This is a genomic window from Mesorhizobium sp. WSM4830 (genome assembly GCF_055811495.1).
The window spans coordinates 1-110,989 of the sequence record NZ_JBVVQI010000002.1 but is presented as its reverse complement, the minus strand read 5'-3'; the positions used below and the strand labels follow the sequence as shown (position 1 = coordinate 110,989).

The 110,989-nt window shown below is 63.1% G+C and carries 109 protein-coding genes, 1 tRNA gene and 3 pseudogenes (1 of these 113 cut by a window edge); 62 read left to right on the top strand and 51 right to left on the bottom strand.

Translation table 11 applies throughout. The features are described from left to right. Positions 1-334: the final stretch of a redoxin domain-containing protein gene (locus AC0L2Y_RS03410; RefSeq protein WP_473553834.1), read on the top strand. The gene continues 347 nt to the left of window position 1, outside the view; the window shows 334 of its 681 coding nt (coding positions 348-681); the start codon falls outside the window, past its left edge; it ends in the stop codon at positions 332-334. 84 nt (positions 335-418) lie between these two features. On the opposite strand, the gene AC0L2Y_RS03405 is transcribed toward AC0L2Y_RS03410, so the two are convergent. Both AC0L2Y_RS03405 and AC0L2Y_RS03400 read right to left on the bottom strand, forming a co-directional pair. Continuing rightward, positions 419-3,391 (bottom strand): trifunctional glycosyltransferase/class I SAM-dependent methyltransferase/polysaccharide deacetylase, encoded by a 2,973-nt coding sequence (locus AC0L2Y_RS03405; RefSeq protein WP_473553832.1) that lies wholly within the window; start codon positions 3,389-3,391, stop codon positions 419-421. A gap of 81 nt (positions 3,392-3,472) precedes the next feature. Beyond that, positions 3,473-3,604, bottom strand: coding sequence for a glycosyltransferase (locus AC0L2Y_RS03400; protein ID WP_292654299.1), 132 nt, complete (start codon positions 3,602-3,604; stop codon positions 3,473-3,475). Positions 3,605-4,004: 400 nt separating this feature from the next. On the opposite strand from AC0L2Y_RS03400, the gene AC0L2Y_RS03395 reads away from it, so the two are divergent. From AC0L2Y_RS03395 to AC0L2Y_RS03375, 5 genes are all read left to right on the top strand, one after another. Beyond that, positions 4,005-4,670: a DUF3450 domain-containing protein gene (locus AC0L2Y_RS03395; protein ID WP_352491708.1), complete on the top strand. Its 666-nt coding sequence runs from the start codon at positions 4,005-4,007 to the stop codon at positions 4,668-4,670. Positions 4,671-4,677: 7 nt separating this feature from the next. Next, positions 4,678-7,335: an OmpA family protein gene (locus tag AC0L2Y_RS03390; RefSeq protein WP_473553829.1), complete on the top strand. Its 2,658-nt coding sequence runs from the start codon at positions 4,678-4,680 to the stop codon at positions 7,333-7,335. 16 nt (positions 7,336-7,351) lie between these two features. Beyond that, entirely contained in the window at positions 7,352-7,843 is a 492-nt protein-coding gene (locus AC0L2Y_RS03385) for a Rab family GTPase (RefSeq protein ID WP_473553827.1), read from the top strand. A gap of 3 nt (positions 7,844-7,846) precedes the next feature. Continuing rightward, the gene (locus AC0L2Y_RS03380) at positions 7,847-8,917 is read left to right on the top strand and encodes an adenylate/guanylate cyclase domain-containing protein (protein WP_473553825.1); all 1,071 of its coding nucleotides are present in this window, start codon (positions 7,847-7,849) and stop codon (positions 8,915-8,917) included. A gap of 378 nt (positions 8,918-9,295) precedes the next feature. Next, positions 9,296-11,596 carry a mechanosensitive ion channel family protein gene (locus AC0L2Y_RS03375; protein WP_473553823.1) on the top strand — a complete coding sequence of 767 codons (2,301 nt, stop codon included), beginning with the start codon at positions 9,296-9,298 and terminating at the stop codon, positions 11,594-11,596. A 32-nt stretch (positions 11,597-11,628) separates the two neighbouring features. On the opposite strand, the gene AC0L2Y_RS03370 is transcribed toward AC0L2Y_RS03375, so the two are convergent. Next, positions 11,629-12,525: a LysR family transcriptional regulator gene (locus tag AC0L2Y_RS03370; protein WP_473553821.1), complete on the bottom strand. Its 897-nt coding sequence runs from the start codon at positions 12,523-12,525 to the stop codon at positions 11,629-11,631. A 267-nt stretch (positions 12,526-12,792) separates the two neighbouring features. Between AC0L2Y_RS03370 and AC0L2Y_RS03365 the strand changes: the two genes are divergently transcribed. From AC0L2Y_RS03365 to AC0L2Y_RS03350, 4 genes are all read left to right on the top strand, one after another. After that, positions 12,793-13,527 (top strand): SDR family NAD(P)-dependent oxidoreductase, encoded by a 735-nt coding sequence (locus AC0L2Y_RS03365; RefSeq protein ID WP_473553819.1) that lies wholly within the window; start codon positions 12,793-12,795, stop codon positions 13,525-13,527. 117 nt (positions 13,528-13,644) lie between these two features. Next, positions 13,645-14,244 carry an NADPH-dependent F420 reductase gene (locus AC0L2Y_RS03360; RefSeq protein WP_473553817.1) on the top strand — a complete coding sequence of 200 codons (600 nt, stop codon included), beginning with the start codon at positions 13,645-13,647 and terminating at the stop codon, positions 14,242-14,244. Between the two features lie 3 nt (positions 14,245-14,247). Beyond that, positions 14,248-14,751 (top strand): SRPBCC domain-containing protein, encoded by a 504-nt coding sequence (locus AC0L2Y_RS03355; RefSeq protein WP_352491700.1) that lies wholly within the window; start codon positions 14,248-14,250, stop codon positions 14,749-14,751. A 162-nt stretch (positions 14,752-14,913) separates the two neighbouring features. Continuing rightward, positions 14,914-15,726: an SDR family NAD(P)-dependent oxidoreductase gene (locus AC0L2Y_RS03350; RefSeq protein ID WP_473553815.1), complete on the top strand. Its 813-nt coding sequence runs from the start codon at positions 14,914-14,916 to the stop codon at positions 15,724-15,726. A 92-nt stretch (positions 15,727-15,818) separates the two neighbouring features. Here the strand turns inward: AC0L2Y_RS03350 and AC0L2Y_RS03345 are convergent, their stop codons facing one another. Beyond that, positions 15,819-16,754 (bottom strand): LysR family transcriptional regulator, encoded by a 936-nt coding sequence (locus tag AC0L2Y_RS03345; RefSeq protein ID WP_473554186.1) that lies wholly within the window; start codon positions 16,752-16,754, stop codon positions 15,819-15,821. An 88-nt stretch (positions 16,755-16,842) separates the two neighbouring features. Between AC0L2Y_RS03345 and AC0L2Y_RS03340 the strand changes: the two genes are divergently transcribed. Next, positions 16,843-17,862 carry an NADP-dependent oxidoreductase gene (locus AC0L2Y_RS03340; protein ID WP_473554185.1) on the top strand — a complete coding sequence of 340 codons (1,020 nt, stop codon included), beginning with the start codon at positions 16,843-16,845 and terminating at the stop codon, positions 17,860-17,862. 35 nt (positions 17,863-17,897) lie between these two features. Next, positions 17,898-18,200 carry a putative quinol monooxygenase gene (locus tag AC0L2Y_RS03335; protein WP_473553813.1) on the top strand — a complete coding sequence of 101 codons (303 nt, stop codon included), beginning with the start codon at positions 17,898-17,900 and terminating at the stop codon, positions 18,198-18,200. A 111-nt stretch (positions 18,201-18,311) separates the two neighbouring features. Here AC0L2Y_RS03335 and AC0L2Y_RS03330 read toward each other — a convergent pair. Both AC0L2Y_RS03330 and AC0L2Y_RS03325 read right to left on the bottom strand, forming a co-directional pair. After that, positions 18,312-18,461 (bottom strand): annotated as a pseudogene (locus tag AC0L2Y_RS03330) (GMP synthase (glutamine-hydrolyzing)); the annotation flags it as partial. Between the two features lie 70 nt (positions 18,462-18,531). After that, a tRNA-Gly gene (locus tag AC0L2Y_RS03325) sits at positions 18,532-18,606 on the bottom strand. 231 nt (positions 18,607-18,837) lie between these two features. On the opposite strand from AC0L2Y_RS03325, the gene AC0L2Y_RS03320 reads away from it, so the two are divergent. The 4 genes from AC0L2Y_RS03320 to AC0L2Y_RS03305 all read left to right on the top strand — a co-directional run bounded on the left by AC0L2Y_RS03320 (position 18,838) and on the right by AC0L2Y_RS03305 (position 21,568). Then, positions 18,838-19,335, top strand: a complete 498-nt coding sequence (locus tag AC0L2Y_RS03320) for a prolyl-tRNA synthetase associated domain-containing protein (RefSeq protein WP_473553812.1) — start codon at positions 18,838-18,840, stop codon at positions 19,333-19,335. Between the two features lie 85 nt (positions 19,336-19,420). Next, positions 19,421-20,413 (top strand): thioredoxin, encoded by a 993-nt coding sequence (trxA, locus tag AC0L2Y_RS03315; protein WP_473553810.1) that lies wholly within the window; start codon positions 19,421-19,423, stop codon positions 20,411-20,413. Positions 20,414-20,575: 162 nt separating this feature from the next. Beyond that, positions 20,576-21,247: an LON peptidase substrate-binding domain-containing protein gene (locus AC0L2Y_RS03310; RefSeq protein ID WP_473553808.1), complete on the top strand. Its 672-nt coding sequence runs from the start codon at positions 20,576-20,578 to the stop codon at positions 21,245-21,247. An 81-nt stretch (positions 21,248-21,328) separates the two neighbouring features. Then, positions 21,329-21,568: a Trm112 family protein gene (locus tag AC0L2Y_RS03305; RefSeq protein WP_352491696.1), complete on the top strand. Its 240-nt coding sequence runs from the start codon at positions 21,329-21,331 to the stop codon at positions 21,566-21,568. 90 nt (positions 21,569-21,658) lie between these two features. On the opposite strand, the gene AC0L2Y_RS03300 is transcribed toward AC0L2Y_RS03305, so the two are convergent. The 3 genes from AC0L2Y_RS03300 to AC0L2Y_RS03290 are packed head-to-tail and all read right to left on the bottom strand — an operon-like array spanning position 21,659 to position 27,472. Continuing rightward, positions 21,659-24,967 carry an error-prone DNA polymerase gene (locus AC0L2Y_RS03300; protein WP_473553806.1) on the bottom strand — a complete coding sequence of 1,103 codons (3,309 nt, stop codon included), beginning with the start codon at positions 24,965-24,967 and terminating at the stop codon, positions 21,659-21,661. Further along, on the bottom strand, positions 24,964-26,442 hold the full coding sequence (locus tag AC0L2Y_RS03295) for a DUF6504 family protein (protein WP_473553804.1): 1,479 nt from the start codon (positions 26,440-26,442) through the stop codon (positions 24,964-24,966). Before AC0L2Y_RS03295 ends, AC0L2Y_RS03300 begins: the two co-directional genes overlap by 4 nt. Continuing rightward, entirely contained in the window at positions 26,375-27,472 is a 1,098-nt protein-coding gene (locus AC0L2Y_RS03290; protein ID WP_473553802.1) for an ImuA family protein, read from the bottom strand. Before AC0L2Y_RS03290 ends, AC0L2Y_RS03295 begins: the two co-directional genes overlap by 68 nt. A 184-nt stretch (positions 27,473-27,656) precedes the next feature. Between AC0L2Y_RS03290 and AC0L2Y_RS03285 the strand changes: the two genes are divergently transcribed. Further along, on the top strand, positions 27,657-28,079 hold the full coding sequence (locus tag AC0L2Y_RS03285) for a metallopeptidase family protein (protein WP_023721935.1): 423 nt from the start codon (positions 27,657-27,659) through the stop codon (positions 28,077-28,079). Positions 28,080-28,243: 164 nt separating this feature from the next. Here AC0L2Y_RS03285 and AC0L2Y_RS03280 read toward each other — a convergent pair whose 3' ends face one another. Next, a complete protein-coding gene (locus AC0L2Y_RS03280; protein ID WP_352491692.1) occupies positions 28,244-28,450 on the bottom strand; it encodes a DUF1737 domain-containing protein in 207 nt (68 codons plus the stop codon). A gap of 28 nt (positions 28,451-28,478) precedes the next feature. Continuing rightward, entirely contained in the window at positions 28,479-29,360 is an 882-nt protein-coding gene (locus AC0L2Y_RS03275) for an HpcH/HpaI aldolase/citrate lyase family protein (RefSeq protein ID WP_473553800.1), read from the bottom strand. A 278-nt stretch (positions 29,361-29,638) separates the two neighbouring features. On the opposite strand from AC0L2Y_RS03275, the gene AC0L2Y_RS03270 reads away from it, so the two are divergent. The 4 genes from AC0L2Y_RS03270 to AC0L2Y_RS03255 are packed head-to-tail and all read left to right on the top strand — an operon-like array spanning position 29,639 to position 34,651. Further along, positions 29,639-31,183, top strand: coding sequence for a DUF4153 domain-containing protein (locus AC0L2Y_RS03270; protein WP_473553798.1), 1,545 nt, complete (start codon positions 29,639-29,641; stop codon positions 31,181-31,183). A 4-nt stretch (positions 31,184-31,187) separates the two neighbouring features. Then, positions 31,188-31,880: a response regulator gene (locus AC0L2Y_RS03265; RefSeq protein WP_473553796.1), complete on the top strand. Its 693-nt coding sequence runs from the start codon at positions 31,188-31,190 to the stop codon at positions 31,878-31,880. After that, the gene (locus tag AC0L2Y_RS03260; RefSeq protein ID WP_473553794.1) at positions 31,868-33,454 is read left to right on the top strand and encodes an ATP-binding protein; all 1,587 of its coding nucleotides are present in this window, start codon (positions 31,868-31,870) and stop codon (positions 33,452-33,454) included. The genes AC0L2Y_RS03265 and AC0L2Y_RS03260 overlap by 13 nt, the downstream gene beginning before the upstream one ends. A 30-nt stretch (positions 33,455-33,484) precedes the next feature. Next, the gene (locus AC0L2Y_RS03255; protein ID WP_473553793.1) at positions 33,485-34,651 is read left to right on the top strand and encodes an NAD(P)/FAD-dependent oxidoreductase; all 1,167 of its coding nucleotides are present in this window, start codon (positions 33,485-33,487) and stop codon (positions 34,649-34,651) included. Here the strand turns inward: AC0L2Y_RS03255 and AC0L2Y_RS03250 are convergent. From AC0L2Y_RS03250 to AC0L2Y_RS03235, 4 genes are all read right to left on the bottom strand, one after another. Next, positions 34,629-35,171, bottom strand: a complete 543-nt coding sequence (locus AC0L2Y_RS03250) for an SRPBCC family protein (RefSeq protein WP_473553791.1) — start codon at positions 35,169-35,171, stop codon at positions 34,629-34,631. The genes AC0L2Y_RS03255 and AC0L2Y_RS03250 overlap by 23 nt on opposite strands. Before the next feature lie 35 nt (positions 35,172-35,206). Further along, positions 35,207-35,653, bottom strand: a complete 447-nt coding sequence (locus AC0L2Y_RS03245) for an SRPBCC family protein (RefSeq protein ID WP_473553789.1) — start codon at positions 35,651-35,653, stop codon at positions 35,207-35,209. Then, positions 35,653-35,964: an ArsR/SmtB family transcription factor gene (locus AC0L2Y_RS03240; protein ID WP_352491684.1), complete on the bottom strand. Its 312-nt coding sequence runs from the start codon at positions 35,962-35,964 to the stop codon at positions 35,653-35,655. The genes AC0L2Y_RS03245 and AC0L2Y_RS03240 overlap by 1 nt, the downstream gene beginning before the upstream one ends. A gap of 92 nt (positions 35,965-36,056) precedes the next feature. Beyond that, on the bottom strand, positions 36,057-36,482 hold the full coding sequence (locus AC0L2Y_RS03235; protein ID WP_473553787.1) for a GNAT family N-acetyltransferase: 426 nt from the start codon (positions 36,480-36,482) through the stop codon (positions 36,057-36,059). A 168-nt stretch (positions 36,483-36,650) separates the two neighbouring features. Here AC0L2Y_RS03235 and leuD point away from each other — a divergent pair, with 168 nt between their 5' ends. Together leuD and AC0L2Y_RS03225 are read left to right on the top strand one after the other, a co-directional pair. After that, entirely contained in the window at positions 36,651-37,256 is a 606-nt protein-coding gene (leuD, locus tag AC0L2Y_RS03230; protein ID WP_292663076.1) for a 3-isopropylmalate dehydratase small subunit, read from the top strand. Between the two features lie 60 nt (positions 37,257-37,316). Beyond that, positions 37,317-38,246 (top strand): hypothetical protein, encoded by a 930-nt coding sequence (locus AC0L2Y_RS03225; protein ID WP_473553785.1) that lies wholly within the window; start codon positions 37,317-37,319, stop codon positions 38,244-38,246. 152 nt (positions 38,247-38,398) lie between these two features. Here the strand turns inward: AC0L2Y_RS03225 and AC0L2Y_RS03220 are convergent, their stop codons facing one another. Continuing rightward, on the bottom strand, positions 38,399-42,211 hold the full coding sequence (locus AC0L2Y_RS03220) for a tetratricopeptide repeat protein (RefSeq protein WP_473553783.1): 3,813 nt from the start codon (positions 42,209-42,211) through the stop codon (positions 38,399-38,401). Between the two features lie 302 nt (positions 42,212-42,513). On the opposite strand from AC0L2Y_RS03220, the gene AC0L2Y_RS03215 reads away from it, so the two are divergent. The 4 genes from AC0L2Y_RS03215 (at position 42,514) to AC0L2Y_RS03200 (ending at position 45,266) form a co-directional block, all read left to right on the top strand. Continuing rightward, a complete protein-coding gene (locus AC0L2Y_RS03215; RefSeq protein WP_352491680.1) occupies positions 42,514-42,897 on the top strand; it encodes a RidA family protein in 384 nt (127 codons plus the stop codon). Positions 42,898-42,948: 51 nt separating this feature from the next. Further along, positions 42,949-43,299: a VOC family protein gene (locus AC0L2Y_RS03210; protein ID WP_473554183.1), complete on the top strand. Its 351-nt coding sequence runs from the start codon at positions 42,949-42,951 to the stop codon at positions 43,297-43,299. A 140-nt stretch (positions 43,300-43,439) separates the two neighbouring features. Further along, the gene (gene leuB / locus AC0L2Y_RS03205) at positions 43,440-44,543 is read left to right on the top strand and encodes a 3-isopropylmalate dehydrogenase (RefSeq protein WP_473553781.1); all 1,104 of its coding nucleotides are present in this window, start codon (positions 43,440-43,442) and stop codon (positions 44,541-44,543) included. A gap of 306 nt (positions 44,544-44,849) precedes the next feature. Next, the gene (locus AC0L2Y_RS03200; protein WP_473553780.1) at positions 44,850-45,266 is read left to right on the top strand and encodes a GIY-YIG nuclease family protein; all 417 of its coding nucleotides are present in this window, start codon (positions 44,850-44,852) and stop codon (positions 45,264-45,266) included. Here the strand turns inward: AC0L2Y_RS03200 and AC0L2Y_RS03195 are convergent. Both AC0L2Y_RS03195 and AC0L2Y_RS03190 read right to left on the bottom strand, forming a co-directional pair. After that, positions 45,256-45,969 (bottom strand): DUF805 domain-containing protein, encoded by a 714-nt coding sequence (locus tag AC0L2Y_RS03195; protein ID WP_473553778.1) that lies wholly within the window; start codon positions 45,967-45,969, stop codon positions 45,256-45,258. The genes AC0L2Y_RS03200 and AC0L2Y_RS03195 overlap by 11 nt on opposite strands. Positions 45,970-46,054: 85 nt before the next feature. Continuing rightward, a complete protein-coding gene (locus tag AC0L2Y_RS03190; RefSeq protein ID WP_473553776.1) occupies positions 46,055-47,887 on the bottom strand; it encodes a DEAD/DEAH box helicase in 1,833 nt (610 codons plus the stop codon). A gap of 200 nt (positions 47,888-48,087) precedes the next feature. On the opposite strand from AC0L2Y_RS03190, the gene AC0L2Y_RS03185 reads away from it, so the two are divergent. Beyond that, the gene (locus AC0L2Y_RS03185) at positions 48,088-48,237 is read left to right on the top strand and encodes a hypothetical protein (protein WP_352491676.1); all 150 of its coding nucleotides are present in this window, start codon (positions 48,088-48,090) and stop codon (positions 48,235-48,237) included. A 107-nt stretch (positions 48,238-48,344) separates the two neighbouring features. Continuing rightward, the gene (locus AC0L2Y_RS03180; protein WP_473553774.1) at positions 48,345-49,379 is read left to right on the top strand and encodes an aspartate-semialdehyde dehydrogenase; all 1,035 of its coding nucleotides are present in this window, start codon (positions 48,345-48,347) and stop codon (positions 49,377-49,379) included. 284 nt (positions 49,380-49,663) lie between these two features. Here AC0L2Y_RS03180 and AC0L2Y_RS03175 read toward each other — a convergent pair whose 3' ends face one another. Then, positions 49,664-50,071, bottom strand: coding sequence for an ACT domain-containing protein (locus AC0L2Y_RS03175; RefSeq protein ID WP_473553772.1), 408 nt, complete (start codon positions 50,069-50,071; stop codon positions 49,664-49,666). A gap of 258 nt (positions 50,072-50,329) precedes the next feature. Between AC0L2Y_RS03175 and AC0L2Y_RS03170 the strand changes: the two are divergent. Further along, positions 50,330-50,732, top strand: a pseudogene (locus AC0L2Y_RS03170) (DoxX family protein). A gap of 191 nt (positions 50,733-50,923) precedes the next feature. Continuing rightward, positions 50,924-51,187, top strand: coding sequence for a YMGG-like glycine zipper-containing protein (locus AC0L2Y_RS03165; protein ID WP_023680734.1), 264 nt, complete (start codon positions 50,924-50,926; stop codon positions 51,185-51,187). Between the two features lie 70 nt (positions 51,188-51,257). Here the strand turns inward: AC0L2Y_RS03165 and rpsP are convergent, their stop codons facing one another. The 7 genes and pseudogenes from rpsP to AC0L2Y_RS03130 all read right to left on the bottom strand — a co-directional run bounded on the left by rpsP (position 51,258) and on the right by AC0L2Y_RS03130 (position 58,272). After that, on the bottom strand, positions 51,258-51,659 hold the full coding sequence (rpsP, locus tag AC0L2Y_RS03160) for a 30S ribosomal protein S16 (RefSeq protein WP_473553771.1): 402 nt from the start codon (positions 51,657-51,659) through the stop codon (positions 51,258-51,260). A 50-nt stretch (positions 51,660-51,709) separates the two neighbouring features. Beyond that, a complete protein-coding gene (locus tag AC0L2Y_RS03155; protein WP_473553769.1) occupies positions 51,710-52,036 on the bottom strand; it encodes a chorismate mutase in 327 nt (108 codons plus the stop codon). A gap of 7 nt (positions 52,037-52,043) precedes the next feature. Then, positions 52,044-53,657, bottom strand: coding sequence for a signal recognition particle protein (gene ffh / locus AC0L2Y_RS03150; RefSeq protein ID WP_473553768.1), 1,614 nt, complete (start codon positions 53,655-53,657; stop codon positions 52,044-52,046). A 399-nt stretch (positions 53,658-54,056) separates the two neighbouring features. Further along, complete coding sequence (locus AC0L2Y_RS03145) at positions 54,057-55,025, bottom strand: lysostaphin resistance A-like protein (protein WP_473553767.1); 969 nt, start codon at positions 55,023-55,025, stop codon at positions 54,057-54,059. Between the two features lie 148 nt (positions 55,026-55,173). Then, positions 55,174-55,775 (bottom strand): annotated as a pseudogene (locus AC0L2Y_RS03140) (DUF1236 domain-containing protein). Between the two features lie 63 nt (positions 55,776-55,838). Next, positions 55,839-56,933, bottom strand: a complete 1,095-nt coding sequence (locus AC0L2Y_RS03135; protein ID WP_473553765.1) for a zinc-binding metallopeptidase family protein — start codon at positions 56,931-56,933, stop codon at positions 55,839-55,841. Positions 56,934-57,024: 91 nt separating this feature from the next. After that, positions 57,025-58,272, bottom strand: coding sequence for a flavin monoamine oxidase family protein (locus AC0L2Y_RS03130; RefSeq protein WP_473553764.1), 1,248 nt, complete (start codon positions 58,270-58,272; stop codon positions 57,025-57,027). 185 nt (positions 58,273-58,457) lie between these two features. Here AC0L2Y_RS03130 and AC0L2Y_RS03125 point away from each other — a divergent pair, with 185 nt between their 5' ends. Then, positions 58,458-59,258: a lytic murein transglycosylase gene (locus tag AC0L2Y_RS03125; protein WP_352491737.1), complete on the top strand. Its 801-nt coding sequence runs from the start codon at positions 58,458-58,460 to the stop codon at positions 59,256-59,258. Positions 59,259-59,383: 125 nt separating this feature from the next. Here AC0L2Y_RS03125 and AC0L2Y_RS03120 read toward each other — a convergent pair whose 3' ends face one another. Next, positions 59,384-59,695 carry a hypothetical protein gene (locus tag AC0L2Y_RS03120; RefSeq protein WP_352491666.1) on the bottom strand — a complete coding sequence of 104 codons (312 nt, stop codon included), beginning with the start codon at positions 59,693-59,695 and terminating at the stop codon, positions 59,384-59,386. A 168-nt stretch (positions 59,696-59,863) separates the two neighbouring features. Then, positions 59,864-61,087 (bottom strand): argininosuccinate synthase, encoded by a 1,224-nt coding sequence (locus AC0L2Y_RS03115; protein ID WP_352491665.1) that lies wholly within the window; start codon positions 61,085-61,087, stop codon positions 59,864-59,866. A 168-nt stretch (positions 61,088-61,255) separates the two neighbouring features. Here AC0L2Y_RS03115 and AC0L2Y_RS03110 point away from each other — a divergent pair, with 168 nt between their 5' ends. Next, positions 61,256-61,897 (top strand): LysE family translocator, encoded by a 642-nt coding sequence (locus tag AC0L2Y_RS03110; protein WP_352491664.1) that lies wholly within the window; start codon positions 61,256-61,258, stop codon positions 61,895-61,897. Positions 61,898-61,943: 46 nt separating this feature from the next. Here the strand turns inward: AC0L2Y_RS03110 and AC0L2Y_RS03105 are convergent, their stop codons facing one another. From AC0L2Y_RS03105 to AC0L2Y_RS03095, 3 genes are all read right to left on the bottom strand, one after another. Then, a complete protein-coding gene (locus tag AC0L2Y_RS03105; protein WP_352491663.1) occupies positions 61,944-62,396 on the bottom strand; it encodes a hypothetical protein in 453 nt (150 codons plus the stop codon). Further along, positions 62,393-63,625 (bottom strand): dual-specificity RNA methyltransferase RlmN, encoded by a 1,233-nt coding sequence (rlmN, locus tag AC0L2Y_RS03100; RefSeq protein WP_352491662.1) that lies wholly within the window; start codon positions 63,623-63,625, stop codon positions 62,393-62,395. The genes AC0L2Y_RS03105 and rlmN overlap by 4 nt, the downstream gene beginning before the upstream one ends. A 340-nt stretch (positions 63,626-63,965) precedes the next feature. Continuing rightward, on the bottom strand, positions 63,966-64,472 hold the full coding sequence (locus AC0L2Y_RS03095; protein ID WP_023721899.1) for an invasion associated locus B family protein: 507 nt from the start codon (positions 64,470-64,472) through the stop codon (positions 63,966-63,968). Positions 64,473-64,835: 363 nt separating this feature from the next. On the opposite strand from AC0L2Y_RS03095, the gene AC0L2Y_RS03090 reads away from it, so the two are divergent. Next, positions 64,836-65,444 carry a methyltransferase family protein gene (locus AC0L2Y_RS03090; RefSeq protein WP_473553761.1) on the top strand — a complete coding sequence of 203 codons (609 nt, stop codon included), beginning with the start codon at positions 64,836-64,838 and terminating at the stop codon, positions 65,442-65,444. 45 nt (positions 65,445-65,489) lie between these two features. On the opposite strand, the gene AC0L2Y_RS03085 is transcribed toward AC0L2Y_RS03090, so the two are convergent. The 4 genes from AC0L2Y_RS03085 to AC0L2Y_RS03070 all read right to left on the bottom strand — a co-directional run bounded on the left by AC0L2Y_RS03085 (position 65,490) and on the right by AC0L2Y_RS03070 (position 67,626). Continuing rightward, complete coding sequence (locus tag AC0L2Y_RS03085; RefSeq protein WP_473553759.1) at positions 65,490-65,852, bottom strand: YkvA family protein; 363 nt, start codon at positions 65,850-65,852, stop codon at positions 65,490-65,492. 92 nt (positions 65,853-65,944) lie between these two features. Next, positions 65,945-66,241: a 4a-hydroxytetrahydrobiopterin dehydratase gene (locus AC0L2Y_RS03080; RefSeq protein WP_473553757.1), complete on the bottom strand. Its 297-nt coding sequence runs from the start codon at positions 66,239-66,241 to the stop codon at positions 65,945-65,947. Positions 66,242-66,247: 6 nt separating this feature from the next. Next, complete coding sequence (thpR, locus tag AC0L2Y_RS03075; RefSeq protein ID WP_352491658.1) at positions 66,248-66,844, bottom strand: RNA 2',3'-cyclic phosphodiesterase; 597 nt, start codon at positions 66,842-66,844, stop codon at positions 66,248-66,250. 137 nt (positions 66,845-66,981) lie between these two features. Next, positions 66,982-67,626, bottom strand: coding sequence for an arylesterase (locus AC0L2Y_RS03070; protein ID WP_473553755.1), 645 nt, complete (start codon positions 67,624-67,626; stop codon positions 66,982-66,984). Positions 67,627-67,733: 107 nt separating this feature from the next. Between AC0L2Y_RS03070 and AC0L2Y_RS03065 the strand changes: the two genes are divergently transcribed. The 4 genes from AC0L2Y_RS03065 (at position 67,734) to AC0L2Y_RS03050 (ending at position 72,729) form a co-directional block, all read left to right on the top strand. Next, positions 67,734-68,444, top strand: a complete 711-nt coding sequence (locus AC0L2Y_RS03065; protein WP_473553753.1) for an ABC transporter ATP-binding protein — start codon at positions 67,734-67,736, stop codon at positions 68,442-68,444. Then, the gene (locus tag AC0L2Y_RS03060) at positions 68,444-70,993 is read left to right on the top strand and encodes an ABC transporter permease (protein WP_473553752.1); all 2,550 of its coding nucleotides are present in this window, start codon (positions 68,444-68,446) and stop codon (positions 70,991-70,993) included. Before AC0L2Y_RS03065 ends, AC0L2Y_RS03060 begins: the two co-directional genes overlap by 1 nt. Positions 70,994-71,212: 219 nt before the next feature. Continuing rightward, complete coding sequence (locus tag AC0L2Y_RS03055; RefSeq protein ID WP_352491654.1) at positions 71,213-71,992, top strand: Bax inhibitor-1/YccA family protein; 780 nt, start codon at positions 71,213-71,215, stop codon at positions 71,990-71,992. Positions 71,993-72,159: 167 nt separating this feature from the next. Continuing rightward, complete coding sequence (locus AC0L2Y_RS03050; RefSeq protein WP_352491653.1) at positions 72,160-72,729, top strand: GNAT family N-acetyltransferase; 570 nt, start codon at positions 72,160-72,162, stop codon at positions 72,727-72,729. Positions 72,730-72,733: 4 nt separating this feature from the next. On the opposite strand, the gene AC0L2Y_RS03045 is transcribed toward AC0L2Y_RS03050, so the two are convergent. Beyond that, a complete protein-coding gene (locus AC0L2Y_RS03045; protein ID WP_031212724.1) occupies positions 72,734-73,120 on the bottom strand; it encodes a DUF2794 domain-containing protein in 387 nt (128 codons plus the stop codon). 602 nt (positions 73,121-73,722) lie between these two features. After that, positions 73,723-74,472, bottom strand: coding sequence for a DUF1223 domain-containing protein (locus AC0L2Y_RS03040; protein ID WP_352491652.1), 750 nt, complete (start codon positions 74,470-74,472; stop codon positions 73,723-73,725). A gap of 175 nt (positions 74,473-74,647) precedes the next feature. Between AC0L2Y_RS03040 and AC0L2Y_RS03035 the strand changes: the two genes are divergently transcribed. Continuing rightward, positions 74,648-75,319 carry a ceramidase domain-containing protein gene (locus AC0L2Y_RS03035; RefSeq protein WP_473553750.1) on the top strand — a complete coding sequence of 224 codons (672 nt, stop codon included), beginning with the start codon at positions 74,648-74,650 and terminating at the stop codon, positions 75,317-75,319. 92 nt (positions 75,320-75,411) lie between these two features. On the opposite strand, the gene acnA is transcribed toward AC0L2Y_RS03035, so the two are convergent. Continuing rightward, on the bottom strand, positions 75,412-78,102 hold the full coding sequence (gene acnA, locus AC0L2Y_RS03030) for an aconitate hydratase AcnA (protein ID WP_473553748.1): 2,691 nt from the start codon (positions 78,100-78,102) through the stop codon (positions 75,412-75,414). Positions 78,103-78,384: 282 nt separating this feature from the next. On the opposite strand from acnA, the gene ccmA reads away from it, so the two are divergent. The 5 genes from ccmA to AC0L2Y_RS03005 all read left to right on the top strand — a co-directional run bounded on the left by ccmA (position 78,385) and on the right by AC0L2Y_RS03005 (position 81,642). Beyond that, the gene (ccmA, locus tag AC0L2Y_RS03025) at positions 78,385-78,993 is read left to right on the top strand and encodes a heme ABC exporter ATP-binding protein CcmA (protein WP_473553746.1); all 609 of its coding nucleotides are present in this window, start codon (positions 78,385-78,387) and stop codon (positions 78,991-78,993) included. Between the two features lie 58 nt (positions 78,994-79,051). After that, on the top strand, positions 79,052-79,717 hold the full coding sequence (ccmB, locus tag AC0L2Y_RS03020; RefSeq protein WP_473553744.1) for a heme exporter protein CcmB: 666 nt from the start codon (positions 79,052-79,054) through the stop codon (positions 79,715-79,717). A 126-nt stretch (positions 79,718-79,843) separates the two neighbouring features. Further along, on the top strand, positions 79,844-80,011 hold the full coding sequence (gene ccmD / locus AC0L2Y_RS03015) for a heme exporter protein CcmD (RefSeq protein WP_352567342.1): 168 nt from the start codon (positions 79,844-79,846) through the stop codon (positions 80,009-80,011). Further along, positions 80,008-80,583 (top strand): DsbE family thiol:disulfide interchange protein, encoded by a 576-nt coding sequence (locus AC0L2Y_RS03010; RefSeq protein WP_352567344.1) that lies wholly within the window; start codon positions 80,008-80,010, stop codon positions 80,581-80,583. The genes ccmD and AC0L2Y_RS03010 overlap by 4 nt, the downstream gene beginning before the upstream one ends. Before the next feature lie 15 nt (positions 80,584-80,598). After that, complete coding sequence (locus AC0L2Y_RS03005) at positions 80,599-81,642, top strand: DUF2332 domain-containing protein (protein WP_473553742.1); 1,044 nt, start codon at positions 80,599-80,601, stop codon at positions 81,640-81,642. A gap of 16 nt (positions 81,643-81,658) precedes the next feature. On the opposite strand, the gene AC0L2Y_RS03000 is transcribed toward AC0L2Y_RS03005, so the two are convergent. Next, positions 81,659-81,826, bottom strand: a complete 168-nt coding sequence (locus tag AC0L2Y_RS03000; protein WP_023721879.1) for a hypothetical protein — start codon at positions 81,824-81,826, stop codon at positions 81,659-81,661. A gap of 264 nt (positions 81,827-82,090) precedes the next feature. On the opposite strand from AC0L2Y_RS03000, the gene AC0L2Y_RS02995 reads away from it, so the two are divergent. Together AC0L2Y_RS02995 and AC0L2Y_RS02990 are read left to right on the top strand one after the other, a co-directional pair. Then, positions 82,091-83,008, top strand: coding sequence for an SMP-30/gluconolactonase/LRE family protein (locus AC0L2Y_RS02995; RefSeq protein ID WP_473553740.1), 918 nt, complete (start codon positions 82,091-82,093; stop codon positions 83,006-83,008). Positions 83,009-83,040: 32 nt separating this feature from the next. Continuing rightward, positions 83,041-83,247 carry a tautomerase family protein gene (locus AC0L2Y_RS02990; protein ID WP_473553738.1) on the top strand — a complete coding sequence of 69 codons (207 nt, stop codon included), beginning with the start codon at positions 83,041-83,043 and terminating at the stop codon, positions 83,245-83,247. A 183-nt stretch (positions 83,248-83,430) separates the two neighbouring features. Here the strand turns inward: AC0L2Y_RS02990 and AC0L2Y_RS02985 are convergent, their stop codons facing one another. The 8 genes from AC0L2Y_RS02985 to AC0L2Y_RS02950 form a co-directional block, all read right to left on the bottom strand. Next, on the bottom strand, positions 83,431-83,964 hold the full coding sequence (locus AC0L2Y_RS02985; RefSeq protein ID WP_473554182.1) for an NADPH-dependent FMN reductase: 534 nt from the start codon (positions 83,962-83,964) through the stop codon (positions 83,431-83,433). A gap of 40 nt (positions 83,965-84,004) precedes the next feature. Beyond that, positions 84,005-84,625: a pyridoxamine 5'-phosphate oxidase family protein gene (locus AC0L2Y_RS02980; protein ID WP_473553737.1), complete on the bottom strand. Its 621-nt coding sequence runs from the start codon at positions 84,623-84,625 to the stop codon at positions 84,005-84,007. Between the two features lie 66 nt (positions 84,626-84,691). Beyond that, positions 84,692-85,357 (bottom strand): septation protein A, encoded by a 666-nt coding sequence (locus tag AC0L2Y_RS02975; protein ID WP_352450269.1) that lies wholly within the window; start codon positions 85,355-85,357, stop codon positions 84,692-84,694. A 60-nt stretch (positions 85,358-85,417) separates the two neighbouring features. Next, entirely contained in the window at positions 85,418-87,184 is a 1,767-nt protein-coding gene (ftsY, locus tag AC0L2Y_RS02970) for a signal recognition particle-docking protein FtsY (RefSeq protein ID WP_473553736.1), read from the bottom strand. An 11-nt stretch (positions 87,185-87,195) separates the two neighbouring features. Further along, positions 87,196-88,497: a tRNA (N(6)-L-threonylcarbamoyladenosine(37)-C(2))-methylthiotransferase MtaB gene (gene mtaB, locus AC0L2Y_RS02965; RefSeq protein ID WP_473553734.1), complete on the bottom strand. Its 1,302-nt coding sequence runs from the start codon at positions 88,495-88,497 to the stop codon at positions 87,196-87,198. Continuing rightward, a complete protein-coding gene (dapF, locus tag AC0L2Y_RS02960) occupies positions 88,497-89,381 on the bottom strand; it encodes a diaminopimelate epimerase (RefSeq protein WP_473553731.1) in 885 nt (294 codons plus the stop codon). Before dapF ends, mtaB begins: the two co-directional genes overlap by 1 nt. 282 nt (positions 89,382-89,663) lie before the next feature. Next, positions 89,664-89,825, bottom strand: coding sequence for a DUF1328 family protein (locus AC0L2Y_RS02955; protein WP_031195454.1), 162 nt, complete (start codon positions 89,823-89,825; stop codon positions 89,664-89,666). 70 nt (positions 89,826-89,895) lie between these two features. Then, positions 89,896-90,906: an MBL fold metallo-hydrolase gene (locus tag AC0L2Y_RS02950; RefSeq protein WP_473553729.1), complete on the bottom strand. Its 1,011-nt coding sequence runs from the start codon at positions 90,904-90,906 to the stop codon at positions 89,896-89,898. Positions 90,907-91,209: 303 nt separating this feature from the next. Here AC0L2Y_RS02950 and AC0L2Y_RS02945 point away from each other — a divergent pair, with 303 nt between their 5' ends. Together AC0L2Y_RS02945 and zapE are read left to right on the top strand one after the other, a co-directional pair. Continuing rightward, positions 91,210-91,749 (top strand): protease inhibitor Inh/omp19 family protein, encoded by a 540-nt coding sequence (locus AC0L2Y_RS02945; RefSeq protein WP_352493197.1) that lies wholly within the window; start codon positions 91,210-91,212, stop codon positions 91,747-91,749. A 144-nt stretch (positions 91,750-91,893) separates the two neighbouring features. Beyond that, on the top strand, positions 91,894-93,096 hold the full coding sequence (gene zapE, locus AC0L2Y_RS02940; protein ID WP_473553728.1) for a cell division protein ZapE: 1,203 nt from the start codon (positions 91,894-91,896) through the stop codon (positions 93,094-93,096). 31 nt (positions 93,097-93,127) lie between these two features. Here the strand turns inward: zapE and AC0L2Y_RS02935 are convergent, their stop codons facing one another. Next, positions 93,128-93,556, bottom strand: a complete 429-nt coding sequence (locus tag AC0L2Y_RS02935; RefSeq protein WP_473553726.1) for a GNAT family N-acetyltransferase — start codon at positions 93,554-93,556, stop codon at positions 93,128-93,130. 232 nt (positions 93,557-93,788) lie between these two features. On the opposite strand from AC0L2Y_RS02935, the gene mdh reads away from it, so the two are divergent. From mdh to AC0L2Y_RS02880, 11 genes are all read left to right on the top strand, one after another. Then, on the top strand, positions 93,789-94,757 hold the full coding sequence (mdh, locus tag AC0L2Y_RS02930) for a malate dehydrogenase (protein WP_292660644.1): 969 nt from the start codon (positions 93,789-93,791) through the stop codon (positions 94,755-94,757). A gap of 41 nt (positions 94,758-94,798) precedes the next feature. Continuing rightward, a complete protein-coding gene (gene sucC, locus AC0L2Y_RS02925; protein WP_473553724.1) occupies positions 94,799-95,992 on the top strand; it encodes an ADP-forming succinate--CoA ligase subunit beta in 1,194 nt (397 codons plus the stop codon). 4 nt (positions 95,993-95,996) lie between these two features. Then, the gene (locus tag AC0L2Y_RS02920) at positions 95,997-96,368 is read left to right on the top strand and encodes a cupin domain-containing protein (protein WP_473553723.1); all 372 of its coding nucleotides are present in this window, start codon (positions 95,997-95,999) and stop codon (positions 96,366-96,368) included. 2 nt (positions 96,369-96,370) lie between these two features. After that, entirely contained in the window at positions 96,371-96,868 is a 498-nt protein-coding gene (locus tag AC0L2Y_RS02915; protein WP_473553721.1) for a DUF1579 family protein, read from the top strand. A gap of 12 nt (positions 96,869-96,880) precedes the next feature. After that, entirely contained in the window at positions 96,881-97,783 is a 903-nt protein-coding gene (sucD, locus tag AC0L2Y_RS02910) for a succinate--CoA ligase subunit alpha (RefSeq protein WP_473553720.1), read from the top strand. Between the two features lie 150 nt (positions 97,784-97,933). Continuing rightward, entirely contained in the window at positions 97,934-100,921 is a 2,988-nt protein-coding gene (locus tag AC0L2Y_RS02905) for a 2-oxoglutarate dehydrogenase E1 component (protein ID WP_473553718.1), read from the top strand. Positions 100,922-100,950: 29 nt separating this feature from the next. Then, positions 100,951-102,246, top strand: a complete 1,296-nt coding sequence (gene odhB, locus AC0L2Y_RS02900) for a 2-oxoglutarate dehydrogenase complex dihydrolipoyllysine-residue succinyltransferase (protein ID WP_473553717.1) — start codon at positions 100,951-100,953, stop codon at positions 102,244-102,246. Between the two features lie 41 nt (positions 102,247-102,287). Beyond that, positions 102,288-102,797 carry a hypothetical protein gene (locus AC0L2Y_RS02895; protein WP_473554181.1) on the top strand — a complete coding sequence of 170 codons (510 nt, stop codon included), beginning with the start codon at positions 102,288-102,290 and terminating at the stop codon, positions 102,795-102,797. Beyond that, a complete protein-coding gene (locus AC0L2Y_RS02890) occupies positions 102,794-103,549 on the top strand; it encodes an SDR family oxidoreductase (RefSeq protein WP_473553716.1) in 756 nt (251 codons plus the stop codon). Before AC0L2Y_RS02895 ends, AC0L2Y_RS02890 begins: the two co-directional genes overlap by 4 nt. A gap of 18 nt (positions 103,550-103,567) precedes the next feature. Further along, entirely contained in the window at positions 103,568-104,974 is a 1,407-nt protein-coding gene (lpdA, locus tag AC0L2Y_RS02885) for a dihydrolipoyl dehydrogenase (RefSeq protein ID WP_473553714.1), read from the top strand. A 128-nt stretch (positions 104,975-105,102) separates the two neighbouring features. Beyond that, entirely contained in the window at positions 105,103-105,345 is a 243-nt protein-coding gene (locus AC0L2Y_RS02880; protein WP_473553713.1) for a hypothetical protein, read from the top strand. A 374-nt stretch (positions 105,346-105,719) separates the two neighbouring features. Here AC0L2Y_RS02880 and AC0L2Y_RS02875 read toward each other — a convergent pair whose 3' ends face one another. Both AC0L2Y_RS02875 and AC0L2Y_RS02870 read right to left on the bottom strand, forming a co-directional pair. Further along, on the bottom strand, positions 105,720-106,787 hold the full coding sequence (locus AC0L2Y_RS02875; RefSeq protein ID WP_473553711.1) for a TraB/GumN family protein: 1,068 nt from the start codon (positions 106,785-106,787) through the stop codon (positions 105,720-105,722). A gap of 85 nt (positions 106,788-106,872) precedes the next feature. Further along, the gene (locus AC0L2Y_RS02870; protein WP_254817838.1) at positions 106,873-107,811 is read right to left on the bottom strand and encodes a tyrosine recombinase XerC; all 939 of its coding nucleotides are present in this window, start codon (positions 107,809-107,811) and stop codon (positions 106,873-106,875) included. A 129-nt stretch (positions 107,812-107,940) separates the two neighbouring features. Between AC0L2Y_RS02870 and rimM the strand changes: the two genes are divergently transcribed. Both rimM and trmD read left to right on the top strand, forming a co-directional pair. Further along, the gene (gene rimM, locus AC0L2Y_RS02865; RefSeq protein ID WP_473553710.1) at positions 107,941-108,540 is read left to right on the top strand and encodes a ribosome maturation factor RimM; all 600 of its coding nucleotides are present in this window, start codon (positions 107,941-107,943) and stop codon (positions 108,538-108,540) included. Further along, positions 108,537-109,235: a tRNA (guanosine(37)-N1)-methyltransferase TrmD gene (trmD, locus tag AC0L2Y_RS02860; RefSeq protein ID WP_473553708.1), complete on the top strand. Its 699-nt coding sequence runs from the start codon at positions 108,537-108,539 to the stop codon at positions 109,233-109,235. The genes rimM and trmD overlap by 4 nt, the downstream gene beginning before the upstream one ends. On the opposite strand, the gene AC0L2Y_RS02855 is transcribed toward trmD, so the two are convergent. Beyond that, positions 109,217-109,969, bottom strand: coding sequence for a sulfite exporter TauE/SafE family protein (locus AC0L2Y_RS02855; protein WP_473553707.1), 753 nt, complete (start codon positions 109,967-109,969; stop codon positions 109,217-109,219). The two genes, trmD and AC0L2Y_RS02855, sit on opposite strands and share 19 nt — an antisense overlap. Before the next feature lie 356 nt (positions 109,970-110,325). Here AC0L2Y_RS02855 and rplS point away from each other — a divergent pair, with 356 nt between their 5' ends. Then, a complete protein-coding gene (gene rplS / locus AC0L2Y_RS02850; protein WP_254817835.1) occupies positions 110,326-110,865 on the top strand; it encodes a 50S ribosomal protein L19 in 540 nt (179 codons plus the stop codon). Positions 110,866-110,989: the final 124 nt, after the last annotated feature.

Genomic DNA, 110,989 nt, shown 5'->3' with positions numbered 1-110,989 from the left:
TCTCGAATTCACCGAAAACGAGATGAACTGGCCGTACAAGGTCTCGATGGCAGCCGCAAAGGATATGCGGGTCGACATACCAGGCGAGTTGCCCGGTCCTATGGATCCTCTTGCGGCCAGCGAAATCCTCAACAAGAGGGACCATTACGAACTGACCGAAGCCGACGAGCAGATGATGGCAACGGGACACGGACAACTAATAGGTCAGTTTCTACTGGACCGGCAGGGGATCGTCCGCTGGAGCTTCACAGAGGTTCCAGAGGGTGGGCGATACATGTTTGCAGCGCCAAGCCCGCAGGAGCTGATGTCAGCCGTGTCCCAGGTCGCCCAATAGACTTGCGAACGAGGTAACGGGCGGGACACCGAATAAAAAGCGGAAGCAACTTGTTACAAAACTAGACACTGACAAGTTCACCGTTCATGCGAGCACGGCCTCAACTTTGCCAACAAAGTCGTCGAGCGAGCGATCCCCGCGGATCTCGATGCGCGGAAGGTCGATGGGATCGCAATCGAGGTCCGCCGGCCCGTGTCTGCCGCCGAAGCCGATCCGATAGCCGCACTCCTTCGCCAGCCGGCCAAGCCGTCGGTCGGTGACGGAGAAGGGCGCTGCGAACGCCGTGGTTGGCCGACCGGTCCATCGTTCGATGAACATACGAGAACGCAGGAGCTCGGCGGCCAAGTCAGAGCTCGACAGACCATCGATCGCGCGATGCGTCGCCAGATGGCTTCCGAAGAACGCACCTTCGCCGGCGAGGCGTCGCACCGTCCCGGCGTCCATAAGCTGCGTCGGCGGGCCGGCGTCGGTATCCCATGTTGCGCTTCCACCCACCAGGTCCGTCACCAGGAACACTTCCGCGGTCAGGTCGTTCGCGCGCAAGATCGGCCAGGCATGGTCGGCAAAGTTCTGGAAGCCGTCGTCGAAGGTGATGAGCACTGGGCGGCCAACGAAAGGCTGACGGTTGGCTATGAACCATTCCAGCTGCTCGGACCTAATCGCGTGAAAGCCATTGGCGCGCAGCCATGCCATTTGGCTGGCGAATAAGGCGGGCGTGAGCCGAAAACGGGCGAGCGCGGCCGGACCTTCATCGGCGACGCTGTGATACATGAGGACAGGGATACGCTGTCGCCGCTCGCTACGTGCGACGTCGCGGCGCAAGGCCCGCGCCCCGCCCCAGACGATATTTCGCGCGACCCCGATTTCGACGGGTGCGCGGATTGGCACATGATCTATCACCGGTTCCGTCGCCACGTCGCCTGGTGACAGGCGGCGGAAGCGGTCTATGCGGTAGAGTTCGGTCTGGATCGATTGCTCGAGGACGAGGCCGTCGGTCGCTGCCAGCGTCTCTGAGATCGCTTGTGCACCGAATGTGTTCCAGTCGAAGCCCGTCCTTTCAACATTGTCTCGTAGCACGAATGCGTGTGCGCTGATGAAACTGCCGCCAGGCGCCAACGCCTCAACGAGTTTTTTGGCGATGCGCCGCAACTCGGCGAGATCATCCAGGTAGTAGAGCGCTTCCGAACAGACGATCAGATCCATTTCGCCCGGCAGGGTGTCCGCAGAGAAATCCAGTACGCCGAACTCAACATTCGGCTGATCGCTGCATCGCGCGCGCGCCCGCCCGATGGCTACGGCGGAGATGTCAGTTGCGGTCAGATGGCCCACGCGCGGCGCCAGCTGCCGCGTGAAGTGGCCCTCCGCGCAGGCCAGCTCAAGCGCCCGTCCGATGGGACCGGCAGGCAGAATTTCGAGCTGCCGCTCATATTTTTCCTGCTCATAGGGCGAACCGTAGTTCCAGGGATCCTCGGTCGCGAAATGGCGATTCCAGAAAGACGTGCGATCATTGTCGAGCCCATCCTCGGCCCGTGCACGGCGCGGCGCTGCAAGAGGCTCTTTAGTTTCGACGCTCGACCGAACCAGCGCTTGCGCTTCCGCGGCCAATTCCGCGAGTTTGCCGAAGTGGCTGTCCCGATCAGACCGGCGTCCTGCCATGGATAACAATGCCTCGGCTGCAAACATGTTTGACTTATCGGCACCGGCGCCCTTTTGCGGTGCATGTACGGGCGATCGCCTCGCAAGCCGCGCGGCACTGTGCACAAGCCGCTCAGGGGGCACGAAATTCAGGATCAATTCAATCCAATGACGCCTTGTCACGTTCCCGAGTATGCCGAACTGCACGAGAGCCTCGATCTGGCCATCCAGCATCAGATAGGCATAGATTTGATCTATTCCTTCCGGCACTTCGATCGAGGCCGGATTTCGCGCGTCGACACGAATTCCAAATGTCCGCGCCAGCCTGCGCGGCGCGGCAAGATCGTCGACATCGAGCAGCATTTGCTCAAGGTGATACTGGACGCGGCGAGCCGCGTCGGGATTGTTCCAGACCTTGCCGAGTTCGATGATCAGCTCGGTGAGGGAGCCGCCGAACCTGTCCCACCTGGCAGCCAATTGCGCTGGCACCGACAGGCTTCCTGTCATAAGGCCATCGACGGCCACCTTGGCGACCTCACGCGCCCACTTACGTCCTGCCGGGAGCGCGCGCAGGGATTGCGGGTTGATCGAGCGCGAGCCGCAGCCGCAATCTGACGCGGCGTTCCACAACGCGAACCACGCGAGCGCTTCGGAAGCGGTGCCGCCGTTCGCCAAAATCGCTCCATTGGCGTGTGCCGATGCCGGGTGTTTGACCCTGGGATCGGCGGAAAAGCCGCGAGCGATCACGATTTCGGCATCTGCCAGCATCTGCGCCGAATTGCGGCTGAGCGCGTTGGGGCTGGCCCGATAGAAAGCGAGCGGCTCGTCGACCATCACCCAATTTTTGCCCAGACGTGCGAGGCGCTGCCACAGATCCCAGTCCTCGCAGGTGCGCAGAGATACATCGAAACCGCCCAACTCGACAATTGTCTCCCGGTCGACCAGCAGCGCGTGAGTGCGGATAGCACACCGGCGGGCGAATGTTTCGAAGGGCTGGATCGCGACCTCCGTTGCGATGCTCGCCGGGGTGAGTTCGCCATCGGGCATCACGCGCTGGGAACCGCAATAGGCGGCTACTGCATCGGGAGCGGATTTCAGTGCGGCCAGCATTTTGGCAAGGAAGCTGGCATCCACCCAATCGTCCGCATCCAAAAACATAAGCCAGCGGCCGCGCGCTGTCGAAATCCCGCGATTGCGCGCGCCGGCGGGGCTATGCGCACAAGACCTCAACGTCCGAAATCGGGCATCGTGCTCTACATAACCGGCGATGATCGCGGGGGTGCGGTCCGTGGAGGCGTCGTCGACGATGATCGCCTCCCAATCCACTATTTCCTGATCGAGAAGGCACTCGAGAGCGCGCGCCAGCGTTACCTCCGCGTTGTGCGCAGGAACCACGATTGAAACCAAGGGATCATGCGCCACGCCGTCTTACCCGCGCCTGGTTCGAGGCAGAACAAGATGTGTTGATCTTTCTCGGGCGGAGGCCGTCACAATCGACGCCGATCAGTCCGTCGACCCATCGTCCATCACCACTATATCCAGTATCTGGCAGGTCTGCCGGCGGATGCCGGCAAGCGTTGCGCCGACGGTTTGCTCGGCATTGAACATCGGTACCACACCGCCTTGCGGTAGCATTGTCCTGGATCATCGAGCTTTCGTCTTCTTCGGCAAGAGTCGGCAAATGTCAAAACCGGATGACGGCATCGGCTGGCAGCATTGCCCTGTCAAGATAAGGGCGAATTAGAGGCGGGCAAAAAGACTTGAAGACAGGCCGAATGGCAAGCGCGCATGCCCGACGGCTTAGAGCGGAGGCCGATGCGCCGGGCAATCCTTTCGCGCATTTCATCTGCAAAGAGATGGTCGCGGGCGAAGACGCGAGCTGATCTGGATCGAGCCGCATGTCGAATCTACCCGAATGGGGACGTACGAACCGACTTAAGCCGAGAAGATTCCGGCTTGCGGGTCGGCAGTTTTGCTGGCAAGTTTACCAGTTGCTAAATTAGCGTGCGACAATGTTCAAAGGGAGGGGCATGGGATGGCCAAGGAATCTTCGAGTACCGCTTCTACGGCAAATAAAGCGGACGCAAATCTGATAAGTAATGCAGAAGGAAGCGGGCTGACCTTCATGGCGGGCCAGGCTCGCGAGAGCGGGGCCCCCGGCGACGCTGTAGGTGTCGACAAGATACGTGATCTGCTGTTCGGCAACCAGATGCAGGACTATGACCGCCGCTTTTCCAAGCTTGAAGAACGGGTCTTGCAGCGCTTCAAGGATGTCGAATCCGAGGCCAAGCGCAATCTTGAAATGTACGAGTCAAATGCAAAGAAGCAGGTCGACTCGCTTGCGGCGCAATTGCGGAACGAAAAAGACGCGCGAGCCGATGCCGACAAGGAGATCGATCGGAATCTTCGCGAGCAAAATCAGGCGCTCGAAAAGCAGGTGCGCGCGTTGTCGGATCAGTTGAGCGAGCTTGAGCGGGAAGTTGCGGACCGGATAAATCGAAACGATCATTTGCTGCGTGAGGAAATCAAGCAAAAGAATGAAAGCATTCAGATGCTGATGGAGAAAATGTTTTCCGATCTCGGCAATGTCAAGACCGACCGAAATCTTTTGGCTGGCCTGTTTGTCGAGGTTGCAAAATGTCTAAATCAGGATCCCGTAGGCAGCAAGAACAACTCGGAGCGTACCTGGAAAGTGAGTTGATCGGAACTTGACGTCGACCGTTGACCCAATCAGCCTTCCTCAAAGAGCAGCTTCGAACGATACAGAGATTGATCGCGAGGCTCTGGCTCGCCTTTTGATCGAAATTGCCCGGAACGTTGATCCGGACTATCGTGCGCGTCTCGACGGAATCCCAACCGCCGACCCTCGCATGGAAACGCTGCGCCAGTTGCTGGTCGGCCGCGAAATTTCGGAGCTTTCACGAGTTACGCACCTGCTCGACGAACCTGAGCAGCTTGCGGCCGCAGTGGGGGGCGTCCTCCCCAGTGCAGCCGCACGTGCGCCGCACGCGCAACTCGGAGAGGCTCTTGCGCCAGCTGTCGAGAGGGCCGTGCAACGGTCCATCCAGAAGAGCCCGCGTACGCTTACGGATATATTGTATCCGGTGTTTCTGCCGGCTATTCGCAAGTCGATCGGCGAAAAGATCGACCAAACCTTTCAATCGCTGAATGAAACTTTAAGACATATATTTACCTGGCATGGGCTCAAGTGGAGACTTGAAGCTTGGAGAACAGGAGCAAGCTTCTCAGAAGTTGTTCTTAAGCATTCTCTTGTCTATCGTGTAGAGCATGTCTTTCTCATCAATCGCAATTCCGGGCTTTTGATAGCCCATGTAACTGCTGATAATGCAACCAGCGAAGATCCCCACCTCATTTCTTCTATGCTTAGTGCAATTCAAGATTTTGTAAGGGACTCATTTAACGAGAAAGAACAGAGCGGCCTGGACACGATCCGCTTCGGGGAGCTTCGTCTCTGGTCGGAAGTTGGACCGTTTGCGACCTTGGTTGCGGTGATCCGGGGAAATCCGCCGGAGGAATTACATGAAATAATTCGCGATGTATTGCTTCGCATCCATGATGAATACTCACAGGCTCTAGAGCAGTTTGACGGCGACAGTTCGCAGTTGGCCGGCGTAGAGACGGAGTTGCAAACCTGCGTTGAACTGAAGCAGGAGGAATCAAACCAGGGATTTCCCTGGCTGGTCTTGGCTGCAGTCCTGCTGGTTTTGATCCCCGCAGGCGGTTGGTTCTTTCTTTCCTGGCAATCCGGGCAGCGCTGGCAGGCGTATGTGTCGCGACTGGGGGCCCAGCCGGGCATCATCGTTGCCGAACAAACGGCGAGGGGCGGATATTTCTATATTTCCGGCCTGAGAGACCCGCTTGCCGCCGACCCGCAGTCGCTGTTGGCCGGAACGGAGCTCGATCCCGCCCGCGTTCATTCGCAGTGGCAATTCTATCAGAGCCTCGATCCGAAGTTCGTGTTGAAGCGGTTAACGACGTCGCTGGCTCCGCCGGATTCAGTACGACTTTCGATCGTCAATCATCGCATCGTTGCCGAGGGTGAGGCTCCCGACACCTGGATAGATCGGGCGCGCGCAGCGGCCCAACAACTTTCGGCAGGCGGACCGGAATTCGACATCTCCAGGGTTCGTGATGTGAGCCCCGAAACACGTGCGGTGGAGCACTGGCAGGCGTATGTGTCGCGACTGGAGGCCCAACCGGGAATCATCGTTGCCGAACAAAAGGTGCGTGATGGCCAATTCTATATTGCCGGCCTGAGAGACCCGCTTGCCGCCGACCCGCAGTCGCTGTTGGCCGGAACGCAGGTCGATCCCGCTCGCGTTCATTCGCAGTGGCAATTCTATCAGAGCCTTGATCCGAAGTTCGTCCTGAAGCGGCTGATAGTGTCGCTGACCCCGCCGAAATCGGTTCGGCTTTCGATCGTCGAGGATCGCATCGTTGCCGAGGGTGAGGCTCCCGATACCTGGATAGATCGGGCGCGCGCAGCGGCCCGACAGCTTTCGGCAGGCGGACCGGAATTCGACATCTCCAAGGTTCGTGATGTGAGCCCCGAAGCACGCGCGGCGGAGCACTGGCAGACTTATGTGTCGCGACTGGAGGCCCAAGCCGGAATCATTGTCGCCCAACAAACGGCGCGGGGCGGACATTTCTATATTTCCGGCCTGAGAGACCCGCAGGCCGCCGACCCGAAGGCTCTGCTGTCCGGAACAGGGGTCGATCCTGCTCGCGTTCATTCGCAGTGGCAATTCTATCAAAGCCTTGACCCGAAGTTCGTGGTGAAGCGGCTGATGGCGTCGCTGACTCCGCCGGATTCAGTACGGCTTTCGATCATCAAGGATCGCATCGTTGCCCAGGGTGAGGCTCCTGCCGCCTGGATAGATCGGGCGCGGGTCGCCGCCCAAGAGCTGTCCGCGGACGGACTCTCTCTAGAACTCTCCGAGCTGCGTGAGTTGACCCCTCCGCAACTCACTCATTTGAGGGAGGCTATTCAAGCGGTCAACATTTTCTTCGATTCTGGCAAGGCTGTACCGGGACCAGAGCAACTGCCGGTTCTCGACAATTTGGCGAACCAGTTGAAGCAATTGGCCAAGGACGCCCGCAACGCAGGCGTAACAGCACAGTTCATGTTGACCGGCCATTCGGACGAGACGGGCCGTGAAACGGCCAAATTGTCGATCAGCGCCGCGCGTGCGGAAACAGTTCGTGCGCTTCTCAAGAAGCGCGGTGTCGATCCGGAGTTGCTCTTGGTTCGCGGCGCGGGCACCTTTGAGCCAGCGGAGATTGAAAATAGCCGAACGGGGAACTCCGCCAACCGCAGAGTTTCGGTTACGGTAAACTTCCACTAGGGCGGAGCCCAGGAAATTGCAAAAGAAGATCTGCATGTTGGGCGGGTTCGCTGTCGGAAAGACGAGTCTGGTTCGCAGGTTTGTGCAAAGCATCTTTTCAGAAACCTACTTGACCACGGTGGGAGTGAAAATCGACAAGAAGAGTGTCGCATTCCCGGACAAAACCGTGGATCTGATTTTGTGGGATTTGGCCGGCGAAGACGATATCGGCTCATTCCGCGTCAGCTATGTGCGAGGTGCGAGCGGGCTCGTGCTTGTCGTCGATGGAACCCGCGCCGCTACTCTTGAAGTGGCGCTCACGTTGCGCGAGCGGGCCGAGGCTGAATTCGGCGCTATGCCGTTTGTATTGCTGTTCAACAAATCCGATCTGGCCGATCGGTGGGCAATATCGGATAGTGAAATTGACGAACTGAGGCAACTTGGATGGCAAATCTATCTAACAAGTGCGCTTTCGGGTGAACATGTTGATGATGCGTTTCGTCAGCTTGCTTCGATGGTTAGCAAATAGACCATGCACGAATTGCCACGAGAAGTCAGAAGCTGGATTTACGATTTCTTCTACAACGAGCACTCCGTCGCATATCTGAAAATCGACGCCCAGCTTTGCATAGCTGAGAAGGGCGGTAACGTTAAACATTACGGACTCTCATCAGTTCGCATAGGTAAGCCTGTTGCCGAGCAGCTTGAATTCATGGAAGGTTTGCTGCCCTGCCCGGAGCTTCCATATCATATGGCCATGGTCGAACTGCCCAGCGGGCGTGTCGCGGACCTCCATCTTTTTGCTGACAATGCCTGCGTGTGGCTGCTCTTTCTTGACGCCACTGCCGAACGCGACAATAGGCAGCGACTTCAACAGAAGGCTTATGAAATGACGCTCCTGCAAGAGAGGGAGCGTCAACTCAACGAGAAATTACAATCGATGAACGAGGCGTTGAGGGCGAGCCAAGAGGGATTGTCGCGTGAATACCAGCGCGCCGAAGCCCTGCTCCTCAACATTCTTCCGGCGTCTATCGCGGAGCGGCTAAAAGCGCACGAAGAAATTGCAGACAACTACGCAGAGGTGAGTGTGCTTTTTGCCGACATCGTCGGTTTTACGGAAAGAGCGCGGAACGTCGGAGCCGTGACGACGCTCGCTATTTTAAATTACTTCTTCAAGGCGGCGGATCTGCTCTCGGAGCGATACGGCTGCGAAAAGATCAAGACAATCGGCGATTGTGTGATGGTGGTCGCTGGCCTGCCCGCCGCGCGATCCGATCATGCGGAAGCCCTTGCGCACTATGCACTTGAACTGCGGAAGGCGGTTAAGCTCGAACGCTTCGCAGGAGAACCGATAAGACTCAGAATTGGAATTCACTCAGGACCAATCGTGGCGGGCGTCATAGGCAAAAGGCGGTTTGCCTATGACCTATGGGGCGACACCGTTAATCTCGCCGCACGTATCCAAACGTCCGCGGAGCCCGATGAAATCCGTATTTCGGATGCAACTCATCAACTCCTTGGACCAAATTTTGCTTGCGACCCACTCGCGGAAACGGAATTGCGTGGCACAGGTCGTGTGCGAATGTGGCGGCTCCCGGCCTGATTTGCCGCATGGCAGTGCCGACCCTGGAGTGCATTGCATCTCAAGCCACATCATGGTTTCGAATGTCCGCAGAGGTGCAGTCGACCACCGAGCGACCGCCAAAGCTCCGTCCTGGTCAACTCAGGAAATCAGCTCCTGAAATTGAACGTCGATGCCCAGTTCGTAGAGCGGCTGGAGGCTGGGCCGAGATCGGAATGCCCTCCCCCGGCGGCTAAAATGCCCTCCCCCGGCGGCTAAGTAGACACCGCGAAGTAGCCGGCGTAACGGTCTAGGTCGGAACGATGACGTTCTTGCACCGCAACATTGGTTTCTTCAAGGTAGGGCAACGACGGACATAGATGTCGTTGCTTGCCGATTTGACCGGAAGGTTACAGCACGATGCCACGCATCACTCGACGATTGGGGGCCAGGAATCTGGCGCGCCCGGCACGGCGTCTCGGAGACCTGACTGCGATGTTTGCCTTGATTGCCAGGCCGCTCGTCTTCGGGATCGCCCTTTTGTTGGCTGGTCAGGCACAGGCGCAGGCGCCGGCGACGGTCCCGCCTGAAAATGTCAAACAGCTGTTCGAGCTTCTCGACGATCCGTCAGTGAAGGCCTGGGTGGCCGAACAGCGAAATCAGGACGCCGGGACATCGGGAGCGTCTGCCGAGAGAGGAGCTTCGCCGACCGACGCATCCTCCGGCGCCGTGGCCGCGCCCAGCCAGATGAATACGATGGCATCCTCGACGCTCGATCGGATCAAGCATCATATCGAAAGAATCGTGCGAACTTTGCCCCTGCTGCCAGGCCAGTTCGCACGCGTTCGGGCGGAGACGATGGAGGATATGTCCAGCAAAGGGTCTGCCGCCGTACTTGTGCTGATTGCGATGTTCATCGCTGCCGGCCTGGCACTCACTTGGGCAACGTTCAAGGTCACCCGTCCATTTCGTCTTTGGATTATCGCGCAGCCGAAGGATACGCCCGTTGGGCGAGCCAAGAAGATTGGGGGGCGCGCGCTTTATTCCAGCATGCTGATCGTCTCGTTCGCACTGGGCAGCGCCGGCGCGTTCATGTTGTTCGACTGGCCAATGCTTATCCGCGAGATTGTGCTGACATTTCTGATGGCGGCAGTCGTTACATGGGGTGTGCGCATGTACGTCATGGCCATGCTCGTCCCTTCCTTCATGAACGTCGAGAACGCCGTCGAGGTTCGTGCTTTGCCGATCACCAACGAAGCGGCCGACCATTGGTCCTATTGGCTGCCCCGGATCGTTGGCGTCTTCGCCTTCTTCGGCGCCGCGTTTATCCTCTTGCCAGGTCTCGGCATCGATCAGGACGGAATGGTGGTCCTGTCACTGGGCGCCGACTTCGTGCTGCTGGTGCTCCTGCTGCTCGCCATTTGGCGTCGGCCAAGAACGCAGCGAGACGGTGCGCGCCACATCGGTCACACGGAAGCGACATGGCTATTGACTGCTTATTTCGTCGTCCTGTTCCTGCAGCGCATCGCCGGCCTTTATACATACTTCTGGTTCACCTTCGCCGCATTCTTCCTGCCTTTTGCAATCGTGATGACGCAGCGCGGGGTTAATTTCGTTCTGCGGCCAGGTTCGGAAGATGTCGGCCGGCCTACGATCCCGGCGGTGACGATCGCTGTCATCGATCGCGCAATCCGAATGATTTTCATCCTGGCGGCGGCTTACCTTCTCGCACGTGTCTGGGGTCTGGACATGCAATCCATGCGGGACAGCGATACGACGACGACGTTCATATTGCGCGGCTTGATCAATGTCGTGGTCATTGCCCTCGCAGCCGATTTTGGCTGGTCGATCATCAAAGCTTTGATCGAACGAAAGCTGGGCATTGAAACACCGCACCCTGTGATCAGCGACGAGGACGTCCCGATCCTCGATCCGCAGCAGGCGCGGCTGCACACGCTCTTGCCGATCCTCCAGAACATTCTGCTCGCATCGATCATCGTGATGGCGGTGCTTATGATGCTCGCCTCGCTGGGTATCCAGATCGGCCCATTGATCGCCGGCGCTGGCGTCGTCGGCGTCGCCGTGGGCTTTGGGGCACAAACGATCGTCAAGGACGTCATTTCAGGCGTGTTTTTTCTGCTCGATGATGCGTTCCGTGTCGGCGAATACATTTCATCGGGCAATTACAAGGGTACTGTGGAAAGCTTTTCGCTGCGCTCGGTGAAGCTGCGCCACCATCGTGGTCCGCTGTTCACGATACCTTTCGGTGAACTCGGAGCAGTTCAGAACCAGAGCCGTGACTGGGTTATCGACAAATTCAACATCACCGTTGGTTATGACACCGACATCGACTTCGCCCGCAAGCTGATCAAGCGGATCGGCCTCGAACTGGCGGAAGATCCCGAGTTCAAACACTGGGTGCTCGACCCGATCAAGATGCAGGGCGTACAGGAGTTCGGCGAATACGGCATCGTGTTGAGGGTCAAGGCCACAACCAAACCGGGAGGCGCCTTCGGTATGAAACGCAAGTTCTATGTACGCCTCCGCCAAGTCTTCAAGGAGCAGGGCATCGAACTCCCATTTCCGACCGTCCAGGTCCAGGGGCTACAGAACCCACATGGGCCAGAGAATGCGCCGTTGGAGATCACACCCGAGTTGAAAATGGCCGTCGCGCAGTCGCACACTATCCGGCGCAGAAAAAAAGCTAGCACCACGGAGTAGTCGAGACAGCGCCATCGGCGACCTGCCGCGCGTCAGCCGCGCGATATGGACAGCCCCGCGAGGAGCGGCGCGTACGCGGCGAGCCTGCGGGATACGAACTCTGTGAAGAGCCGCACGCGCTTGGTCTTGCGTGTCTCCCCCTGCGTGAGAAGCCAGAGCGTTCCATGCATGTGCAGATCGGTGCCCGGCACCCTCACCAGTAGGGGGTCGGCATCGCCAACGAAGCACGGCAGCGTGGTCATCCCGAGCCCCTGCCGTACAGCAGCGATCTGCGCCTCGCCGTCCGTGGTCCTGAATGGAACCCCCGTGGTGCGAACCTCGCCGTCGCTGGCCCAATCCGGAATGCCATGAATGCTTATAACGATCCACCGAATGGAACCAGGCGCGCCCGCACGCCACGCGGCTAGTCGATCGCGGGACATGTAGACGCCGCCGAACAGTACCGGCCCCTTCAGGCCGTGAAGATTGAGCGGCAGGGTTTTGCGGTCGTAGACGACGCGGATCGCGACGTCGGCCTCTCGGTTGGTCAGATTTGCCAGCTCGCCGGACGACAAAATTTCCATCTCGATGTCCGGATGCAGACGCGCGAAATCGGCGAAGTCCGGCATGAGCAGGTGTGTCGCGAGGGACGGTGCCAGCGTCACCCGCAGAAGCCCGCGCACGCTCTGGTCGCGACCGAAGACGCGCGTCTCCAGCTGGTGCGACGACGCTTCCATCTGGTTCGCGAGCTCGATGACCTCCTCGCCCGCAGCCGTCAGGCGGTAGCCCGAAGGCCGCTTTTCGAACATCTGCGCCCCGAGGCGTTCCTCGAGCTGAGCGATGCGTCGCAACACGGTCGAGTGATTCACGCCGAGGCGCTCGGCGGCAGCCCGCACCGAGCCTCCGCGCGCGACGGCAAGAAAGTAGCGAACGTCATCCCAGTCGATCATGGTGCAATCCGGCACCGCGCGGTGCGCCTTCCAAAGCCTGTATCTAACACATCGAACAGCATCTCGTTGTTGGTAACACAGGCGGTCATCATAGCCTATGTCGACGGCGCGGCGTCTCAGAACGGCGGGCACCGATCGTCGCGGCTGGCGTCCCGCCGGATCGATTTTGCACCACCGATGTGCGTGCTTGCGCACTCAACAACTGACGCCGGCGGACCCATTTCGAGGTTCTCGGGAGCGTTCCCGAACGACTAAAGGATGCACCACATGAACAGACTGAATGGAAAGACCGCCGTGATCACCGGCGGCGCTACCGGCATCGGCCTTGGCGCAGCAAAACGCTTCATCGAGGAGGGCGCCTTCGTCTTCATCTTCGGTCGCCGGCGGGAAGCGCTCGACGCCGCAGTGGCCGACCTCGGACCCAATGCCCGCGCGGTGCAGGGCTCGGTCTCCGATCTGGCCGACCTCGACCGACTCTATGCGTCGGTGAAGGCCGAGCGCGGAACCCTCGACATCGTCTTCGCCAATGCCGGGGCGGGAAGCCAGCTTCCCCTCGGTCAGATTACCGCCGAACACATTGACGAAACCTTCGACACCAATGTCAAGGGTACGATCTTCACGGTCCAGAAGGCGCTGCCGCTGATGGGCCCGGGCGGTTCGATCATTCTGACCGGATCGAGCGCCGGTACCACGGGCGCCCCGGGATTCACTGCCTACAGTGCGAGCAAGGCGGCAGTGCGCAATCTCGCGCGGACCTGGGCGGAGGACCTGAAGGGCACCGGCATCCGGGTAAACGTGCTGTCGCCCGGGCCGACGGCGACCGAACTCGCGAAGGAAGCGCTCGGCGAGGAGGGCCAGAAGGTCTTCGCCTCGATGACCCCGCTCCAGCGCATGGCCGATCCGGCGGAGATCGGGGCGGCGGCTGCCTTTCTCGCGTCGCCGGACAGCAGCTTCATGACCGCCAGCGAGGTCGCCGTTGACGGCGGCCTTGCGCAACTCTGACGCGCCACGCCCGGCCGGGCGCCCCATTCGATTATTCGGGACGCCGTAGGGCTCGGTAAATAACCCAGCACCGTTGAGGGCCGGGGAAACAATATTAACACGGATCGGAGAAATATTATGAGCTACGCAATTGTAGGATTCGGTAAGATAGGCCAGGCCCTCGCCCACGCCTTCGCCCGTAAAAACATCGACGTGACCGTCGCGAGCCGCCGGCCGCCCGAGGCGTTGGCGCCGCAGGCTCGGACGATTGGACCCACGGTCGTTGCCAAGTCGCTGCGGGATGCAGTCGAGGCCGACACAATCATCTTGGCGGTCCCGTTCGGGGAGCACCGCGAGGTTGCGAAAGCCCTGCCGAGCTGGGAAGGCAAGACGGTCATCGACGCGATGAACCTCTTTCCGGTCCCTGAAGAGCTGGACGGTCTCCCGTCCTCCGCTTTCGTCGCGAAGGCGTTCACCGGCGCCAAGTTCGTGAAAGGGTTCAATCACCTGATTGCGGCCACCCTGGCTGCCGATCCGATCGTCGAGGGCGGCCACCGGGTCGTCTTTCTGTCGAGCGACGACGAGGACGCGATCGCTCCCGTGGCGGCCTTGGCCAAACAACTCGGGTTCGCACCCGTCAAGCTGGGAAAGCTCAACGAGGGTGGCGTGCTGGTGCACGCACGCGGCCGCACCTGGGGCCAGCTCATCTTCCAGGATTTGTTCAAGAAGGAGCAGTGACCGATGTATGACCACGTGATTTGGCCCGAGCGATATGATCCGAAAACGTCGGCTATCTACGCACTCAACGACATTGACGTGAAGGCGCCGCCTGACGTGGTCTGGAAGCTGCTGGTCGATGCCGAGAATTGGTCGAGCTACTTTCCCGCCGAAAATCAGGTCAAGATCCTGACCGGCAAGCCGGAACTGGCGCTTGAAACCAGATACAGCCGGGTGACGGTTGGCTTTCCGATGAGTCTGGTCGTGACGGAGTGGGAACCCTTCCGCAGGCTCGCGTGGGCGACGACCGTCGATGGCGACGAGACCGGCTCGAGCGCATACCACGGCTGGGTCATCACCCCTACGGTCGATGGCTGCCATGTGCTGACCGAAGAAACGCAGCAGGGCCCTTGGTTCCTTGAGGAACTCGGGCGCAAGCATCCCGGTGCACTCTACCGCTATCACCAGGAATGGGTCGAAAGCCTCGCCCGCGCTGCAGAGGCGGAAGTGGTAAGCAAGGCAACTTGATGCGCGTGTCTTGAGGCTTGGCCCGTTGCTTGGGCCGCAACGCTTTCGACCGAACAGTACTGGGCCTGCCTTCGTCCGAATATTGTCGGTACTCAACAGACGACGGGCGCTTCCAGCCTGGATCGGCGGATGATCACCCACCTACCATTGGAGATAAATGATATGAATATTGAACTCAGCGGCCGCAAGGCGATTGTCACCGGATCCACCGCCGGTATCGGCCGCGCGACGGCGGAGGGGTTGGCCCGTGCCGGTGCATCGGTCGTCGTCAACGGCCGTGGGAATACCCGGGTCGACGAGGCGGTGCGGCAGATGCGGCAGGCCTTTCCCGGATGCGACATCTCGGGCATCGCCGCCGATCTTGCGACAGCGGAGGGCGCCGAGGCCTTGATCGCGCAGGCGCCGGACGCCGATATACTTGTGAACAATGTTGGTACGGCTCACATCCGGAGCTACAGTGGCGTCGAGGACATCGCGAAGATCCCCGACGAAGACTGGCTTGGCCTCTTCCAGTTAAACGTAATGAGTGGCGTGCGCGTGACCCGTCATTACCTGCCGCGGATGGTGGCGACGGGCTGGGGCCGTGTCGTGTTTGTAAGTAGCGAGTCCGCAGTCAACATCCCCAAGGAAATGCTCGACTACGGCATGACCAAGACCGCTCAACTCGCGGTGTCGCGCGGGCTCGCCGAGGCGGTCGCGGGCACGGGTGTCACAATCAACGCCGTCCTGCCGGGACCTACCCGCTCTGAGATCCTGGGCGACTTCATGGCGAAGCAGGCTGACGCAAACGGAATCACGCAGCAGGAGGCCGAACAGGGCTTCTTGAAGGCGATGCGTCCGACCACCCTCATCCAACGCTTCGCGACCACCGATGAGGTGGCCAACATGATCATCTACGCATGCTCGGAGCAGGCTTCGGCGACAACCGGCGCGGCTTTGCGGGTGGATGGCGGCGTGGTCCGCTTCGTCGCGTAGCTGCCGAGACGGTTAAGGCGCCAATGGCGCCGACCAGCGGACGGTCGACACCAGCGGCTGAGCGTCCCTTGAGTTTCTCCTGCCCGGTGTCTTCAGGCCGAATGCTGGCCGTGACCTTCACCTGTTTCTCGACACACCCGCAACAGGTCGAGGAAGGCGCGCACAGCGGGATTGGCGCGCCGGCTCTCCGGCCAGACCGCCGTGATATTGTGCCGCTCGACCGCATGGTTGGAAAGCACCGGCACCAATTCGCTGCGCGCGACATGGGGCGCCGCGATGAAGTTTGCGCTGATGCCGATGCCGCCGCCTGCAACCAGCGTTGCGATCAGCGCTTCGCTCGCGTCCACGACAATGCCGGATGGAGGCATGATTTCGATTTCGCGATCGCCGACACGGAAAGGCCAGCGCAACACTTGGCCGCTGCTTTGATAGCGCAGGGTCACAGTGTCGTGTCCTTCCAGTTCGTCCGGATGCGAAGGAGTGCCCCGTGCGGCCAGATAGGCTGGCGACGCGAAGCAGCAGAGCCAATGCGGTGCGAACTGGCGCGACAACAGCCGCGAGTCAGCGAGATCGCCGATCCGCACCGCAATGTCGATTCGCTCTTCAATGATATCGACGAACTGGTCGCTCAAGCGAAGGTCGACTGCGACCTTGGGGTGCAGCCGGCGAAAACTCGGCAGTGTGGGTGCGATCATATGGATGCCGATCGGCAGTGAGGTGGCGATCCGCAGAGTGCCTGACGGTTCCGAGCGCGCCATCGTCGCCATCTGCTCGATCTCCTCTGCTTCGCGCAGCAGCCTAAGCGCGCGCTCATGCAGGTCGCGCCCCTCTGGTGTGAGGGTCAGCGAGCGGGTCGTGCGGGTAATGAGGGATATGCCCAGGTTCTGCTCCAGCCGCTGGATGCTTTTGCTGATAGCTGAGGGGGAAATCGACAAGGATCGGGCGGCCGCGGTGAAGCTGCCCATCGACCCGACACGGGCAAAGGCGATCAGCCCCGTTAGCCTTTCAAGTGCTATTTGTTCCCTCATGGAATTACTAAAGCGAATTCGAGCACAATTATCAATCTTGTACGATTTGACTACATCACGTTCAACCTTGGACACACCTAACGGAGTGATGATGAGCGATGTGATGAAAGCAGTCCGTCTGCACGAGTTCGGCGGTCCAGACTTATTGCGCTACGAGAATGCGCCCCGCCCCGCTGCGACGCCGGGTGAGGTTCTGGTCCGGGCCCACGCGGTCGGCCTCAATCCGCCGGACTGGTATCTGCGGGATGGCTACCGGTCGCTCCCTCCGGAGTGGCAACCTTATCCCGCCTTTCCGCTAATCCTCGGATCGGACATGTCGGGCGTTGTCGAGGCTGTCGCCAGCGACGTGCGGGGCGTTGGCGTCGGCGACGAAGTCTACGCCATGGTGCGTTTCCCAGAGCATGTCATGGAAGGCAGCAAAGCCTATGCCGAGTATGTCAGCGTGCCAGCTTCGCAGCTGGCGCGGAAACCAGCCAACATCAATCATGTCCATGCGGCCGGCGCGCCCATGTCGCTGCTTACCGCCTGGCAGTTCCTGATCGAGTTGGGTCACGACGAACCCAACCCGTTCCAATCGTTCACGCATGTGCCGGTGCCCCTTGAGGGCAAGACGGTTCTCGTCAACGGCGCCGGAGGTGGCGTCGGGCACTTGGCCGTGCAACTAGCAAAATGGAAGGGTGCGCGTGTCATTGCCGTGGCATCGGGCAAGAATCGGGGTCTGATGGGCGACCTCGGCATCGATCAATTCATCGATTACACCAGAACGTCGGCCGACGAGGTCGTGCGCGACGTTGATCTCGTCCTTGATGCCGTCGGCGGTCCGGACACCGGCCGCTTCCTCCGCACCTTGAAGCGGGGTGGTGCCCTGCTACCGGTGTACCCGCTTGGCTTTACCGGCCACGACGAAGCCGAAACGCGTGGTATCACGGTTTCGACCACGCAGGTCCGTTCGAATGGCGCACAACTAGCGCAAGCCTCTCGCCTGCTGGACGATGGCACCGTCCACATCGTCATTGACAGCACGTTCCCCCTCGCCGAGGCGGCAAGAGCACATGAGCGCGCCGCTCGCGGGAACATCCAGGGAAAGATCGTCCTGACCGTTACATAATCGAAAGGATGGGGAAGGCTCAGGGGAAAAAAGCGATGCTTATCGTGACCGGATATGTCCACGTCGAACCATCCGCGGTGGCCGAGTTCGTCACCGATATCGAGGCGCTTGCGCACACTGCCAAGCAGCGTGACGGGGGCCTGTTCTACGCTGTTGTCGTGGATGATCGTGCCGCCGGGCGTCTGCTCGTCGCAGAGCGGTGGAGAGATCAAGCATCCCTCTCTGCTCATCTTCATGCGCCCGAAACTCTGACATTCGTGGAGCGGTGGCGGGACCGGATGAGAGGCGACCTCCGCAAATACGACGCGGCGAACGAACGGACGCTCTTCGATGAATAACGGCGTTATCTTATGTTCTATACGCCCCGCCGGGAATGAGATTCGGACTGGAACGGCAACTGCGCGGCAGCGAAAATCGCTGCGGAGACACCCTACTGCCGCCGCTTCCCTTCACTCCCGCTCGATGGTGCCCCGCGGTTTGCTCGTCACGTCGTAGACGACGCGGTTGATGCCGCGCACCTCGTTGATACCTTGGTGGCGCTGGCCGGGCGGTTCGAACGTGCCCCCTACTCCGTCAATGCTCCGGCTTGCCACCGCCCCACCGCCAAGGCACATAAGCAAAAGGCGCCCCGAAAGGCGCCTCTTAATCACTTGATTTCCGATAGAAAACTGGAGCGGGTGAAGCGATTCGAACGCTCGACCCCAACCTTGGCAAGGTTGTGCTCTACCCCTGAGCTACACCCGCTCGCGCGGCTTTTTGGGCCGCAAGCCGCGCCTATATGGCTGAAGAGCGCGGCGATTGCAACAGGGAATTCGCAGGCTTTTTGCTTCGCCGGCAATGCGGACAAGCCCTCCCGCGAGACCTCGCAAGGCAATCACCCCCGCCTTGCGCGACGGGCTTGTCTTGGCCGCATCATTGGCCGTAAACGGCGTTAGCCGAACAAGCCGTTGAAGCGGGCCATCAGAAGAAAGACCGATGCCGAAGACCGAAGCCGAACTTTTCGCCTTTCTCTCAGGACTCGGGATCGAGGTATCGACCCGGCGCCATCCGCCGCTGTTTACGGTCGCCGATTCGCAGGCGCTGCGCGGCGAGATTGCCGGTGGCCACACCAAGAACCTGTTCCTCAAGGACAAGAAGGACAATTTCTTCCTGGTCAGCGTCGACGAGGAGGCGGTGGTCGATCTCAAGCAGATCCACCATCTGATCGGCGCTGCCGGCCGCGTGTCCTTCGGCCGGCCGGAGATGCTGATGGAGCTTCTCGGCGTCGTCCCGGGCGCGGTCACGGTGTTCGGGCTGATCAACGACACCGAGCGAAGGGTCAAGGTCGTTTTTGACGAGGAGTTGATGAGCCATGCGGTGGTCAATGCCCATCCGCTGACGAACGAAGCGACGACTTCCATCGCTGCCGTGGACCTGGTCAAATTCGTCGAGGCAACCGGACATGATGCTGTTATCTTGAAAGTCTCGGCATGATCGCCACATGGGTGACTGAAACCGGGTTCTAAATAAGGATGTTGCGCCCGTCCCTTGGCCGGCGGCGCGACCGAAAGGCGACGAGATGAGCGATAGCAACCCCTTTGGCGGCCCGTTTGGCAGCAATGGCGGCCAGTATGCCACCACCGTGCAATATGGCGGCACCGATGCCGCGCGTGAGAAGGTCGCGCTTGCGGAGGCGCCGGCCGACGTCATCAAGGACACAACGACCGCTGGATTTGCCGCCGACGTCATCCAGGAATCGCGTCGCCAGCCGGTGCTGGTCGATTTCTGGGCGCCGTGGTGCGGCCCCTGCAAGCAATTGACGCCGCTACTGGAGAAGGCGGTGAAAGCCGCCGGCGGCAAGGTCAAGCTGGTCAAGATGAACATCGACGACCATCCATCGATCGCAGGCCAGCTTGGCATCCAGTCGATACCGGCGGTCATTGCCTTCAAGGACGGCCAGCCGGTCGACGGCTTCATGGGCGCCATTCCCGAGAGCCAGATCACGCAATTCATCCAGAAGGTTGGCGGCAAGAACGGTGGCGCGCCGCAAGTGGCCGAGGCGCTGGCCGCGGCCGCCGAAGCGCGCGACGCCGGTGACGCGCAGACGGCGTCCGACATTTACGATGCCATCCTGGAACAGGCGCCGGAGACGATCGAGGCGGTCGCCGGACTGGGCGACCTGCTGTTCGAGGCCGGCGATGCCGAAGGTGCCGAGGCGGTGCTGGCGCGGGCGCCGGAAGCGAAGAAGGATGCGCCCCAGCTCGCCGCGCTGCGGGCCAAAATGGCGCTCGCTGCGCAAGCCGCGGAACTGGGCAATCCGGCAGAACTGGAACGGCGGCTGGCCGAAAATCCCGGGGATCACCAGGCACGGTTCGAGCTTGCCATGATCCAGAACGCCAAGGGTGATCGCATGGCGGCGGCCGACAATCTGCTGGCGATCATCAAGGCCGACCGCTCGTGGAACGACGACGGCGCCAGAACCCAGTTGCTGCAGCTCTTCGAGGCATGGGGCATGACCGACGAAGCAACGCTGTCGGCACGGCGCAAATTGTCGTCGCTGCTGTTTTCCTGAGCCGGCGCAGACTGTTTTGTCGCGCGGGCTTGCGGTGGGCGGCAGCTGCGCCAGATTAGGTTTCGGACGGCGTTCGATTTCAGATTTCCGGTGTTGCGCCTTGTGCCGGCCGGGAGGAGACGGATTTGGTGCGCTTCCTGACAAAGCGATCGGAGGATTGAGGTGCAGGCGGGAAACGCGCATTACCGACTCGCTGCGGACTTACCATCGACCATGCCGATCTTTCCGCTCGAGGGCGCATTGCTGCTGCCTGGAGGCCGCATGCCGCTCAACATCTTCGAGCCGCGCTATCTGCAGATGGTCGACGAAGCGATCGCCGGGCCGCGGCTGATCGGCATGATCCAGCCCAGCCTCGACGGTGCGCTGCGTCCCGACGGCGAGCCGGAGCTGTGCAGTGTCGGCTGTGCCGGGCGCATCATTGCGCTGTCCGAGAGCGGCGACGGCCGTTACCTGATTTCGCTGCAGGGCGTGTGCCGGTTCCGCATTGTCCAGGAGCTCACGGTCAAAACGCCGTTCCGCCAGTGCCGGTTGGCACCTTTTCTCGCCGATCTCGACGAAGAGCAGGCAGACGCCGAGATCGACCGGCCGGCGCTGCTCAAAGCGTTTCGCGCCTATCTGCAGGCCAACGATCTGGAGGCCGACTGGGAAAGCGTCAGCCGCGCCGAAAACGCCATGCTGGTCAACGCGCTGTCGATGATGGCGCCCTACGGGCCGGCCGAGAAGCAGGCGCTGCTCGAAGCGGCCGATCTGAAGACACGCGCCGAAACGCTGATCGCCATCACCGAAATGGCGCTGGCGCGAGACAATGAGGATTTCGGTTCGAGTTTGCAGTAGGCTCTTGCCTTCTCCCACAAGGGGAGAAGGGGAGGCCGCGCTCGAAACCTGAAGCAGTTCCCTTGTGGAAGGATGGATCGAATGGCGGATGGACGTGACGGGAACAGGACTGTCGATCCCAAGCTGCTGGAACTGCTGGCCTGTCCGCTGACCAAGGGGCCGCTTGCCTGGGATCCGGAGCGCGGCGAGCTTATCTCGCGGGTGGCAAAGCTTGCCTATCCGGTGCGGGACGGCATTCCGATCATGCTGCCATCGGAGGCGCGCGTCATCGCCATAGACGATGCAATGCCACCGCCGCCGCGCCTGGGTGGAACGGGATAAGGCCGGTCTGTAGCGATCTTTCGCACCCCCCTCTGTCCCGCCGGCATCAAAGTTCAGCACCGCAGCAGCGCTCTGACGAAGACAGCGGGCCTATTGAAAATTGCGTCCCTTGGGCATGACCTTCTCCGCCTTTCCCAATAGTTCCGTTTGCGCGATGCTGCCCGGCCGAACCTCGTCTGCACGGCTCGAAGGCTCATCCGCAGGTCCTGCCTCTTCCAGCAGCACCGACAGCCACGGCGTCAGATCCTCGACCTTCTCGGCGACGATATGGATGACGTCCGATTCCGATTGCAGCTTGCCGGTGACGCGGATGAGACGCGCGCCCATGACGATGGGGCGGAAGCGGTCAAAAGTCCTTTCCCAGAAAATGATGTTGGCGACCGCATTCTCGTCCTCCAGCGTCAGGAAAATCGCCTTGCCATTGCCCGGCCGCTGCCGCACCAGCACGAGGCCGGCGACCGAAACGCGCCGGCCGTCCCGCACCTGGCCGAGCCGCGCATTGGGCGTGACGCCGGAACGATCCAGCCTTTGACGCAGGAAGGCGACCGGGTGCGCCTTCAGCGACAGGCCAAGCGAGCGGTAATCGTGGACGACGTGCTCGCCGAGCGGCATTGTCGGGAGCCTGGTCTCTGGCTCGAGATCGCGCAAGCGGATCGCCGGCTGATCGAACAGCGGCAGCTTTTCGGCGGCACTCTTGCCGTCGAGCGCGCGGACCGCCCATAGAGCGTCGCGGCGGTTCAATCCAAGCGAGCGGAAAGCGTCGGCCTGCGCCAATTTTTCGATCTCGTCGACGTTGAGGCCCGAGCGCAGCCAGACGTCGCGCACGGATGCATAGCCGGCGCCGCGCCTCGACACAAACGCTTCCATGCGCTCCTTCGACAGCCCCTTGACCTGGCGAAAGCCAAGCCGGACGGCATGGCTGGTCCGGATGACGCCGCGCATCTGGGCATGGCGGTCAAGGATACGATCCGGATCGAAAGGCGATTGTTCCAAGGCGCAATCCCAGCCGGAAAAATTGACGTCGACCTCGCGGATCTCGACACCGTGGTCATGCGCGTCGCGGACAAGCTGGGCCGGCTGGTAAAACCCCATCGGCTGGGAATTCAGGATCGCGGCGCAGAACACGTCGGGATAGAAGGTCTTGAACCAGCAGGAGGCATAGACCAGCAGGGCGAAGGAGGCGGCGTGGCTCTCGGGAAAGCCATACTCGCCAAAACCCTCGATCTGCTTGAAGCAGCGCTCGGCGAAGTCTTTTTCGTAGCCCTTGGCGACCATGCCGTCGACCATTCTCTTGCGGTAATTGCCGATCGTGCCGGTGCGCTTGAATGTCGCCATGGCGCGGCGCAGTTCATCGGCCTCGCCCGGCCTGAAGCCGCCGGCGACGATGGCGATCTTCATCGCCTGCTCCTGAAACAACGGCACGCCCAGCGTCCTGCCGAGTATTTTTTCCAGTTCCGGCTTGGGATATTCGGGTTTTTCCTTGCCTTGCCGCCGGCGCAGATAGGGGTGGACCATGTCGCCCTGGATGGGGCCGGGCCGCACGATTGCCACCTCGATGACGAGGTCGTAGAAGCTTTTCGGCCGCAGCCGCGGCAGCATCGACATCTGCGCGCGCGATTCGATCTGGAAGACGCCGATCGTATCGGCGCGGCAGATCATGTCGTAGACATGTTTGTCCTCGGCCGGCAGAGTGGCCAACACATAAGGCCGGCCGTACGCGTCCCGCGCTTCCGGATAATGCTCCCGGAGCAGGGTGAAGGCGCGCTGCAGGCAGGTCAGCATGCCGAGCGCCAGTACGTCCACTTTAAGGATTTTCACCGCGTCTAGATCATCCTTGTCCCACTCGACCATCTTGCGCTCGTCCATCGCCGTCTTGACGATGGGTACGATCTCGTCGAGCCGGTCCCTGGTGATGACGAAACCGCCGACATGCTGCGACAAATGACGGGGAAAGCCCATGATCTCGTTGGCGCATTCGATCACATGCCTTGTCGATGGATCGGTCTGATCGAGGCCGCCGGCCTTTGTCTCCTTTTCACCGAGCTCCGAGGTCGACCAGCCCCAGATCGAACTGGACAGCGCGCCCCGGACGTCGTCCGACAGGCCCATCGCCTTGGCCACTTCGCGCATCGCCGAGCGGCCCCGGTAGCTGACGACGGCGGCGGCCAGCGCGGTGCGCTTGGTGCTGTATTTGGAATAGATATACTGGATGACCTCCTCGCGCTTTTCATGCTCGAAATCGACGTCGATGTCGGGCGGTTCGTTTCTTTCCTCGGAAATGAAGCGCTCGAAAAGCGTGTCGATCTTGTCCGGGCCCACTTCGGTGATGCCGATGCAGAAGCAGACGATCGAGTTGGCGGCGGAGCCGCGCCCCTGGCAGAGAATGTTCTGGCTGCGAGCGAATTTGACGATGTCGTGGACAGTCAGGAAATAGCGCGCGTAGTTCAGGCGCTCGATCAGGGCGAGCTCCTCCTCGATGCGCTGCGTCACAAAAGCCGGCACGCCCGAGGGGTAGCGGATGGCGGCACCCTCCTTGGCCAGCCTTTCCAGCTCGGCCTGCGGCCCGAGGCCCGATTCCGTCGGCTCGTCGGGATAGTTGTATTGCAGGTCACTGAGCGAGAAGGTCAGCTCGCCGGCAAAACGCAGCGTTTCCGCCAGCGCTTGCGGATGTCTGCGGAAAAGCCGTGCCATCTCCACCGGCGGCTTTAAGTGACGTTCGGCATTGGCCGCCAGCTCCAGCCCCACCTCGGCGACGGGCACATTGAGGCGAATCGCCGTCAGCACGTCCTGCAGCGGGCGCCGTTCCGACGTATGGTAGAGTACATCGTTGGTCGCCATCAGCGGGATGCCGGCCAGCTCCGCCATCACCGCCGCCTGCTCGATACGGAAGCGGTCGTTGCCGCGGTAATCCGGCGAAACCGCCAGCCGCAGGTTTTCACCGAAGCGATCCCGGAGCCGGCTAATCAAAGCGAGGCTATCGCTCGCCCCCGCCGATAGATCCGGCAGGATGGCCAGCGACAGGAGATCGCCCCATTCGAGAAGATCGCTCTGTTTGAGGAGCGTCGCCCCTTTTTCGTTTTCGTCACGCAGATTGGCCTGCGTCAGCATGCGGCAGAGATGACCCCAGCCCTTGCGGTCTTGCGGATAAGCGAGGATGTCCGGCGTGCCGTCGCAAAAAACCAGGCGGCAGCCGGGATGATAGGAAACACCCTCCACCTTGGCCTGCTGCCAGGCGCGCACCACGCCCGCCACCGTGTTGCGGTCGGCGAGACCGATCGCCGAAAACCCCAGGAATTTTGCCGCCACCACCAGCTCCTCCGGTTTCGAGGCGCCGCGCAGGAACGAGAAGTTCGACTGGATGCCGAATTCGGCATAAGGGATGGCCGTCAGCGCATTCATGCGAAGATCCCATGCATGAACCAGCGCGGCGAAGGCTGCGAGGCGCCGTAGAGGCCCTGGCGATAGAGCCAGTAACGGCGGCCGTCGGCATCCTCGATGCGGAAATAATCCCGGGTTGGCTCATCTTCTCGTCCCGCCGCCTCTCGCCACCATTCCGGCGCGATGCGCTCCGGCCCTTCGGCGCGCGCGACCCGGTAGAGCGCGCGCCGCCAGCGGAAGTTCAAAGGCGGGCCTTCCGGCATTTCGGTCGCCGGCACCTCGATCGGCTCGGGCGAACGGAAAAGCCGGATCGGCCGTTCCGGCTGGAAGACGGTCGAGGGAGCGTCCTTCGCCTTGTCGGGCTGCTTCGGCGGCGAGCTTCTCTGCGGCGCCTCCGCGAAGGGAAGGGTGGCGACGGCGCGCTCCGGGAAATGGCTCTCGACGGCGACCGGCTTCAAGACCGCGCCTTCGCCGAGCCGGGCGCGAATGCGGTCGGCAAAAAGCGCGAGATCGGCACCGTCGTCGTTCGTCTCGCCGGCAAGGTCGGCCTGCTGCATGTCGAAGGCGGCGACGGTCAGCACCGAAAGGCGCACGAGATCGAAGCCATAGCCGGCGTCGATATCCTGTTCGAGCGTGGCAAGCCTTTCATGGAACAATTTCTGGATCAGCCGCGGCTCGCGCAGAGGCCGCGAGGTGCCGACGGCGATGCGGCTGACACCGCCATCGACGCGGAAAAGCAGCAGCGCCAGCCGCCTTGCGCCCTCGCCGCGACGCTCGAGGTCGCTCTTCAAGGTGGTCGCCAGCATGCCTGTCAGCCGCTCGATGTCCTCGGTCAGCATGATCGGTTCGGCAAGGTGACGCTCGACCGAAAGCGGTGCCACCGGCAGGCGCGGCGACACGGCCTCCTCGAGGCGGCCAAGCGCCTGGTCGAGGCGCAAGAGCAGCGATGCGCCGAAGCGGCGGGCCAGCGGCGCGCGCGGTGCTGCCATGACGGCGCCCGCCGTGCGCAGGCCGACGCTTTCGAGGCTGGCGCGGACCTCCGGGCCGATGCGCAGCGCCGCCAGAGGCAAGGGCGCGAGAAGCGCTTCCTCCTCGCCATCGGGAACGATGCGGTCGCCGGCAAACCGCGCCGCCGCCCAGGCAGCACCAGGCGTGGCGGCAAGCCCGGCGCGGACATCGAAGCCCTGATGGAAAAAACGCGACAGGATATCGTCCAGCATCGAGCGTTCGCCGCCGAAAAGATGGGTGCAGCCGGTGACGTCGAGATAGAGGCCGTCGGTCCCGTCGAGCGCCACCAGCGGGGTATAGCGGTCGCACCAGTCGGCGAGGCCTTCGAGCAGGCGCCGGTCGGCCTCCGGATCGGCCTCCACGATGTCGATCGAGGGATGCATGGCGCGCGCATCGGCTATGCCCATGCCGCGCTTCAGGTTAAGCGCCTCGCCCCGCTCGTCGAGGGCGGCGATGCGCTGGGTGTTCCCTTGGCGATGGCTGATCACGAGCGGTGGGTGAGATGGCGGCAGGTGATCCGACGGCCGGGAACGCCAGGACCGCCCCAGACGCTGCCGCAGGATCCTCTCGGCGGCGAGATGCGGAAACCACAGGGACAGGATTCTTTGGCCGTTCTGGGGCCCATTCCTGAGACCTTCTTTCCTCGCCCCGTCTTTCTTCGAATATGCGTTCATCGGGGTTCCACTCCAGTGTGAATTTTCCGGGCAAGGCAGTGCGGCTCTTGCCGATGGTGACGGTGAAGGCGGGCCGGCCGATCGAGCCGGTGAGCGGCCCGGCGAGCGTCTCGCGCGCTGCCGCCGGTGCCGGCGACAGGACGAGGCGGACCGGCGCTGCCGTCGGCTCGGGCTCGCCGGCCTGGCGCAGCAGGAGCAGCGGCCGGCCGGCACTCTGCGCCCGGGCGTGCAGCCGCCGCGTCGCGGTGAGGTCAAGCCGCTGCGGGCTGCCGCGGATTTCCAGGATGACAGCGGCCAGCGCCGTCATCCTGGCAGCCTCCTCGGCGACCCACAGCGCATCGAGCAGCCTTGGCGCCTCGGAAAACAGCAATTGCTCCGGCTCGATGCCGAAAAAGGCATGAAGCCCCCGGGCATAGGGAAAGCCGGCCTCGCGGAAAACTTCGGATGTGCCGATCCACAGCACCGGCAGTCGCGGCCCCTGGCTGAGGATCAGGCTGACGAGCGACAAGGCAAAACCGGCGACGGCCCCGGCATCGCGGGTCGCGGCGCCATGAAACTCGCTCAGTGCCGCCTTCGGCAGGCCGCCGCTCAGCGCAGCATCGAGGCGCTCGGCGCCGGTGCGCAAAAACGCATCGGGCGGCGCCACGGCGAGGCCGCGGCGGACAATGGTCAGATTCCGAGCGGGTGCCGGATGCCGAGAGGGTGCCGGACTCTGACGAGGGACATCCGCGTCAAACGACGAACCGGCCGGCGCCTCCAGGCGTTCGGGCAAGGTCCCTTCGATCTTCGCGATCTGGCGGCGCAGGGCAAAAACAGTCTCCCGCGCCACGGCGCTTGTCGCCATGACGGTCAGCTTCCACTCACAATTGTTCCTGTTATGTTCCTATAGATTCCAGAGGCCGCCCGAAGAGTCAAGCGGAGTCATGGAGAATTTATTCCTGTAGTTGGGGCGATGACACGGGCGCTCCAGTCCGATCATTTGCCGAGTCCGGCCTGAAAGCCTATATGCCGGGATCAAAGGACAAAGCATGGCTCGCATCTACCAAACACGCATCTGGCACGACCAGCTTTCGCCAACGATGGAGGAAATCGAGCTCCTGGCGCTGGAGGCCTATGCCCATCTGCCCGAGGAGTTTCGCAAGCTGACCGGTGAGATCGTCATTCAGATCGCCGAATTCCCGACCGACGAGATCATGGACGACCTTTCGCTGGAAACGCCCTTCGACCTGCTCGGCCTGTTCGAGGGGCGCGGCATCGCCGAGCGCTGGAATCCGCAGACCGGCGAGGGGCCGAACCGCATCACGCTCTATCGCCGCGCCATCCTCGACTACTGGGCCGAGAACGAGGAAACGCTGGGCGACATCGTCACCCATGTGCTGATCCACGAGATTGGCCACCATTTCGGCCTGTCGGACGACGATATGGAGAAGATCGAAGAGGCAGCGGAGTAGGATGTGCTGATATTCAGGTGATGCCGGCCTGCGAACGGCGGTTTCCTGCGCTTCCGGTGCTCACGTACCCAAAAGTACGCTCCGCTCCGGTTCTCGGAATCCACCATTCTCGGCGCGGCCTGACCTGAATCTCAACACACCCTGCTTCGGCGCTTTTGCAAAGCCTACCAGTCGCTGAGCTTGGTGTCGGGGCCGTATTCCTGGCCCTCGATGTCCTTCACCACCGCCTGGGCGCAGCGCATGGTCTTGGCCTCCTTGTCATAGGCATAGGTCGGCGAGCCGAACAGGTGCCAGCCCTTGTTGAGCGCCGCCGTCACCTTGTGGCAGAAGCTGGCGTCGTCCGGGCCGGACAGAAAGCGGTAGAGTTTCATTCTTCAATCCTGTCGTCAGTTGCGATAATCATGCGCGAACAGCGGCGGCCTTCGCCAGCAGTTTTTCGGCCTGCGCCAGATGCAGCCGCTCGACCATCTTGCCGTTCAGCGCAACTACCGCCCTACCGGTATTTTCGGCGAGCGCGAAGGCTTCCTTGATCGTGCGCGCCTCGGCCAATGCTTCAGGCGACGGTGCAAAGGCGCGGTTCGCGGCCTCGATCTGGGCTGGATGGATCAGCGACTTGCCGTCAAAACCCATGGCGGCCGCTTCCGTGCACTCGCGCGCAAAGCCGTCCATATCGCTAAAATCATTGAAGACGCCATCGAGCAGGTCAAGGCCGCCGGCACGCGCCGCGAGCACCATCTGCATCAGCCATGGCACGAGATAGCGCCGGTCGGGCGTGGCGAGAATGCCTGTGTCCTTGACCAGATCATTCGTTCCGGTAACGAAACAAACCAGTCGAGAGGCCGGATCGCGGCCGAGCTCAGCGATCGGCCCGATGTTGAGCAGCGCCTTGGGCGTCTCGAGCATCGCCCACAGCTTGACCTCGTCCGGGATAAAATTGTCGTCGAGCACGTCGCCGGCCTCGAGGATGTCGCGGGGCGTATCGACCTTGGGCAGCAAGATGGCGTCGGGTGTGCATTTTGCCGCGGCCAGCAGGTCGGCGCCGCCCCACTCGCTCGACAGCGCGTTGATGCGTACGACCATCTCGCAGCGCCGATCGGAACGGCCGGCGAAAACCGCCGCCAGCTTTTCGCGCGCGGAAGGCTTGTCGACCGGGGCGACGGCGTCCTCGAGATCGATGACGACGGCATCGCAGGCCAGCGACGGGATTTTTGCCAGCGCCTTGTCGTTCGAGGCCGGGACGTAAAGCACCGAGCGGCGCGGGCGATAGCTTTCGGTGGTCATCTCCGATCTATGCCGCCTGCAGCCGGCCGAGGCAAGCCGTGCACAAAAACTGCACGCAATTTCGGAAAATCTCCTCGTCTCCGCCCCGCTTGCCACCCGACAGAATGCGACAAGGGCGGCATGCAAGAAAAAACGAACTCCCGTTGGTCCCTGCCGTACCGGCTTCGCCGCGAAAGCTGGTGGCTCGTCGATCCGGCCCAGACTTTGGCAACCCTCCTCCCTTTCGTCCGCAAATCCCTGCCCACCGGCCGCATCAAAGCCACCGAGAAAGCCCGATCATGACAGTGTTCCTCTCGGCGGCGCCGAGCTATTGCAGCCGCTTCGGCATTGCAGTCCTGCTCGTCGCGCTGGCTGATTTCTTTTTCTATGGCCAACCGGCGGGCATCACACTTTTCCTGTTCGGCGTTGCGATTGCCGCGGGGAGCATGGCTCTCCATCCTCTCGGCGTCTTCAACGATGGCAGGTTCTGGTTCAAGCCGGTTGCGCTGCTTGTGGCGCTGCTGCCGCTTGTGGAAAATGTCAGCGCACTGTCCGTCTCGATCGCGCTGGCGGCGACGGCCATCTTCGCGCTTTCACTGGCCGGACGGTTGCGGCGCGGCCTTGCCCGCGTCGCCGGCCAACTCTCGCTGTTCCTGCTGGCAACGCCATTTCGGCTCGTCCTGGATTTCCTCCGCTGGCGCACGGCGGCGCGGCGGCTTGGCCGGCGGCGCGTGCGCCTTGCGGCGATCGCCGTCTGGGTCATGCCGCTGAGCCTCGGCGCGGTGTTCCTCGCCCTGTTCGGCGCCGCCAATCCGGTCATCGAATACTGGTTCTCGCTGATCGACCTGATGGCACTGCTCAACCTCATCCAGCTGCCACGTCTCGCCTTCTGGCTGTTCGTGCTTGCCGGCGTCTGGGCCTTTCTGTGGCCGCGGCTGCCGCGCTTGTTCCGCCGCCGCAAAGTGTCGCCAGCCAGCGCACCGGCGACGCCGGCCACCAGGACCACCATCGAAGACATCGTCTTCGGCAAGGCCGCCATTCTCCGCGCGCTTGTTGTCTTCAACATCCTGTTCGCGGTGCAGAGCGCACTCGACGCCACCTATCTGTGGGGCGGTATCGCGCTTCCCGACGGGCTGACCTATGCCGCCTACGCGCATCGCGGCGCCTACCCGCTGATCGTCACGGCGCTGCTGGCCGCCGGCTTCGTGCTGGCGGCGCTGAGGCCGGGAAGTGCGACCTCCGGCGATCCGCTCATACGCCGGCTGGTTTATGTGTGGGTGGCGCAGAACATCCTCCTGGTGATCTCGTCGATCCTGCGGCTCGATCTCTATATCGGCATCTATGCGCTGACCTATTGGCGTGTCGCCGCCTTCGTCTGGATGGGGCTGGTGGCGGCGGGCCTTGTCCTGATCATCGCCCGCATCGCGCGCGAAAAGTCCAACGAATGGCTGCTTTCCGCCAATCTTCTGACGCTATCGGCGACGCTCTATGCCTGCTCGTTCATCAACTTTGCCGCGCTGATCGCCAACTACAATGTCGACCATTGCCTCGAAATGACCGGCCAAGGCACCCAGCTCGACGTCTGGTACCTGCGCTCGCTCGGCCCCGGCGCCTTGCCGGCCCTCGATCGCTCCGTCCAGCACAAGAGCAGGACGGTTTCTGCGGAGGATGCCTCCATCCGCGAACTCGCAGGCTGGTATGCACAGGACGAAGCACGCTTCCGCGCCGGCCAGGAAAACTGGCGCGCGTGGAGCTTTCGCAATTGGCGGATCAATCGCACCCTCGACAGGCGTGGCGCATTCGTGGTTCCTCCGATGTCCGAACCCTTCATGCCGGGCCGCTGATTTGATGCCGCACCACATACTGGTCGCCGACGACGATCCGCACATTCGCGAAATCATCTGCTTCGCACTGGAAAAGGCCGGCATGAAAACGCTGGCGGTGCCGGACGGCGCGGCTGCCTTGCAGGCGATCGAACGCCGTGCGCCCGATCTCGTCGTGCTCGATATCGGCATGCCGGAAATGGACGGACTGGAAGTGTGCCGGCGGCTGCGCCACACATCCGACGTGCCGGTGCTGTTCCTGTCCGCGCGGGATGAAGAGATCGACCGCATCCTGGGGCTGGAGATGGGCGGCGACGACTATGTCACCAAGCCGTTCAGCCCGCGCGAGCTGGTCGTCCGCGTCAACGTCATCCTGCGGCGCGCCCGGCCCGCGCCGGAACCAGATGACGACCGGCAATTCTCGCATGGCAGACTGTTGCTGGTTCCGGCAAGCCATACAGGCAGCTTCGACGGCAAGCCGCTGGCGCTGACCTCGATCGAATTCGCGATCCTGAAAGGATTTCTGGCGCGGCCGGCGCATGTGCTCGGCCGTGACTTGGTGATGGCCAACGCCTATGCCGCCAACATCCATGTCGCAGACCGCACCGTCGACAGCCATATCCGCAACATCCGCGCCAAGCTGGCGGCAGTCGGCTGCCTCGATGCAATCGAGACCGTGCACGGCGTCGGCTTCCGGCTGGGTAAATGCGGGAGTTGAGCGCCCAAAAATGGGTTGGCAACAAATGGCGGCCTCGGCTCGCCACGGTCGTCATTGCCATCCTGATCATGGTGATGGCACTGCCGCTGGCCGGCCTGTTCTTCTTCCGGCTCTACGAGAACCAGCTGATCCGCCAGACCGAGGCCGAGCTGATCGCACAAGGCGCCGCCCTTGCCGCGATCTATGCGCAAGAGGTCCGTGAGGCCGGCCTTGCCCCGGAAAAGCTCGGCACACCCATGCCTCCACTCATCACAAGGGATCGGGCTTCTCCCTACCAGCCAATCGAACCGCGCCTCGATCTTGCATCCGACAGGATCCTGCCGACCCGGCCCGCAGCCATCGCGGCCAGCGTCGATCCTGCCTTCGCGGCAATCGGCGCACGGCTGTCGGGCATTCTTGTCGAGACGCAAAAGACTACGCTTGCCGGCTTCCGGCTGCTCGACCCCAGAGGCGTGATCATCGCCGGCCGTGAGGAAGCCGGCCTGTCGCTCGTCGCCGTCGAAGAAGTTCGCGCAGCACTTGCCGGCCGCTACGCCAGCGCGCTCAGGCTGCGGGTTCCCGACCAGCCGTCGCCGCCGCTCTATTCGGTCAGCCGCGGCACCAAGGTTCGCGTCTTCGTCGCCATGCCGGTTGCCGTCTCCGGCAAGGTCGCCGGCGTCGTCTACCTGTCGCGGACGCCGAACAACATCGTCAAGCATCTCTATGGCGAGCGCGGCAAGGTGGCGCTGGCGGCAATCGCCATCCTCGGCGGCGCACTGCTGATCGGGCTGGTCTTCCTGCGCACCGTCAGCAGGCCGATTTATGCGCTGATGGAACGCACGAAACGCATCGCCGCCGGCGACCGCGAGGCGATCAGGCCGCTCGATCACCACGGCACGCGCGAAATGGCTGCGCTCTCCGCTGCTTTCCTCGACATGGCCGAAAAGCTGCACGCTCGCTCCGACGGCATCCAGACCTTTGCCACCCACGTCTCGCACGAGCTCAAATCGCCGCTGACGGCGATCCAGGGGGCCGCCGAACTGCTGCGCGATTCGGGCGGCGCGATGGACGAGGTCGAGCGGCGGCGGTTTTCGGACAATATCGTCACCGATGCCGGCCGGCTCAACCTGCTGGTGCGACGCCTGCTCGACCTGGCGCGCGCCGAAAATCTCGAGCCGAGCGGCGAAAACACGTCGCTTTGTGCGGCACTGGCGCTGCTGCCGGGCGACGACAGGCTGGCGGTACGCCTCGAGGCGGGCGCCGATATCGGCCTGCGCATGTCGGCTGAAAACGCCGCGATCGTGCTGGCCAATCTCATCGACAATTCGGCGCGGCACGGCGCGACGCTGGTTTCGGTCACGGCAGCAAGCGCGGACGGCAAGGCCACCATTGTGGTGGACGATGACGGCGCCGGCATTTCGCCCAGCAACCGAGGCCGCATCTTCGAGCCGTTCTTCACCACGCGCCGCGATTCCGGTGGCACCGGCATGGGCCTCGGCATCGTGCTGGCCCTCCTGAAAGCGCATGATGGCACGATCCGGCTGGTTGACTCGGCGAGCGGCACGCGCTTCGAGATCATCCTGCCGGCGGCGTGACTCGGCGGTTCAGATCGGAAGGGCGAAAAGGTGCACAACGACATCGTCATCATCGGCGGAGCTATCGTCGGCTCCTCGGTTGCCTATTATCTGCGCGAGGAAGGGTTTTCGGGCTCGATCGCGCTTGTCGAGCGCGACCCGCAATTTTCCCGCGCCGCGACCACGCTGTCCTGCGCTTCGATCCGCCAGCAGTTCTCGATCCCGGAAAACATCCGGCTGTCGCAGTTCACGCTGAAACTGTTCCGGCGGTTGAAGGAAGAGTTCGGCGCGGACGCCGATATCGGCTTTCGCGAAGGCGGCTATCTCATCCTTGCCGGCGAGAACGGGCTGCCGATCCTGCGGGCCAACCACGAGGCGCAGATGGCTGAGGGCGCCGACATCGTGCTCGAGGATGCCGAGACGCTCGTCCGCCGTTTTCCGTGGCTGTCGGTCGAGGGCATTTCCGCCGGCGCCTATGGCCGCAGCGGCGAAGGCTGGTTCGACGCGCATGCGATGCTGATGCTGTTCCGCAAGGCACTGCGGACGAAGAACATCGATTTCATCACGGCGTCGGTGACGGGTATCGAGCGGCTAGGCGGCCGGGTCAGTGGTGTATTTCTGGACAATGGCGAGCGGCTCGAGGCCGGCACCGTCGTCAACGCCGCCGGGCCGAATGCCGGCAAGGTGGCAGCAATGGCCGGGCTGGCGCTGCCGGTGGAGCCGCGCAAGCGCAATGTCTTCGTCTTCGAGGCGCGCGAAAAATATGACGACATGCCGCTGCTGGTCGACCCGAGCGGCATCTATGTCCGGCCGGAGGGCTCGGTCTACATCACCGGCGGCGCCGAGCCGGAAGAGGGCGAAGGAGCAGCTGATCCCGCCGACTTCGACCCCGACTGGCCGCTGTTCGAAGAGGTGATCTGGCCGGTGCTGGCGACCCGCATTCCAGCCTTCGAGGCGATCAAGCCGACGCGCGCCTGGGTCGGCCATTACGACTACAACACGCTCGACCAGAACGCGGTGATCGGCCCGCATCCCGAGGTCGGTAATTTCCTCTTCGCCAACGGTTTTTCCGGCCACGGCCTGCAGCAGGCGCCGGCGGTCGGCAAAGCGCTTGCCGAACTGATCGTGCATGGCGGCTATCGCACGGTGGATTGCTCCGCGTTTGGGTACAGCCGGGTCGCTGAAGGGCGGGCGTTCAGAGAACTGAATGTAATTTGACGCTGGCGCGAAGCGATGCGACCGTTGGATCAGCCGCCACCAAGCCGCCTGCACCAAGATACGCCTGAAGCCAGCCCAGCACCCTACCCCAACCTTCCGCATGCTCGGTTGCGGCGTCAGCGAGGCCGGCAAAGCCGCCATGACAGATGGTGACGCGCGTGCCGCCGGCGATCGGCTCCAGCAGCCAGGCGACTTTGGTTTCGCGGCGGCCAAGCGTCGGATGGTCCCAGTCGTATCTCCGCGTCTGCACGATCCGGCGCGGCTCCTCGATCTCCAGGAATTCGCCACTGGCGGGCAGGTGTCTGCCGGCCGCCGTCTCGACGGTGACGCTCCAGCGGCCGCCGACGCGGAGGTCGGCCGCCCATCCGGCCATCCGGTAGGTCTTGGCGGACCCCCACCAGCGCTCGACCTCGCGTGTAACGAGCGCGTCAAAGATCCGCTCGGGCGGCGCGCAAACATCGGCGCTCGCCATAACGGTCTCACCATTGGTCATGCTGTGCACCGCGGAACCGTGCATCATCTGTCCTCCAGAAACGTTTCGCTGTCGAAACGACCTCAAGCCTTCGACGCCGGGCGCGACAGCCCTTTGCCGGTTTCCAGCAGACTCTTCAGGCTGGACAGGATGAGCGGCCAGCCGTTCGCCACATGGCCGAGCAGCTTGTGCGGCCCGTCGGCTTCGTGTGTGACGGCGAGCTTCATCATCTCGCCCTCCTGCTCGAGGGCGAAGGTGCAGCGTGTGTAGCCGTCCGCCTTGACCTCGGGCATGAACTCGTTGCGCCATTTGAGCACGATGCGCTTGGGTGGATCGATCTCGAGGACCTCGCCGCTGTCGGTGACGCGGCCGTCGGTGTAAACCATCTTCCACGCCGAACCTTGTTTCCAGTCGCTTAGCATCTGGGCGCCGAGGAAATATTGCCGCTGGAACTCCGGCTCGGTCAGTGCTTGCCAGAGTTTTTCGGGCGAAGTGCGGATGTAGGTGACATAAACGAAAATGTTGCTCATCAGTCTTCCCTTTCGAGACGTTTCTTCAAATCGCTGAGGGCGCCCAGTCGCCCCCGCTCGAATTTGCCGATCCAGCGTTCGGCGATCTCGTTGATGGGAACGGGATTCAGATAATGTTGCTTCTCGCGTCCCTTGCGGATGGTGGTGACGAGGTTTGCTTCTTCCAGGATCGCCAGATGCTTGGTCACCGCCTGGCGCGTCATGTCCATCTCACCGCACAGCGCGTTCAGCGTCTGTCCGTTCCTGGCATGAAGGCTGTCCAGCAATCGCCGGCGTGTCGGGTCGGCCAAGGCCCGAAAGACATCATCCATGCTCATGACTCTAATATGCAACCATTTGGTTGCATGTCAAGAGGCAGAACCCTAGCCAAGGATGCCCAGGTTGAGGTTGCTGGAAGTGGATTTCAGCGCTTGCGGCCGAACCAGAATGCGTTGGGCATCCGCTCCATGCCGATACGCTCATAGAAGCCGACCGCGTCGGGCATGGAGATCAGGCTGATGGCGACGGACGGCCCGAGTTGCCGGCGTGCTTCATCCATCAGGCCCTTGCCGATACCCAGCCCTTGCGCCGATTTGCAAACGGCGAGCTCGGAAACGTAACAGACCCACGAGAAATCGGTGACACCGCGGGCAACACCGACCAGCGGCTTGCCTTCTGTGTCGAGACGCGCGGTGAGCACCAAATTGGCCGCTGACAGCATCGCCTTCAATCGGGTGTCGTCATCGACGGGGCGGTTGGCGCCGAGGCCGGATTCCACCAGCACGCGGCGGAACTCGGCGGTGCCGAGGCCCGGTTCGCTGGCGTAGAGGACCTTGGATCGCGTTGTCATGTCGATAAAAGTGCACCATGGGCCGGTGATTTTGAAGCTGTTTTGTACCGATCTTGTGTTTTCGATCGACGACGGAAGTCCAAAAACAGCCGTCTTTTATTTGCCCGCGGCATTGTGTAAACCGGGCGCCAGCAATTCCCCGCAATGAGAAGAAGACGGGCAAGAACCATGGAAAAATTCACCAAGCTCACCGGTGTCGCCGCGCCGATGCCGATCGTCAATGTCGACACCGACATGATCATCCCCAAGGATTATCTCAAGACGATCAAGCGCACCGGGCTCGGCACCGGCTTGTTCGCCGAAATGCGCTACAAGGACGACGGTTCGGAAAACCCGGACTTCGTGCTCAACAAGCCAGCCTACCGCAAGGCGCAGATCCTGGTCGCCGGCGACAATTTCGGCTGCGGTTCGAGCCGGGAACACGCGCCGTGGGCGCTGCTCGATTTCGGCATCCGCTGCGTCATCTCGACCTCGTTCGCCGACATTTTCTACAACAACTGCTTCAAGAACGGCATCTTGCCGATCACCGTCAGCCCGGAAGACCTGGAGAAGCTGATGGACGACGCCTCGCGCGGTTCCAACGCGACGCTGTCGGTCGATCTCGAGGCCAAGGAAATCCGCGGGCCGGACGGCGGCGTGGTCAAGTTCGATCTCGACGAGTTCAAGCGCCACTGCCTCTTGAACGGCCTCGACGATATCGGCCTGACCATGGAGAAGGCCGGCGCCATCGCTTCGTTCGAGAAGAAGAACGCCGAGCTGCGGCCCTGGGCCTGAGCGGTACGATGACCCGGCCGCGACAGGCCGGGTTCGTGGAGGCTGAACGGAGGGACAGTCATGACACGTTCGCTTCTTGCCGGCGCCTGCGCGCTGGCGTGGATTCTGATGACGATGGCTGGCGCGCATGCACAGACCGACACGGTGCTCGTGCCGGCTGACGATGCGCCCGGCACGGCCGCCGACCAGGGCGCGTTGAGCAATGCGGCCCTAGCCGACAATGACAAACAGGCGCCGATCCCGTTCGAGGGCGGCCAGCTGACCATCACCCAGGAGGAAGAGTACGGGGAACGGGTGCTCGCCTTCGACGGCAAGGAACTGGCGCGCAATTACGACGTCTTCTTCGACAAGATCGTCGAGGTCGGCGGCGTCAAGGTGGCACTGGTCGATGTCGGCGACGGCGGCAACCAGTGCGGCCCGGCCAAGGTGATCGTGTGGAAGCCGGAAGGCGGCACGATCCAGACGGTCACGGTCGAGCAGGACGAATGCGGCGCGCCGCCGGCCGCGATCTCCGACAGCGCCATCTATTTCGTGCCCTATCTGCTGCCGGGTGATTCCAAGCCGGCGCTGCAATGGTCGCCGACGGACGGACTGACGACGTCCGGTAATCTGACCTATATGCCGGAGCCGGGCACCGACTGGAAGGACGTCGATCCGTCGAAATACGACAACATCATCGACGCCTTCCACAATGGGGCGGTCTACAAACTAGCCGAGACGCTGCTCGGCAAGGACATGCCCGACATGGCGACCAGCCTGCTGGTCGGCGGCGGTACTGAGAAGACCGCTTCGGGCGCCTTCTTTGCCAGCGGCTGCGTGCCGCACGATTGCGGCGGCAATGACGGCTTCATGGCGGTCGACCCGGTCAACCATAAGCTCTATTTCGCCAGGCGCGGCGACAAACCGGAGCCGGACACATGGCCGGCGGTTGCTACATGGCCGGCCGATGTGAAGGAAGCGCTGGACAAGGCGCTGGGGTCGGCGAACTAGCCTGGCGACTGAGCCATGTCGTGACTTCGGCCCAATTCACTGGCACGGCTGCAGGAAAAAGCAGTTTGTCGGGATCCTTTCCATCGCCTCCGTCCTGCCGGCCTCGGCCCTTCGCTGCCGCTCCGGGCGTTCGTCGTTCGAAAAGCCAAGCCTCACTTCGCTCCGAGGCGCAATGCCTTCTTGCGGTCGGCCTCGGCACGCTTGTGGTTGCCCTTGGCGTCCCACGCGCGGCTTCGCACTTTATAGGCGGTGGCGAAATCCGGCTTGAGTTTTATCGTCTGGCTTAAATCGGCGATGGCCCCGTCATAGTCCGCCTTGCTGATCCGTATGACGCCCCGGCCCAGATAGGCAAAGAGATTTTTGCGGTCGAGACTGAGCGCCCTTTCGAAATCGCGCAGTGCCGCGGCGTCCTCATGTCTGCCCATCCATATGAGACCCCGATCGGCATAGACCCTTGCGTCCTTGGTATTGAGGGTGATGGCCTTGTCGTAATCCGCAAGCGCCCCGTCGTAATCTCCCTGGGAACCGCGGTTCTGGCCGCGGTCATAGTAGGTCTCGGCAAAATTCGGGTTGAGCGCGATCGCCTGGCTGTAATCAGCCACGGCATGAGCGTAATCGCCCTTGGCCTCCCATGACATGGCGCGGGCCAGATAGGCATCGTGGAATGCCGGAAAGAACGCAATCGCCTTGTCGTAAAGGGCTATGGCGCCGTCATAGTCGTCCTTTCCATACAGCGCTCGACCCTTGTTGAACGTCTGCGCGGCCAGCGAAGTCCAACCCGGCCTGGTCGCTTGCTCGCCAGCCCGGCCAGCGGCCTTGCCTGACATCTTCGATGCGTTCGCTTCGTCTCTTGCCACTATCGCCAACTTGCGGCCCTTGCGGGCGGGGGCCATCTTTGGATCGAACTTCAGCGCCTGGTCGAAGTCGGCAATCGCCTGGTCGAAGTCGCCCTTGGTGAACCAGACGCTGCCACGCGCAAAATAAGCCGGCGCATATTGCGGTTTGAATGCGAGCACGCGACTATAGTCGGCGATGGCGCGATCCAGTTCGTTCTTGTTGGTCCACGCGACGGCGCGGCCGATATAAGCGTCTAGATAGCTGGGATAGAGTTCGATCACCTTGCCGAAGTCGTTGATGGCTGCGTCGTACATGCCCTTCTCGACAAGCGACGTGCCGCGGCCGACATAGGCCGAGGCTTTTCTCGGATCGAGCGCAATCGCCTTGCTGTATTCGGCTATGGCGCGATCATATTTGCCTTTGTCGTAGAAGGCATCGCCCCGATCGATGAAAGCCTTGAGGTTCTTCGAGCCTACGGCGTTCGGCGCGCCACCAATTTTTGCCAGCGCAGCCATCGTCGCCTTGCGGGCGACCGCATAGTCTGGATTGCCAGGGTCGAGCTTTATGGCCTGGTCGAAGTCGGCGATGGCGCCGTCATAGTCCTTCTGGTCGGCCCGCGCCATACCGCGCGCGTAATAGCTGGCGTGATCCTTCGCGTCGATCCCGATTGCCACCGAATAGGCGGCGATCGCGCGCCCTGCGTCGCCCTTGGCGTGCCACGCCATGCCCCGGCAATAGTGAGCGTCGCGCGCCTTCGGCTCGAGCGTTGCGGCGCGGTCGCAATCGGCGAGAGCGCCGTCGGCGTCGTCGGTAGTCACCTTGGCGAGACCGCGGCGGAAATAGGCCGCGGCGAAATCGGGAGCGAGCTGGATGACCTTGTCGTAATCGGCAATCCCTCTGCTGTAGTCGCGTTTGGCGGTCCAGGCCCTGCCGCGGCCGAAATAGCCGAAGCGGTTGTTGGGATCGAGCGCGATCACCTGATCATATGCGCCGATCGCCTCGTCGTATTTGCCCATGTCCAGGAAGGCATCACCGCCAAGCACCGCTTCCAGCGCGCGCGGGTCCTTCGCCTCCAAGGCCTTTGCCGCCAGCGTGTCGTCCGTGGCCATGATATCCGGAGCTTGAGGCTTCGCCTCCTGACTGTCCGGCTGCGGGGTCGGTCCGCGTTCACCGTCGGCAACCTGTCCGCCGCAGGCTCCGGCCCGCTTCGGATCGAGTTCGGTGGCGCGCCGGCAATCCGCTGCGGCCCCGGCCTCGTCGCCGTTCAATGCCCTGGCGCGGCTGCGGACGAGATAGGCGTCGGCGTTGTCCGGGTCGAGGCTGATGGCCTTTGCCAGATCGAGAAGCGCGCCGCTGCTGATATATTCTGCAAGTCGCGCCTCGGCGCGCTCGATCAGGACTTTTGCAGCCGCGGGGTCTCTTATCTTCCCGACGGCCGACCGGGCTGGTTCGCCCGGCGCATGTTCGATGCAGGAGCCCGCCCGCTTCGGGTCGAGGTCGACGGCGCGCCTGCAGTCGGTGGCGGCAAGGGCGTCGTTGCCTTGCGACGCCTCGGCAAGCGCCCGGTCGTAAAACGCTTCGGCGTTGTAGGGGTCGAGCTGGATCGCAAAGCTGAACGCATCGATTGCGCCGGCGACATCCCCTTGGAGCTGTTGCTCTAGCCCCCATTTCAGATTCCAGGCAACGAGTTCGGAATGATCCTCCTTCTTGGGGTAGAGTTGCAGCGGCTCGTATGCGGGAGGTGCGGCTGGCTTGGCCGCTGGTGGCGCGGCCGGCGCGTCGGCGGCTGCGCCTGCATCATAAGCCTGGCTGGCCACGGGGTCGGCTGCTTGCGCGGTTTTCGGAATTGCCCTGCGCTTGTCGAGTTGAACGCTTAGCCTTTCCTTGCGGTAATCGGCGTTGGTCGGATCGAGCGCGATTGCCTTGTCCAGATCGGCGATTGCCTTGTCCGGATCGCTGGCCTTCCAGACAAGGGCCCGGATAAAGTACGACTTTGGATCGGCCGGCATCAAAGAGATGGCTTTGTCGAGATCGGCAAATGCCTCCTTTGAATTGCCGATCCGGGCCATCATCATGCCGCGTACTCGGTAGGCCTGGGCGTCGGCCGGGTCGCGGCGGACGACTTCATCCAGATCTGCAAGAGCGCGCGCATAGTCTTTCTTTGAGCCCCAGCTCTTGGCGCGGTTGAAGTAGAAATTGGAGTTTGCCGGATCCAGCCGGATCGCCTCGTCGAACGCGGCAATGGCGCGGGTATGGTCGCCCTTGTTCTGCCATTCCACTCCATTCGCATTTTGGGCGGAAGCGGCGCTTGAGCCGGTTGCGCCGCCACTGCCGTCGTCCGGTTCGCCCAAAGCCTCGATGATCAGGCGCGCGCAATCGCGCCCCTTGTCTACATCGACCCCGGCAATATGCTTGCAGTCGGCTTCGGCGCGCCTGCGCTCGCCCTTGGCGATCCATGACAGGGCGCGGTCATGGTAAGGCGTGACAGGGTCCGTTCGCACGCTCTGTGCCTTGTCATAATTGGCCTGGGCCCGCGCCGCGTCGCCCTTGTCTTTCCAGGCAATGCCGCGCACGCCATAGGCCATCTCGTTGGCAGGGTCGATGTCGATCGCCTTGTCGCAATCGGCAATGGCGCGATCGAGCTCGCCTTTCTTGCCGAGCGCCCCGGCGCGATCGACGTAGAGGCTGGCATCGTCCGGCGTGAGCGTGATCGCGCGCGTATAGTCCGCAACGGCTCGATCGAAGTCTCCCCTGTCTTCCCAGGCAATGGCGCGATTGGTAAAAGCGCGCGTGTAAGTCGGATCGAGCACGACGACGTCGGTCATATCGGCGATGACGTGGTCGATATCGTTCTTCCGGGTGTAGGCTAGGCCGCGCACGAAATAGGCGTTCACGCGCAGATCGGGGATCTCCTCGCTGTCCTCGGCAATAGTGGTGCAGGCGGCGATCTGCTCGTCGGCGCCGACCTTGCCGTCGCTGAAACAGGCAGCATAATCCTTGCCGGCGGCGTGTGCCGAACTGCTCATTGCGCTAAGCACCACAATCCCCGCGAGGAGCAGCGCCAACAGCGGCACGCGCAAAAGCCCTGCAACAAATGCGGGCGCCAGCGCGTCGACGCGGCATGACATGGTTCTGATCCTCCCTCGGAGTTACTGCGACTGCCCTCGCGGATACTTATATAGTTCTGTTTTTGTTCCTCAATGCAAGCAGAAATTGCAGCGGCCGTCGAAGCTGCCGACCTCCCCTAGCGGGGTAAGGAGTGGTCCGCGTAGCGAAGGTGAAGTTAATTGCCTGACTTTCCGAACGACGAACGCCCGGCAGAAGGCCGTCCCGCCGACATCAAAGATGTTGCACCGCCTATCCATCTGTGTTGGCCCATGGCGGGATCGGCGTCGTCCCTGCAAAATGCTCACAACCATCGGAGGACACCATGCGAAAACTGATCTCCACCGGTTCGCCCTTCGAGAAGACCGCCGGCTATTCGCGCGCCGTGGTGCAGGGCGACTGGTGTTTCGTGTCCGGAACGACCGGCTACGATTATGCGACCATGTCGATGCCGGAGACCGTCGAGGCACAAACGCGCAATTGCCTGGCAACGATCGCCAAGGCGCTCGCCGATGGCGGTTTCGAAATGGCCGACGTGGTGCGGGCACATTACTACATCACCGATGCGGCTTTCGTGGATGTGGTGTTCCCGATCCTCGGCGAGGCGTTTGGCGAGATCAGGCCGGCGGCAACGATGATCGTGTGCCAGCTCAACAAGCCGGAGATGAAGATCGAGATTGAGGTGACGGCGCTACGGCGCACAGCCTGATGCCTGTCACGGTTGCGACAACGACACGGTTAGAACGAGGATCGGCCCATGGTGAAGGTCAGACGCATCGTTGCAAACATAGACACGCAGGATATCGCGGCGGCAAAACCCTTCTATCAGGATGTGCTTGGTCTTGACGTGCTGATGGATCAAGGCTGGATTACGACCTACGGCTCGCAAGAACGAATGACCGTACAGGTCAGCTTCATGGCCCAAGGTGGCTCCGGCACGCCGGTGCCTGACCTGTCGATCGAGGTCGACGATGTCGATGCGGCGCTGGAAGCGATGAAGGCCGCCGGCTTCGTCATCGAATACGGGCCGGCGGACGAACCCTGGGGTGTGCGGCGCTTCTTCGTACGCGACCCATTCGGCAGGCTGGTCAACATTCTCTCGCATCTGTAGGCGATTTGTCTTGAGCGCCGGATTTTCCCAAAACCGGTTTCCGCTTTTGGGTCCGATGCTCTGAACCGCAGGCTTGCGCGCCGGCCGCTTGGCGTTTAGCAAGGCCGCGTTCATGCGCTAAAACAATCGGGACGGTTCTCATGGCTTCGAAAAATCTTCTCCTGCTTGCCGGCGACGGCATCGGCCCCGAGGCGATGGCCGAGGTGAAGAAATTGATCGCCGCCATGAACGACAGGTTCGGCAGCGATTTCGTCACCGACGAGGGGCTGGTCGGCGGCTGCGCCTATGACGCGCACGGCGCGGCGATCTCCGATGCCGACATGGCCAAGGCAATGGCGGCGGACGCGGTGCTGTTCGGCGCCGTCGGCGGGCCGAAATGGGATGCGGTGCCTTACGAGGTGCGTCCGGAGGCGGGTCTGCTGCGGCTGCGCAAGGACATGGAACTGTTCGCCAATCTTCGACCCGCCATTTGCTATCCGGCGCTGGCGGCGTCCTCCTCGCTCAAGCAGGAGGTGGTCGAGGGTCTCGATATCCTGATCGTGCGCGAGCTCACCGGCGGGGTCTATTTCGGCGAGCCGAAGCAGATCATCGACCTCGGCAACGGCCAGAAGCGCGGCATCGACACCCAAGTTTACGATACGTTCGAGATCGAGCGCATTTCGGGCGTTGCCTTCGAATTGGCGCGCACGCGCAAGAACCACGTCACCTCGATGGAAAAGCGCAATGTGATGAAGTCAGGCGTGCTGTGGAACGAGGTCGTCACCCAGACGCACAAGGCCAGGTATGCCGACGTCAAGCTCGATCACATGTTGGCCGATGCCGGCGGCATGCAGCTGGTGCGCTGGCCGAAGCAGTTCGACGTCATCGTCACCGACAATCTGTTCGGCGACATGCTGTCCGACATCGCCGCCATGCTGACCGGCTCGATCGGCATGCTGCCGTCGGCCTCGCTCGGCGCGCCGGATGCGAAGACAAAAAAGCGCAAGGCGCTCTACGAGCCGGTGCACGGCTCGGCGCCCGACATTGCCGGCAAGGGCATCGCCAATCCGATCGCCATGATCGCCTCCTTCGCCATGTGCATGCGCTATTCCTTCGGCATGGTCGAAGAGGCCGACCGGCTGGAAGGCGCAATCGCCGCGGTGCTCGACCAGGGCTTGCGCACCAGGGATATTCATTCGCCGGGGATGACCGAGGTCGGCACCACCGAGATGGGCGATGCGATCATCGCCAAGTTCCTGGGCTGATCCTATGGCGGTCGACGTCCGCTGGACGACGACCGGGGATGCCGCAACTGGTGCCTCTGCACGCAGATGATCTAATGCGTTGAGCCTGAAAGAGGGATTGTGGCCGGGAGTTGTCGGATCATCTCCAGCCGCCAATCTCCAACATCTGCGATTAGCCGTAAGCTCCCACGCCTTCGTCATCCCTGGGCGAAGCAGGAGCGAAGCTCCGTCGCGGAGACCCTGGGATCCATGCCGTTACCTCAGTCGAAGAATGCAGCGGTTCAGAACGGCACTTGTGTCGGCACCGGCGCCAGATACCCTTCAACCATGACCGGCTATGCCTACATGACCGCGAGCCAGAAGCGCGGCACGATCTATATCGGCGTCATCAACGATCTCGGCCGCCGCATGCCGGAGCACAAATCTGGCGAAGGTTCGCGATTCACCAGCCGTTACGGCGTGCAGCGTCTGGTCTGGTACGAGGAACATTTCGACATTCGTGACGCCATCCAGCGCGAGAAGTCGCTGAAGCGCTGGCCACGTCAATGGAAGATCGAACTGATCGAGAAAACCAATCCCGAGTGGTTCGAACTTTTCGCGGAACGGGGTGGTAGTGTACGGTTCTGGTCCGCAGGCGCACTGCCGCGAGGTAACGGCATGGATCCCAGGGTCTGCGCCGCGTCGCTTCGCTCCTTGCTCCGCCCTGGGATGACGAAGTGGAGGGATGCTCCGGCTAAACCCTGACACCCGCCGGCACCGGACCCCATTGGTTTTCGCGCGACTGGGTCGGGATCAGCGCAAAGATCAGGATGATCAGGCCGCCGAAGGTCGGGATCAGGAAAAGCAGGATGAGCCAGCCGGTCAGGCCGATATCGTGCAGGCGACGCACGTTGAGCCCGAACCACGGCAGGGCTGTCGCCAGCAGGAAGAGGCCCGAGAGGCCGACCGTCACTGCCGGCAGTTCACTGTTGTCGAGATTGCCCAAGGCATTGTCGATGAAGACGCCCAATCCTGTCGCCACAATCAGCGCGATCGTCCAGAACAGGCAATAGCCCCAATATTCCTTGCGGCGGGCACGGCCGGCGAAGTTGAAGTAATTCTCGGTCAGGCCCAGCCAGAAATAGTTCCACAGGCTGGCGGATTCGGCCGGACTGTGTTCAGCGGAACGGCCGAAATGTTGCGGCTGGCGTGCCCGGGGCAGATTGCCTGCCTGAGATGGGGCGGCGGCAGCAGCGGGAGGTTCGGCGGGCGCATTGTCAGGTTGCGCGCGGATCGAAAAAACATTGCGTGCCCGTCCGCCAGCCGGCTGGAATTCGACGGTCGTGCCCCCGGAAACCGATGCTTCGCGGCGCAAATCTTCGCGCGCCAAAGTGTAGCGATTGCCGTCGGCTCCGGTGATGAAACCGAAGCCCTGGTCTTCGTCGTAATGAAGAACTTCGCCGCGCATGCCTTGCCCCCGATTGCCCCGACCCAGACTGTGCAAAGTTCGGGCAGACCGCAAGGGGCGTGCGGAAATGGAGAGTGCCGGCTATTTACCCCGGCCGTTTCTTCGATTTCTTGTGTTTCGCCGGTCCGCCTTCGAACCTCGGCTTGGCCGGTTTCCCGGCCCAGGGCTTTGCCTCGAATGCCGGGCGCTGGTCGACCGGTGCGCGCTTCTCGAATTTGGGCGCGTTCTGATCGAAGGTGCGCTTGCCGCGGTGCGGCTTCTTGTCGGGCCGTGGTTCCTGATGGCCGGCCCGCGACAAATCCGGCGTGCCGTCCAGCCGCTTGACCGCAATGTTGCCCTGCAGCTTGCGGTCGGGACCGATCGCAGCGAGGAAGCGCTCGGCCCAGTCCGCCGCGATCTGCACGAAGGTTTCCTCCGGCTGCATCTTGATGGCGCCGATCTCACGCTTGGAAATGCCGCCTGTCCGGCACAGCATCGGGATCAGCCAGCGCGGCTCGGCATTCTGTCGGCGTCCGACAGACAGCGAGAACCAGACGCTGTCGCCGAAATCGTCGCGGCGGCTCGGCGCCTCGTCCCGGCGCGCAAATTTTTCGCCCGACGGCGTGAACGGCGCCACGTCGAGAAGGTCCTCTGGCGCCGAGCGGCTGGAGCGGCACATCCGCACGAAGGCGGCGGCGACCTGTTCGGGTCCGTGCTGATCGAGAAGCGCCTGGACGAAGCCGCGCTCCTCATCCTTCATAGGCTCGCTGAAGACCGGATCAGCGAGAATGCGCTCGTCGTCGCGCCGTATCACGTCATCTGCCGACGGCGGGCTCGCCCAGGTTGCCGCAAGGCCGGCACTTTGCAGCAGCCGCTCGGTGCGCTTGCGGGCATTATTGGGCACGATCAGCGCGCTGACGCCCTTGCGGCCCGCCCGCCCGGTTCGCCCGCTTCGGTGCAGGAGCGTCTCCGGGTTGGTCGGCAGGTCGGCATGGATCACCAGCTCGAGATTGGGCAGGTCGATGCCGCGCGCCGCGACGTCGGTGGCGATGCAGACTTTTGCGCGGCCGTCGCGCATCGCCTGCAGCGCGTGGCTGCGCTCGTTCTGGCTAAGCTCGCCGGACAGCGCCACGACGGAAAAGTTGCGGTTATTGAAGCGCGCCGTCAGATGGTTGACGGCGGCGCGCGTGTTGCAGAACACCAGCGCGTTCTTGGCTTCGTAAAAGCGCAGCACGTTGATGATGGCGTTTTCGCGGTCCGCCTGGGCGACGCTCAGCGCCCGGTATTCGATGTCGAGATGCTGCTTTTCCTCGCCGGAGGCCGAGATGCGCACGGCATCGCGCTGGTAGCCCTTGGCCAGAGTGGCGATAGAGCGCGGCACAGTGGCGGAAAACATCAGCGTGCGGCGCTCGGCCGGGGCAGCATCGAGGATGAATTCCAGATCCTCGCGAAAGCCGAGATCGAGCATCTCGTCGGCCTCGTCGAGCACCACTGCCTTGAGCGCCGACATGTCGAGCGAATTGCGGGTGATGTGGTCGCGCAGGCGGCCGGGCGTGCCCACGACGATATGGGCGCCGCGCTCCAGCGCGCGCCGCTCGGTGCGCATGTCCATGCCGCCGACGCAGGACGCCACCGTGGCGCCCGTCAGTTCGTAGAGCCATTCCAGCTCGCGCGTCACCTGCAGGGCCAGCTCCCGCGTCGGCGCCACGGCCAGCGCCAGGGGTGCCGCGGCATGGGAAAAGCGCTCCGCGCCATCGAGGAGGGTCGGCGCCAACGCCAGGCCGAAAGCGACGGTCTTGCCGGAGCCGGTCTGGGCCGAAACCAGCGCATCGGCCTGGCCAAGCTCGAGAACGGCCTTCTGCACCGGCGTCAGCTCGACGTAGCCGCGTTTTTCCAGCGCCTTTGCCAGCGCGGGAACAATAGCTTCGAAATTGGACATCTTGCTCTTTCGAAATTCGGATTCTGAATACCCGGCGACGGGTCAAATGTCGGCAAGCGCCACGGACGGGCGCCACGAGCCAGACGATGCTCGTTCGTACTTCGTGCCGCCGTCATTGTACAGGGCGGGCGGGTCGGCCTGGTTGGATTGACTCTGGACGCAAACCGCGTAAAAGCCGGCACCGAACGGGATAGTTTTCGATGCGCGGCCTTCTGATGGCGCTCCTTGCATTCGACATCCCCGGCCCCGATGCGAACCATTGGGCCGGGCGCGTCGCTGCGTCTCCTCGTTCCAGCAAAATCACGTTGTTGCTCAAAAAAACCGGCAAAACGACCACCAAAACGGTCTGATTCCCTTGGCCTAACCACCCTCTCCCGGGTCCGGCCCGGGGGTTGAAACCCGCATCGGCCGGCGGGTTTTCTCCAGAAACCGAGTGGAGAGGGACAGGAGATTTCTGATGAGTTTCAAGGTTGCGATCGTCGGCGCCACGGGCAATGTGGGCCGGGAAATGCTCAACATACTGGAGGAGCGCGGCTTTCCGGTGAGCGAGGTGGTGGCGCTGGCCTCGCGGCGCAGCCAGGGCACGGAAGTGTCGTTCGGCGACCGCACGCTGAAGGTCAGGGCGCTCGACCAATATGATTTTTCTGACACCGACATCTGCATCATGTCGGCCGGCGGCAACGTCTCCAAGGAATGGTCGCCGAAGATCGGCAAGCAGGGCTGCGTCGTTATCGATAATTCGTCGGCCTTCCGTTACGATCAGGACGTGCCGCTGATCGTTCCGGAAGTGAACCCGGATGCGATCTCGCTGTTCACGCGCAAGAACATCATTGCCAACCCGAACTGCTCGACGGCGCAACTGGTCGTGGCGCTGAAGCCGCTGCATGACGCCGCCACCATCAAGCGCGTCGTCGTCGCCACCTACCAGTCGGTCTCCGGCGCCGGCAAGGAAGGCATGGACGAATTGTTCACGCAGACGCGCGCGGTGTTCGTCGCCGACCAGGTCGACGTCAAGAAGTTCACCAAGCGTATCGCCTTCAACGTCATCCCGCATATCGACGTCTTCCTCGACGACGGCTTCACCAAGGAAGAGTGGAAGATGGTGGCCGAGACCAAGAAAATGCTCGACTCCAAGATCAAGCTGACGGCGACCTGCGTGCGCGTGCCGGTGTTCATCGGCCATTCGGAAGCGGTCAACATCGAGTTCGAAAAGCCGATCACCGCCGATGAGGCGCGTGAGATCCTGCGCGAGGCGCCGGGCTGCCAGGTCATCGACAAGCGCGAGGACGGCGGCTACATCACGCCGCTGGAATCGGCCGGCGAGGACGCCACCTTCATCTCGCGCATCCGCGAGGACTCGACCATCGACAACGGCCTGTCGATGTGGATCGTCTCCGACAATCTGCGCAAGGGCGCGGCACTCAATGCGGTGCAGATCGCCGAGCTGCTGGTCGAGCGCGGGCTGATCCAGCCGAAGAAGAAGGCGGCATAACTTTTCGCTCACGGCCGTATCGCCGCTACGCGGCTGGCCTCCGCCGGGGCGCCGGACGACCGGCGGCCTGCGGTCGCGGGCTCGGCCTTCGGCCGTTGTTTCGCTCACGGGCCGCATCGCCGCTTCGCGGCTGGCCCTCCGCGGGGCGCCGGACGACCGGCGGCCCGCAGTCGCGGGCTCGGCCTTCGGCCGTTAGCGCCCTTCTCCCCGTTCACGGGGAGAAGGTGCCGGCAGGCGGATGAGGGGCAGCACAGGCGTCTCAAATAGGCAGCAAGGCGCCGGCGTCACAGCCGGTTCTCCTCCGCCAGGTCCAACAACAACTCCAGCGCCTCCTCCGCCCGGTCGGCGGGCACGAACAGATGATCGTGGTAAAAGGCCGAGACCGGATTGACCCCGATGCCGGCCGCGGCCAGCCGCGCGGTGATGGCGGCGAGGAAGCCGACCGCTTCCAGCGACGAATGGATGTTCAGCGTCAGCATCCGGCAGCGGAACACGGGTTTCAGGCCAGCGGCCTTGGCCTGGTCTTCAAGCACGATCAGCGTCATGCCCTCGCGCTCGCGAAACAGCATCACCGGGTGGAGCCTGTCGGGAACGGGCGCATCGGGTGGCAACGTGGTGAAGACACGAACGCCGGCAAGCAATTCCGGCGTCATTGCCGCCAGCAACTTTTTCAGGTCGGTCTCTCCGGCCATCGGTTGCTTTCGTCGTGCGATCAGGCGGCTGCTGCCGTCGAGCGTCGGAAGACACCCCTACGGATTTTCAATAACGCCCTCCACCTCACCACGCAAGGTGGACCTGGCCAGGTTGGTTGCCGGCTGAACTTGCACATCCGAGGTCGCCGTCCCCGGAGTGAAAAAGAACTGGAGGCATGTCGGATCGCCGTCATGGGCCGCGTCCTTGGTTCGAGCTGGCGAAGGAGCCAGTGCTCACAACGACCGGAGGGAACATCAATGACCATGTCTCAGGCAGCACCCGTCTCACGGCGTGCCCTATGGGCCGGCCGCGCGCTCAGCGCCGTCATCGTGCTGTTCATGATGCGTCATCAAGCTGCCGCCGCTCGAAATCGTCACCCAGACCATGGTGCAACTCGGCTGGCCGGCCGATGCCAATGTCTCGCGCATGCTCGGCATCATTGGATTGGTTTCGACCGTGCTTTACGCGCTGCCACGCACCTCGGTGCTCGGTGCCATCCTGCTCACCGCCTATCTCGGCGGCGCCGTCGCCACGCATGTGCGTATCGGTAGCCCTTTGTTCTCGCATATACTGTTCGGCGTCTATCTCGGCGCCATCCTATGGGGTGGCCTGTATCTGCGCGATCCAAGGGTGCGTGCGCTGATCCCGTTCAGCCAATAGTGGCGACTTCGAAAGCCGTTCGATGGTGGCCACGCCGCCGGAGAGGGTGTGGTCCGCCGCCGCTTTTCTACTCTTTGGATCAAATTGAGCGCCGCCGGGCGGCAGCCGATCTTCTTCTTTGGATCAAATCGCCTGGTTGCGAGTTAGGGGGTGCAGCGGCGAGGACGGCACCCTGTTGGAGAGGAACGACAATGAAAAAGGTGATGATCTTGATGGCCCTGCTGGTGCCGCTCGGTGCCTGTTCCCGTACTGAGCAAGGCGCGGCCGTTGGTGGCCTGGGCGGTGCGGCGGTCGGCGCTGCGGTGGCAGGCAACCCGACCAAGGGCGCGGTGATCGGCGGTGCGGCCGGCGCCTTGGCCGGTGCGCTGATCGGCCGTGCCAGCGAAAGCGGCCAGTGCCGTTATCGCGATCGTAACGGTCGTGTGTACGTTGCGAGCTGCCCAGAGGGCTATTGATCGGCCGCACCATGCGGATGAACGGCAAAACGGCGGGCAAAGCCCGCCGTTTCGTGGTTGTGAAGAAGATTTATTCGGCGCTGGCGGCTTCCGCCTCGGCCGGCGCGGCTGCAGCGGCGGCAACGGCCGCGGCGGCATCCTCCTGCGCCTTCTTCAGCAAGGCTGCGCGCTCCTGCGCCTTCTTGCCGGGCTCGGCCTTCTTCGGGTTGGAGCGGGCTTCGCGCTTGGCGATGCCGGCTTCATCGAGGAAGCGCAGCACGCGGTCGGTCGGCTGGGCGCCGTGCGCCAGCCAATGCTTGACGCGCTCGGCGTCGACCTTGACGCGTTCGCCGTCCTTGGGCAGCAGCGGATTCCACGAGCCGAGCGACTCGATGAAACGGCCGTCGCGCGGCGAACGCGCGTCGGCGACGACGACATGGTAATAGGGACGCTTCTTCGAGCCCGCACGGGCCAATCGGATTTTCAGTGGCATTTCTTTTCTCCTAAAAGCTCTGATCTGGTTGATCGGTTGGTGGCTGGTCTTCAGCCGGTTTTCGTCACGCCGTTGGATGCGGCGATCTGCTCGTGATGGCGGATCACTTCGCGGACGACGAAGTTCAGGAATTTCTCCGCGAAATCCGGGTCGAGATGGGCGTCCTTCGCCAGTTGGCGAAGACGGGCGATCTGCTGCTGCTCGCGCGCCGGGTCGGCAGGCGGCAGGCCGTGTTCCGCCTTCAGCACGCCGACTGCCTTGGTGCAGCGGAAGCGCTCGGCCAGCATGTGGATCAGCGCCGCGTCGATATTGTCGATAGAGGCGCGATAATTGGCCAGCGCCGCACGCGCGTCCACCATGTCCTTCTCTTCGTTCATGGCGCCCTCACTTCTTCTTGCCGAGACCAGGTAGTCCGCCACCGCCGGGCAGGCCGGGAAGTTTCATGCCGCCGGGCAGCCCAGGCAGGCCACCGCCACCGGGAAGACCACCGGGCAGGCCCTTCATGCCGCCGAGCCCGGCCGCCTGCGCCTGCTTCTGCAAGGCTTCGAGCTGCTTGGGGTCCATCTTGGAGAGATCCGGCATGCCGCCGCCCATCATGCCGCCTCCGGGACCGCCTGGGCCGCCAGGCATCATGCCGCCGAGCCCCATCTTGGAAGCGAGCCCGCCCATCATGCCGCGCATCAGGCCGCCGCCTTTGCCCTTGCCGCCCATCGCCTTCATCATGTCGGCCATGCCGCGATGCATCTTCAGCAACTTATTGATTTCGGCCGCGTCGGTGCCGGAGCCGGCGGCGATGCGCTTCTTGCGCGAGTGCTTCAGAATATCGGGGTTGGCGCGCTCGGCCTTGGTCATCGACGAGATGATGGCGAGCTGGCGGCCGAACATCTTGTCGTCGAGACCGGCGGCGGCCATCTGGTCCTTCATCTTGCCCATACCGGGCATCATGCCCATGATGCCGCCCATGCCGCCCATTTTCGACATTTGCTGAAGCTGGCCGGCGAGGTCGTTCAGGTCGAACTTGCCCGACTGCATCTTCCTGGCCATCGCCGCCGCCTGCTCGGCGTCGATGTTCTCGGCCGCCTTTTCGACGAGGCTGACGATGTCGCCCATGCCGAGGATGCGGTCGGCGATACGCTTGGGGTGGAATTCCTCCAGCGCGTCCATTTTTTCGCCGGTGCCGATCAGCTTGATCGGCTTGCCGGTGACGGCACGCATCGAGAGCGCTGCACCACCGCGACCGTCGCCGTCCATGCGGGTCAGCACGAGGCCGGTGATGCCGACGCGCTCGTCGAAGCTTTTTGCCAGATTGACGGCGTCCTGGCCGGTCAGCGAGTCGGCGACCAGCAGGATCTCGTGCGGCGACGACATCTTCTTGATGTCGGCCATCTCGACCATCAGCGGCTCGTCGATATGGGTGCGGCCGGCGGTGTCGAGGATGACGACGTCATGGCCGCCGAGCTTGGCCGCCTGCACGGCGCGGCGGGCGATATCGACCGGCGTCTGGCCGACGACGATCGGCAATGTGGCGACCTTGACCTGCTCGCCGAGCTGGCGGAGCTGCTCTTGCGCGGCGGGACGCCGCGTGTCGAGCGAGGCCATCAAAACCTTCTTGTTTTGACGGTCGGTGAGGCGCCTGGCGATCTTGGCCGAGGTCGTCGTCTTGCCGGAACCCTGCAGGCCGACCATCATGATGACGACCGGAGCCGGTGCGTTGAGGTCGATGGCGACGCCCTCGGCGCCGAGCATTTCGACCAACTCGTCATGGACGATCTTGACGACCATCTGGCCGGGCTTGATCGACTTGACCACGGCGGCGCCGACGGCCTTCTCGCGCACCTTGTCGGTAAAGGAACGCACCACTTCCAGCGCCACGTCGGCCTCGAGCAACGCACGGCGCACCTCGCGCAGCGCCGCCGAGACATCAGCCTCCGACAAGGCGCCGCGGCCGGTGAGGCCGTTCAGGATGGAGCCAAGGCGCTCTTGTAGGGACTCAAACATTGGTCAACCCGCCGCGCGACAGCGCCTTGGATTCATTTTGATCCCTGTCGGGCCGATGGCCCTCCGCGCCTCTTGTGCGTTCCTGTAGCGATTCAAACATTCTTTTTCCTTTTCCCTGGCACCCGGATGATGCCCGAGAGGTAATGCGTTCGCGCCAACTGTCCAAGCAAAAGCCGGTCCGGGCAAAGCCCAAAGCCAAAAAGCACCCGGGGGCGCACAGCGCTGCCGGGTGTTGGCCTCCGGGATCGATTTACAGCACTTCACCTCAAAGAGGTTTCGGCGTCCCGGTCGGTTTGCTCGGAGGAATACTCGTCGCGGAATTCGCGGCGTGTAGACAGGAAATCGGCCGCAGAGTCAAGCTTTGCGCCAAATATGCCCAGGACAACCAGGCAAGGCGCATCAGCGCACGCTGCCGGCGCGCGCCATATCCGGCTCGACCTTCAGTGGTGAACGCGGATGCAAAAGCAGCAGAACGGTCAACAGGCTGCTGACGATCCCGATCGCAGCGATGAGGGCGGCATCTAAAGTCGTCCAGCCGGCGGCTTCGAGCGGCTTGGCGTTGAACAGGGCGAAGGAATTATAGCTTTGCTGATGCGAAATCAGCAGGAAGCCGGTCAGATTGTTGCCGAGATGGGCGCCGAAGCCGGCACCGAGATTGCCGGTTGCATAGACCAGAAGCGTCAGCAACAGCGCAAAGGCGGCGATCGAGGCCAGCACGCAGGCATTGATGGCAGCGCTCGAACCTGGGCTCCAGTGCAGCGAGGTGAACAGCAATCCCGGCAGCAGCGCCCAGATGAAAGGGTTCTGGAACCGCCTCGCCAGACCCCTAAGCAGATAACCGCGAAACAGCATCTCCTCCGACGAGGTCTGCAGAAAGGTCAGGGCGGCGATCGGGATCAGGAACAAAAGCCACGAGGACAGGCCGATCGCGCCGCGCGTGATGTCGGGCTGCAAACCATAAAGCAGGATCTCGGAAAGCAGCGAGGTGATCAGCACCGCGGCCAGCCCTTTCAGGAACCCCGACCACGAAATGCGCCGGCTGACGCCGATCAGGGCGGTCAGCTTCTCGCGATGGATCCAGCGCATGGCAGCCCAAAGGCCGAGCCAGATTCCGGCAAATGAAGCCAGCGCCGCCAGGATGCCCGCTGGAGAGGCCATGAAATCCTGCACCGCTCCTCCACCTGGCGGGGCGGTGCCAGACGACGCCTGCCAAACGGCAAAGGCATAGGCGCCGCCGAACAGCACGGCGGCAGTGGTTCCGAGCCAGAACAGGATGACGACCGCCGTTCCAAGCAGAAGCCGCGGCAAAGTGCTCTTGTTGTTGGCGGTGTGCCGGTACAGTTGGAAGGCGGTTGGGTCGATCGTCACGCGGGCTCGCTGGCTGGTGCTTCGGCTCGCAAGGTCTAGAACATCGGCCCTAATGTGGAAACCGGTATTGCAGCGGCAATACCGGTCTGTGGCAATGTCGGGAGTGCGAGCGGCCGCCATTACAGGGCGACCGCCCTGTTTTGCAACGTCAGCGCACGACGTACACGATACGCCGGCTGCCCGGATCGACCAGTGCCGGCTGGCCGTTCACATAGACGTAGCGGTAATCATAGTCTGGAATCTCACGCAGCTCGACGGTGTCAGGCAACGTAGCGCCCGTCACCACCTCGCCCTCGAGATAGACCGGATCGAGCCGATGCGTACGGACATAGGTACGGATCTCGGCCGGCGGTCTCCGGATAGGCTCGATCGCCTCGCCGGCGACGATCGCTCCGGTATAGCTGTCGGAATATTCGACGCTATCGGCGGGCGGCGTCACGACGGCAATGTCGGCGCTGGCCGGACGCTGTGTCAGGACCACCCGGCTGCCGCCGAAATCGGCCGTCACATAGTCGGAATAGACCCAGCCCTGGCCGTTGGCCTCGGCGATGGTGCACCATTTGCTGTTGGCGATGCAGCCGTCGAGCGTCGCCGACTGGCCGGCCGCGAGCACGCCGATCACCGGATATTGCGGGCCGGGGCCGGCGCGTACATTGAGATCAGTGATGGCCGAGAGGCGGTGTCGGCCAAAGCAGAACCCGACATCGCTATGAGCGCTCCGGCCACCGCCGGAAACAATATGCGTTTCATGGTCTTCTCTCCGTTTCACAGTCCCTTGGAACGGAAAACGAAGCAAAGCCGCATGCGTTCCGGCTAAAAGGCTTCCGCCGGCTCACGATTTGTTCCAGTCGTTTTCGGCAGGTCGGTCAAAAGCTCGTGAACAAAAGCAAGTTTTTGCGCCGCCACGTCCGAGATGACGAAGGGATAGAGATCGGGCAGGCCCATGCAGCGGTTGATCGAGTTGGACGCCTCCGACAGCACCAGCCAGCGGTCGAGGATTCTTTCGAAAGGCTCCGGCCTGGCGGCGGGTTCCGATGGTGCCGGCTGCAGCTCGCCGCCGGTATCGGCGCGCGGCAGCTCGTTGGCTTCGACGGTCTCCAGCCGACCGAGCGGGAAATTCAGAGCATGCACCATCTCCAGCGTGTCGGTGATGTGCATGTGATGCGCCCATGTCTCGGCCCAGTCCTCCCATGGGTGCGACGTCGCATAGGCCGAAATATGGCGCTGCTGCCAGTCGGGCGGCGCGCCATCGGCATAATAGGTCTTCAGCGCCTGTTCGTAGTCGGCGCGCTCGTCGCCGAACAAAGCGCGAAAACCGGCAAGCTTTTGCGGATCGTCGCGAATCAGGCGGTCCCAGTAATAATGGCCGAGCTCATGGCGGAAATGGCCGAGCAGCGTGCGGTAGTTCTCGCCCATCTCGACGCGTCGCCGCTCGCGCTCTGCCGAATCCGCCTCGGCGACGTTGAGCGTGATCCGGCCGTTGTCGTGGCCGGTCAGGATACGTTCGCCGCCCGGACCGCCGCCGATCGGATCGGCAAGAAAATCGAAAGCGAGACCGGTCTCGTCGCCAACGTCCTGCTTGGATGCGACCGGCAGGCCGAAGGCGAGCAGCGAATAGACGGCACGCTTCTTTGCCGCCTCAACACGGATCCAGCGGCGGCGGTTGCCGTCGACCGACAGATCCGGGATCAGCTGGTTCAGCGCACAGGCGCGGCAGAAGGCGTGGCCGGGCTCCGCCATCCAGTTGCAGGCGCACTCGTCGGCATTGGTGCAATGGAAGACGTCAGCGCCGGACAGCGCGAAGCGCGCATGCTCGGGATCGTAGAGCACGAGGCTGGCGCAGTTCAGGCATTGCGCGTTCTCGAAATAGAGACGGTGGCCGCAATGCGGGCAGTCGAAAAGCTTCATTGGCGTCTCAAATCATTCGAAATGCGGAGGACGATACAAGCAGGACAACGCCAAACGCCCGTCACCTGCCCCACGTTCCTGCCGGCTGATGCTATTTTGCCGCAAGCTGGGCGACGACCTCCTTGGCCACTGCCTCGCCCGACAATCTGGCGCCACCGCAGGTCTGCATCAGCGGACCGGCCAAATGCTCGCCGGCGAAGAAGATCTTTTCCGCCACCGGCTGCATCAGCGTGGCGCGCGCTTGCGAGCGGCCGGGCCGCGCCGCGGCATAGGCGCCGCGCACGAACCGTTCAGCGCCCCAATTGGTCATCATTGCGCGTCCGACATGCTTTCGTATGTCGCCGCCAAAGATGCCGCAGAGCCGGTCGACGACGAAGTCGATGCCGGCCGCCTCGCCCGCCGCCGACATCTCCCAAGCGAAATCGCCGCCGACGAAACCCACCATCAAATCGAGATCGAAGGGAAAGCAGAGGAAGTAGATGTCGTGCCGGGCCAACCGCTCGATCAGCAAATCGTCGAACGGCTCCAGGCCGAGCCTGGTACCGGATATTTCGACCGGCAGCTTGGTCAGCATGCCCATCGGCAGGTCGAAGAGGGCGGCGAAATGCGCATCGGGGAGTGCAGGCGAGAACGCAATCTCCTCGAAAGCGAGCACTGCCGGCGAGGCAGTGACGATGACCGCCTTGGTGCGGATGGTACCGCGATCGGTGACGCAGGCTACGCCCGGCCCATCCCAGACGATCTTGCGCACCGGCGTCGACAGTTCCACCGGCACATCGGCACCGAAGCGGGCAACCAGCGTACCGAAGCCTTCCCTGGTGAAATAGTTCGGATCGAGATCGGCGGCGGCCTGAAAGTCGCGGATCGATATCTCGTCCTCGTCTGCGCCGAAATCCATCGGCCCGGCGAAGGTTGCGGCGGCGCGCGGCGCGTGTCCCTTGGCGAGCAATGCCGACAGGCGGTCGTCGTCGCTTTCCCTCACCTGATGTGCCGCCACCAGCTCGAACAGCCTTGCGTCGGCCACCTTCATCGCGGCCTCTTCGGCTTCGCTTGCCTTTCGCTCGCGGTAATAGAGATGATCGACATTCATGTCGTGGTGATGAAGCGTCCAGGCGGCGGCCTTCGCCTCGGGAAAGTAGGGATTGCGGTCCGCGGCATGCAGCCAGGCGCAGCCGATGTCGAACGGCACGCCGAAATGCTGGTCGCTGGTCCAGGCGCGGCCGCCAATGCGGTTCATCGCTTCCAACAATTTGAAGGAAAAACCGGCGGCGCGCAGGGTCTTGGCAGCCGAAAGCCCGGCTGAACCGGCGCCGATGATCACGACATCAACGTCTTCCATGCTTATTCTGTCCCCGCCACAATAATTACTTGATCGTAGGCAAATTCCCGGGCGTCCGCCAGTGTGGTGGATTTGAGGTTCCTGCTGTATTGAGTGCATCGGCGTGGCGCCGGGGCAGTGACAAGCAGGTGTTTCGCAGGCAAGTTCGCAATTGGGAACGTGATTCAGGCAACCAGGAGAGCAGCATGGCATTTCTTGCCAAGGGGAAGATGTTTGTAGTGGCCACGGTGGTGGCGGTGCTTGCGCTGGCGACGGGCGCGCAGGCGGCGGCCAGCTGTGGCAAGAGCGGCGCCGGCTTCGAGGCGTGGAAACCGGAGTTCGCCGCGGAGGCGAAGGCCGACGGTGTCGGCTCGAAGGGTCTGGCCGCTCTGGCTCGCGCAACCTACGCGACAAAGACGATCTCCGTCGACCGCGCCATCCATAAGGCTTTCAGCGGCTCGGTGGAGGCTTTCATGAAGCGTCGTGGCGCGTCCGCAATCATTGCCAGGGGCCGTGCGCTGAAGAAGGCCAATGCTGCGCTGTTCGACAAGATCGAACAGAATTACGGCGTGTCACCGGGTGTGTTGCTCGCCATCTGGGGCATGGAGACGGGCTTCGGTTCCGCCATGGGCAACCAGAACACGGTCTCTGCCATTTTGACGCTGGCCTATGACTGCCGCCGTCCGGAGTTCTTCTACCCGCATGCCATTGCAGCCCTGAAGCTGGTCGATCGCGGAGCGTTGAGCGCCTCGTCGGTCGGTGCCGCGCATGGCGAGATCGGCCACACGCAGTTCCTGCCCGGAAATGTTTTGACGTATGGCGTAGGCAACAAAAACCTGCGCGACAAGGCCACTGCCTTGGCTTCTACCGCCAACTTTCTCAAGGGTCATGGTTGGCGGCCGGGCGCCAGCGCGCAGGCGAATATCGGCGCTATTGCTGGCTGGAATTCGGCGAGCGTCTATCAACAGGCCATCGCCCGCATGGCCACGGCGATCGATGCCGACTGATAGAAAAATCTAATCGGCAGAAAGCCCGGCCACGCGCCGGGCTTTTTTCGATCTCCAGAGCATTTCGCGGCCAGATTGATCGTTCTGCCGGAAACAAACCCGTGTGGCAGGCCACGTCCGGTTGGTCACCTGCCCTTGATGACGTTCCAGATGTCGGTGGATTGATTAAGCTGAAGGCTGTTGATGTCGGAGAAGGTGATTCGGCCGCTGACCGCTGCATTGACCAGCCGTCGACAAAAGAGAGCCGGCATGCGTTCCATTGAAACGCCCATGAAAGCAGCGATTTCATGCTTGGCAGAGACGTTTGTTATCGCCATCTTGCTCACGCATCGGTCGAATGCTGCCTCGGGACCCGTCGTCGTCGCAGGATCTTGTCCGGTCTGACAACCGGCCAACGCAGCGATCATCGCTGACAGAACTAAAAAGCCAATTCTCATGTTAATCCCCCAGTTCCCGAAACGACAGTTCGGTAATCCGACCGGGAGGTCAAGCAGAAAAGGCTTGGGCTACCATAACTTTGGCTGTGATAATTAGCTGAAACTACATTAGCATTGTATTTACATATATCCGCGCGAAACCCAGATCACTTCCGACATTATTTATACTTAGCCTTTACGACTACGCGCCGCCAGCGTGCGCAGCCTGAGCGCGTTGAGGCGGATGAAGCCTTCGGCATCCTTCTGATCGTAGGCGCCGCGGTCGTCCTCGAAGGTGACCAGCGCGTCGGAATAGAGCGTCTTCCTCGACTTGCGGCCGGTGACAATGACGTTGCCCTTGTAGAGCTTCAGCCGCACCGTGCCTTCGACGTCTTCCTGGCTCTTGTCGATCATGGCCTGCAGCATCAGCCGCTCGGGCGCGAACCAGAAGCCGTTGTAGATGAGCTCGGCATAGCGCGGCATGAACTCGTCCTTGAGATGGGCGGCTCCGCGGTCGAGCGTGATCGATTCGATCGCCCGGTGGGCCGATATCAGAATGGTGCCGCCGGGGGTCTCGTAGACGCCGCGCGATTTCATGCCGACGAAACGGTTCTCGACCAGATCTAGCCTGCCAATGCCGTTGTCGCGGCCGAGATCGTTCAGCGTCGCCAGCATCGTTGCCGGCGACAGTTTCTTGCCGTTGAGCGCAACCGGGTCGCCCTTGAGGAATTCGATCTCGATCTCGGTGACCTCATCCGGCGCATCCATCGGCGAGATGGTGCGCTGGTGGACGAATTCTGGCGGCTCGCTCCATGGGTCTTCCAGCACCTTGCCCTCGGAAGACGAATGCAGCAGGTTAGCGTCGACCGAGAAAGGCGCATCGCCCTTCTTGTCCTTCGGCACCGGGATCTGGTGCTGCTCGGCGAAATTGATGAGATCGGTGCGTGACTTGAACGACCAGTCGCGCCAGGGCGCGATGACCTTGATGTCGGGATTGAGTGCATAGGCGGAGAGCTCGAAACGCACCTGGTCGTTGCCCTTGCCGGTGGCGCCATGGGCGATCGCATCGGCGCCGGTCTCCCTGGCGATCTCGACAAGGTGCTTGGAGATCAACGGCCGGGCGATCGAGGTGCCGAGCAGATACGTGCCTTCATAGACAGCGTTGGCGCGGAACATCGGAAAGACGAAATCGGATACGAATTCCTCGCGGACATCGACGATGCGGATATCCTTGATGCCCATCATCTCGGCTTTGCGCCTAGCCGGCTCCAGTTCGCCACCCTGGCCTAGATCGGCGGTGAAGGTGACGACCTCGGCGCCGAGCTCGGTCTGCAGCCATTTCAGGATGATCGAGGTGTCAAGGCCGCCGGAATAGGCGAGCACGACTTTCTTGACGGCTTTTGCTTTCGACATGGTGGGCGGTTCCGCGACAGGGGTTCTTCGCGGGCGAGGTATCACGGCGTTTTAGGCCAGCGCAAGGGACGAACGATGCCTGGACCAGATGCTGCATCTCCCAGAGGCTGGCGAGAATACGGCTCTTGCGGTATGGCTGCGCCGTCTTTTGCCGCACCGAGACGAGCCATGTCCTTCATTCCCGACACCACCACGCTGATCCAGTTCTCCATCGCCACCTTGATCCTGGCGATCACGCCTGGGCCTGATATGACGCTGTTCGTGTCGCGCACGCTGAGCCAGGGCCGCGCCACCGGCTTTGCCTCGATGGCCGGCGCATTGTGCGGCACGCTGATCCACACCACGCTGGTGGTGGTCGGCGTCTCGGCGCTGATCGTCGCCTCGCCGATGGCGTTCTTCGTGCTGAAGATTTTCGGCGCCGGCTATCTGGTCTTCCTGGCCTGGCAGGCGATCACAAAAGGGTCGGCGTTTTCGCCGGAGAAGAAGAGCGGGCCGCAGATCTCGCTGTTCCGCAGCTGGGCGGCGGGGCTCGGGGTCAATCTGCTCAACCCGAAGATCATCCTGTTCTTCATGACCTTCCTGCCGCAATTCGTCTCCGCGCATGATCCCAACGCGCCGGGAAAGCTGTTCTTCCTCGGCGCGATGTTCGTCGTGCTGGCGATCCCGGTGACGGCGCCGATGGTGCTGGCGGCGGAAAAGTTCTCGGCCGCGATGAAATCCAGCCCGCGCGTGACGCGCGTTGTCGACTATCTCTTTGCCGGAGTTTTTTCGGCCTTCGCGCTCAAGATCCTGACGGCCCAGGCGAAATAGGTACTTTCATTTTGCGCATGATCCTTTCCGAACCTTTGGTTCGGGGTCATGCGCTGATCTGGCGCCAGCTTCCGGCCGAGCGCCCGGCGCTCAGCCAGTAGAAAATTCCGCCGATCATGCCGCAGCCGATCACCGCCAGCATGACGCTGGTATTGGTAACCTCGAAATTGGCATCGGCCGTCTGGTGAACGAAGCCAAGGAAGACCGCCGAGACCACAGCACCCGCCAGCGCATAGAACAGCCAGTCACGCCGGCCAAGGATCTCGGAGACTAGGATGGCGATGGCGGCCGGCATAAAGGCAAAATAGGCGACGAACAGCGCGACGAAGGGGATTGAAAACCATAGCGAAGCCTGCGCCGCCGGTTGCGTCTCGTCCGTCATCAGCCCAAGAGACGCCAGGAACATGATGTTAAGGAAGGCGCTTGCCGCCAGCGAAGCAACGCCATAGCCGACAAGGATGACGGCGAAGCGGATGAGATAGGCGACGAGGCGGGTCACGCCTCGCCGTGCCCCGCGATCATCATCGCTTCCAGCGCCAGCCGGTCGACCTTGCGCATGCGCTCGGAGTCCGACTTGAGCTGGCCGCAGGCGGCGAGGATGTCGCGGCCGCGCGGCGTGCGGATCGGCGAGGCATAGCCGGCATTGTTGATGTAGTCGGCGAATTTCTCGATCGTTTCCCAGTCCGAGCACTGGTAGTTGGTGCCTGGCCACGGATTGAACGGGATCAGATTGATCTTGGCCGGAATGCCCTTGAGCAGCTTGACCAGCGCCTTAGCGTCCTCGATGGAATCATTGACGTCCTTCAGCATCACATATTCGAAGGTGATCCGCTTGGCGTTGGACAGGCCGGGATAGGCATGGCAGGCAGCGATCAGCTCGTTCAGCGGATATTTCTTGTTGATCGGCACCAAAAGGTCGCGCAGATCGTCGTTGGTGGCGTGCAGCGAGATCGCCAGCATGACGCCGATCTCCTCGCCGGTGCGGAAGATCTCGGGCACGACGCCCGATGTCGAGAGCGTGATGCGCCTCTTCGACAGGGAAAGCCCGTCGCCGTCGGATGCGATCAGCAGCGCCTTCTTCACCGCCTCGAAATTGTAGAGCGGCTCGCCCATGCCCATCATGACGACGTTGGACACTTTCCGGCCCTCGGCCGGCACGATGGCGCCGTCCGGCGTATCGCGGTCGGGGAAATCGCCGAGCCGATCGCGGGCGGTCAAAAGCTGGGCGAGGATTTCCTCGGCGGTCAGGTTGCGCACCAGCTTCTGCGTGCCGGTGTGACAGAAGGAGCAGGTCAGGGTGCAGCCGACCTGCGACGAGATGCAGAGGGTGCCGCGGCCTTCTTCGGGAATGTAGACGGTCTCGATCTCGACCGGCCGGCCGGCGCCGCGCGGCGGAAAGCGGAACAGCCATTTGCGCGTGCCGTCGGAGGAAATCTGCTCCTCGACGATCTCGGGCCTGGCAACGGTGAAATGCCTGTCGAGCGCGGCGCGCAGATCCTTGGAAATGTTGAACATGCCGGCAAAATCGGAAACGCCGCGCACATAGATCCAATGCCAGAGCTGCTGGGCGCGCATTTTCGCCTGGCGCTCCGGCACGATGCCGGCAGCGACAAGGGCAGCCCCAAGTTCGGCGCGCGTCAAGCCGATCAGCGAGGGCTTTTCAGGCGCCGTGCGGGTGCGCAACGCGTCACGCGCGCCTTCGGCGGTAAGATCGAATGAAAGGGTCATTGTTGCGCCAATATAAGCGATTTGCGGCCGAATACAGCATCGTGCCCGAAATGAAGCGCGGCGCATAGCACAGGTTAGCGGCGGAGTCATGCCGGGTGCGCAAGCAAGGGCAGGGCTTCAGAAAAGGCTGGCGTTCAATTTTGCGTTGGACACAACCAAATTGGCGACCTCGGCGCTGCCCCTCATCCGGCGGCGACGTCAGCGCCATTCCTGCAACGCCGGCAATCGGCGAAAACTTCTATGCGACGCTCCTTCTCCCCGTCACTATGCCGGGAGAAGTGCCCGGCAGGGCAATGAGGGGAGGCGTCAACGCCTAAAAGGTCGGTCTTCCGGCTCTAGCCTACTTGCACTTGGCGATCGAGGCCAGCGCCGCCGAGATGCCCTTCAGCGAGAAGACGTAGGTGGTGGTGTTGCCGCGGCCGGACTTGGCCGACACCTTCATGTCGGTGCCGGTCTTCATCGCGGCGATCAGCACCGGCTCCTCGGCGGCGTTCTCGACCCAGGCCGACTTGCCGCGCGTGAACATCGAAAAAGACTTCTTGTCGATGGTAACGGTGGCCTTGGAACCTTCCTGGAAGGTGTAGCCGGCGATGAATTGCGGCTCGTAGGACACTTGCTGCCCCGGCCGCTGGCTGACGAAGAAGAACATGTCGCCGTGATCGAGCGTCGGCGGCTGCTTGTCGGTTGGCACCGTCAGGACATAGCAGACCTTGCCGCCGCCCGACGCCTGATAACTGTAGGTGCCCCAGGCATTATGCTGGCCGATCTTGGTTGCCGACTGCGCCAGCGCGGGCGCCGTCAAGGCCACCAGGGCCAGGCTGGAAACTATAGCAATCAATCCGCGCATCGCTTTTCCCGTATTCCACTGGTGCGGCGGCAGGCCGGCCCGGCGTCCTGCCCGTCGCTTCATTTTGATTTAATCTGGGTTACCAAACGGTGAATTTCCCCTGAGAAAAGGATGTTCACGCCAGGAAACCGCCGCCGTCTTCGCGCTGCCGCTCGAAAAAAGCGGCTGGCGCAATGTCCCTGCCGCGACTTGGAGGCCACGAAAACGGCAAGAGTTTGACTTTTCAAGCAGCTAGGTCCTGCAGCGGTTCTCGCTTTTCTGAGGTACGTGACGAATTTCCCTGCAGGCGCTACCATGTCTGCGTTCGCCGCCACGGCACTCGGCCAGGGTGCCCCTCCCTGGCGGCTTACGGGAGATTTGGCCATGGCCATTTCCGAGACAGGGCTGATCCTGGCGGGCGGCACAGTCGTCCTGGCGATCGTGTTCGGCATTCGTGTCGCCGTCCGCGCGGCGGCCAGCGGCGCGGTGCCCCGGTCGGATGGCGGAGAGGTGGCGGGCACGTCGGGCGCGCCCGACGTGGCGGGGGTCATTGCGCTGCCGCCTTTGATCTTCCTCGGCTTCCTGGTGGCGGCAACCGTGCTCGAGGTGCTCGTGCCGCTCCCGGTCATGGCCGGGCAGGCGCTCGCCCGCTATCTGGCCGGCGCCGTGCTCGCGGTGTGCGGCTTCGTGCTCATCTTTATGGCGGCGGGCCGCTTTCAGGCCGCTGGAACCAACATACCACCGACCTTGCCAACGACCTCGCTGGTCGTCGACGGGATCTATCGGCGGACCAGAAACCCATTCTATCTGGGAACGACCCTCATCTATCTGGGCCTCGGCGTCGCGGCCGGAAGTCTTTGGGCTATCGCGCTCGTCATCCCCCTGCTGGGGGTGATCAATACCGGCGTCATCGCGCCGGAAGAGCGCTACCTCGAGCGGAAGTTCGGAGATGCCTATCGCGCCTACAAGGCGCGGGTGCGGCGGTGGGTTTGACGGCCGGAAAGTCGGTTCTCGCGCGATTTTTTGCGCCGCACCGGCTCAGCTCTTGTCGGCGATGGCCTGCCTGGCGGCGAGCCGGTGCGCCGGCGTGATGTGGGCGCTGACGGCGGCAATAGCGGCGGTCAGCACGGCGATGTCGTCGGTGAAGCCTAGCCCAAGGATGAAATCGGGGATGACGTCCGTCGGCAGCACGAAATAGCCGAGCGCAGCCAGCAAGGTGCCCTTGGCGCGCAGCGGCGTCTTCTTGTCCATGGCACAGTAATAGGCGGCGACCACCTCTTCCATGAACGGGATCTGCCGGGCGGCCTTCTTCGCCGTACGCCAGAACTTTTCGCGCACTTCGCTCTCATTGCCCGGCTTGCTGCCGAGGCCGAAGAAATCAAAACCGGATTTTTGCGCCATCAACCTCTCCTCGCGGCCGTCGCGTGACTTCACGCGTGACCGCAAGGCAAAATGTGGTGAAAGCCGAACCTCGCTGCAAGGTGCAGATAGGCTCAGCCGCCGAAATAGCGGTTCATCTTCCTGGCCAGCTCGAAATCCAGTGCCGTCAGGCCGCCGGCGTCGTGCGTGTTGAGGGTCACGTTTACCGTCTTGTAGACGTTCGACCAGTCGGGGTGGTGGTCCATCTTCTCCGCCGCCAGGGCGACGCGGGTCATGAAGGCAAAGGCTTCGGAGAAATTCTTGAAGGTGAAGCTGCGGGTGATCGAGCCGCCATCCTTGGCCAGCGACCAGCCGCCGAGGCCGGCAAGTTCGGCGCTGATCGCTTCTTTTGCTAGTTTCTCCCTGGCCATGTCCGTCTACCGCATAATCCGCGAAGCGTCGGCGGCGCCGACCAAACGGCTGACGACGCGGTTGTCGGCACCTGAAAGCGGCCAGGCCTCCTCGACGACGTAAGGCCCGCCGCCGACCGAGTCGCGCGACGACATCAGCACGAAGCGGCCGACCCGGAACGGCAGCGTCGAAAAATTGCCGCGCGCCGACAGATACTGGGCGACATCGAGCGGGCTCGAATTGCGCAGGCGGGCCAGCGTCACATGCGGCATGAACTTGCGCGGGTCGGCCGGGATGCCGAGCCGCTGGCAGATGCGCTCGATCTCGGCCTGCAATGCGGAAAGATCGGGCGAAGCGGCGACCCCGGCCCACACCGCATGCGGCTTCTTCTGGCCGAAGGCGCCGACGCCGGACAGCGTCAGCGGGAAGGAGGCGCGGTGAACACGGTCGAGCGCGTTGGCGATTTCGTCGGCGACATGGCCCTCGACATCGCCGATGAAGCGCAGCGTCAGATGATAGTTTTCGACGTCGATCCAGCGGGCTCCGGGCAGGCCGCCCCTGAGCAGGGACAGCGAAAGAGCGGCATCACGCGGTATTTCGAGGGCGGTAAAAAGACGCGGCATGGGAAGCCTCCTGTCCTCGAATCGAACTCTTGCCCCTAGCGAATCATCGATATTCGAACGGGGCAAGCGGTTTGTTGGTCGCAGGGCTGCCTAAAAGCTTCCCCTGCGGAATGTGGTGCGGCGGCGAACCCTCGCCTTCAGGAATTACCCCGCACCGTTGCAATGGCCTTCTCCACACTGGGCAGGATACCCTCGACGATGCGGTCGACGCCTCGGGCACTTGGATGAAGGCCGTCCTCGAGTTGCAGGACGGATTGGCCGGCAACGCCCTCGAGAAAGAAAGGATAGAGCGGCACGCCGTATTTTTCAGCCAATCGCGGAAAGATTGCGTCGAACGCCTTCTGGTAGTCGGCGCCGAGATTGGGCGCCGCGCGCATGCCGGCAAGGAACACCGCGATCTTGCGCTGCTTCAGTTTTGCCAACATGGCGTCCAAGTTTTTTTCCGCTATTGCGGGCGAAACGCCGCGCAGCATGTCGTTGGCGCCGAGCTCCAGGATGACCAATTGCGTGCCGTCCGGCACCGACCAGTCGAGCCGTGACAGGCCGCCGCTCGTCGTATCGCCGGAGACGCCGGCATTGGCGACCGTGACATCGTAGCCCTTGGCGCGAAGCGCCGCCTGCAGCTTTTCGGTGAAGCCCTGACCTGGCCCGAGGCCATAACCCGCCATCAAGCTGTCGCCGAAACCGACAATGACGAAGGGTTCGGCGCGCGCCGACGAAATGGCGCCGCAAATGGCGAGGAAAAGGGCGAAGGCTGCGGCAAAGGTGTGTTTGAAAGCCATGCGGTAGGCCCCATATGACGAGGAACATCTGTTGGCGAAGGCAGGTTTTCGTCTTTTTCGAGCATCGGATGCTCTAGCCTTCATCCCCCATATAGGACGATTTGATTTTGGAAGAAGCCGTCATTTCGCTGAAAGACGTATCGCTGACGCTCGGCGAAGGTGCCTCCTCGGTTCATGTGCTGAAGGGCGTCAGCCTCGATGTGGCGGGCGGCGAAGCGACCGGCATCGTTGGGCCTTCAGGTTCGGGAAAGTCGACATTGCTGATGGTTTTGGCTGGGCTTGAAAGGGTCGATTCGGGCACGGTACGAGTCGCCGGCGAGCTGCTCAACGGCAAAAGCGAAGACCAGATCGCATCGTTTCGGGGACGAAACATCGGTATCGTGTTCCAGTCTTTCCACCTCATCCCGAATATGACGGCGCTGGAAAACGTCGCCGTCCCGCTGGAGCTTGCCGGCCATGCCGATCCGTTCGGCGTGGCGGCGCGCGAGCTGGCGGCGGTCGGTCTCAGCGATCGCGTCACCCATTACCCCGGCGAATTGTCTGGCGGCGAGCAGCAGCGCGTGGCGATCGCCCGGGCGCTGGCGCCGTCGCCGCGCATCCTGATCGCCGATGAGCCGACCGGCAATCTCGACCAGGCGACGGGGCGGCACGTCGCCGACCTGCTGTTTGCCAAGGCGGCCGAACGCGGCATGACGCTGGTGCTGGTCACACATGACCCGGTACTCGCGGCGCGCTGCTCGCGCCAGGTGTCGATGCGGTCGGGGCTGATCGAGGACGCGCCTGAGCCGGCCACCAGGGCCGGCAAGGTGACCGCCTGATGCCGCTGTCGCAAACGCTGAGGCTCGCCTTTCGGTTTTCGCTGCGAGAAATGCGTGGCGGGCTGTCCGGCTTCCTGATCTTCCTTGCCTGCATCGCGCTCGGCGTCGCGGCAATCGGCGGCGTCAATTCGGTGGCGCAAGCGATTTCCGCCGGTGTTGCCGACCAGGGCCAGACGCTGCTCGGCGGCGATCTCCGCTTCCAGCTCAACCAGCGCGATCTTACCAGAGCCGAACGCAGCTTCCTCGACCGGCTTGGCACGGTTTCGCACAGTGCCAACATGCGCTCGATGGCGAGGCTCGAGGACGGCTCCGACCAGGCGCTGGTCGAGGCCAAGGCGGTCGACGGCGCCTATCCGCTCTATGGCGCGCTGGAGACCGAGCCGGTGCTGTCGCGAGAGGATCTGTTCGGCGAAAAATCCGGCGTCTTCGGCGCCGCCGCCCCGGATCTCTTGTTCGAGCGGCTGAACCTTGGCATCGGTGACCGGCTGAAGGTCGGCAGCGCGACATTCGAGCTGCGCGCCAGGCTGGTCAACGAGCCGGATGCGGTGTCGGATGGCTTCGGTTTTGCGCCGCGGCTGATGATGTCGACCGACGGGCTTGCCGCTTCCGGCCTGATCCAGCCGGGCAGCCTGGTCGAGAACGCCTATAAGGTCCGCCTGCCAGGCGGCACCACTGAGGCACAGATCAAGGCGATCCAGGAGCAGGCGGCAAACCAGTTCCCGCAGGCCGGCTGGTCGATCCGCACGCGCAGCAACGCAGCGCCGGCGCTGTCGTCGAATATCGAGCGGTTTTCGCAATTCCTTACGCTGGTTGGGCTGACGGCGCTGGTGGTCGGCGGCGTCGGCGTGGCCAATGCGGTGCGGGCCTATCTCGACGGCAAGCGCGGCGTCATCGCCACCTTCAAGAGCCTGGGGGCTTCGGGAGGGTTCGTCTTTGCCGTCTACCTGGTGCAGATCCTGATGATCGCCGCCCTCGGCATCACGCTGGGCCTTGTGCTTGGCGCGCTGATGCCGTTCGCGGCCAGCGCGGCACTGCAGTCGGTCATTCCGGTACCGGCGGAAGGCGGGTTCTACCCCGGCGCGCTCGGCATGGCGGCGCTGTTCGGACTGCTGGTGACGCTGGCTTTCGCCTTGCTGCCGCTCGGCCGTGCCCGCGACGTGCCGGCAACGGCGCTGTTTCGCGAAATGGGTTTCGAGGGCCGCGGTTTTCCCCGCCCGCTCTATATCGCCGCGGCAATGGCCATCGCGTTGCTGCTCGCGGTGCTGGCGATCCTGTTTTCCGGCGACCGCCGTATTGCCTCGATCTTCGTCGGCGCCACGATCTTTTCGTTCCTGGTGCTGCGTGTCGTCGGCACGCTGGTGCAGTGGGCGGCGAAGAAAAGCCCGCGCGTGCGCTCGACCGCGCTCAGGCTCGCCATCGGCAACATCCATCGGCCTGGCGCCTTGACGCCGTCCGTGGTGCTGTCGCTTGGCCTCGGGCTGACGCTCCTGGTCACCTTGGCGCTGATCGACGGCAATCTGAGGCGGCAGATCTCCGGCAGCCTGCCGGAAAGGGCACCGAACTTCTTCTTCGTCGATATCCAGAGCGGCGACGTCGATGCCTTCTCCGCGCTGGTCGGCAAAGAGGCGCCGCAGGGCACGCTGATCAAGGTGCCGATGCTGCGCGGCCGGGTGATGGCGCTCAACGGCGTCGATGTCGACAAGGTCAAGGTTCCGGCCGAAGGCGCCTGGGTGCTGCGCGGCGACCGTGGCCTGACCTATGACGCAAAGCTGCCGGAAAATGCGACGCTGACCGAGGGCAGTTGGTGGCCGGAGAATTATTCCGGCGCGCCGCTGGTCTCGTTTTCCGCCGAGGAAGGCAAAGAGATCGGGTTGAAGCTCGGCGACACCATCACCGTCAACGTGCTCGGCCGCAACATCACGGCCAAGATCGCCAATTTCCGCCAGGTCGAATGGGAAACCATCGGCATCAATTTCGTCATGGTGTTCTCGCCCAACACATTCGCCGGGGCGCCGCATGGCTGGTTGGCGACGCTGACCGAGACGAATGCATCGGCGGCCGACGATGCGCATCTTCTCAATGCCGTCACGCGGGCTTTTCCAGCGGTGACGACGGTCAGGGTCAAGGACGCGCTCGAAATCGTCAACCGGCTGGTGGCGCAGCTCGGTACAGCAATCAGGGCAGCAGCGGGCGTGGCGTTGATCGCCTCGGTGCTGGTGCTGGCCGGGGCGCTCGCCGCGAGCAACCGGGCCCGCATCCACGACGCGGTGGTGCTGAAGACCCTGGGTGCGACCAGGAAAACTCTGATCGCAGCGTTTTCACTGGAATACATGCTGATCGGCCTTGCCACTGCGATGTTCGCGCTGGCAGCGGGCGGTGTGGCGGCGTGGTTCGTCGTCACGCGCATCATGACGCTGCCATCCCACTTCATGCCCGAGGTGGCGGTGGCGACCATCGGCTTTTCACTGGTGGTCACGGTCGGTATCGGCCTTGCCGGCACGTGGCGGGTGCTGGGCCATAAGGCGGCGCCGGTGCTGCGGAATCTTTGAACCAGAGCCGGTTTTGATTAAATCTCGTTAATGTGACGGGCGGGAAGGCCAATAAAACCGTATCTCCGGCACTTCACGGAGCATTACGCTTGGTTACGGTCTTGTCCTTTACGCCAAGAACCATCATATTTCGGCGCAGGCATGCTGGAGCCCCGCCAGCGGCGCCTGGGTTCAAAAGGACCTGACACCGGACGGGGCAGAAGCAATATGAGGATTTCCATGGCTGATCCCGTTCGCAATTATCAGACGCGCGCCGTGCCCGGCGCCGGCGTCGATGCTGCCATCGACCAGGGCCTGCGCGCCTACATGATCAAGGTCTACAATCTGATGGGGCTTGGCCTCCTCATCACCGGCCTTGCCGCGGTCGGCACAATCATGCTGGCCACCACCAGCGATCCCGCCTCGGCGGTCGCGACGTTGCCAAGCGGCGAGATGCTGACCTCGTTCGGCTACGCGATCTTCGGCTCGCCGCTGAAATGGCTGGTGATCTTTGCCCCGCTGGCAGCGGTGATGTTCCTATCGTTCCGCGTCCAGTCGATGACCGTTTCGGCCGCGCAGACGACGTTCTGGGTCTACGCCGGCCTCGTCGGCCTGTCGCTGTCGTCGATCTTCCTGGTCTACACCACCGCCAGTATCTCGCAGACCTTCTTCGCCACCGCCGCCGCCTTTGGCGGGCTGTCGCTCTACGGCTACACGACCAAGCGCGACCTTTCCGCGTTCGGTTCGTTCCTGGTCATGGGCCTGGTCGGCCTGATCATCGCGATGGTGATCAACATCTTCCTGCAGTCGTCGGCGCTTTCCTTCGCCGTTTCGGCGATCGGCGTGCTGATCTTCGCAGGCCTCACCGCTTACGACACGCAGAACATCAAGGAGATGTACTTCGAGGGCGACGAGACTGATGTCGCCGGCCGCAAGGCGATTATGGGCGCATTGAGGCTCTATCTCGATTTCATCAACCTGTTCATGTTCCTGCTGCAGTTCATGGGCGACCGTCGCTAATACGGCGTTCTTTGCCGACCATGGTCTTTTCCGAGAACCGGTTTCGACTTTTCGGGATCATGGTCTGACTGGACCAGCGAGTTTGGAAAGGGCGGCCCAACAGCCGCCCTTTTCTTTTGTGCCGGCTTTTGCTTTGATATAAGGCAGATGAACGACTTGCATAAAATATGAGCAGCATCACGTTACGGGCCGCGACGTCGGCCGATCTCGACCGGATCACGGAAATCTATGCCGACGCGGTGACGAATGGCACGGCGAGCTATGAACTCGAGCCACCAAGCCGCGCCGAGATGGGCGCGCGATTCGACAACCTGATGGCGGGCGGCTTTCCCTATCTCGTTGCGGAAAAGGCCGGCGGCGTGCTCGGCTATGCCTATGCCGGAGCGTTCCGGCCACGCCCGGCCTACCGCTTCGTCGTTGAGGATTCCGTCTATGTCGCGCCCGCGGCCAAAGGGCAAGGCGTCGGGCTGCTCCTGATGCAAGGGCTGATCGAGGCGGCCAAGGCGGCGGGCTTTCGCCAGATCATCGCGGTGATCGGCGACGGCAGGCCCGACAGCGCATCGGTACGGTTGCACGAGAAGCTCGGCTTCCGTCATTCCGGCCGCCTCGAAGGCTCCGGCTACAAGCACGGGCGTTGGCTCGACACGGTGTTCATGCAGCTGCCGATCAATGGCGGGGCGTCGATCCCGCCCGATCCGCAATCGCTGCCCGAGCGGAAGTTCCGCCAGCAAAAATAAAGGGTTACGCCTCGACCAGCTTCAGCGTTCGGTCGAACACGCCAAGCACCCGGCCGAGCTCCTGGCCGCGCTTGAGGATGCGCCCGCCGGCGGCGATGACGGCGAACGCGCCTTGCCGGCGCGCCAGCTTCGGATCCTTGACGATCTGGAAAAGCGGCACTTCGCTGGTGCGGCGGAACACGGAAAAAACGGCGCGGTCGGCGAGATGGTCGATGGCATAGTCGCGCCACTCATTGGCGGCAACCATACGGCCGTAAAGCCTGAGGATCTGGTCCAGTTCGCGGCGGTCGAACCGCACAGGCTGGTCGAGGCGTTCGCGTCTTGCCTCATGCAGCGGGATCAATATTGCGGATGCGTCCCCATCCTCCGTCCCGCTGCTGCGATCAGTCATGCCTGGATCCTCGCAATGAATCGTACGCCGACCAAAGTTGGCGCTTTCGTTGCCGAATTGCAAGGCCCGGCCGGGCAAGGCCAGCACCGCGCGGTTTCTCCAGCGTCCAGTCACGTTTGCGAAACGCCTGTTGGAATTGGTGATGCTTCGCCACAATCCTGCCTTTTTTTATCCGTGCTCATGCCCCAATGTCCGACGAATTTACCGGTGTTGCCTGAGACGGTTCGGTCCGGCACCGGCTCGTAAACCCCAAGCCCCCCGCCCACGGGTCTGCGTCGGATCGAACCAACCTCGGTTTTTCCTTGGAAAGATCGGGTGCGACGATCCCAAAACCTAAATGACCGGCGTCAGAAGCAAGCTGACGCCGGTTTTTTATTGGCCGGCCGCCGCGGCGGTGCGATCCATCCAGATAGGCTGTCGTCGGAGGCTTGAGGGCGGTTATCCCTTCTCCCCTTGTTGTGGGAGAAGGTGGATCGGCGCGAAGCGCCGAGACGGTTGAGGGGTGTTGGACGGAGTGAGGCGTTGGCGTTCCCTCGAACACCCCTCATCCGTCGCCTTCGGCGACACCTTCTCCCACAAAGGGAGAAGGGAGAGCGCTCTATCTAAGGCTTGCGGATAAAGGCTGCACCCAGGATCGGACCGGGCATGCCGTCCTTGCCGACCGACTGCAGCAGCACGGCGCAGCCGCCCTTCTTGGCGATCTCGCTCATTGGCAGTTCGTAGCGCTGCGCCTTGCCGTGCCACATGCCGGCGGTCTGGATGCTGGAGACGGCGTTCCAGTAGGTCATGCTGCGGCCGCTGTTTTCACCCTTGCCGATCTTTATCGTCTGTGGCGGGTTGAAATAGACGATGACGACATGCGCGTCGGCGGGGCCGGCCACGGCGTCGCCGGCATCGATCATGACGCGATCGCTGGTCCGGCTGACCTTGATGCCGACCCGCATGCCTTCGCCGACCCTCTCCATGCGGGCCAGCGCGCCGTCGACTTCCTTGCGGCTGGCGCCGTTGACATGGCTGCGGCCGTTTATGACGGCTTGCGGGGTGTAGACGGAACGACTGCCGAAGGCGCGCATATACTCGTATTGCCGCTCGGTATTTTCCTTGCGGCTCAGCGTGTCCTGCCAGCCGAGGTAATCCCAATAATCGACATGATAGGCGAGCGCGACGATGTCCTCCTTGGCGGCAAGCTCGGCGAAGAATTCGTCGGCTGGCGGACAGGAGTTGCATCCCTGGCTGGTGAAGAGCTCGACGACGCCTAATGGCTTGTCGGTTGGCTCGGCAAGGGCCCTGCCGGCAAACGCCGAGAGGGCCAGCGCAAGGGCCGCAAGCCGCAATGGTCTTCGAGATGGCATGGCCGTTCCGATCCCGCCGGTGACGCCGGCTTTGTTCTGGTTGTCGAAATATGTGGCAGAAGCGGCAGTCAACGGGAAGTCACGTTGCGGTGAAATTTTGCCGTTGCAAGCGCTGGCAAGGGCGCAATAGGTGGACTTGCACTTCACGATGGAAGCGATTCGGGCGGCAATCAGCATGTGGCAATCTCTCCTGGCGCCGGTCGACCTCTATTGCGAACGGACGGGGCCGGAATTCTGGGCCGAACCGCTCAATGCGCTGAGCAATCTGGCTTTCTTTGCCGCCGGGCTATGGGGTGTCTGGCAGGTGCGCAAGCGCGGCACCGGCACCTTCGCCGAAGTGCTGGCCTGGTGGGTGGTGGCGATCGGCGTCGGCTCGTCGCTGTTCCACACCTTTGCCACAAGGGCAATGATCCTGGCCGACGTGCTGCCCATTGCAGGGTTCACGCTGGCCTACACGCTGTTCAACCTGCGACGTTTTCTCGGCATGAAATGGGGCAAGGCGATCGCCATCTTCGTCGCCTTCTATGCCATTGCCGGGTTGCTTACCTTCGCCGTGCCCGACTGGCTGCGCCAGGCGTCGAACGGGACGACCGGCTACCTGCCGCCGTTTCTGGCGCTCGCCTTCTTCGGCGCCTGGGTGGCGGCCAGCGGCAATCGCGCCGGCTGGTACAATCTGGCGGGTTCGGCGATCTTCGTCGTGTCGGTCATCTGCAGGATGATCGATCCGCTGGTCTGCGGCGGCTTTCCGCTCGGCACGCATTTCCTGTGGCACATATTGAACGGGCTGATGCTCGGCGTGCTGCTGGCGGCGACAGCGCGGTTTGGAAAGCCAAGAGTAGGGCAGTAGGGCAGTAGGGCAGTAGGGCAGTAGGGCAGTAGGGCAGTAGGTGGCTTGTCCTTGCTTCCCCTACTGCCCTACTTCCTTATTGCCCTACTGCCTTAAGCCGCAAGATCGCGCAGCACGTATTGCAGGATGCCGCCATTCCTGAAGTAGTCGAGCTCGTCCAGCGTATCGATGCGGCAGATGACCGGAACTTCTTTGACGCTGCCGTCGCCATAGGTGATCCTGGCGATCATCTTCTGCCGCGGCTTGATGTTGCTCAGTCCGTCGATCTCGACCAGTTCGTCGCCCTTGAGGTTGAGCGAGGCCCATGAGGTGCCTTCCTCGAAGACGAAAGGGATCACGCCCATGCCGACAAGGTTGGAACGGTGGATGCGCTCGAAGGACTGGGCGATGACCGCGCGGACACCGAGCAGATTCGTACCTTTGGCCGCCCAGTCGCGTGACGAGCCGTTGCCATATTCGACGCCGGCGAAGATGACCAGCGGCACGCCTTCCTTCTTGTAGCGCATCGCGGCGTCGTAGATCGATTCCTCTTCTTTCGAGGGGTAATGGATGGTGTAGCCGCCCTCGCGGCCGTTCTCGCCCAGCATATGGTTGCGGATGCGGATATTGGCGAAGGTGCCACGCATCATCACCTCGTGGTTGCCGCGGCGGGTGCCGTACTGGTTGAAATCGGCGACGCCGACGCCGTGGTCGGTGAGATACTTGCCGGCCGGCGAGGCCGCCTTGATCGAACCGGCCGGCGAAATGTGGTCGGTGGTGATCTTGTCGCCGAACAGGCCGAGCACACGCGCGCCCTTGATATCGCCGATCTTGCCGAAGCCTGACTTCATGCCGGCGAAATAGGGTGGGTTCTGCACATAGGTCGAATTGTCGTCCCAGGCATAGGTCTGACCTTCCGGCGCCTTGACGTTCTGCCAGTACTCGTCGCCCTTGAAGACGTCGGCATATTTGCGGGCGAACAATTCGCGCGTGACGTTCTTCTCGATGAATTCCTGGATCTCGACCGAACTCGGCCAGATGTCTTTGAGATAGACCGGATTGCCGTTGCGATCGTCGCCGAGCGGCTCGGTGGTCAGATCCTTGGTCACGGTCCCGGCCAACGCGTGAGCGACGACCAGCGGCGGCGAGGCGAGATAGTTCGCCTGCACGTCGGGCGAGACGCGGCCTTCGAAATTGCGGTTGCCGGACAAGACTGCCGCAGCAATCAAGCCCTTATCGTTGATGGTCCTGGAGATCGGCGCCGGCAGCGGGCCGGAATTGCCGATGCAGGTGGTGCAGCCGAAGCCGACCAGGTTGAAGCCGATCTGGTCGAGCTCCTTCTGCAGGCCGGATTTCTCGAGATATTCGGCGACGACCTGGCTGCCCGGCGCCAGTGAGGTCTTGACCCACGGCTTCTGCTTGAGGCCGAGCCGGTTAGCGTTACGCGCCAACAGCCCGGCGCCGATCAGCACGCTCGGGTTCGAGGTGTTGGTGCAGGAGGTGATTGCGGCTATGACGACATCGCCATGGCCAAGATCGTAGTCCGCGCCCTCGACGGCATAGCGCTTGTCGATTTCGGCGGCCTTCTTGTATTCGGTCTCCATGGCCTTGGCGAAGCCGGCCGGAATGTCTTCAAGCGCGACCCGGCCTTCCGGACGCTTTGGGCCGGCCATCGACGGCACGACACTGCCGAGATCGAGCTCGAGCAGGTCGGTGAAGACCGGATCGGCCGAGCCGGCATCGCGCCACAAGCCTTGCGCCTTCGAATAAGCCTCGACCAGGGCGATGCGGCTTTCGTCGCGACCGGACATGGTGAGATAGCGGATGGTTTCGCTGTCGACCGGGAAGAAGCCGCAGGTGGCGCCATATTCCGGGGCCATGTTGCCGATGGTGGCGCGGTCGGCCAGCGTCATGTTGGACAGGCCCGGCCCGAAGAATTCGACGAACTTGCCGACGACGCCCTTCTTGCGCAGCATCTGGGTGACGGTGAGCACCAGGTCGGTGGCGGTTACGCCTTCCCTCAGCCTGCCGGTAAGGCGAAAGCCGATGACTTCGGGCAACAGCATGGAGACCGGCTGGCCGAGCATCGCGGCCTCGGCCTCGATGCCGCCGACGCCCCAGCCGAGAACGCCGAGGCCGTTGATCATCGTGGTATGTGAATCGGTGCCGACGCAGGTGTCGGGATAGGCGGTGGTCTCGCCATCTTCGCTGTTGGTCCACACCACCTGGCCGAGATATTCGAGATTGACCTGATGGCAGATGCCGGTGCCGGGCGGCACGACGCGGAAATTACGGAACGCCTGCTGGCCCCATTTCAGGAATTTGTAGCGTTCCTCGTTGCGCTCGTACTCAAGCTCGACATTGCGGGCGAAAGCCAGCGGCGTGCCGAATTCATCGACGATGACCGAGTGGTCGATGACCAGATCGACAGGCACCAGCGGATTGATCTTTTGCGGATCGCCGCCGAGCGAGGCCATGGCGTCGCGCATGGCGGCAAGGTCGACCACGGCCGGAACGCCGGTGAAATCCTGCATCAGCACGCGAGCCGGGCGATAGGCGATCTCGACGCCGGCAGTGCCCCGGTCGGTCAGCCAGCCGGCGACCGCCTGGATGCTCTCCTTGGTGACGGAACGGCCGTCCTCGTTGCGCAGCAGGTTCTCCAGCAGCACCTTCATCGAATAGGGCAATTGGGCAATGCCGGTGAGGCCGTACTTTTCGGCCTCGACAAGGTCATAGTAGATGTACTCGGTGCCGCCGGCGGTCAGCGTGCGGCGGCAATTGAAGCTGTCGAGTGATTTGGACACGTGCGATCCCTAACTGTCGGTTGCCGGGAGGGAACGGACGCCAGTGGGCATGCAAGTCACGCGCAAAGGTGCGGGTACGGCCATTTCCGCTATCCGTTCCCAAGCGTCCGGGCCGTTCAAGGCGGCACGCGCGCTGGTTCGGCGCAAATTCGGTTCCCGTGCCGACCGCTGGCACGGATGATGCGGATATAGAGAATTTTCTGGAATAGTTCTAGACACGGAATTGCCATTTTTGCTGCGGCGCACCGAAGCCGCACCTGAACTTTCGGCGAAGGGGAACGGATGCGGCTGATCGCCGAAAATCTGGGCGGCGAACGCGGCGGCGAGACGGTATTTTCCGGCATCGAATTCGCGCTGGGGGCTGGCCAGGCGCTGGTCGTTTCCGGACCGAACGGCGCCGGCAAATCGACGCTGCTCAGGATCATCGCCGGGCTGTTGCCGGTGGCGGCAGGCCGGGTGCGGTTCGAAGGCGGTGGCGAGGACTTTCCGTCGGCCGCCTCGGCCTGTCACTATCTCGGCCACCTCGACGCGATGAAGACGGCGCTGAGCGTTATGGAAAACCTGTGCTTCTGGCGCGATTTTTCGGGCGCAGGTTCCAGGGGTGTTGAAGAGGCGCTGGAGACCGTCGGGCTGGGCGGCATCGGCCATCTGCCGTTCGGCTATCTCTCGACCGGCCAGCGCCGGCGTGCGGCGATTGCAAAACTGCTGGTCAGCCACCGGCCATTGTGGCTGCTGGACGAACCAACGGCAGGGCTGGACAAGGCTTCGGAGGAGAGATTCGGCGAACTGATGGGGAAGCACCTCGAGAGTGGGGGGATCGTGGTTGCGGCGACGCATCTGCCGCTGGGGATCGAGGGGGCGAGGGAGCTCGTGATGGGCGAGGCCGCTTGATGTTGGTGCTCTACGCGACGGTGCTTGGCCTTCACGCATCCATCGGGACCGCACCATAATGTGGTCCCTCTTCCTCCGCGACATCCGCCTGAGTATCCGCGCCGGCGGCGGGGCGCTTACCGGCGTGATTTTCTTTCTCGCCGTCATCGCGACCATTCCCTTCGGCGTCGGTCCCGACCTGAAGCTGCTGGCCCGCATCGGGCCGGCGATTCTCTGGATATCAGCCTTGCTGGCCTGCCTGCTCGGCCTCGACCGGCTGTTCCAGGCCGACCGCGAAGATGGCTCGCTCGATCTTCTGGTGCTTGGCGACCACCGGTACATGCTGGCCTTGACCGTGCTGACGAAATGCCTGGCGCATTGGACGGGAAGCGTGCTGCCGCTGGTCATCGCCGCTCCCCTGCTCGGCCTGTTCATGAACATGGAGCCGGCCGGCATCGGCGCCACGGCGCTGACGCTTCTGGTCGGCACGCCGGCGATCACCTTCATCGGTGCTGCCGGTGCAGCAGTGGCAGTGGCGCTGCCGCGCGGCGGGCTGCTGATCTCGGTGCTGGTGCTGCCGCTGACCATTCCCGTGCTGATCTTTGGCGTATCGGCAAGCTATGGCGCGGTGGCGGATCCCGATCCTTTTCTGCAGCCCTTCCTCATTCTCGCCGCACTGACCTTTTTTCTTGCGGTGCTCGGGCCGGTGGCAGCGGCGCTGGCGCTTCGGCACGGAACGGACTGATGTGTTGGCTTCAGCACATGCCTGCGGCGCGGCGAACAATTGCGGAGCCGGTGGCGCGGCGTTAAGAGAAGACATGTCGGAACAAGGCGAGACGGACCGGTTGGAAAGCGCCGCGGAGCGAAAAGCATGAGCGTACACGCGCTTTATGTCACCGCCGCCTATGCGATCACGGCCGTGGTGCTGGGCGGGCTGATCGGCTGGATTCTGCTCGACCAGCGCGGCCGCAAGCGAGAGCTCGCCGAGCTGGAGGCGTCTGGCGTGCGCCGGCGCTCCGATAAGGCAGCAAAATCATGAGCACGGAAACGCAAACACCGGCGCGCCGCCGCCTGATCGTGCTGCTGCCGCTGCTGGTCTTTCTCGGGCTGGCGGGATTGTTCCTGGCTCAGCTTTTGTCCGGGCGCGACGTTTCGGAAGTGCCGTCGGCGCTGATCGGCCTGCCGGCGCCGCAGACCAACCTGCCGGCGCTCGAGGGCACCAATTTACCGGGCCTCGATTCAAGACAGTTCGCCGGCAAGGTGACGCTGGTCAACGTCTTCGCGTCCTGGTGCGCGCCGTGCCGCGAAGAGCATCCGGTGCTGCTGGCGCTGTCGCAGGACAGACGCTTCGTCATGGCGGCGCTGAACTACAAGGACCAGCCGGAAAACGCCCGTCGGTTCCTTGGCGATCTCGGCAATCCATTCCAGGCGATCGGCGTCGACCAGGCCGGACGCACGGCGATCGACTGGGGTGTCTACGGCGTGCCGGAGACCTTCGTCATCGGCAAGGATGGCAAGATCGCCTACAAGCACGTAGGGCCGCTGACGCCGGACTCGGCGCGGACGCTGCTGTTGCCGGAGATCGAGAAGGCGCTGACGGCACCGGGCTGAGGACCGGAAAACGCGATGGACGAACGAGACATCCGCGATCATTTTCTGGCTCAGGCGAAAGGCTGCGATGGACTTGGCTCGCCGTTCACCGCGAATTTATGCCGTGCGCTGGCCAAGGTTCTCGACGCAAACACCAAGACCGGGCAGGCGGTGCTCGGCTGGCCAGGCGACGCGCGCGCCGACGCCCTCACATTGCGGCTCTGCGGCGCGCTGCATGCGTTGGTCCTGACCGGTGTCGATGAACGACTGGCACTGATCTATCCGCCCAACCAGACAAGCGAAGATGAGATCGCGGCGGTGCTGCCGGAAGCAATTACGCGATCCGACGAGCGGATCGTCGCTGGCCTCGCCGGCGCCCCGCAGACGAATGAGATCGCCCGGTCGGCGATGCTGCTGCCAGGATTTCTGACGGTCGCGCGCGAAACCGGTTTGCCGCTGGATCTGTGTGAGATCGGCGCCAGCGCTGGGCTCAATCTCCTGTTCGACAGCTTTCACTATCGCTATGGCGATGCCGAGTGGGGCGACCAGGCCTCCCCCGTCCGGTTGGCGCCGGAGGTACGCGGCCTCGCTGTTCCGCTTGGTGGAGCGATCAACGTCCGCCATCGCGCCGGCTGCGACATCGCGCCGGTGAACGTCGCCGACGCAGCGGCGCAGTTACGGCTTCGGTCTTACGTCTGGGCCGATCAGGCAGCGCGGCTGGCCCGGCTCGACGCCGCGCTGTCACTTGCCGAGAAATTTCCGCCGCTGCTTGTCAAAGCGGATGCAGCGGAGTTTGTCGAGAGGGCACTGGCCGTACGGCAGCAGGGCAGCGCCTTCGTGCTCTATCATTCGATCATGTGGCAGTACCTGCCGCGGGCGACCAAGGATGCCATCATCGCTACGCTGGAGCAGGCGGGCAGACAGGCCACGGCCGCTGCGCCTATCGCAAGGCTGAGGATGGAGCCGCGCGATCCCACAAACAATTGGGCGGTACTCAGCCTCACTCTATGGCCCGGCGGCGAGACGCGCCGTCTGGCCCATTGCGATTACCACGGCCGCTGGATCGAATGGATCGGCTGAGCCGATCGCGTTCGCCTCAGCCGTAGATCTGCTTGTGAACCTGATAGAGCATTTCGCTGCGGTCGGCGCGCATGTCGGCGAGGTCGCGGCTGCTGAAGCTGTCGATTTCGGCGACGAGGCGGTTGTAATGCCGGCGCTTGGCGATGCTGGCGCGAGCGCGGCTCATGAGGCTGTCGATGATCATAGCGAGTTTCCTTTTGCGCCGCATTTCGCGGCCAGTTGTTCCTCCCTTGATCGATACGGAGCATGACATAGTTATGGTGCGTTGCAAAAATAAGATGTTGCAATGCACCATTGCGCTGGGCGCATAGCCGGTTAACGGGATGTGACCCTGCCGTCCGGGCCGGCATTCGCTTCCATAACGCTTCTGACGCATCATCGATCTTGCCATATCGATCGTGGGCTGGCTTGATCGCGGCTTGCCAAGCGATTGCTACCGGGAGGAACCATGGCCAGCGAATTCTACGAAGTTCTCGATCCGCGCTTTTCGCGGCTATTCAACGGCAATGCACAGGTCGACAGGCTGTTTACCGGCTGCCGATGGGCGGAAGGACCGGCCTGGTTTGCGGCCGGGCGCTATGTGGTCTGGTCCGACATCCCGAACAATCGCATGCTGCGTTACGACGAGACCGACGGCAGCGTCAGCGTGTTCCGTCAGCCGTCCGGCAATTCCAACGGCAACACCGTCGACCGGCAAGGCCGGCTGGTCACTTGCGAACATTCCGGCCGCCGCGTCAGCCGCACCGAGCATGACGGGTCGGTTGTCACCATCGCCGACAAATGGCGCGGCAAGCGGCTGAACTCGCCCAATGACGCCGTGGTCAAGTCCGACGGGTCGATCTGGTTCACCGATCCGAGCTACGGCATCGATACCGATTACGAGGGCGACAAGGCCGAAAGCGCGATCGGCGCCTGCCATGTCTACCGGGTCGATCCCGGCACCGGCGAGACCGAGGCGGTGATCACCGACATGGTCAGGCCCAACGGGCTCGCCTTCTCGCTCGACGAGAGCAAGCTCTATGTCGCCGATACCGGCCGCACGCATGGTGCGCAGAACCCGGCGCACATCCGGGTGTTCAATGTCGGCCAGGGCGGCAAGAAGGTCTCAGGCGAAAAGGTCTTTGCCGACTGCACCGCCGGCCTGTTCGACGGTTTCAGGCTGGATGCGGACGGCCGCATCTGGACCAGCGCCGCCGACGGCATCCATTGCTACGATCCCGACGGGACGCTGATCGGCAAGGTCAAGGTGCCGGAAGTCGTTGCCAATTGCGTGTTCGGCGGCAACAAGCTGAACTGCCTCTACATCGCCGGCACGACCTCGCTTTACATGGTCCGGCTCATGGTCAACGGCGCCAAAACATTTTGAGCGGCCGCCAAGCATATGCAAGGGAGGGAACCATGCCATTCGTGAATATCCGCCTGGTCAAGGAGGTGATTGCCGATGACCCGGCCGGCAAAAAGGCCGCGATCGCCGCCCAGGTGACGGCGGCCATCACCGGCGTCACCGGCCTGACCAACAATGATGTCTGGGTGGTCTTCGAGGAAGTCGCTGCACGCGACTGGTTCGTCGGCGAGACCGATGTCGAGACGCGGAGGAAGGGGTAGCGCGCCCACCTTCTCCCCTTGTGGGAGAAGGTGGATCGGCGCGATAGCGCCGAGACGCATGAGGGGTGCTGGAAGGAATGAGGCGGCGGCGATTTCAAGCAAATTGCCAAGCTGGAGCACCCCTCATCCGACCTCGCTTCGCGAGGCCACCTTCTCCCACAAGGGGAGAAGGGAAGGGCTCACTCAACACGAGCGGATGAATTCGGCAAAAGCCGAAAGGACGTTGCGCATCGCCAGCCGGTTTTCCGGTTCCGCCAGGATATCCTCCACCTCCGGCGGTCTCTTGCCGAGCAGCGCTATTTCGAGTGCTGCCTCCTCATAGAGTGCGAAAGACATTGTCCGCATGACCTCGGCCAGTGCGGCGCGGGCAAACAGCGAGCGCGGCGAGGCGTGGACCAGGATGGCCGGTTTGCCGACGGCGGCATCGCGCGACACCAGCCAGTCGAGCGCGTTCTTCAGGCCGCCTGGCATACCGTGGGCATATTCCGGGCAGGAGACGATGAGGCCGTCAGCGGCGGTGACCGCGTCGATCAGCGCCGCTGCTTGCGGCGGCGTCCGCTCGCCTTCATCGTCGGGGTTGAAAATCGGCAGCCGACCAAGCCCATCGTAGACGGAGACGTGACAGTCCGGCGGCGCGTTTTGCGCGAGTGCGGCGACCAGGGCCGAATTGGTCGAGGCGGCGCGCAGGCTGCCGGAGATGGCGAGGATATTGAGCAAAGGAATGGAGACCGGCTTGGGCGATTCGTTGCCGGGCACACTACCACATGGTCTTCCTGTATTCCTCGTCCAACCAGCGGTCGGTCGCCTCGGCCGCTTCGGCGAGCGCCAGCTGGTCGCGCAGGATCTGGCCGAGCGTGGGCAGCGTGGCGCGGTCGGACCAGCTCTCCGGCTTCCATAGTTCGGAGCGCATGAAGGCCTTGGCGCAATGCATGTAGGCAGCTTTGACCGTCACCACGACGACGCTTTGCGGTGCCTTGCCGTCGACCGCCAGCCGCTCACGCAATGCCGCATCGATGGTGATGCGGGCATCGCCATTGACACGCAGCGTTTCGTTCATGCCGGGAATGAGGAAGAGCAACCCGATCGAGGGATTGAGAAGGATGTTCTCCAGCGTGTCGAGCCGGTTGTTGCCCGGCCGGTCGGGGATGGCGATGGTCTTCTCGTCGAGCACCGTTACGAAGCCCGGCCTGTCGCCCTTCGGCGTCACATCGGCATTGCCGGCGCCGTCGGACGAGCCGATCAGCACGAACGGGCTCTTGCCGATGAAGGAACGGCAGTGGCCGTCCAATGTCTTCAGTTCCTTGCGGATCGAGCCGTCGGTCGGCCGAGGCGTCTTGTAGATCGTCCTCAACTCGTCACGTGTGGTGATGAATTCCATGCCCCTCTCCTCTTATTCTGGCGGAATTCCCTAGGGAAAGCGCTACGCGCTTTTCCTGGAATTGCTCTATTTGCCGGCCTTCTCTTCCTTGCCGGTCTTGTCCTCGAGCGAATGGCGCAGGATCAACGGCATTTGGCTTAACGTGAAGACAAGGGTAATGGGAATCGTGCCCCAGACCTTGAAATAAAGCCAGGCTTCCTCAGAAAAGTTGCGCCACACAACCTCGTTCAGGGCAGCCAGAAAAAGGAAGAAGAGCCCCCATCGGAAAGTGAGCTTGCGCCAGCCTTCGGCATCGAGATTGAAGGCGGAATCAAAGACATAGCCCAACAGCGATCTGCCAAACGCCAACCCGCCCAGCAACGTGATGCCGAACAGGCTGTTGATGATTGTCGGCTTCATGAAAGCGAAGGTCTTGTCCTGCAGCCAGAGCGCCAGCGCGCCAAACACAAACACCACGATGGCCGAGACCAACGGCATGATCGGCCAGCTGCGCGTCAAAATCCACGAAACGCTGAGCGATAGCGCCGTCGCCACCATGAAGAACGCCGTGGCAATCAGGATAGGCTCGCCGATATGGCCGAGGATCGGAAACTTCCCGACAAGCCATGCGCCGCGGATGGTGGTGAAAAAGAACACCAGGCCAGGCCCGAGTTCGAGCAGGAATTTCAGGCCCGGGTTCAACGCCCTGCGTCGCGGATCGGACGGGTCGCCTTCGAGGATGGGTGGGTTCATAGCGTCCTTCTTACGCATGATCCAATCCAAAAAGCCTGCAACTTTTCGGGATCATGCTCGTCAAGCCACGCCAGCGATCGCCCTGGCGAATTCGCTTGCGGAAAAGGGTTCGAGGTCGTCGACCTGTTCGCCGACGCCGATGAAATAGACCGGCAATTTGTGCTTTGCCGCGATCGCCACCAGAATACCGCCGCGCGCCGTGCCGTCCAGCTTGGTCATCACCAGGCCATTGACGCCGGCGACATTGCGGAAGATCTCGACCTGGTTGAGCGCGTTCTGGCCGGTGGTGGCATCGACCGTCTGCAGCACGGTGTGCGGCGCTTCCGGATCGAGCTTGCCCAGCACCCGGACGATCTTTTCCAGCTCCGCCATCAGCTCGGTCTTGTTCTGCAGCCGCCCGGCGGTGTCGATGATCAGCACGTCGGAGCCGGCCTCCTTCGCGCGCTCGAATGCGTCATAGGCGAGGCCGGCGGCATCGGCGCCGAGTTTCGAGGCAATGACCGGCGAGTTGGTACGCTCGCCCCAGATCTTCAACTGCTCGATCGCGGCTGCGCGAAAGGTGTCGCCGGCGGCGAGCATCACCGAAAGGCCGCCATCGGTGAGCTTTGCCGCCAGCTTGCCGATGGTCGTGGTCTTGCCGGTGCCGTTGACGCCGACAACCAGGATGACATGCGGCTTATGGCTGAGGTCCAGCTCCAGCGGCATGGCGACATGGGTCAGCACCTTCTCCACCTCGGCCGCCATGATGGCGCGAACTTCGGTGTCGGAGACGTCCTTGCCGTAGCGGCTGGCGGAGAGCGCGTCGGTTACGCGCAAAGCCGTCTCCATGCCGAGATCGGCGCGGATCAGCACATCCTCCAGGTCCTGCAGCGTGTCCTCGTCGAGCTTGCGCTTGGTGAAGACGCCGGCGATGTTGCCCGACAACTCCCGGGAAGAGCGGGCAAGCCCGTCTCGCATGCGCTGGAACCAGGAACGCCTCGGCGCCGGTTCGGGCGCCTTCTGCGGCTCAGCCTTCTGCTCGACCTTCTTGGTTACGGTGACTTTGCCGGGGGCGGGCTTTGGCTCTGGCGATGGTTGCGGAACGGCTTCTGGCTCGGGTGCGATCTCGGCGAGGACCGGCTTCGCCTCGACCGGCGCGGGCTGGCGGATCGGAGGCGGGATTTCGGCCGGTGGCGCTTCGGGCGCTGCGGGTGCTGGTGGCGTGACTTCGGCCGCGGGTGCCGCGTCTTGCAGAGGTTCGCGCTGCCCCTCACCCTTACCCTCTCCCCGTGATGGACGGGGAGAGGGGGGCGTCAGCGTCGGAGCTTTTTCCTCGCCACTTTCAAAAGGAGGCTCGGCGTGACGATCAGCCCCCTTCTCCCCGTCACTATACGGGGAGAAGGTGCCGGCAGGCGGATGAGGGGCAGCGCCAACTTCCGTGGACAGAGGCTCGGGCTGAACGATCTCCGGCTGCTCCGGCTCAGGAACTGGCTCGGAAGCGACGGGTCCGGCTCGGATCTCCTCGGCTTCCTCAGCAGGCGTTTGCGGTTCCGGCTGGATCTCTGGCTCGGGTGGAATGGTCGGCGGTGGTTCGGGCTTCGGCTCTTCAGCGGGCGCCGGTTGCGGTGCCGGAGGCAACTCTGGTTCGACTGGCGGCGGAGCTGCGGCCTCGGCCTCGGGCCGCGGCTCTTCGCGTTTCAAAAACTCCGGGACGGCCTGCTCGGCGGCCGGCTTCAGCGCTTCCAGTTCATCCCATTTGATCGGCGGCAGCGGTGCGGCCTCGTCGGGCCGCTCCTCGACCACTTCCTTCTTACCGAACGAAAATATCTTCTTGAAAAACCCAGCCATGTCTTGCGCTCTCAGGCGGCGCGGGCGGCAAGCGGCGCGGCGATCAGTCTGATACCGTCATCGCCGGCGATATCAGCCTCGACGATGTCGCCCGGCGTGCCGGCAGAGACCGCGGCCAGCGTAAACCCTTCGGTGCGGCCGAGCCCGTCGCGCTCGACCAGGATAGACTGATGCGTTCCAGCGAGCGAGGCAAGATGGCGGCGATAGGCGGCCTCGCCGGCGGCGCGCAGGCGTGCCGCGCGTTGCTTGACGACGTCGCGGCGGAGCTGCGGCATGCGCGCGGCGGGCGTGCCCTGGCGCGGCGAAAACGGGAAGACGTGGAGATGCGTCAGGCCGCATTCCTCGACGATCTCCAGCGAATTTTCGAACATGGCGTCCGTCTCGGTCGGGAACCCGGCGATGATGTCGGCGCCGAAAACGATGCCCGGGCGCAGTTTGCGCACATCCTCGCAAAAGCGGATCGACTGGTCGCGGCTGTGCCGGCGCTTCATCCGCTTCAGGATCATGTCGTCGCCCGATTGCAGCGACAGATGCAGATGCGGCATCAGCTTCGGCTCGGTGGCTATAGCGTCCAGCAGATCGTCGTCGGCCTCGATCGAATCGATGGAGGAAAGCCGCAGGCGTTTCACATCTGGCACCTGCTTCAGGATGGTCTTGACCAATTTGCCGAGCTTCGGTGCGCCCGGCAGATCGGCGCCGAAACTCGTCATGTCGACGCCGGTCAGCACGATCTCGGCATAACCATTGCCGACGAGTCGCTTGACCTGCTCGACCACGGCGCCCATCGGCACCGAGCGCGAATTGCCGCGGCCATAGGGAATGATGCAGAAGGTGCAGCGGTGGTCGCAGCCGTTCTGCACCTGGACGAAGGCGCGCGCCCGGCCCTCGATGGCGTCGACCATGTGGGCGGCCGTCTCGCGTACCGAAAAGATATCGTTGACGCGCGCCTTTTCGGTGTCGTTGACGCCGAAATCCGGCAGCGCGCGATAGGAATGCGCCTTGAGCTTTTCCTCATTGCCGAGGACGAGATCGACCTCGTCCATGGCGACGAAATCCTGCGGGCCGGTCTGCGCAGCGCAGCCGGTAACGATGATGCGGGCAGCCGGGTTCTCACGGCGGGCTTTTCTGATCGACTGCTTGGCCTGGCGTACAGCCTCGCCGGTGACGGCGCAGGTGTTGAAGATGATGGCGCCGCCTTCGAGGCTACCGAGGCCGGCACCTTCGGCTTCACGCCTCATCACCTCGGATTCATAGGTGTTTAGCCGGCAGCCGAAGGTGACGACCTCGATACCCTTGTTGCCAGGAGCAGCCATCAAGCGGCGCTTTCGGTGTCGCGCGCCCACGCCCCGGTCGACGGATCGAAGCTGCCGGAAAATTCCCATTCGGCGGCACCGGTGAGGATGACGTGGTCGTCGTCGCGCCACAAAACATGCAGCGAGCCGCCGCCGGGCGTCATCAGCGTGACGCTGCGGCCGGTGCGCCGGGTGCGGGCCGCGGCGACCACGGCAGCGCATGCGGCCGTGCCGCAGGCCTTGGTCAGGCCGGCGCCGCGCTCCCAGGTGCGGATGGCCATGGTCTCCGGCGAAGTCACCTGCGCGATGGTGATGTTGGCGCGCTCGGGGAAGATCGGGTGGTTTTCGAGCAGCGGGCCGAAGCGCTCGAGCTCGTAGGACCAGACGTCGCGGTCGACCCAGAAGATAGCGTGCGGATTGCCCATCGAGACGACCGAAGGCGAATGCAGTACCGGCGCATCGATCGGGCCGATCTGCAGTTCGATCATGCGGGTGTCGCGGAATTCCTCGGCCAGCGGGATGTCCTGCCAGCCAAAGCGCGGCCTGCCCATGTCGACCGAGATCGTTCCGTCGGCATGTTCCTCGGCATTGAGGATGCCGGCGACTGTTTCAAAAGCAAATGTCTTCTGGCCGGTCTCGGCGGCGAGCGCCTGGACGACACAGCGCATGCCGTTGCCGCAGGCTTGCGCGCTGGTTCCGTCGGAATTCAAGATGTCGATAAAAAAGGCGGTGCCCGGCGTCCTGGGGTCGTGGATCGCCATGATCTGGTCGAACCTGGTCGCCGCATCGGCATTAAGCGCGATGGCTGCCGCAGGCGTCACGCGATCGGCACGGCCGCGCATATCGGCAACGATGATCTCGTTGCCGATGCCGTTCATCTTGGCGAAAGGGGCCGCGCTTGCCATCGATCGAAAGGTCTCTTGCCGGTTTGGCGCCTATATGGCGGATAGCGGCAGAAATTACCAGCGCGGCTTAAGCTGTGTCGATATTCAGGTGATGCCGGCCTGCGAATGGCAGTTCCCTGCGCTTCCGGCCTTCGCCGGCCGAAGCACTCATGAGCGGTCGTGGCAGTTAAGGCTACGGCCGGCGTAGGCCGGTGCTCACGTACCCAAAAGTACGCTCCGCTCCGGTTCTCGGAAACCACCATTCTCGGCGCGGCCTGACCTGAATCTCAACACACCTTAGTTTCACGTCACCGCGAAGACGCCAAGCACGATCAGCAGGAAGATGATCAGCACGATGCCGATGAGGATACGCGCGCCGGTGGCGGCGGCTCCGGCCAGTGCCGGCATGCCGAGCAGGCTTGCCGCGGCCGCGATAATCAAAAGAATGATGATCCACCTGATCATGAGAGACACCTCGCAGCCGACAGGTTTGAACACCTACAAACGTCTATGTGATGCCTTAGGTTCCGCCGCGCTAAACCTCCGGTACGTCCCAGACTTCGCCCGGCCGCAAGGCGCGAAAACGTTGCCGCGGCAGGCCGGCAGCATCGAGCGCTTCGCCGAGCTTTCTGGGCGGCTCGTCGATCGGCTCGTTGGTGAGCCGGAACGTGCCCCAGTGACAGCCGGCGGCATAGGAAGCGTTGCACAACAGCATGCCTTGCACCGCCTCCTCCGGATCCTGGTGATGCGGCGCCATGAACCAGCGCGGCTCGTAGGCGCCGATCGGCAGGATGGCGAGGCGGAAGCCGCCGTGCTTTTGCGCCATCAGCCGGTAGTTGATGCCGCCGTGGAAGCCGGTATCGCCGGCGAAATAGATCTTTGCGCCGGGTGTCTCGATGACGAAACCCGCCCACAGCGCCATGCGCCGGTCGCGGGTACCGCGGGCCGACCAGTGGTGCACCGGCTCGACATGGACGGTGACGCCATCGCCGATATCGACCCGGTCGCCCCAGTCATGCGCCGAAAGCCGCATACGGGGCACGGCAGCGCCGATGATCGTGTCGTTGCCGAGCGGCGTCAGCAGCAGCGGGTCGTGTCTTGTCTTCAGGCGCTTCAGCGTGGCGAGGTCGAGATGGTCGTAATGGTTGTGGCTGACCAGCACGAGATCGATGGGCGGCAAATGCGAAAAGGCGATGCCCGGTGGATTGACGCGTTTCGGACCGGCGAAGGAGAGCGGCGAGACGCGTCGCGACCAGACCGGGTCGGTCAGGATGTTCAGGCCGGCTGTCTGGACGAGCAGCGAGGAATGACCGACCATGGTGAGGCGCAGCGTAGAACCATCGATGCGCTCGACCGGTCTTGCCGGTGGAAACGGGCTCGGATCCGCCGCCGGCCATTTCGAGCGTTCGCGGCTCAATTGCCATTTCAACAGATCGGCAAAGCGACCCGGCGGCCGCCCGTCGGGATTGAAGAACAAGGTGCCGTCGAAATGATCGCTGGGCGGCCCGCTGTAATAGCGGTTGGCGGCTCTCTTTCTCGCGGCCAAGAAATCGGCTCCCTGCAGTTGCTGATCGCCAAGAGATAATGCCGGCGCCGGCCCGCACAAGCATTTGAGGTGACCGCCAGGGATCTGGCGCCAGCGCGCCGTATCGCATCAACCGGAGGTGCCGGCCAAACGGCCAAGGCGTAACGCAATTCAGGCAATGCGCATTTTGCGACAAATTTGCAACATTAGCGGCGCAAACCGTATTTTAACCATATCGGGTTGAAATTTCGCCACCTTCTCCATCTTGGTGAGGGGGACATTGCGCGGACGGCATCCTCAGCCGGATCCGACGGAGGTTGAAGAATGAAATTTTCGAAAACCGGCCTGCTGGCCGTATCGTTGGCCGCGCTCGTTGCGAGCGGCTGTTCAACCTCACGGTTCACATCAATGGACGAGCAGCAGCCGGCGCCGCTGGAAGCTGCGCCCGCCGGCAAGGTGACCGCAAACCAGCTGCCGCCGCCCGCGACACCCGGCCCGGCCGATCCGTCGAAGTTCCCGACCGCGCCGCAGAACACCCAGGTCGCCTCGCTGCCGCCCGACGGGACGGCTCCGGCCGGTGCGGCCGACCTCACCGCGTCCAGCGTCGCCGGCGTGTGGAAGGCAAGCGTGTCCGGCCAGAGCTGTCAGGTGGCGACGCCGCAGACCAAATTCGGGTCGGGCTACCGCGCCGGACCGCTGCATTGCCCGGCGCCGCTCGACGGCATCAAATCCTGGAACGTCGCCGGCAAACAGCTGACGCTCTATGACGAGAACGGCGGCACGCTGGCACGGCTTTATTCCTCGGGCGGCGAGAAATTCGACGGCCAGACTTCCAACGGCCTGCCGATCTCGCTTACAAGGTAAGAGAACGGCCCCCATTGTTACGCAATTCCGGACGGAAAACCGCTACACACTTTTCTTGGGATTGCTCTCTTTTGTTTTTTACGCAATTCCGGACAGAAAACCGTTACACACTTTTCTTGGGATTGCTCCGGAACGACGTGACCGATGCATCTGCGTGACGGCCTCCAGACCCATGCGACCGTCAAGCAGCGCTACGACCATCTGGTCGAGACGGGCGCCATCGGGCGCGATCCGGCGCAGGAGCGAATCGCCGCTGCGCTCGACCGGCTGATCGACGAAATATCGGCAAAGCGGCTGGCGCAGAAATCAAGCGCGCTGGGGTGGTTGTTCGCCCGCAAGCGCGAGGTGCACGAGGCGGTCAAGGGCCTCTATATCCATGGCGGCGTCGGCCGCGGCAAGACCATGCTGATGGACATGTTCTTCGAGCTGCTGCCGGTGCGGCGCAAGCGCCGGGTGCATTTCAACGACTTCATGGCCGACGTGCAGGACCGCATCCAGAAGCACCGGCAGGCTCGCAAAAACGGCACGGCCAAGGAGGACGACCCGATCCCGCCGGTGGCGCGCGCGCTGGCCGAGCAAGCCTGGGTGCTGTGCTTCGACGAGTTCTCCGTCACCGACATCGCCGATGCGATGATCCTGTCCAGGTTGTTTTCGGCGTTGTTTGCCAATGGCGTGGTGCTGGTCGCCACCTCCAATGTCGCGCCGCAGGATCTCTACCGCGACGGTCTGAACCGCCAGTTGTTCTTGCCGTTTGTCGCTATCCTGGAGCGCCACGCGCAGGTGCTGGCGCTTGACGCCGACAAGGATTACCGCCTCGACAAGCTTAGCCGCATGCCGGTCTACGTCACCCCGGCCGATGCCGCCGCCGACCATGCGCTCGACGACGCGTGGGCGGTGATGACGCATGGCAGGCCGACGGCCGAGACGATGCTGACGGTGAAGGGCCGGCACGTCGTGGTGCCGCGTGCTGCCGGCGAGGCGGCGCGGTTTTCGTTCGCCGATCTCTGCGAGAGGCCGCTCGGCGCCCGCGACTATCTTGCCATTGCCAGCCGTTTCTCGACCATCTTCATCGACCATGTGCCGGTGCTCGGCGAAGGCAAGCGCAACGAAGCCAAGCGCTTCATCCTGCTGGTCGATACGCTCTACGATCATCATTTACGGCTGGTGATGAGCGCCGCGGCACCGCCGGCGCAGCTCTATACGGCCAAGCGCGGCAACGAAGTCTTCGAGTTCGAGCGGACCGCATCGCGGCTGATCGAGATGCAGAGCCACGACTGGCTGGAGGACTGGGCGGAGAGGCAGAGGGCGCAGGGATCATCGGCGGAGGCACGGCAGGCTCAGGCGTGAGGGATAGTACAGAAGGGGGCGCTGCCGGCGCCTATAATCGATAAACATACATGACGAATCCCTCCGCCGGCCCATGCGGCTCTCTTCGCGACTCGTAAAGTGCGCGAGCAGCAACATTGTCCGGCTCGGTGCCGACCCACGCCTCCTCACAGCCATGCTCGCGACCGAGTGCGAACATGGCGCCGAGCATCCTCGTCGCAATGCCCTGGCGTTGAAAGGCCGGCGCCACGCCGACTTCGTCTATGTAGAGTTCGCTCACCTTGTCCGGGTGGCGGTGGACGACGGCTGCGCATTGGCCAACGACGATGCCGTCGGCGAGGGCCACGACCATGAAATGACCGGCCTCCATGAGATAGGCGGAGAGCCGATCCGGCCTGACCGGCTCGTCGAAGACTTCGTCGGCGACCCGCATCACAAGGGCGTCATCGCCAGGAAACAGCCTTCTGATTTCCAGTGCCATTGTGTAGAATTCCTCTAGTCGGCTTCAGAACTTTGACGTTTACGTAATTCCCGTTGTTTCTAACCGATTGAAATTACTCACTCCAAAATAATCGTTTGAATTTTTGTGCGGCCGGGGCTATTGCGTGCGGCGAATTTCGCGGTTCCGCAGCATTCCGGCCTCTTCCTCCGACGCCGTCATCAAATCGTCAAGGATTTGGGCGCCGTCATAGTCAAAGGGAAAACATCCTGACATGGCACGCAACAAGATAGCGCTCATCGGCTCGGGCATGATCGGCGGCACCCTCGCCCACATGGTCGGCCTCAAGGATCTCGGCGACGTCGTGCTGTTCGATATCGCCGAAGGCATCCCGCAAGGCAAGGGGCTGGACATCGCGCAGTCGTCGCCGGTCGATGGGTTCGACTCCAGGCTGACCGGCGTCAACGACTATGCCGGCATCGAGGGCGCCGACGTCTGCATCGTCACCGCCGGCGTGCCGCGCAAGCCCGGCATGAGCCGCGACGATCTTCTGGGCATCAATCTGAAGGTGATGGAGCAGGTCGGCGCCGGCCTCAAGAAATACGCGCCGAAAGCCTTCGTCATCTGCATCACCAATCCGCTCGACGCAATGGTCTGGGCGCTGCAGAAGTTTTCCGGCCTGCCCAAGAGCCATGTCGTCGGCATGGCCGGCGTGCTCGACAGTTCGCGCTTCCGTTATTTCCTGGCCGAGGAATTCAAGGTCTCGGTCGAGGATGTCACCGCCTTCGTGCTTGGCGGCCATGGCGATTCCATGGTGCCGATGATCCGCTATTCGACGGTTGCCGGCATCCCGCTGCCCGACCTTATCAAGATGGGCTGGACCTCGAAGGAGCGGCTCGACCAGATCGTGCAGCGTACCCGCGACGGCGGCGCCGAGATCGTCGGCCTGCTCAAGACGGGCTCTGCCTTCTATGCGCCGGCCGCCTCGGCCATCGCCATGGCCGAAGCCTATCTCAAGGACAAGAAGCGGGTGCTGCCCTGTGCGGCGTACCTCTCCGGCCAATATGGCGTCAAGAACACCTATGTCGGCGTTCCCGTGGTGATCGGCGCCGGCGGCGTAGAGCGGATCATCGAGATCGAGCTCGCGAAGAGCGAACAGAAGATGTTCGACAGTTCGGTCGCGGCGGTGCAGGGCCTGTGCGACGCCTGCGTCAAGATCGCTCCGCATCTCGCGGCCAAGTAAGCCGGTAACCAAGCCCGCCAAGCAAGCTGGAGACATAGCGCATGAACATCCATGAGTATCAGGGCAAGGCGCTGCTGAAAGGCTTTGGCGCACCCGTCGCCGAGGGCGTGCCGGTGTTCAAGGCGAACGAGGCGGAAGCCGCCGCCAAAGCGCTGCCCGGCCCGCTCTATGTGGTCAAGAGCCAGATCCATGCCGGCGGCCGCGGCAAGGGCAAGTTCAAGGAGCTCGGCCCCGATGCCAAGGGCGGCGTCAGGCTGGCGAAGTCGGTGGCCGAGGTCGTCGCCAACGCCAAGGAGATGCTCGGCCATACGCTGGTCACCAAGCAGACCGGCCCGGCCGGCAAGCAGGTCAACCGGCTCTATATCGAGGACGGCGCCGATATCGAGCGCGAGCTCTATCTGTCGATCCTGGTCGACCGCTCGGTCGGGCGCGTCGCCTTCGTCGTCTCGACCGAGGGCGGCATGGACATCGAGGCGGTCGCCCACGACACGCCGGAAAAGATCATTACCGTCGCCATCGACCCGGAAAAGGGCGTGACGGCCGACGATGTGAAGAAGCTCAACGCCGCACTGAGGCTCGACGGCGACGCCGCCAAGGATGGCGCGACCCTGTTTCCGATCCTCTACAAGGCGTTTGTCGAGAAGGACATGAGCCTGCTCGAGGTTAACCCGTTGATCGTCATGAAGAGCGGCCGGCTCCGCGTGCTCGACGCAAAAGTGTCGTTCGACAACAACGCGCTGTTCCGTCATCCGGACGTGCTCGAATTGCGCGACACCACCGAAGAGGACGAGAAGGAGATCGAGGCGTCGAAATACGACCTCGCCTATGTCGCGCTCGACGGCAATATCGGCTGCATGGTCAACGGCGCCGGCCTCGCCATGGCAACGATGGACATCATCAAGCTTTATGGCGCCGAGCCCGCCAACTTCCTCGATGTCGGCGGCGGCGCGTCGAAAGAGAAGGTGACGGCGGCGTTCAAGATCATCACCAAGGATCCGGCGGTCAAGGGCATCCTGATCAACATCTTCGGTGGCATCATGAAGTGCGACATCATCGCCGAAGGCGTTATCGCCGCGGTCAAGGAGGTTGGCCTGCAAGTGCCGCTGGTGGTGCGGCTGGAAGGCACCAACGCCGAGCTCGGCAAGAAGATCATCAACGACAGCGGGCTGAACGTGGTGTCGGCCGATGACCTCGATGACGCAGCCAAGAAGATTGTCGCGGCGGTGAAGGGCTGAGCCTGTGCCTCCGCGCAAGATCAATCTCGTCGAGGCGGCGGACGCGAAGATCGCCAAGGTGTTCGATCCGCACATTGCCGGCGACGTCAACGACAGCCAGGCCAAGGTTGCCAAGTTCGGCGAAGTCTTCGATTGGCACGCGCATGACAACGAGGACGAGGCCTTCCTGGTGCTGCGCGGCCGCATCGCCATCGATTTCCGCGACGGCACGGTGGAGCTTGGCAGCGGCGATTTCATCGTCGTGCCGCGCGCCGTCGAGCACCGTCCGCGCTCGCTGAGCGAAGAACCTGTCGTGCTGATGTTCGAGCCGGCGACGACGCTCAACACCGGCAATGCCAAGAGCGACCTCACGGTCGCCGAGCTGAAGCGGCTCTGACCATGAACGCGGCACCGTTCTCCTCCCTCTCGGCCGATCACCAGCGCCTGCAGGCGCTGGTCGGTGCCTGGCGTGGCGAGGAGGAGATTTCGGGCACTCAGTGGGCCGACCCCGGCACGGCGGCTTCGGAAGTGCTGGCCGAGGCGCAATTCGGCGGCCTGTTCGTGGTGCAGCGCTATCGCCAGCGCCGCGACGGCACGGTTTCGTTCGGCTCGCACAATGTGTTCGGCTTCGATCAGCAGAACAGCCTCGTCACCATGCATCAGTTTGACTCGATGGGGCTCGTGCCGGCATCGCCCGCCACCGGCGCTTGGAACGGCAGCGAATTGGTTCTGGATCGGTCGTCGCCGCGTGGCGCGGCGCGCGTGACGTATATTTTTGACGATGCCGACACCTACCTCATGCGACTGCATTTCAAACCTGCCGGCAGCGATAGCTGGCAAGACATGGTGAGCGGCGTCTACCGGCGCGTCTCGCCTTCCTCGATCAACGGTTTTTAGAAAAGGGCTCCGATGTCCATTCTCGTCGACAAGAACACCAAGGTGCTGGTGCAGGGCCTGACCGGCAAGACCGGCACGTTCCACACCGAACAGGCGCTGGCCTATCACGGCACCAAAATGGTCGGCGGCATCCACCCCAAGAAGGGCGGCGAGACCTGGACCGGCGCCAAGGGCGAGGCACTGCCGATCTTCGCCACCGTAGCCGAAGGCAAGGCCAAGACCGGTGCCAACGCTTCGGTCGTCTACGTGCCGCCGGCGGGTGCTGCGGAAGCGATCCTGGAAGCGATCGAAGCGGAGATCCCGCTGATCGTCTGCATCACCGAGGGCATACCGGTAATGGACATGATCAAGGTCAAGGCGAGGCTCGACCGTTCGACGTCGCGGTTGATCGGGCCGAACTGCCCCGGCGTGCTGACCCCCGACCAATGCAAGATCGGCATCATGCCCGGCAACATCTTCCGCAAGGGCTCGGTCGGCGTTGTTTCGCGCTCGGGAACGCTTACCTATGAGGCGGTGTTCCAGACCACCAATGTCGGTCTCGGCCAGACCACCGCCGTCGGCATCGGCGGTGATCCGGTCAAAGGCACGGAGTTCATCGACGTGCTGGAGATGTTCCTCGCCGACGACGAGACCAAGTCGATCATCATGATCGGCGAGATCGGCGGCTCGGCCGAGGAAGACGCCGCGCAGTTCCTCAAAGACGAGGCAAAGCGCGGCCGCAGCAAGCCGATGGCAGGCTTCATCGCCGGGCGCACCGCGCCGGCGGGCCGCACCATGGGCCATGCGGGCGCGGTCATCTCCGGCGGCAAAGGCGGCGCCGAAGACAAGATCGCGGCGATGGAATCGGCCGGCATCAAGGTTTCGCCATCGCCGGCCCGGCTCGGCACGACGCTGGTCGAGGCGATCAAAGGGTAAGGCAGTAAGGGAGTAAGGCAGTATGGCAGTAGGGGAATAGGAAGAACGGGACCGAGTGCGGCAACCGCCAGCTTTCCCTACTGCCTTACTCCCCTACTGCCCTACTCCCCTCCAAAAAACAGGAGACGGAGCGCAGCTCCGCGGACAAAAATGGCAAGACAAGATCAGGCCAACGACCAATTTTCGCTTACCTCTTTCCTCTATGGCGGCAATGCCGATTACATCGACGCGCTCTATGCCGCCTATGAGGACGATCCCGCTTCGGTCGATCCCGAATGGCAGGACTTCTTCGCGGCGCTGAAGGATGACGCCGGCGACGTGCGCAAGAATGCCAAGGGCGCCTCTTGGGCCAAGCCCTCATGGCCGATGCAGGCCAATGGCGAGCTGGTCTCGGCGCTGGACGGCAATTGGGGCCTGGTCGAAAAGCATATCGAAAAGAAGGTCAAGGACAGGGCGGTCGGCAACGGCGCAGCGCTTTCCGACGCCGACGTACATCAGGCGACGCGCGATTCCGTCCGCGCCATCATGATGATCCGCGCCTTCCGCATGCGCGGCCACCTGCACGCCAATCTCGATCCGCTCGGCATTGCCAAGCCGCTCGAGGATTATAACGAGCTGTCGCCGGAGAATTACGGCTTCACCGAAGCCGACTACGACCGGCCGATCTTCCTCGACAATGTACTCGGGCTGGAATTCGGCACCATCCGGCAGATGCTCGACATCCTGACCCGGACCTATTGCTCGACGCTCGGCGTCGAATTCATGCATATTTCCGATCCCGAGGAGAAGGCCTGGATCCAGGCGCGCATCGAGGGCACCGACAAGGAGATCTCCTTCACCGCAGCCGGCAAGAAGGCGATCCTGCAGAAGCTGGTCGAGGCGGAAGGCTTCGAGCAATTCATCGATGTCAAGTACAAGGGCACCAAGCGCTTCGGCCTCGATGGCGGCGAATCGCTGATCCCGGCGCTGGAGCAGATCATCAAGCGTGGCGGCCAGCTCGGGATGAAGGAGATCGTGCTCGGCATGGCGCATCGCGGCCGGCTGAACGTGCTGTCGCAGGTGATGGCCAAGCCGCACCGTGCCATTTTCCATGAGTTCAAGGGCGGCTCGGCCGCGCCCGACGAGGTCGAAGGCTCGGGCGACGTGAAGTACCATCTCGGTGCCTCGTCGGATCGCGAGTTCGACGGCAACAAGGTGCATCTGTCGCTGACTGCCAATCCTTCGCATCTGGAAATCGTCGACCCGGTGGTGATGGGCAAGGCGCGCGCCAAGCAGGACTATCTGTTCGGTCGCAGCCGCGAGGAGATCGTTCCGCTGGAAGAGCGCGCCAAGGTGCTGCCGCTGCTGCTGCATGGCGACGCCGCCTTTGCCGGCCAGGGCGTGATTGCCGAAATCCTCGGTCTGTCGGGCCTGCGCGGCCACCGCGTCGCCGGCACGCTGCATTTCATCATCAACAACCAGATCGGCTTCACCACCAACCCGCGCTTTTCGCGTTCGTCGCCCTATCCGTCCGATGTGGCCAAGATGATCGAGGCGCCGATCTTCCACGTCAATGGCGACGATCCGGAAGCCGTGGTCCATGCCACCAAGGTGGCGATCGAATTCCGCATGAAGTTCCACAAGCCTGTCGTGGTGGACATGTTCTGCTACCGCCGCTTCGGCCACAATGAGGGCGACGAGCCCGCCTTCACCCAGCCGATCATGTATCGCAAGATCCGCAACCAGAAGACGACGGTGCAGATCTATGCCGACCGGCTGATTTCCGAAGGCCATATCACCCAGGCTGAGTTCGAAAGGATGAAGGCCGATTGGCGGGCGCATCTCGAGCAGGAATTCGAGGTCGGCCAGCATTACAAGCCGAACAAGGCGGACTGGCTGGACGGCGCGTGGTCCGGCCTGCGCTCGGCCGACAACCAGGACGAACAGCGGCGCGGCAAGACCGCCGTTCCGGTCAAGACGCTGAAAGAGATCGGCAAGAGACTGACCGAGGTGCCGAAGGATTTCGAGGCGCACAGGACGATCATCCGCTTCCTCGACAACCGCCGCCAGGCAATCGAATCGGGCGAAGGCATCGACTGGTCGACGGCCGAGGCGCTGGCCTTCGGCGCCATCCTGCTCGACGGCAATCCGATCCGGCTGTCCGGCCAGGATTCGGAGCGCGGTACCTTCTCGCAGCGCCATTCCGTGCTCTACGACCAGCGCGACGAGACACGCTACATCCCGCTCAACAATCTGTCTGCGGCCCAGGCCGGTTTCGAGGTCATCAACTCGATGCTGTCGGAAGAGGCCGTGCTCGGCTTCGAATATGGCTACTCGCTGGCCGAGCCGAAGGCACTGACGCTGTGGGAAGCGCAGTTCGGCGACTTCGCCAACGGCGCCCAGGTGGTGTTCGACCAGTTCATCTCGTCGGGCGAGCGCAAATGGCTCAGAATGTCTGGCCTCGTCTGCCTGCTGCCGCACGGCTATGAAGGCCAGGGGCCGGAGCACTCGTCGGCCCGGCTCGAGCGCTTCCTGCAGCTTTGCGCCGAAGACAACATGCAGGTCGCCAACGTCACGACGCCGGCCAACTACTTCCACATCTTGCGCCGGCAATTGAAGCGGGACTTCCGCAAGCCGCTGATCCTGATGACGCCGAAGTCGCTGCTGCGCCACAAGCGGGCCGTGTCGACGCTGCCGGAGATGTCGGGCGAAAGCGCCTTTCACCGGCTGTTGTGGGACGATGCCCAGCTGCTGTCGGGCCAGGCCATCAAGCTCACCAAGGATTCGAAGATCCGCCGTGTCGTGCTCTGTTCGGGCAAGGTCTATTACGACCTCTACGAGGAGCGCGAGAAGCGCGGCATCAACGACATCTATTTGCTGCGCGTCGAGCAGCTCTATCCGTTCCCGGCCAAGGCGCTGATCACCGAACTGTCGCGCTTCCGCAATGCCGAGATGGTGTGGTGCCAGGAGGAGCCCAAGAACATGGGCGCCTGGTCGTTCATCGATCCGTATCTCGAATGGGTGCTGGCGCATATCGACGCCAAGCATCAGCGGGTGCGCTATACCGGCCGGCCGGCCGCCGCCTCGCCGGCGACCGGATTGATGTCGAAGCATCTCGCCCAGCTTGCCGCCTTGCTCGACGACGCGCTTGGTGAATAGAACAGAACCGAAAGAAACGGACAGGCACAATGGCAACCGAAATCCGCGTCCCGACACTTGGTGAATCCGTCACCGAGGCGACCATCGGCAAATGGTTCAAGAAGGTCGGCGACGCGATCGCCGCCGATGAGCCGCTGGTCGAGCTCGAAACCGACAAGGTGACGGTGGAAGTGCCGGCCGCCGCCGCGGGCACGCTCGCCGAGATCGCCGTCAAGGAAGGCGAGACGGTCGGCGTCGGCGCACTGCTCGGCACGATTTCGGCAGGCGGAGCAGCCGATGCTGCCGCCGCCCCGGCAACGAAGCAGGAGGCGGTGTCGCAGGCCTCGGCTCCGACTGCGGCCTCGAGCGTCAAGCAGGCCGCTGCCGAGACGGCCAAGATCGCCGGCGACGCCGGCGCGATCGAGACACGTACCATGCCGCCGGCGCCGTCGGCGGCAAAGCTGCTGGCCGAGCATAATCTCGCGGTTGACCAGGTGTCGGGCTCGGGCAAGCGTGGTCAGGTGCTGAAAGGCGACGTGCTCGACCTGATCGCCAGGGGCGCGCCGTCGCAGCCGGCCGAAATGCCAAAGGCAGCGCCTGTACCGGCACCTGTCGCAGCGCGCGCGCCGTCCACGGCCGACGATGCGTCGCGCGAGGAGCGCGTGCGCATGACCAAGCTGCGCCAGACCATCGCGCGCCGCCTCAAGGAAGCGCAATCGACCGCCGCCATGCTGACCACTTTCAACGAGGTCGACATGAGCGCGGTGATGGCGCTGAGGAGCAAATACAAGGACGTGTTCGAGAAGAAGCACGGGGTGAAGCTCGGCTTCATGGGCTTCTTCACCAAGGCGGTCACCCATGCGCTGAAGGAGATACCGTCGGTCAATGCCGAGATCGACGGCACCGACATCATCTTCAAGAACTACGCCCATATCGGCGTTGCCGTCGGCACCGAGAAAGGTCTCGTCGTGCCGGTTGTGCGCAATGCCGACCAGATGTCCATCGCCGAAATCGAAAAGGAAATCGGCAGGCTGGGGCTTGCGGCGCGCGACGGCAAGCTGTCGGTTGCGGATATGCAAGGCGGCACGTTCACGATTTCCAACGGTGGCGTTTACGGGTCGCTGATGTCGACGCCGATCCTCAATGCGCCGCAGTCGGGCATTTTGGGCATGCACAAGATCCAGGAGCGGCCGATGGTGGTCGGCGGCCAGATCGTCATCCGGCCGATGATGTATCTGGCGCTGTCCTACGACCACCGCATCGTCGACGGCAAGGAAGCGGTGACGTTCCTGGTGCGGGTCAAGGAAAGCCTGGAGGATCCTGAGCGGCTGGTGCTCGACCTCTAGGGGCGGCTCACGTGAGCGGGAGAATGGATCTGCGCCGCCGGATGAATTCCCCTCGTTTCCGGTCTGGATTGTTTGTCACGATCTGCGCGGTTGGCGTACAGGCGGTCTCCGCCGCCCTCGCCGCCTGCCCGCTCGAGCTCGCCGTCTATGGCGATCCTGAGAACGCCGCCGAGATCGATTTCAGGCCAACCGGCGAATCGGCTGCCGTCACCAACAGCTTCAAGATGGTGCTCGACAAGGGCGTCGTGCTCGACGGCATCGTCATGTGGACCGAGGGCGTGGCGCGGCCGCATGGCTCGCTGATGTACAAATGCCCGGCCGGCGACGTAACCGGCGACGAGCTCGCCGCCTGCACCGTGTGGGAGGGCGTCATCTACACTGCCGACGACCAGGGCAATATCGCGTTGCTGCCGGGCGAAGGAAAGGATGCGCAGAAGAAGCTGATCCTTCCCGATCTGGGAGCGTCGTTGCAGATGTCGGTGGCCTATGGCGCCAACGGCTTTTCCAAGGTGCCCTGGGACGTCTTTGCCCTGAAAGGATGTCAGGAATGAGCGCGAGCGGAAAAATCCTGCTGGTGACCGGCGGCAGCCGCGGCATTGGCGCCGCTACATGCAGGCTTGCCGCCAAGGCCGGCTATCGCATTGCGGTCAACTACGTGTCGAATGCAAAAGCAGCCGAAACGGTGGTCGGCGACATCGACGCCGCTGGCGGAGAAGCCTTCGCCGTCAAGGGCGATGTCGGCAGCGAGGGGGACGTGTTGGCCATGTTTGAGGCTGTCGATGCCCGTTTCGGTCGGCTCGACGCGCTCGTCAACAATGCCGGCGTGGTCGACCAGAGCGCGCGCGTCGACGAGCTGAGCGCTGCAAGGCTGGAGCGCATGATGCGCATCAATGTGATCGCACCGATGCTTTGCGCCCGCGAGGCGGTGAAGCGGATGTCGACCAGGCATGGCGGCAAGGGCGGCGCGATCGTCAATGTTTCGTCGATCGCGGCAAGGCTTGGCGGGCCGGGTCAATATGTCGACTACGCCGCCTCGAAGGGCGCGCTCGATTCCTTCACCATCGGACTTGCCCGCGAAGTGGCCGGCGAAGGCATTCGTGTCAACGCGGTCAGCCCGGGCATCATCGACACCGAAATTCATGCCTCCGGCGGGCAGCCGGATCGCGCCGAGAGAATGCGCAAGGTGGTGCCCATGCAGCGCGTCGGCACCGCCGAGGAAGTCGCAGCCGCAATTCTCTGGCTGCTGTCGGACGAGGCGTCCTACACAACAGGCGCCAATCTGGAAATCGGCGGCGGCCGCTAAAGCAAAAGGGACAGTATCATGGCCTATGACGTCGTTATCATCGGATCTGGACCAGGCGGCTATGTATGCGCCATCAAGGCGGCGCAGCTCGGTCTGAAGACGGCGGTGGTCGAAAAGAACCCGACCTTCGGCGGTACCTGCCTCAACATCGGCTGCATCCCGTCGAAGGCGCTGCTGCATGCGTCCGAGATGTTTGCCGAGGCCGGCCATTCCTTCGACGGGCTCGGCGTCGAGATCGGCGCGCCCAAGCTCAACCTTGGGAAGATGATGGCGCACAAGGATGCGACGGTGACGGCCAACGTCAATGGCGTCGCCTTCCTGTTCAAGAAGAACAAGATCGACAGTTTTCGTGGCACCGGCAAGGTGGTTGCGGCCGGCAAGGTGTCGGTGACCTCCGATGACGGTAAGGTCGAGGAGATCGAGACCAAGAACATCGTCATCGCCACCGGCTCCGACGTCGCCGGCATTCCCGGCGTCAAGGTCGATTTCGACGAGAAGGTGATCATCTCGTCGACCGGCGCGCTGTCGCTGGACAAGGTGCCGGGCCACCTGGTGGTGGTCGGCGGCGGTGTCATCGGTCTGGAGCTCGGCTCGGTATGGGCGCGGCTCGGCGCCAAGGTCACCGTGGTCGAGTTCCTCGACACTATCCTGGGCGGCATGGATGGCGAGGTCTCCAAGCAATTCCAGCGCCTGCTGTCGAAGCAGGGCTTTGAGTTCAGGCTGGGCGCCAAGGTGACCGGCGTCGCCAAGGCCAAGAAGGGGGTGACGGTCACCTTCGAGCCGGTCAAAGGCGGAGCGGCCGAGACGATCGAGGCGGACGCGGTGCTGATTGCGACGGGACGACGGGCCTATTCGGACGCTCTCGGGCTGAAGGAGGCCGGCGTCGACGTCGATGAGCGCGGTCGGGTCAAGACCGACGGCCATCTCAGAACCAACGTGCCCGGCATCTACGCCATCGGCGATGTCATCGCCGGGCCGATGCTTGCCCACAAGGCCGAAGACGAGGGCGTGGCGGTGGCCGAAACCATCGCCGGCCAGGCCGGTCATGTGAACTATGACGTGATTCCGAGCGTCGTCTACACCACGCCGGAAATCGCCTCGGTCGGCAAGACCGAAGAAGAATTGAAGAAGGCCGGCATCGACTACAAGGCCGGAAAATTTCCGTTCAGCGCCAACGGCCGGGCGCGCGCCATGCTGCACACCGACGGCTTTGTGAAGATCCTGGCCGACAAGGCCAGTGACCGTGTGCTCGGCGTCCACATCGTCGGCTTCGGCGCCGGCGAGATGATCCACGAGGCGGCCGTGCTGATGGAGTTTGGCGGCTCGTCGGAAGACCTAGCCCGCACCTGTCACGCCCATCCGACAATGTCGGAGGCGGTAAAGGAGGCGGCATTGGCGACGTTCTTCAAGCCCATCCATATCTGAGCAAACGCGGAGAATCGCAAACCTTGGAGATTGGCCGAAACATCCGCGATTGCTCCCAAAAACAAAACGGCCCGCCTTTCAGCGGGCCGTTCATATATTAAGTCGGCAGTCTGATCACTGAGGGGCCGGTGCTGGTGCCGGCGCAGGTGCTGGTGCCGGGGCTGGCGCAGGGGCCGGAGCGGGTGCAGGTTCTGCCGGAGCGGGAGCCGGAGCGGGTGTTGCCGGAGCTGGCGCAGGAGCCGGTTCGGCTGGCTTCATCGGCTCGGCGGGTGCAGGCGCCGGGGCCGGTGTGCTGGCTGCGGGCGGTTCGGCAGGCGCAGGTGCCTCGCTACGTCTTCCAAAAACATAATAGGCGACAATTGCCAGGATAACGACGACCAGGGCAATCAGCCAGCCGCTGCCGCCGCCGCTTGGCCGTGCGGAGCCCGGCGAGGTGAATGGGTCGTTCGGATTGGGTGTGTTCGCCATAAAAGTGTCCTCCGTGGATGAAAAACATCAAGTAATAGCCATCAACGTACAATCGTTGAATCGGTTTCACATTAGGCGTTGAAAACGCCGAAAACAGGGCAATTCTGATCCGGAATCGCTTGCAGGCATGCATTTCCACCGCAAAATGGGGTTCGATCGAGCCAAACCGAACCTTTTTCAGTTTCTTGGCACGAAGCGCGGCCGGTCCGCCGTCGCGCCAGGAATCAGGACTGACCCAGGCTTGGCAATGATTCGGTGTGCAACTCCGCCGTGTCGTTCAGTTGACGGCGGTCACAGTATAGCCGGCCTTGCGGAAACCCTCGACCAAGCCTTGCGCTCCGGGAAGGTGCATGGCGCCGACCGCCATGAAGACATTGCCGTGGGCGAGGATCGGCGTGGCACGATCGACCATCACCTTGTTGCGGCTGGTGATCATGGTCTGCTCGAATTCGGCGTAACCCGATTGGTCGTCGACCTGTTCGGGGATGACGGCCCGAAACAGCGGTACGTACATGCCAGTGTCGCCACGCCGGTAAAGCACGATCATGGTTTCGTTGACGTCGTTCACCTTGTCGCCAAGCTTCAGCGTGTCGACCAGCCCCTTCAGGTGAAAGGCGATCGGCAGCGAAGCCATGGCGCGCAGCTGGTAGGCGATTGTCTCCAGCCCCTCGACTGATTTGCCCGAAGCCTCGGCGTCCTTGGCAAGCTTGACGTCGAGCACCGGCGCGCCGCCAGCCTGGCGGGCGACTTCGCATGCAGGCAGCGCCACCATCGCCGACAGCAACCAGGGCTTCATCTTGGCGACGGTCGCTGGCGGGATGCCACGCGTATCGAGCGCCTTGTCGACCACCGCCGCATCCTCCGGCGACAGCAGCGACGAAAGCGTCGTCTTGTCGGTGAACATCATCAGATCCGGCTCTTTCAGCAGTGTGGCCATCATCTTCTGCTTGTCGAGCACTTCGGTGGTCTCGATGACGACGGTGCCAGCCGCATCGAATGCCTCCTGCGCGGCGGGTGGCAGCGTGGTGACGCGCGGGTCGGTAACGTGCATGGTGCCGAACAGGAAGGACGGTTTTTCGCCTGATTTTTCGAGCTTCCACAGCAGGCCCTTGCCGTTCGGCGTCGCTGCCGCCTCCGCCTCGATCTTGCGGTAGGCAGCCGGGTCGTCCTTTTGCAGCGCGCTCAGCATATCGCTACCGGCGCAGGCCGGGGTCTCGGCGCGTGCCTTGCCCGCGGCGAGCAGCGCGATGATGAGGAAGGAGAGGAAAAACAGGGCGTTGAGCGCGACAAGCAGCTTCAGCGACATATGGGTCGCGCGGTCAGCGATGGCGATGAGGCGTTTCATGTTGCGGTTCTAGGCGCAAAAAGCGGCAAAACGGTTAACCGGCGCATCCAAATTGTTGCGAGATGGCCACCGATTCAAGCATCCATCACGCGCGCGGATGGGCTGCTTCGTAAATCTCGAGCAGCCTGGCGGTGTCGACGCCGGTGTATATCTGGGTCGTCGATAGGCTGGCATGGCCGAGCAACTCCTGGATGGTGCGCAGGTCGCCGCCGCGCCCTAGCAGATGCGTGGCGAAGGAATGGCGCAACGCATGCGGCGTCGCCGTGTCGGGCAGGTTGAGCGCCGAGCGCAGCTTGGCCATGTCGCGCTGAACGATTGCCGGGTTCAGCGGGCCGCCGCGGGCACCGCGAAACAGCAGGCCTTTGGGATCGAGATGCCAGGGACACAAGCGGCGGTATTCGGCAATCGCCCGCAGCGCCACCGGCAGCACCGGCACCAGCCGGGTCTTGCCACCCTTGCCGGTGACGCGCAGCACGGTATCACCAGGTGAGGACAGATCGGCGCCCGACAGGCCGAGCGCCTCGGAAATGCGCAGACCCGATCCATAGAGTAGGGTCAGCACGGCGGCGTTGCGGGCGGCGATCCATGGCTCCTCCGCCAGCTGGCCTTCCACCGAGACAACGTGTTTTGCATCGCTTGCGGTCAGCGGCTTGGGCAGCGATTTCGGCTGCCGCGGCGCGCGCAAGGCTGCCGCACCGGCCGCATTGGCGAGGCCACGCCGTTCCAGGAAACGCAGCAGCGAGCGGATGCCAGCCAGCCCGCGCCCGAGCGTGCGGGCGCCGGCGCCCTCAGCACGGCGGGCAGCGAGAAAGCCGCGCAAATCGGCGGGGCGCAGATCGGCGATGTCGGAGATGCCGGGCGAGCCGCCGCAATGGCCGGTCAGGAAATGCAGGAACTGGCGCGTGTCGCGTTCATAAGCCTCGACGGTTTCGGGCGACAGTCGGCGTTCGCGCGCCAGCATCTTCAGCCAGGCCTCGCGCGCCGCCTGAAGATCGGGTTTCGCCGGTATGAGGAATTCCTGCATTGCGCTCTTCCAGTTCCGTTTTTCCAGTTCTGGGCCATCTTCCGGCAGCCGGGTTAGGAAGCGGTGAAGAGCGGCGTCATTGAAATGACGACGGGCTGGGGTTAGAGCAAGGCAAAGGATTTTCCGCAGATGAGCAAGCCACAAAACCCCGTCCAGATGGCCGTGATCGGTGCCGCGCATGGCATCAAGGGTGAATTGCGCGTCAAGAGCTTTACCGGCGACCCGCTGGCGCTGGCCGATTACGGTCCGCTCTACGCCAGGGATGGCCGCGCCTTCCAGATCGTCGACATCAGGCCTGCCAACACGGTGGTGGTGGTGCGGTTCAAAGGCGTCAACGACCGCAATGCCGCCGAGGCGCTTGCCGGCACCGAATTGTTCGTCGACCGTTCCGTGTTGCCTGATGAGGGCGAAGAGGATGAATTCTACCATGCCGACCTCGTCGGACTGGAGGTCAAGGACGACACCGGTGCGGTCGTCGGCAAGGTCGTTGCCGTGCACAATTTCGGCGGCGGCGACATTCTCGACGTGACGCTTGCCGGGCGCAAAGGCGTGCTCATCCCGTTCACGCAGGCTGCCGTTCCGGACGTGTCGATCGCCGGCGGCTTTGTCCGTGTTGATCCAGCCGCCGCAGGGTTGGTCGAGGACGAGGACGGCGAGCCTGCCGGTGACGACGGTTTCGACCCGAAGGGCAGGCCGCGCGGGCCGAGGGACGCCGGAGGCAACCGGTGAGTTTTTCGGCTTCGGTGCTGACGCTCTATCCCGAGATGTTTCCCGGCGCGCTCGGCCTGTCGCTGGCCGGCCGCGCGCTCGAGACCGGCATTTGGTCGCTCGAAACGATCCAGATCCGCGACTTTGCCAGCGATCGTCACCGTACCGTCGATGACACACCGGCCGGCGGCGGCGCCGGCATGGTGATGCGGGCAGACGTGCTGGCCAGTGCCATCGACCATGCCTCGCCGCCAGGCGATCCGCGTCCGCGCCTGCTGATGAGCCCGCGCGGCAAGCCGCTGATGCAGCGCCGTGTGCGCGAGCTCGCCGGCGGGCCGGGTGCGGTGATCGTCTGCGGCCGCTTCGAAGGCGTCGACCAGCGGGTCATCGAGGCACGCGGCCTCGAAGAAGTTTCGATCGGCGACTTCATCCTGTCCGGCGGCGAGCCGGCGGCACTCGTGCTGCTCGACGCTGTGGTGCGCCTGCTGCCCGGCGTCATGGGCAACGCGGTATCGGGCGAGGAAGAGAGTTTTGAAAACGGCCTGCTCGAACATCCGCATTATACGCGGCCGCAGGAGTTCGAGGGCCGGCCGATTCCCGAAGTGCTGATTTCGGGCAATCACAGGAAGATCGCGGCGTGGCGGCGGGCCGAAGCGGAGAGGCTGACGAAAGAGCGAAGGCCGGATCTTTTAGCCGCTCAGCCCTTGTCGAAATAGTAAAAAGCCAGGAACAGGCCGACGGCGATGACGAAGCCGCGCACCGCGTTCTGCGGCACACGCCTGGCGATCCAGACGCCGGCATAGCCGCCGAGCGCGCCACCCGGGATCATGATGATCGCCTGCAGCCAGGCGATGACGCCGCCCGAGACGAAGACGAGGATGGCAACCGCAGCGATGACCACGGCCAGCATGTTCTTCAGCGCGTTCAGCCGGTGATAGTCGCCGGACTGGGTGAGACCGAGCGTCGCCAGCATCATGACGCCCATGCCGGCGCCGAAGAAGCCGCCATAGACGGCGGTGGCGAACTGCGCCAGCGACCCGGCCAGCGAACCCACCGCGGCCTCATGCTCCGGTTTGGGCGCCGGCTTCAGCCATGGCCCGGCAGCGAACAATGCGGTTGCCGCCAGCAGCAGCCACGGCACCAAGGCGCGGAACGACGGGTTGTCGAGCCCTAGAAGGATGAGCGCGCCAGACAGCGCACCGAGAGCCGAAATGAGGCTGAGCAGCAGTGCGCCGCGCCAGAAATGCTTGATGTCGTGCCAATAGGCGAGCGTCGAGGTGATGTAGCCAGGAAATTGCGTCACCGACGATGTCGCATTGGCGACGATCGGCGGCAGGCCGGCCAGGGTCATGGCGCCAAAGGTTATGAACGTGCCGCCGCCGGCAACGGCGTTGACCGCGCCTGACAGAAAGCCGGCGAGAAAGAGCAGGACCGCGTCCAAGATTGGCATGAGGGGTGTCGTCGCTGGAGGAAAAATGCTTATCTTCCGGCTTAGAAAGCTTGACGTGCGGGCGCAACCCCCTGGACCACAAGCGATCACGGGATTGCCACAGCGGCGCCAGCCAAAAAGAAGCAGCGCCAAAAAAGAGACAGCGAAGGCGTGACAAAGCGCCGAAATAGCTGTATGTGCGCGCCGAACCGGAAGAAAATTCTCCCGGACCCGTCAACTGTGACGGTGTAGTCGCCCCTGCCCGATGTTCTCGAACAGAAGTTCTCGAACGAAGGGCATAGCCGAGCGGTCGATGCGACTGCAAGGCGAGTGTCGGACGCTCTGACTGTCGGAAGAACAAGAAGTGGATTATTGAGATGGACATCCTCCGTCAGCTCGAGGCCGAGCAGGCCGCCAAGATCGAAGCCAAGCGCAAGCTTCCCGAATTCCAGCCCGGCGATACCGTACGCGTCCAGGTCCGCGTGACCGAAGGCACCCGTACCCGCGTCCAGGCCTATGAGGGCGTCGTCATCGCCCGCGCCGGCGCCGGCTTCCAGGAAAACTTCACCGTCCGCAAGATCTCCTACGGCGAAGGCGTGGAGCGTGTGTTCCCGGTCTATTCGCCGATGGTCGAGGGCGTCGAGATCGTGCGCCGCGGCAAGGTGCGTCGCGCCAAGCTGTACTATCTGCGTGACCGTCGCGGCAAGTCGGCCCGCATTTCGGAAAACACCGGTGTGCGCGCCCGCAAGCTCAACGACGAAGAGCGCGATGCGCTGAACGCCGAGAAGGCGCGCATCGAGGCCGAGAAGGTGGCCGCCGCCCAGGCGCTGGCCGCCGAGAAGGCCGCGCAGGACGCCGCCGAGAAGAAGGCCGCCGACGAGGCTGCCAAGGCCGCGGAAGCAGCTGCCGCCGAATAAGGCTCTTCAAGAACGTATTTTCGGAAAGGCGGCTTCGGCCGCCTTTTTGTTGTGTGCCGAGCATGATCGACAGCTTGGAGGTGCAAGTCCTCTACCCAGCCTGATGACGGCGAAGGGTTAGCGA

Bases quoted from the DNA above. Each gene is read 5' to 3' on its own strand.
- AC0L2Y_RS03400 (WP_292654299.1), bottom strand. From the start codon at position 3,604: ATGCTACCGCAAGGCGGTGTGGTACCGATGTTCAATGCCGAGCAAACC.
- AC0L2Y_RS03395 (WP_352491708.1), top strand. From the start codon at position 4,005: ATGGCCAAGGAATCTTCGAGTACCGCTTCTACGGCAAATAAAGCGGAC.
- AC0L2Y_RS03380 (WP_473553825.1), top strand. From the start codon at position 7,847: ATGCACGAATTGCCACGAGAAGTCAGAAGCTGGATTTACGATTTCTTC.
- AC0L2Y_RS03375 (WP_473553823.1), top strand. From the start codon at position 9,296: ATGCCACGCATCACTCGACGATTGGGGGCCAGGAATCTGGCGCGCCCG.
- AC0L2Y_RS03370 (WP_473553821.1), bottom strand. From the start codon at position 12,525: ATGATCGACTGGGATGACGTTCGCTACTTTCTTGCCGTCGCGCGCGGA.
- AC0L2Y_RS03365 (WP_473553819.1), top strand. From the start codon at position 12,793: ATGAACAGACTGAATGGAAAGACCGCCGTGATCACCGGCGGCGCTACC.
- AC0L2Y_RS03360 (WP_473553817.1), top strand. From the start codon at position 13,645: ATGAGCTACGCAATTGTAGGATTCGGTAAGATAGGCCAGGCCCTCGCC.
- AC0L2Y_RS03355 (WP_352491700.1), top strand. From the start codon at position 14,248: ATGTATGACCACGTGATTTGGCCCGAGCGATATGATCCGAAAACGTCG.
- AC0L2Y_RS03350 (WP_473553815.1), top strand. From the start codon at position 14,914: ATGAATATTGAACTCAGCGGCCGCAAGGCGATTGTCACCGGATCCACC.
- AC0L2Y_RS03345 (WP_473554186.1), bottom strand. From the start codon at position 16,754: ATGAGGGAACAAATAGCACTTGAAAGGCTAACGGGGCTGATCGCCTTT.
- AC0L2Y_RS03340 (WP_473554185.1), top strand. From the start codon at position 16,843: ATGATGAGCGATGTGATGAAAGCAGTCCGTCTGCACGAGTTCGGCGGT.
- AC0L2Y_RS03335 (WP_473553813.1), top strand. From the start codon at position 17,898: ATGCTTATCGTGACCGGATATGTCCACGTCGAACCATCCGCGGTGGCC.
- AC0L2Y_RS03320 (WP_473553812.1), top strand. From the start codon at position 18,838: ATGCCGAAGACCGAAGCCGAACTTTTCGCCTTTCTCTCAGGACTCGGG.
- trxA (WP_473553810.1), top strand. From the start codon at position 19,421: ATGAGCGATAGCAACCCCTTTGGCGGCCCGTTTGGCAGCAATGGCGGC.
- AC0L2Y_RS03305 (WP_352491696.1), top strand. From the start codon at position 21,329: ATGGCGGATGGACGTGACGGGAACAGGACTGTCGATCCCAAGCTGCTG.
- AC0L2Y_RS03300 (WP_473553806.1), bottom strand. From the start codon at position 24,967: ATGAATGCGCTGACGGCCATCCCTTATGCCGAATTCGGCATCCAGTCG.
- AC0L2Y_RS03290 (WP_473553802.1), bottom strand. From the start codon at position 27,472: ATGGCGACAAGCGCCGTGGCGCGGGAGACTGTTTTTGCCCTGCGCCGC.
- AC0L2Y_RS03285 (WP_023721935.1), top strand. From the start codon at position 27,657: ATGGCTCGCATCTACCAAACACGCATCTGGCACGACCAGCTTTCGCCA.
- AC0L2Y_RS03280 (WP_352491692.1), bottom strand. From the start codon at position 28,450: ATGAAACTCTACCGCTTTCTGTCCGGCCCGGACGACGCCAGCTTCTGC.
- AC0L2Y_RS03275 (WP_473553800.1), bottom strand. From the start codon at position 29,360: ATGACCACCGAAAGCTATCGCCCGCGCCGCTCGGTGCTTTACGTCCCG.
- AC0L2Y_RS03270 (WP_473553798.1), top strand. From the start codon at position 29,639: ATGACAGTGTTCCTCTCGGCGGCGCCGAGCTATTGCAGCCGCTTCGGC.
- AC0L2Y_RS03265 (WP_473553796.1), top strand. From the start codon at position 31,188: ATGCCGCACCACATACTGGTCGCCGACGACGATCCGCACATTCGCGAA.
- AC0L2Y_RS03260 (WP_473553794.1), top strand. From the start codon at position 31,868: ATGCGGGAGTTGAGCGCCCAAAAATGGGTTGGCAACAAATGGCGGCCT.
- AC0L2Y_RS03250 (WP_473553791.1), bottom strand. From the start codon at position 35,171: ATGATGCACGGTTCCGCGGTGCACAGCATGACCAATGGTGAGACCGTT.
- AC0L2Y_RS03245 (WP_473553789.1), bottom strand. From the start codon at position 35,653: ATGAGCAACATTTTCGTTTATGTCACCTACATCCGCACTTCGCCCGAA.
- AC0L2Y_RS03240 (WP_352491684.1), bottom strand. From the start codon at position 35,964: ATGGATGATGTCTTTCGGGCCTTGGCCGACCCGACACGCCGGCGATTG.
- AC0L2Y_RS03235 (WP_473553787.1), bottom strand. From the start codon at position 36,482: ATGACAACGCGATCCAAGGTCCTCTACGCCAGCGAACCGGGCCTCGGC.
- leuD (WP_292663076.1), top strand. From the start codon at position 36,651: ATGGAAAAATTCACCAAGCTCACCGGTGTCGCCGCGCCGATGCCGATC.
- AC0L2Y_RS03225 (WP_473553785.1), top strand. From the start codon at position 37,317: ATGACACGTTCGCTTCTTGCCGGCGCCTGCGCGCTGGCGTGGATTCTG.
- AC0L2Y_RS03220 (WP_473553783.1), bottom strand. From the start codon at position 42,211: ATGTCATGCCGCGTCGACGCGCTGGCGCCCGCATTTGTTGCAGGGCTT.
- AC0L2Y_RS03215 (WP_352491680.1), top strand. From the start codon at position 42,514: ATGCGAAAACTGATCTCCACCGGTTCGCCCTTCGAGAAGACCGCCGGC.
- leuB (WP_473553781.1), top strand. From the start codon at position 43,440: ATGGCTTCGAAAAATCTTCTCCTGCTTGCCGGCGACGGCATCGGCCCC.
- AC0L2Y_RS03200 (WP_473553780.1), top strand. From the start codon at position 44,850: ATGACCGGCTATGCCTACATGACCGCGAGCCAGAAGCGCGGCACGATC.
- AC0L2Y_RS03195 (WP_473553778.1), bottom strand. From the start codon at position 45,969: ATGCGCGGCGAAGTTCTTCATTACGACGAAGACCAGGGCTTCGGTTTC.
- AC0L2Y_RS03190 (WP_473553776.1), bottom strand. From the start codon at position 47,887: ATGTCCAATTTCGAAGCTATTGTTCCCGCGCTGGCAAAGGCGCTGGAA.
- AC0L2Y_RS03185 (WP_352491676.1), top strand. From the start codon at position 48,088: ATGCGCGGCCTTCTGATGGCGCTCCTTGCATTCGACATCCCCGGCCCC.
- AC0L2Y_RS03180 (WP_473553774.1), top strand. From the start codon at position 48,345: ATGAGTTTCAAGGTTGCGATCGTCGGCGCCACGGGCAATGTGGGCCGG.
- AC0L2Y_RS03175 (WP_473553772.1), bottom strand. From the start codon at position 50,071: ATGGCCGGAGAGACCGACCTGAAAAAGTTGCTGGCGGCAATGACGCCG.
- AC0L2Y_RS03165 (WP_023680734.1), top strand. From the start codon at position 50,924: ATGAAAAAGGTGATGATCTTGATGGCCCTGCTGGTGCCGCTCGGTGCC.
- rpsP (WP_473553771.1), bottom strand. From the start codon at position 51,659: ATGCCACTGAAAATCCGATTGGCCCGTGCGGGCTCGAAGAAGCGTCCC.
- AC0L2Y_RS03155 (WP_473553769.1), bottom strand. From the start codon at position 52,036: ATGAACGAAGAGAAGGACATGGTGGACGCGCGTGCGGCGCTGGCCAAT.
- ffh (WP_473553768.1), bottom strand. From the start codon at position 53,657: ATGTTTGAGTCCCTACAAGAGCGCCTTGGCTCCATCCTGAACGGCCTC.
- AC0L2Y_RS03135 (WP_473553765.1), bottom strand. From the start codon at position 56,933: ATGAAGCTTTTCGACTGCCCGCATTGCGGCCACCGTCTCTATTTCGAG.
- AC0L2Y_RS03130 (WP_473553764.1), bottom strand. From the start codon at position 58,272: ATGGAAGACGTTGATGTCGTGATCATCGGCGCCGGTTCAGCCGGGCTT.
- AC0L2Y_RS03125 (WP_352491737.1), top strand. From the start codon at position 58,458: ATGGCATTTCTTGCCAAGGGGAAGATGTTTGTAGTGGCCACGGTGGTG.
- AC0L2Y_RS03120 (WP_352491666.1), bottom strand. From the start codon at position 59,695: ATGAGAATTGGCTTTTTAGTTCTGTCAGCGATGATCGCTGCGTTGGCC.
- AC0L2Y_RS03115 (WP_352491665.1), bottom strand. From the start codon at position 61,087: ATGTCGAAAGCAAAAGCCGTCAAGAAAGTCGTGCTCGCCTATTCCGGC.
- AC0L2Y_RS03110 (WP_352491664.1), top strand. From the start codon at position 61,256: ATGTCCTTCATTCCCGACACCACCACGCTGATCCAGTTCTCCATCGCC.
- rlmN (WP_352491662.1), bottom strand. From the start codon at position 63,625: ATGACCCTTTCATTCGATCTTACCGCCGAAGGCGCGCGTGACGCGTTG.
- AC0L2Y_RS03095 (WP_023721899.1), bottom strand. From the start codon at position 64,472: ATGCGCGGATTGATTGCTATAGTTTCCAGCCTGGCCCTGGTGGCCTTG.
- AC0L2Y_RS03090 (WP_473553761.1), top strand. From the start codon at position 64,836: ATGGCCATTTCCGAGACAGGGCTGATCCTGGCGGGCGGCACAGTCGTC.
- AC0L2Y_RS03085 (WP_473553759.1), bottom strand. From the start codon at position 65,852: ATGGCGCAAAAATCCGGTTTTGATTTCTTCGGCCTCGGCAGCAAGCCG.
- AC0L2Y_RS03080 (WP_473553757.1), bottom strand. From the start codon at position 66,241: ATGGCCAGGGAGAAACTAGCAAAAGAAGCGATCAGCGCCGAACTTGCC.
- thpR (WP_352491658.1), bottom strand. From the start codon at position 66,844: ATGCCGCGTCTTTTTACCGCCCTCGAAATACCGCGTGATGCCGCTCTT.
- AC0L2Y_RS03070 (WP_473553755.1), bottom strand. From the start codon at position 67,626: ATGGCTTTCAAACACACCTTTGCCGCAGCCTTCGCCCTTTTCCTCGCC.
- AC0L2Y_RS03060 (WP_473553752.1), top strand. From the start codon at position 68,444: ATGCCGCTGTCGCAAACGCTGAGGCTCGCCTTTCGGTTTTCGCTGCGA.
- AC0L2Y_RS03055 (WP_352491654.1), top strand. From the start codon at position 71,213: ATGGCTGATCCCGTTCGCAATTATCAGACGCGCGCCGTGCCCGGCGCC.
- AC0L2Y_RS03050 (WP_352491653.1), top strand. From the start codon at position 72,160: ATGAGCAGCATCACGTTACGGGCCGCGACGTCGGCCGATCTCGACCGG.
- AC0L2Y_RS03045 (WP_031212724.1), bottom strand. From the start codon at position 73,120: ATGACTGATCGCAGCAGCGGGACGGAGGATGGGGACGCATCCGCAATA.
- AC0L2Y_RS03040 (WP_352491652.1), bottom strand. From the start codon at position 74,472: ATGCCATCTCGAAGACCATTGCGGCTTGCGGCCCTTGCGCTGGCCCTC.
- AC0L2Y_RS03035 (WP_473553750.1), top strand. From the start codon at position 74,648: ATGTGGCAATCTCTCCTGGCGCCGGTCGACCTCTATTGCGAACGGACG.
- ccmA (WP_473553746.1), top strand. From the start codon at position 78,385: ATGCGGCTGATCGCCGAAAATCTGGGCGGCGAACGCGGCGGCGAGACG.
- ccmB (WP_473553744.1), top strand. From the start codon at position 79,052: ATGTGGTCCCTCTTCCTCCGCGACATCCGCCTGAGTATCCGCGCCGGC.
- ccmD (WP_352567342.1), top strand. From the start codon at position 79,844: ATGAGCGTACACGCGCTTTATGTCACCGCCGCCTATGCGATCACGGCC.
- AC0L2Y_RS03010 (WP_352567344.1), top strand. From the start codon at position 80,008: ATGAGCACGGAAACGCAAACACCGGCGCGCCGCCGCCTGATCGTGCTG.
- AC0L2Y_RS03005 (WP_473553742.1), top strand. From the start codon at position 80,599: ATGGACGAACGAGACATCCGCGATCATTTTCTGGCTCAGGCGAAAGGC.
- AC0L2Y_RS03000 (WP_023721879.1), bottom strand. From the start codon at position 81,826: ATGATCATCGACAGCCTCATGAGCCGCGCTCGCGCCAGCATCGCCAAG.
- AC0L2Y_RS02995 (WP_473553740.1), top strand. From the start codon at position 82,091: ATGGCCAGCGAATTCTACGAAGTTCTCGATCCGCGCTTTTCGCGGCTA.
- AC0L2Y_RS02990 (WP_473553738.1), top strand. From the start codon at position 83,041: ATGCCATTCGTGAATATCCGCCTGGTCAAGGAGGTGATTGCCGATGAC.
- AC0L2Y_RS02980 (WP_473553737.1), bottom strand. From the start codon at position 84,625: ATGGAATTCATCACCACACGTGACGAGTTGAGGACGATCTACAAGACG.
- AC0L2Y_RS02975 (WP_352450269.1), bottom strand. From the start codon at position 85,357: ATGAACCCACCCATCCTCGAAGGCGACCCGTCCGATCCGCGACGCAGG.
- ftsY (WP_473553736.1), bottom strand. From the start codon at position 87,184: ATGGCTGGGTTTTTCAAGAAGATATTTTCGTTCGGTAAGAAGGAAGTG.
- mtaB (WP_473553734.1), bottom strand. From the start codon at position 88,497: ATGGCTGCTCCTGGCAACAAGGGTATCGAGGTCGTCACCTTCGGCTGC.
- dapF (WP_473553731.1), bottom strand. From the start codon at position 89,381: ATGGCAAGCGCGGCCCCTTTCGCCAAGATGAACGGCATCGGCAACGAG.
- AC0L2Y_RS02955 (WP_031195454.1), bottom strand. From the start codon at position 89,825: ATGATCAGGTGGATCATCATTCTTTTGATTATCGCGGCCGCGGCAAGC.
- AC0L2Y_RS02945 (WP_352493197.1), top strand. From the start codon at position 91,210: ATGAAATTTTCGAAAACCGGCCTGCTGGCCGTATCGTTGGCCGCGCTC.
- zapE (WP_473553728.1), top strand. From the start codon at position 91,894: ATGCATCTGCGTGACGGCCTCCAGACCCATGCGACCGTCAAGCAGCGC.
- AC0L2Y_RS02935 (WP_473553726.1), bottom strand. From the start codon at position 93,556: ATGGCACTGGAAATCAGAAGGCTGTTTCCTGGCGATGACGCCCTTGTG.
- mdh (WP_292660644.1), top strand. From the start codon at position 93,789: ATGGCACGCAACAAGATAGCGCTCATCGGCTCGGGCATGATCGGCGGC.
- sucC (WP_473553724.1), top strand. From the start codon at position 94,799: ATGAACATCCATGAGTATCAGGGCAAGGCGCTGCTGAAAGGCTTTGGC.
- AC0L2Y_RS02915 (WP_473553721.1), top strand. From the start codon at position 96,371: ATGAACGCGGCACCGTTCTCCTCCCTCTCGGCCGATCACCAGCGCCTG.
- sucD (WP_473553720.1), top strand. From the start codon at position 96,881: ATGTCCATTCTCGTCGACAAGAACACCAAGGTGCTGGTGCAGGGCCTG.
- AC0L2Y_RS02905 (WP_473553718.1), top strand. From the start codon at position 97,934: ATGGCAAGACAAGATCAGGCCAACGACCAATTTTCGCTTACCTCTTTC.
- odhB (WP_473553717.1), top strand. From the start codon at position 100,951: ATGGCAACCGAAATCCGCGTCCCGACACTTGGTGAATCCGTCACCGAG.
- AC0L2Y_RS02895 (WP_473554181.1), top strand. From the start codon at position 102,288: ATGAATTCCCCTCGTTTCCGGTCTGGATTGTTTGTCACGATCTGCGCG.
- AC0L2Y_RS02890 (WP_473553716.1), top strand. From the start codon at position 102,794: ATGAGCGCGAGCGGAAAAATCCTGCTGGTGACCGGCGGCAGCCGCGGC.
- lpdA (WP_473553714.1), top strand. From the start codon at position 103,568: ATGGCCTATGACGTCGTTATCATCGGATCTGGACCAGGCGGCTATGTA.
- AC0L2Y_RS02875 (WP_473553711.1), bottom strand. From the start codon at position 106,787: ATGAAACGCCTCATCGCCATCGCTGACCGCGCGACCCATATGTCGCTG.
- AC0L2Y_RS02870 (WP_254817838.1), bottom strand. From the start codon at position 107,811: ATGCAGGAATTCCTCATACCGGCGAAACCCGATCTTCAGGCGGCGCGC.
- rimM (WP_473553710.1), top strand. From the start codon at position 107,941: ATGAGCAAGCCACAAAACCCCGTCCAGATGGCCGTGATCGGTGCCGCG.
- AC0L2Y_RS02855 (WP_473553707.1), bottom strand. From the start codon at position 109,969: ATGCCAATCTTGGACGCGGTCCTGCTCTTTCTCGCCGGCTTTCTGTCA.
- rplS (WP_254817835.1), top strand. From the start codon at position 110,326: ATGGACATCCTCCGTCAGCTCGAGGCCGAGCAGGCCGCCAAGATCGAA.